Consider the following 113,843-nt stretch of genomic DNA (forward strand, 5'->3'; position numbering starts at 1 on the left):
CCGACGACGCACAACTCTCCATGGCCGAGGTCACGCTCGGGCTGGTACCCGATCTCGGCGGCACCAAACGCCTGCTGGAGCTCGTCGGGTACGGACGCGCTCTGGAGATCTGCGCCACCGGGCGCCGGATGGGCGCCGCGGAGGCCGAGCGGACCGGCATCGCCAACCTCGTCGTCCCGCGCGCCGACCTCGACGGAGCGGCGCGCGACCTCGCCGCCGCCGTGCTGGCCGCGCCGCGCAACGCCGTCGTGGAGGTCAAGGCGCTGCTCGCCGGCGCCGCCGACCGCACGTACGGCGAGCAGGACCTGGCCGAGCGCGAGGCGCAGGTCCGCCGCATCCGCGACCTCGCGGGACTGGGTGAGTAAGGAGTCCCCGGGAACAGCTCGCTTACCTGGCGAGTTCTGTCATACCGGGGATGGAGACTTGTCCCAGGACTGACGCGGAGGTGACGCGCGTGTCGTACGGCGGCATGGGGGGTTGGGAGACCTTGCGGGCGATCCGCGCCCGCGACAAGGTGGCCGGCCACCGACTTGCCCGCGGCACCGGAAAGCGCATCGTGGCGTTCGCGCGGCCCTACCGCGCCGAGATCATCGTGTTCCTGGTCACCGTCGTGCTCTCCGCGGGCATCGGGGTGGCCACGCCGGTCCTCGCCGGCGAGGTGATCAACGCGATCACCGGCAGCCACCCGGACGCCTCGGGCACGGTGGTGCGGCTGGCCTTCTTCATCGCCGGCCTCGCCGTGATCGACGCGCTGCTCTCCCTCGCCCAAAGGTGGTATTCGGCACGCATAGGCGAGGGCATCATCCTCGACCTGCGCACCCAGGTGTACGACCACGTGCAGCGGATGCCGCTCCAGTTCTTCACCCGCACGCAGACCGGCGCGCTGGTCAGCCGCCTCAACAACGACGTGATGGGCGCGCAGCGGGCGTTCACGTCCACGCTCTCCAGCGTCGTGAGCAACGTGATCCAGCTCGTGCTCACCGCCGTCGTCATGTTCACGCTGTCGTGGCAGATCACCGCGCTCTCGCTGGTGATGCTGCCGCTCTTCATCATCCCGGCGCGGCGGGTGGGCAAGCGCCTCGCCGAGATCACCAAGGAGAGCTACGACCTCGACGCGAAGATGAACGCCACGATGACCGAGCGCTTCGGCGTCGCCGGCGCGTTGCTCGTCAAGCTCTTCGGGCAGCCCGACGCCGAGGCGCGGCGGTTCGGCGATCGGGCCGAGCGGGTGCGCGACATCGGCATCCAGTCCGCGATGTACTCGCGCACCTTCTTCGTCTCGATGCTGCTGGTCGCCTCGCTGGCCCAGGCCCTCACATACGGCCTTGGCGGCTGGCTCGCGGTCAACGGCACGGTCAGTGCAGGCACCGTCGTCACGCTCGCGCTGCTGCTCACCCGCCTGTACGGGCCGCTGACCGCCCTCTCCAACGTGCGGGTCGACGTGATGAGCGCGCTGGTCTCGTTCGACCGCGTCTTCGAGATCCTCGACCTCAAGCCCTCGATCGCCGAAAAGCCCGACGCGGTCGCGATCCCGGCCGGCGCGGGGCGGCTGGAGTTCCGCGACGTGCGGTTCCGCTACCCGTCGGCCGCCGAGGTCTCGCTCGCGTCGCTGGAAGACGTGGTGACGCTCGACCGCACGGTGTCCGAGCCGGTGCTGCGGGGCGTCTCGTTCGCCGTCGAGCCGGGCCAGATGGTCGCGCTCGTCGGCCCCTCCGGCGCCGGCAAGAGCACGACGTCGATGCTCGTCTCCCGGGTGTACGACGTGACCGACGGCCAAGTGCTCGTCGGCGGTGTCGACGTCCGCGACGCCACGCTGGAGTCACTGCGCGACACGATCGGCGTGGTCACCCAGGACTCGCACCTCTTCCACGAGACCATCGCGGAAAACCTGCGATACGCCAAGCCCGACGCCACCGACGACGAGCTGTGGTCCGCCCTGCGCGGCGCCCAGGTCGCCGACCTGGTGCAGACGCTGCCCGACGGCCTGGAGACGATGGTCGGCGAGCGCGGCTACCGCTTCTCCGGCGGCGAAAAGCAGCGCATCGCGATCGCCCGCCTGCTGCTCAAGGCCCCCTCGATCGTCATCCTCGACGAGGCCACCGCCCACCTCGACTCCGAGTCCGAGGCAGCCGTGCAGCGCGCCCTGTCGGTCGCCCTGGCCGGCCGCACCGCGCTGGTCATCGCCCACCGCCTCTCCACGGTCCGCGACGCCGACCAGATCCTGGTGCTCGACGAGGGCAAAATCGTCGAGCGCGGCCGCCACGACGAGCTCGTCGCGGTGGGCGGCCTTTACGCCGAGCTGTACCGCACGCAGTTCGCCGTGGCCGACTCCCCAACGCCGTACGCCGATCCCGACCACCCCGAGCCGGTCACCGTGCCACCCCGCGACTACGCCACCGAGTCGTGACCCACCCCTGACCCGCGCCGCACGGCCCGAGCACCCGCGGCGCCGTGACCCTCCAGACAAGCATTCGAGCTACCGCGACGCCCGTCGTGGTCCGGACCGTTGCTCCCGCGGCCTAACCCTCCGCGTTTGGCCCAGCTCACCCCGGGGCCTGCGGCCAGCCCTGTCGCGGATCCATTTTGTCCGCGCCCGCCCCCTGCGTCTGGCGGCGGCGGACTCATGCGACTCGCCACACTTCTCCGGGCGGCGTTGTCAGGTGCCGCAACTGCGCGTCGGCGCCCTCCGCGACCGACGCTCTCCGGCGCCCCGGCCTGCGCGTCAGTGGCCGTTCGCGGTGCGTAACCACTACCGCACCTCGCGGGCCCGGCGACGGTAGCGGTGCGCGCACCAACCAACTGGCCGGCGCGGCGTGGGCTTGTCGCGCGGAGCCGGCAGCGGAGGCCGGGGAAGTCGGCGAGCCCTGGCGAGCCGCCGGCCGGAGCGGTGCCCGCGGGAGCGTGCGGTCCGCAGGTGACGCGGGCGCGGGAAAATTCGCGGGCCGAAAGCGGAAACAGCGCCTACGCGCTCGCCGCCTCGCGGAGCTTGGCGAACTCGGCGGCCAGCGAGTCCGGCGTGTAGTGGGCGTTGAGGCCGCTCGGGTTGGGCAGCACCCACAGGCGGGTCGTGCCGATCGTCTCCACCTGTGCGCCAAACGTCGCCTTCGGGCGTTGGAAGGCGGTCCGGTAGGCGGTCACGCCCACCACCGCGAGCCAGCGGGGGCGTTGGCGGCGGACCTTGGCGGCGAGCTGGGTGGCCCCGGCCTGGAGTTCGGCGGTGGTCAGCTCGTCGGCGCGGGCGGTGGCGCGGGGGGCGATGTTCGTGATGCCGAGGCCGTACGCGAGCAGGTCCTCCTGCTCGTCCGGGCGCAGTTGCCGCGGGGTGAAGCCGGAGCGGTGCAGGGCCGGCCAGAAGCGGTTGCCGGGGCGGGCGAAGTGGTGGCCGGTGGCGGCGGAGTACAGGCCGGGGTTGATGCCGCTGAAAAGCACGGCCAGCCCGGGCGCGATGACGTCCGGGATCGTGCGGTCTGCGGCGGCGGCGAGCTGGTCCTTGGTCGGCTTGGCCGGCGCACCCACCGCGCCGCCGCGCGGGCCGGACGCAGAGAGCGGGCCGGGCGCAGAGAGCGGGCTGGTCACAGGGCGCGGACCGCGCCGCCGTCGACGGGGATCGACGTGCCGGTGACGTAGCTGGCGGCCGGCGAGAGCAGGAAGGCGGCCACGCGCCCGAACTCGGCCGGCTCGCCCAGCCGGCCCATCGGGATGGTCGCTTCCGCGTCCCGCTGGGCGCGTTCGGGGTCGCCGGTCGCCTCGAAGAGCTCGCGGTTGCGGTCGGTGAGGATGCGGCCGGGCAGGAGGCTGAAGACGCGGATGCCGCGCGGGCCGTACTCGTCGGACATGTCCTTGGCCACGCCGGCGAGCCCCGGGCGCAGGCCGTTGGAGAGGCCGAGCCCGGCGAGGGGGCTGCGCACCGATGTGGACAGTACGAGGCCGATCGCGGCGCCCTCGCCCACCGCGTTGGCGACGGTGCGCGCCAGGCGTACCGAGCCGAGGAACACCGTCTCGAACGACTCGCGCCACTGCGCGTCCTCCAGGGCGGCGACGGTGCCGCGCGGCGGGCCGCCTACGGAGATGAGCGCGCCGTCGAGCCGCCCGAACCGTTCGCGTGCCGCCGCCACCAGCCGCTCGGCTGCCAGCGGGTCGCCGAGGTCTGCTGCCACGCCGATCGCCCGGTCCTTGGCGCCGAGGCGCTCGGCGGCTGCCGTCACGCCCTCCGGCGAGCGGGAGGAGACGACGACGCTGGCGCCCTCGGCGACGAGGCATTCGGCTGTGGCGTATCCGAGACCGCGGGAGGCACCGGTGAGGAGATAGACACGTCCGCCAAGTCCGAGATCCATGACGCCGATCCTGCCACCACCCGCGCCGCTCGGCTCGCCACGGCCGGTGGGAGAGCGCGCGGCCCGGGAGAGCGCACCGGCCGGGAGAGCGCACGGCCGGGGGAGAGCGCGGCCCGGGGAGCGCTACACGCCCGGGGAGAGCACGGCCCGGGAGAGCACACGGCCGGGGGAGCGCGGGGTCAGCGGCGGAAGAGCCGGGCCAGGCGGGAGCGTGGGCGCAGGTCGCGTTCGCGGTCGGCGAGCTCGCCGGCGGCGGCGCCGGTCAGCGGCAGCGAGCGGGCCAGGGTGAGGCCGTCCTGGAAGGAGCCTTCCGCGGGGCGGCCGTCAGCCCACTCGGCGAAGACCTCCGGCCAGCGCGGGCCGAACGACGCCGCGAGCAGTGGCCACTGCCGCGCCACGTCGCCGGAACGCTTGCGCAGCAACGCCCGCCGCGCGGTGTCGATCAGGCGGGGGTCGAAGCCGTCCGGGACCGGCGCGCCGGCCACGAGCGCGGCGACGAGGGCGGCCTGGCGTTCGGCGAGCGTGCTCATGTCACGGCTGGATAGCCGGAGGCGGCGGCGATCGCGTCGAGCTCGGCGCGCAGGGTGGCGGCGGGTGGGTAGTGGCCGTCCCGTTCGAGCATCAGAGCCGGCGGCCGGTGCCGCGCGCACAGCTCGCCGACCAGGTCGAGCACCTCGCTCGGCACCGCGTCGGTGTGGGTGTCGTGGTAGATGCCGTCGTGTTCGGCGCCGCCGGCCACATGCACGTACGCGACGCGCTCCAGCGGCAGCCGGTCGAGCAGGTCGGTGGGCTCGGCGCCGCGGTTGCGGGCGTTGGCGTAGACGTTGGCGATGTCGAGCAGCAGCAGCGCGCCGGTGCGGTCGAGGATCTCGGTGAGGAACGCGGCCTCGTCCAGCTCGTCGTCGGGCCAGTCGAAGATGGCGGCGATCGGTTCGAGGGCGAGGGGCACGGGTAGCTCGGCCTGGGTGCGGGCGACGTTCGCGACGACGGCGTCGACCGCCTCGCGGCTGCGCGGGAGGGGGAGCAGGTGGCCCGCCTCGAGCCCGCCGGCCCTGACAAACGCGATGTGCTCGCTCACCAGCGGCGCGTCCAGCCGCCGCGCCGCCGCTGCCAGGTGTGCGACGCGGGCGGGTTCGACGGGCTCGGCCCCGCCCAGCGAGAGCCGCACGCCGTGCGGAATGACCGCGGCGCCGGCGTCACGGAGTGCGGTGAGGTGAGCCGGCACCGGCCCGGAGGCCGGCACCGACTCGGCGATCACCTCGGTGAAGCGGAGGCCGGGCAGCGCGGCCACGAAGCCCGCGATCTCCGGCCGCCACCCGATGCCGACGCCGTACGAGCCGCCGGGGGCGGTCATCCGCCGCAGCCTCCACCGCACCCGCCGCCACAACCACCGCCGCCCCCGCTGTCGCCGCCCCCGCTGCCGGAGTCGGAGCTGCTGCCGGAGTCGCCGGAACCGCCGTAGTAGCCGCCGCTGCCGGAGGTCGACGCGTACTGGCGCTGGATCTCGGCCTCCTCGGCGAAGGCGGCGTCCGCCTGCCAGAGCGACGCCGCACCGTACAGGCCGACGCCGAGCGCTAGCCCGGCCGCGCCGTAGGTGGCCCAGGCGGGACCCATCGAGGGGGACAGGTGCGCGTAGTGGCGGCGCAGATCGTCGAGCGCCCGCCGGGCCGCGCGGGTGCGGGTGGGGGTCGTGCGGAAGAGGACCAACGTGACCACTGCCAGGATCAGGAGCAGCACGACGAGGAAGCCCACCGGCTTGCCGGCCGAGATGCCGGCGAACAGCCGCGTCGCGCCGACGCCGATCAGCATCACCATCAGGAAGGGCACGGTGCGCGCCGCGGCGCGGGCGCCCTCGCTCGGTGCGAGCCCTTGCCGCTCCAGGTCCTCGCGGAGCGTGGACAGCGCCATCGCCACCCACTGGTGGCCGCTCACGTCGCGGGCCGGCACGCGCTTGGCGGCGGCGTTGTACACGGCCTGGTCGAGCGGGGTTGCGCCGGCCGGCATCGGGCCCGACGTCATGAGCGTGCGGCCGGGTCCCATCTCGATAGCGCCCGCGCCGCGGAGGCCGGCGAGCGAGGAGTAGACCGCGAGCTTGTCGCCGCCGTTGAGGTAGGCGACCTGCTGGGGGCCGAGCCGGTCGACGGGAGTGTGGTGGCCGGCGAAGAGCACGGCCCGGTGGATCAGGGCGGCGATCACCAGGATGCCGGCGGCGGTGGCGAAGAGCGCCAGGAAGGTCGGCCCGGGGATCCCCCAGGTGTCACCTTGAGCGGCGAGAACCGTCTGCATGGGCCCAGTGTGGACCAAGGTGTCACGCCTTCCGAACGGCCTCTTCGACAAGATCGAGCACCCGGCCGAGGTCGCCCGGCGGGCGACCGGTGGCGAGGTGGAGGACCAGCCCGTCATAGGCCAGCTCGAGAAACTGGGTCAGCAGGTCGAGCGGCACGTCGTCGCGGAGCACGCCGGCCTCGCGCTGGCGGTGCAGGCGCTCGTGGGTGGCGTCGGTGATGGCCTGCGAGCGCTGCGCCCACCGCTTCGCGAACGCGGGATCCGTGCGCAGCCGCCGCGACACCTCCAGCTGGCTGCCCAGCCACCCGGCCGTCTCGGTGGAGTCGGCGCGCGCCAGCAGGTCGCGCATCACCTGCACGAGCCCGTTGCGCGCGACGGTCTCGACCATCGCGGCCGCGTCGTCCTCGGCCACCGCGAGGAAGAGCGAGTCCTTGTCGCGGAAGTGGTGGAAGATCGCGCCGCGCGAAAGGCCGGTCTCTTCCTCGAGGCGGCGGACCGTGGCACCCTCGTATCCGTGCCGAGCGAAACAGGCGCGAGCGGCGGCGAGGATCTCCTGCCGCCGCGCGTCGAGCTGGTCCTGACTCACTCTGGGCACGTGACCGATCGTGTCACGGTGAGCGGTTGCCCGGCAATCCGTACGTACGGCTTGGTGGCATGCGCCCGCTGACAGTGGCCGCGGTGCAGGCCGAGGCGACCCCCGGCGACGTGGCGGGCAACGCGGCACGCGCGGCCCGCTGGGCACGGATCGCCGCCGACCAGGGGGCCACTGTCGTGGTACTCCCGGAGCTTTTTCTGCCGGCTTACGACCCGCCGGCGCTGCGCGCGAGCCCGGCCACCACGGACGTCGCGGCCGACCGCGGCGGGTGGGTGGCCGACGCGCGCCTCGACCCCATCCGCGCGGCCGCCGCCGACCGCGCGGCCGCCATCGTGGTCGGCGCCGCGGTCCGCCGCCCGGACGGCCGCCGCACCTGCGCGGCGCTCGTGGTGGATCGGCGTGGCCGCGTCGCCGCGGCCTACGACAAGCAACATTTGTGCGGGCCCGAGGAAAAAGACCTTTTCATCCCTGGTACCCGTGGCACGACGCTCGACATCGACGGATGGCGGCTGGGGCTCGGCGTCTGCTATGACGGCTGCTTTCCCGAGCACGCGCGCGCAGCCGCGGTGGCCGGGGCGGACGGCTACCTGTGCCCGAGCGCGTACGTGCGGGGTTCGGCCCACCGGCGCGACGTGTACTACGCGGCGCGGGCGCTGGACAACACGATGTACGTGGCCTTCGCCAACCCGGTCGGCGGCGTGGATCCCTGGTGCTTCAACGGTGGCGCCGCCGTCTACGACCCGGAAGGGCGGCCGCTGGCCCGCGGCGCCGACGACGGCGAGGCGGTCGTCGTGGCGACCCTCGACGCGGCCGAGCTCGCCCGGGTCCGCGCGGCGCACCAGATGCTCGCCGAGCACCGCACCGACCTGGGCGCCGATCGTGCCGTGCTGAGTGGCTAGGTTGTTTACGAATCGGGGCTGTTCTGGGGTGCGCCCGATCACATACAGTGCGCGAGTGCCCCTCCTGCTCCTCGATCTCGACAACACCCTGCTCGATCGGGCAGGGACGTTTCGCGCGTGGGCACAGGACTTTCTGGCGGAGATCGGCGCTCCCGCGGAAGACCTGCAGTGGTTGCTGTCCATCGACGCCGACGGTTTGACCGACCGCTGGGACGTGGCCGACGCGATCCGCGACCGGTACCGGTTGCGCGTCTCCTCGATCGACCTTGTCGACGAGCTCACCGAGGGCCTCGTGGAGCGCCTCACGCTCGACCCGCTCGTCGCCTGCGCGCTGCGGATCGCCGACGACTCGGGCTGGGTGCCCGTCGTGGTGACAAACGGGACGGTCCGCCAGCAGGACATCAAGATCCGGCGCACCGGCCTCGACCGCTACGTGGCCGACTGGGTCATCTCCGAGGACGCCGGCGTGAGCAAACCCAACCCCCGCATCTTCGCGATGGCCGCCCAGCGCGTGCGCATGCGCCTGCAGGGCGCGTGGGTCGTCGGCGACAGCCCCGAGGCCGACATCGGCGGCGCAGCCGCGATGGGCCTGCCGAGCGTGTGGCTGCACCGCGGCCGCGGGTGGATGGAGTCCCGCTTCCGCCCCACGCGCACGGCGGAGGGCATCATCCCCGCGGTGGCGACGGTGCTGTCCGCGGCCGGCGTCGCCCGATACGCCTAGGCGATCCAGCTCCTTCGGGCGCGGGCGCCTTCGGGCCGGAGGGTTGAGGTCCGCGACCGCGGAGGGTGAGGCCGCGGGAGCAACGGTCTGGACCACCGCGGGCGTCGCGGTAGCTCAAATCGCTTGGAATGGATCCTCCGGCCCGGGCGCGGCTACTGGAGGTAACCCTCCACTTCGGACTTCGGGCGGGCCTGCGCGCCCTCGGGGTCCTGGCCCGCCTCGCGCGCGGCACGGCGCTGGCGCAGCAGGTCCCAGCACTGGTCGAGCGACTCCTCGACCGCGCGCAGCCGCCCCCGCTCGTCGTCGGACGAGAGCTCGCCCTTCTGCACCTGGGAGCGGAGCCGGTGCTCCTCCTCGACCAGCTTGTGGATCTCGGACAGGATCGTGGTGTCTTCCATGACCATGAGCCTACGAGAGAGGGCCCGACCGCCGGCGCGGTCGGGCCCTTTCCGGTCTCGTGTCAGGCGGAGAGCATCTTCCGAAGTACGTACTGGAGGATGCCGCCGTGCCGGTAGTAGTCGGCCTCGCCCGGCGTGTCGATCCGCACGACCGCGTCGAACTCCACGCCCGCGTCCGTGGTCACCTTGACCGTGCGCGGCGTGGTGCCCTCGTTGAGCTGCTCCACGCCGGTGATCGTGAAGGTCTCCGTGCCCTCCAGCCCCAGCGTCTCGGCGGTCTCGCCGGCCGGGTACTGCAGCGGGAGCACGCCCATGCCGATGAGGTTGGAGCGGTGGATCCGCTCGTACGACTCGGCGATGACCGCGCGCACGCCGAGGAGCATCGTGCCCTTGGCCGCCCAGTCGCGCGACGAGCCCGAGCCGTACTCCTTGCCGGCCAGGATCACCAGCGGTACGCCGGCCTCCTGGTACGCGACCGAGGCGTCGTAGATCGTGCTCTGCTCGCCGGTGAGGTGGTTGACCGTGAAGCCACCCTCGACGCCGGGCACGAGCTGGTTGCGCAGCCGGATGTTGGCGAACGTGCCGCGGATCATCACCTCGTGGTTGCCGCGGCGCGAGCCGTACGAGTTGAACTCGTGCCGCTGCACGCCGTGCTCCGCCAGGTACTTGCCGGCGGGCGAGTCCGGCTTGATGGAGCCGGCGGGCGAGATGTGGTCGGTGGTCACCGAGTCGCCGAGGCGGGCCAGCACGCGCGCGCCCGCGATGTCGGTCACGGGGGCCGGATCGGGCGCCATGCCCTCGAAGTACGGGGGCTTGCGCACGTACGTCGAGTCGCCCGACCACGAGAACGTGTCACCGGTCGGCGTGGGCAGCGACTGCCACCGCTCGTCGCCGGCGAAGACGTCCGCGTAGTCGCGGGTGAACATCTCGCTCGCGATCGATTTGGCGATCACGTCTTCGATCTCGGTGGGGCTGGGCCAGATGTCGTTGAGGAACACCGGCTGCCCGTCCGACCCGGTGCCGAGCGGCTCGTTGGCCAGGTCGATGTCCATCGTGCCGGCCAGCGCGTACGCGACGACGAGCGGCGGGGACGCGAGGTAGTTCATCTTCACGTCGGGGTTGATGCGCCCCTCGAAGTTGCGGTTGCCGGAGAGCACCGACACCACGCTGAGGTCGGCCTCGTTGACCGCCGCCGAGATCGCCTCGGGCAGCGGGCCGGAGTTTCCGATGCAGGTGGTGCAGCCGTAGCCGACGAGGTGGAAGCCGAGCTTCTCCAGGTACGGCGTGAGGCCGGCCCGCTCGTAGTAGTCCATGACCACCTTGGAACCGGGCGCGAGCGTGGTCTTCACCCACGGCTTGCGGTTGAGTCCCTTGTCCACCGCGTTGCGGGCGAGCAGCGCGGCGCCGATCATGACCTGCGGGTTGGACGTGTTGGTGCACGAGGTGATCGCGGCGATCACCACGGCACCGTGGTCGAGCTCGAACTCCGCGCCGTCGTCACCGGTCACCCGCACCGGGTTGGAGGCGCGCCCGTTGGCGCCGGCCGCGGCCGACACGAGGTCGCGCGGCTGGTCGTTGGGGTCGTCGGCGTGGCCCACCGCGGGCGGGTCGCTCGCCGGGAACGACTCCTCGGACGCCTCGTCGGCCGAGCCGTTTTCCTGCACGTAGCTCTTCAGCGCGCCCCGGAACAGCGTCTTCGCGCTGCCCAGCGGCACCCGGTCCTGCGGGCGCTTGGGGCCGGCGAGCGAGGGCTCGATCGTGGCGAGGTCGAGCTCCAGCCGCTCCGAGTAGTCCGGCTCGGCGTCGGGGTCGTGCCACATGCCCTGCCGCTTCGCGTACGCCTCGACGAGCGCCACCTGCTGCTCGGTGCGGCCGGTCAGCCGCAGGTAGCGGATGGTCTCCGCGTCGATCGGGAAGATCGCGACGGTCGACCCGTACTCCGGCGACATGTTGCCGATCGTCGCCCGGTTGGCCAGCGGCACCGCGGCCACGCCAGGCCCGTAGAACTCCACGAACTTGCCGACCACGCCGTGCTTGCGCAGCATCTCGGTGATCGTGAGGACCAGGTCGGTCGCGGTGGTGCCGGGAGGCGCCTCGCCGTGCAGCTTGAAGCCGACAACGCGGGGGATGAGCATGCTGACGGGCTGGCCGAGCATGGCCGCCTCGGCCTCGATGCCGCCCACGCCCCAGCCGAGCACGCCGAGGCCGTTGACCATCGTGGTGTGCGAGTCGGTGCCGACGACCGTGTCCGGGTACGCCTGGCCGTTGCGCTCCATGACGGTGCGCGCCAGGTACTCGATGTTGACCTGGTGCACGATGCCCGTGCCCGGCGGCACGACCTTGAACTCGTTGAACGCCGTCTGCCCCCACCGCAGGAACTGGTAGCGCTCGCGGTTGCGCTGGTACTCCAGCTCCACGTTGCGCGCGAACGCGTCCTGGCGCCCGAACAGGTCCGCGATCACCGAGTGGTCGATGACCAACTCCGCCGGCGCCAGCGGGTTGACCTTGGTGGGGTCGCCGCCGAGGTCGCGCACGGCCTCGCGCATGGTGGCGAGGTCGACGACGCACGGCACGCCCGTGAAGTCCTGCATCAGCACCCGGGCGGGCGTGAACTGGATCTCCACGCTCGGCTCCGCGGTGGAGTCCCAGCCGCCGAGTGCGCGGATGTGGTCGGCGGTGATGTTCGCGCCGTCCTCGGTACGGAGGAGGTTTTCGAGCAGGATCTTCAAGCTGTACGGCAGGCGTTCGTGCCCCTCAACCTTGTCGACCGTGAAGATCTCGTAGCTCGCGTCACCGACGTCGAGCCGGCTCTTGGCACCGAAACTGTCGAGACTCGCCACGTCGTGCTCCCTCCTGCCGTGTCGTCACTGCCAGTCTTTCGCACAGGGATGCCCACCGCCGTGGTGAGGCAACCCTTAGAAACCGTACGTCCGTCTTGTTGCCGTGACCCAGCTTACCCTGCTTCCGAGCCAAGCCCTCCCCCGGGTGCGCCCGCAGTTCGGCACGATCGTCGCGGTCGGTGACTGTGGATCAGGTGCAGGCGGTGTGAGCTTCGAAATCTTGGTGGGTTAGCGCGCTATTTCGACGCTAACTTGCCGAGATCTGCCGGAGCGGGCTCCTGGGTCGAGCTGGGCGACAGCGGAGGGTGAGGCGGCAACCGCGTGCACAGCGGCAGCTCACAGCAAAGTCGCGCTGCCTCACTTCGATCGAGGGAAGAGCCGCCAGCACGCTAGGCGGCAGCGCACCCCACCGCCAAGCCCTTCCCCATCTCCGAGGCGGCCCGGGGTCTGGGGCCGGAGGCCCCAGGGTCTTCGTGGGCTGAGCGCAACCAACAACGAAGGGCGAGGCCGCGGGAGCAACGGTCCGGATCACCACGGACACCGCGGCAGCCCAAAAACCGACCCCGGACGACCCGGCGCCCGTATCCGCAAGCTCGCCCCCGATTGCAGCCGCCGCCAACCTGATGCCCCGGGCCGGGCCCCAAGCCGGACCCGGACCACCGCGGACAGCTCAGTACCTCAAGCCGCCGTCCACGGCGCGTTCGCTCCACACAGGATCAAACAAGGATGGTCACCCGGCATCGTCCCGGCCAGCCACGCCGCGAACGGTGCCGCCGCCGCGGGCTCGACCGCGAGCCGGAACTCCTCCCACAACCGATCCCGCGCCGCGACGATCGCCTTGTCCTCGACCAGCGCCAGATGCAAGTTCGCGTCGCGGAGGATGGCGAACGGGATGCGGCCCAGCCGGGTGGCGCCGAGCGCGGACGCGGCGATCGAGTCGACCGGGCTGTCGACCGGCTCGCCGGCGGCGATCGCGGCGTGCAGGCAGGCGCAGTTTTCCGGCTCGACGCCGACCACGGCGGTGCCGGGCGGGGAGGCGAGCGCTACGCCGGAGATGAGGCCGCCACCGCCGACCGCTACCGCCACGGTGTCGCACTCGGGGGCCTGGGTGGCGATCTCCAGCGCGATCGTGCCCTGGCCGGCCACCACGTCGGGGTCGTCGTACGCCGGCAGGTAGCGCAGGCCCGCACGCTCGGCGTGTGCCCGCGCGGCCGCCTCCGCCTCGGCGTACCGGCTGCCGTGGCGGACCACCTCGGCGCCGGTGGCGGCGATGCGCGCGGCCTTGTCCGGCGGCACCGTCTGTGGCACGTAGATGGTGGCGCGGACGCCGAGCTGCGCCGCGGCCGTCGATACGCCGATGCCGTGGTTTCCGCCGGAGGCGGTCACGACCGGCGCGGCGTGGCCCGCCGACAGCAGCGCGTTGAGCGCGCCGCGCACCTTGAACGAGCCCGTGAGCTGCAGGTGCTCCAGCTTGAACGTCACCGGCCTGCCGTCCACGACGGTGGGGAAGACGGGCGTGCGCCGCACGTACGGCGCGATCCGTCCCGCGGCCGCCGCCACGTCCCCGGCGACGGGCAGCACCAACTCGACCATCCGACCCCTCCTGCAACATCTTGCAGAATCTTTCTGCAAGGGCTAGCGTGCGGACACCCCGGAACCCCAGGAAGGCCGTCGATGAAACGCTCCGTCCTGCTGTCCGTCGCTGCCGTGTCCACACTCCTCATCAGCACCGCACCGGCGAGCGCCGCCGCGGAAAAGGCACCGCCACCAGCCAAGCACGAGATCACCGCGAAGGCCGAGCAGTTCTACTTCATGCTGCCCGACCGCTTCGCGAACGGTGACCGGCGCAACGACCGCGGCGGGCTGGCGGGCGATCGGCTCGCCACCGGGTACGACCCGGGCGACAAGGGGTTCTACCACGGCGGTGACCTGCGGGGCGTGATCGACAAGCTGGACTACATCCAGGGGCTGGGCACCACGGCCATCTGGATGGCGCCGGTCTTCAAGAACCGGCCCGTGCAGGGCGACAGCGCCGGCTACCACGGGTACTGGATCACCGATTTCACCGAGCTCGACCCGCACTTCGGCACGAAGGCCGACCTGCGTGAGCTCATCGCCAAGGCACATTCGCGTGGCATCAAGGTCTACCTGGACATCATCACCAACCACACCGCCGACGTGATCCGGTACGCCGAAGGCGAGTACGGCTACGTCGACAAGGCCACCGAGCCGTACCGTGACGCGCAGGGGCGCCCCTTCGAGGACCGCAACTACGCCGACGGCACGCGCGCCTTCCCCGCCGTCGACGCGGCCAAGAGCTTCCCCTACACGCCGGTCTTTCCCACGAAGGCCGACGAGCGGGTCAAGGTGCCGGCGTGGCTGAACGATCCGACCATGTACCACAACCGCGGCGACTCGACCTTCTCCGGCGAAAACAGCGAGTACGGCGACTTCTTCGGCCTCGACGACCTCTGGACCGAGCGGCCCGAGGTGGTGGAGGGGATGACGAAGATCTACGCCGACTGGGTCAGGTCGATGGGCGTGGACGGCTTCCGCATCGACACCACCAAGCACGTCAACATGGACTTCTGGCCGCGGTTCACCAGCGGGATCGAGCGGGTCGCCAAGCCGGACTTCTTCATGTTCGGCGAGGTCTACAGCGCCGACCCGGCGTTCACCTCCTCCTACGTGCGCCAGGGTGGGCTGCCGGCCACGCTCGACTTCCCGTTCCAGGAGGCGGCCCGCGGCTACGCGGCGCAGGGTGCCTCGGCGCGGACGCTCGCCGACCTGTACGCGGCCGACGACCTCTACACCGCCCGCGAAACCGGCGCGACCCGGCTGCCCACGTTCCTCGGAAACCACGACATGGGGCGGATCGGGTCGTTCGTCGCGGCCGGCGGCACCGACCCGGCCACCCACCTGCGGCGGGACGTGCTCGCGCACGAGCTGATGTTCCTCACCCGCGGCCAGCCGGTGATCTACTCCGGCGACGAGCAGGGCTTCACGGGGCCGGGCGGGGACAAGGACGCGCGGCAGGACATGTTCGCCTCGACCACGCCCGACTACCTCGACGACGACCTGCTCGGCACGGACCGCACCCACGCCACCGACCAGTTCGACACCGGCCACCCGATCTACCGGGCCATCGCCGACCTGGCCAAGCTGCGCCGCGACCACCGCGCACTGCGCGACGGGGTCCAGGTCACCCGCCACGCCGACGACGGCGCCGGCGTCTTCGCCTTCTCCCGCATCGACCCGCGCGAGCGAGTTGAATACATCGCGGCCGTCAACAACGCCACCTCCGCGCGGACGATCACCGTCGACACGTGGTCCAGCTCTTTCACGAAGGTGTACGGGCAGGGGAGCGCGACCGGCGGCGGACGCCTCACGATCACGGTGCCCCCGCTCTCCTCCACTGTCTTCCGCGCTGCCGCGCCGGTCCCGCCCGGCGCCGCCCCCACGGTCGCGCTCACCTCGTCCACCGGCCCCGTCGCCGGCCAGGCCGAGGTGGTGGCCGAGGTCACCGGCGACCCGCTGGCCACTGTCACGTTCGAGGCGCGGGTGGACGATGGACGGTGGACGGAGCTGGGCACGGCCCGGCGGGCGCCGTACCGGGTCACGCACGACCTGGCCGGACTGCCCGCCGGCGCCGCGCTGGAGTATCGGGCGGTGGTCCGCGACAGCGAGGGGAGGACGGCGTCGGTGCGGTCCCGGGCGAGCGTGGCGACACCCCCTCAGGGCGGCAGCCGGGACTGGCTCGTCGTGCACTACGACCGCGCGGAGGACGACTACGGCGACTGGGGCCTCTACACGTGGGGCGACATCGACTCCGCGTGGGAGACCCAGTGGCCGGCCGGGCAGCCGTTCGCCGGCGAGGACGAGTACGGGCGCTTCGCCTGGGTCAAGCTCAAGCCGGGCGCGAAGAGCGTCGGCTTCATCGTGGTCAACTCCGCCGGCGTGAAGGATGTCGACGCCGACCGCTTCGTCGACGTGACCAAGCACGGCGAGGTGTGGGTGCGGCAGGGTGACCCGGCCGTGGCGACGAGCCACGACAAGCCGCCCGTGGAGGAGGGCGTGGCGATCCTCCACTACCGCCGGCCGGCCGGAGACTGCCTTTCCGACCTATGCCTTACGGCCGGAGACCCTTATGACGGCTGGGGCCTGCACGTGTGGGACGGCGCCGCCAGCCCCACCGACTGGGCCAGCCCGCTGCCACCGGCGTCGCGGGACGCGTTCGGTGTGACGTTCCGCGTGCCGCTCGCCGCCGGGGCCTCAGGCCTCAGCTACATCGTCCACAAGGGAGACGCGAAGGACTTGCCGGACGACCAGCGCCTCGACTTCGGCACGGCCGGGCGGGAGGCGTGGCTGCTCGCCGCCACTCCACAGCGGCTGCTGCCGGTGCCGGTGACGGCCGGCGGCGACAAGGACCTGTCGAAGTCCCGCGCGCACTGGATCGACCGGGGCAGCGTCGCCTGGCAGATCCCCTCGACCGACGGCAAGCGCTACGAGCTCGCCCTCGCACCGGCCGGCGGCCTGTCCATCGTGGATGGTGAGCTGGCCGGTTCCCACGAGACGATCCCGCTCGCCGCCACCCGCAACGGGCTGACCGAGAAGCAGCGCGGCAGGTTCCCGCACCTGTGGCAGTACACCGTGCTGAGCCTGTCCAAAAAGGACCAGAGCAGGGTGGCCGAGGCGCTGCGCGGGCAGGTCGTGGTGACCGAGCGGGACCACGAGGGCAAGCTGCTGGCCGCGACCGGCGTGCAGGTGCCGGGCGTGCTCGACGACCTCTACGCCGGCCGGGCGACAAAGGCGACGCTCGGCCCGACCGTCAAGGGCGACCGGGCCACGCTCTCCGTGTGGGCGCCGACCGCCCGCTCGGTGGCCCTGGAGCTCTACGACGCCCCCTCCGGCAGCCCGCAGGTCACGCCGATGCGCCGCGACGGCAGGACCGGCGTGTGGTCGGCCACCGGCCCGTGGAAGGGCAAGTACTACAAGTACCGGGTCGAGGCGTGGCAGCCGGCCGTCCAGCGGGTGGTCACGGCGTCGGTCACCGACCCGTACTCGCTCGCGCTCGCCGCTGACTCGACGCACAGCCTCGTCGCCGACCTCGCTGACCCGGCGCTCAGCCCTCCGGGCTGGGACCGGCTGCGCAAGCCGGCGGCGGTGCCCGCGACGCGTACGCAGATCACCGAGCTGTCGGTCCGCGACTTCTCCATCGCCGACGCGACCGTGCCGGCTCCGCAGCGCGGCACGTACGCCGCCTTCACCGGTGACGGGGCGGGCGCGGCGCACCTGAGGAAGCTCGGGGACGCCGGCGTGACCCACGTGCACCTGCTGCCCGCCTTCGACTTCGCCACGATCCCCGAGCGCCGCGCCGACCAGGCCACGCCGCCGTGCGACCTCGCCGCGCTGCCGCCGGACTCGGACAAGCAGCAGGCGTGCATCGCCGAGGTGGCCGAGCGGGACGGCTACAACTGGGGCTACGACCCGCTGCACTACACGGTGCCCGAGGGTGGGTACGCCGTGGATCCCGACTCGCGGACCCGTGAGTTCAGGCAGATGGTGGCCGCGCTCAACGGCAGCGGGCTGCGCGTGGTGATGGACGTCGTCTACAACCACACCTCGGCGTCCGGTGTGGACGACCGCTCGGTGCTGGACCAGATCGTGCCCGGCTACTACCACCGGCTGCTGGCGGACGGCGCGGTCGCCAACTCCACCTGCTGCAGCAACACCGCGCCCGAGCACGCGATGATGGGCAAGCTCGTGGTCGACTCGGTGGTCACCTGGGCCCGGCAGTACAAGGTGGACGGCTTCCGCTTCGACCTGATGGGCCACCACCCCAAGGCCAACCTGCTGGCGGTGCGCAAGGCGCTCGACGGCCTCACACCGCGGCGCGACGGGGTGGACGGCAAGGCGATCCTGCTCTACGGCGAGGGCTGGGACTTCGGCGAGGTGGCCGGCGGCGCCCGCTTCGTGCAGGCGACCCAGGCGAACATGGCCGGTACCGGCATCGCCACATTCAACGACCGGCTGCGGGACGCGGTGCGCGGCGGCGGGCCGTTCGACGCCAACCCGCGGCAGCAGGGCTTCGCGTCCGGGCTCTACACCGACCCGAACGGCGACCCTGTCAACGGCTCGACCGACGAGCAGCGGGCCCGCCTGCTGCACCAGCACGACCAGATCAAGGTGGGGCTGGCCGGCAACCTGGCCGGGTACCGCTTCACCGACACGTCCGGCAAGCTCGTCACCGGCGCCGAGGTCGACTACAACGGCTCGCCGGCCGGCTACACGGCGGCGCCGGGCGAGGCGGTCACCTACGTCGACGCGCACGACAACGAGATCCTGTACGACGCGCTGGCCTACAAGCTGCCGCAGGCGACCACCCCGACCGACCGGGCGCGCATGCAGGTGCTCGCGCTTTCCACGGTCGTCCTCGGCCAGGGCATCGGCTTCGTCACGGCCGGCACGGAGCGGCTGCGCTCGAAGTCGCTGGACCGCAACTCGTACAACTCCGGGGACTGGTTCAACCAGATCCGGTGGGACTGCGACAGCGGCAACGGCTTCGGCGCCGGGCTCCCGCCGGCCGCGGACAACCAGGACAAGTGGCAGTACGCCCGGCCGCTGCTCGCCGACCCGGCGCTCGTGCCGGACTGCGCGGCGATCGGGCTGGCCGAGGCGCGGTACGCCGAGCTGCTCAGGATCCGGGCCTCGTCGCCGCTGTTCTCCCTCGGCACGGCGGCCGAGGTGCAGAAGAAGCTGACGTTCCCGCTGTCCGGGCCGCTGGAGGTGCCCGGCGTGATCACGATGCAGCTCGGCGGCGGCGCGGTGACCGTGCTCTTCAACGCCACACCGCAGGCGGTGCGGCAGCCGGTGCCGGCCGCCCGCGGCGCGCGCCTCGCCCTGCACCCGGTGCTGCGACAGTCGGCCGACCCGGTGCTGCGTACCGCGTCGTTCGACAGCGCCACCGGCACCTTCACGGTGCCGGCCCGCAGCGTCGCGGTGTTCGTGAAGAGCTGACGGTGGCCTTTACGGGAGGCGGGGACCCGCCTCCCGTTGGGCGGCGAGCCAGGCTTCCACCTCGTCGGAGCGGCGCGGGAGTCCCGTGGAGAGGATGACCGCGCCCTCCGCGGTGACCAGCACGTCGTCCTCGATGCGGACGCCGATGCCGCGCAGCTCGGCCGGTACCAGGTCGTCTTCGGGCTGGAAGTAGAGGCCGGGCTCGACGGTCAGCACGTAGCCCTCGTCGAGCTCGCCCTCCCGGTACTTCTCCTTGCGGGCCTTCGCGCAGTCGTGCACGTCGGTGCCGAGCATGTGCCCGAAGCCGTGCAGCGACCAGCGGCGGTACAGCGTCGAGTCGGACTCCATCGCCTCGTCGACGCTCACCGGCAGCACGCCCAGCGCGTGCAGGCCCTCGGCGAGCACGCGCATGCAGGCCTGGTGCACGTCCTTGAAGCCGACGCCCGGCTTGATCGAGTCGATGCCGGCCTGCTGCGACGCGTACACGATGTCGTAGACCTGCCGCTGCAGCGGCGTGAACGTGCCGTTGACCGGGACGGTGCGGGTGACGTCCGCCGTGTACAGATGTGGCCCCTCCACGCCCATGTCCATGAGCAGCAGCTCGCCCGGGACCGTGGTGCCGTGGTTGCGGATCCAGTGCAGGATCGTGCCGTGGGCGCCGGCGCCGACGATCGAGCTGTAGCCGACGCCGTTGCCGTCGTGGCGGGCGCGCAGGTTGAAGACGCCCTCGATGAGGCGCTCGGAGACGCCGCGGTCGGCCGGGAGGATCCGGGCGACGTCTTCGAAGCCGCGCACCGTCGCCTCGATCGCGCCGCGCAGCTGGGCGATCTCCCACTCGTCCTTGACGAGCTTGAGCTCGGCGATCACGCGGGCCAGCTCGGCGTCGCGGGCGCCGGCCTCCTCGGTGTCGTACGGCTGGACGGCCGCGTCCACCAGCTGGTCGAAGCCGCGCAGCACGCGGGTGCGCCCGGGCGCCAGGCCGGCGAGGGCGGGGGAGAGGTCGGACAGCGCGGCGGTCTGTATGCCCAGCTCGGTGGCCTTCTCGCCGAGCGTCTGGCGGCGCCCGAGCCACAGCTCGCCCTCGCGGCTGCGGAAGAACTCGTCGCTGTCGCGGGGCGAGCGGGTGCGGGTGTACAGGACCGCCTCGCCGCCCGGGTGCAGCACCAGCACGCTGCCGTAGTCGTAGTCGCCGGTGAGCCACGCGAAGTCGCTGCCCGGCCGGAACGTGTAGTTGGTGTCGTTCGCCCGCACCCGCTCGTGGCCGGTGGGCACGACGAGGGTCTCGCCGGGGAAGGCCGCGGAGAGGGCGGCACGGCGGCGAGCGTGGTGGCCCGCGTGTGGCCGCTCGGGCAGCGGCACGGCGTCGTCGCGCCAGCCGGTGCGCATGAACTCCAGGAGCTTCTCCGGGTACTCGGGGTCGTGCGACTCGGTCCGCGGTTTCTCGTTCATTTCTGACTCTCCCGTAATCCCGGATTCCCAGCGTCAGACGTTACCCCCTGTCAGAATGGCGCATATGTGCGGAATTCTGGCTTTCTTCTCCACTCGGGGCGATGCGGGCGCTCACCGGGACGCGATAGCGGGCGCGCTGGAGTGCCTGCACCACCGGGGGCCGGACGAGACCGGCGTCGACGTCGTCGACGGCGACGCGGTCTTCGCGCACAAGCGACTGTCGATCATCGACGTGGAGTCGAGCCACGAGCCGCTGTCGTACGCCGACGGCCGCTACCTGCTCACCTTCAACGGGGAGATCTACAACTACCTGGAGCTGCGCGAGGAGCTGGCCCGCGACCACGGCGCCGTCTTCGCCACCCAGGGTGACGCCGAGGCGGTGGTGGCCGGCTACCACCACTGGGGTGAGCAGGTGCTGACCCGGCTGCGCGGCATGTTCGCGTTCGTGATCTGGGACCGCCAGGAGCGGCGCGCGTTCGGCGCCCGCGACTACTTCGGCATCAAGCCGATGTACTACATGTCCGGCCCGGACGGCCTGTACCTCGCCTCGGAGAAGAAGGCGCTGCTGCAGCTGGCCGGCCAGCCGCCGGTCGACCAGGCCAGCCTCTCCCACTACCTGACCCTGCAGTACGTGCCCGAGCCCGGCACCCTGCACGAGGGGATCAGCCGCATCGGCTCCGGCGAGCTGCTGCGCTACACCCCGTCGGGCGGCGTCGAGGTGGAGCGGTGGTTCCGGCCGGTGTTCAAGCCGGCGCCGGTCGACGACGAGCGCAAGCTGTTCGACCGCATCCGCGAGACGCTGCGCGACAGCGTGCGCGTGCACATGCGGGCCGACGTGCCGGTCGGCGCGTTCCTGTCCAGCGGCATCGACTCGACCGCGATCGTCGCGCTGGCCCGCGAGTTCAACCCGAACATCCTGACCTTCACGGTCGGCTTCGACGTGGAGGGGTACTCCGAGATCGGGGTGGCCCAGGACTCGGCCCGCCACCTCGGCGTCACCACGATCCCGACGGTGATCGGCCCGCAGGACATGATGGACGCGCTGCCGAAGATCGTCTGGCACCTCGACGACCCGGTCGCCGACCCGTCGCTCGTGCCGCTCTACTTCGTCGCCAAGAAGGCCGCCGAGCACGTCACCGTGGTGCTGTCCGGCGAGGGCTCGGACGAGTTCTTCGGCGGGTACACGATCTACCGCGAGCCGCTCTCGCTCAACGCGCTCCAGCGGCTGCCCGACCCGATGCAGCGCGGGCTGCGCGCGGTCTCCCGGGTGATCCCGCAGGGGGTCAAGGGCAAGAGCTTCCTGGAACGGGGTACCACGCGGATCGAGGACCGGTACTACGGCAACGCCCGCATGTTCGCCGAGTCCGAGAAGCGCGAGCTGCTGCGCCGCAACGACGGCTCCGTGCGGTACACCGACGTCACCGCACCGATCTACGCCGAGTGCACGGACCTCGACGACGTGACCAAGATGCAGTACGTCGACCTGCACACCTGGCTGCGCGGCGACATCCTGGTCAAGGCCGACCGGATCTCCATGGCGCACTCGCTGGAGGTGCGCGTGCCGTTCCTGGACAAGGAGGTCTTCGAGGTCGCCTCCACGCTGCCGGTCGAGCTGAAGCTGCCGCCGCGCTCCACCGCGACCAAGTACGCGCTGCGCCGCGCGCTCGACGGCGTGGTGCCGCCGCCGATCGTCAACCGGCGCAAGCTTGGCTTCCCCACGCCGACCCGGGTGTGGCTGCGCGGCGAGATGTACGAGTGGGCCCGGCACGTGCTGGCCACCTCCGGCGCCGGTGACCTGCTGGATCTCGCGTACGCGCAGAACCTGCTGGAAGAGCACCGCCGCGGCGAGGCCGACCACTCCCGCAAGGTGTGGACGGTGCTGGTGTTCTGCGTCTGGTACGGCGTCTTCGTCGACCACACGATCGACCCGGGCATCGAGCGCAACCCGTCCGCCCTGCTCACGAAGCCGGCACTCGCCTCGCCGGTCCAGCCGGCGGGTTGGTGACCCGAACCGAGCAGGCCACGAGCAGGCTCGTCGGATGCCTCAAGCCGGGTGCGCCGCTTTCGTGGAAGGCTCCATCGGGTACCAGGTGGGTGCGTATCGTTTTCCCGCGGTTCCGGTTACCATCGACGACGTCGGCAATTGCTTGACAGACCTGACTCACGACCTGCAGCAGCTGCATCGTGTCCACACCGCACAACCCCTGCGTGAGGGCTACGAAGGCACCATGATCCTTGCTGTGGGCCGCGCCGGGAATACATAGTGACGCCTCGCCGGACGGTGGTCTCGACAGATGAGGATGCAGCCTCGCCAGCAGCTTCTTGAAGTGTGGCGGGCGACCGCCCGGTCATCCTTACAGGACGCCAAGTGGGTGTGGGGCGGCCGCGACCGGGCCAATTCGATCAGCGACGCCGAGCAGCTGCTCTGCCTGATGACACCGGCCACCACTGTGGAGTCGTTCGCGCTCGACCAGCCGAATGCGACGGACGAGGACGTCGCCGGCTCGCTGCGCCTGCTGGGTGACCCGGTCGAGGTCCCGCAGCGACTGGTCCGGATCCTGACGGAGTACATGGAGCGGTACACCGACGCCGAAGGCACGCCGATCTTCGCCGGTGACAGCTACTTCCGCAGCTCCGACCCGGAAAGGGAGCCGACCGACGCGCAGATCGCGCTCGACGTGGTCGACTCCTTCGCCATGTCCGTGACGCTGACGCTGGCCACGGTCGGTTTCCTGCAGGTCTTCCGGGCGGAGCTGCGCCGGGAGGACATCCTCGCCGAGGTCGACCGGCTCGCGGCCCTCGCCAGCACACGCCTCACCGCCGCGATGGTCGGCCTGCTGCGCAGCTTCACGGTCTCGGTGTTCGACGCCGACTCCCGCCCCGGCCGGGCGCTGGTGCGCACGGCAAACCAGAGCGGCCAGCCGTCGCGGCAGGTCGTCGACAGCCTCAGGCGGGCCCTGCGCCAGGTCAGCGCGACCCTCCGAGAGGTCACGATCGGTTCCGGTGCCGAGCAGGTGCTCGACCTCGACAACCCCAACCGCCTCTTCGAGTGCGGCTGGTCCTGGGGCACGGTCAAGGACGCGCCGGAGATCGTGCTGGAAGACAAGCGGATCGACATCGGCCGGCAGCGCGAAGGTGTCGCCGAGGCCGCGCCGTACCTGTACTTCACGGTGGTGGCGCTCGACGGTATCGCCGCGCTCTTCTCCGCGCGCACCCGAATCCTCGGCCTGCTCAACGAGGAGCAGCAGCGGCTCGCGCGTGCGTTGCAGCTGCGGTGGGACATCACCCAGCAGTACTGGTCGACGATCGCCTCGTTCGACCCGGTGCGGTGGCCGCTGGAGGACATCCCGTGGCGCACCACCGACGAGACGGAAAACGACTACTACAGCCTCATGGTGAGCGCGGTGACCGTGCAGGAGCTGGAGAGCCGGCGCGGGTCCGATGTGGACCTCGCCCGGGTCGGCCGGGTCCTGGAGGAGCTGGGCAACCGAGGTCGGGTCACCCGCCGTCCGCTCGCGCAGGACGGCTCGCTCACGCTGCACTCGCCCGGGTTCACGTTCGAGCTGGTGGGCAGCGAGGAGCGGGGCGGGCCGAGACTGACCTGGCAGGCGTCCGACTTCTCGCCGCTGCTGCTCAAGCGCACACTCCAGGTCGCCGGTGTGGTCCGCGACCCGGACCTGCGCGGGCGCCTGCTGGCCCAGTCCGACCTGGTGTGGGACCACCTGGTCAAGCGCCGGCTCACCGACGGCAACGGGCGCGACCTGTGGGACCAGCCGGCCGCCGCGTTCGACCAGATCACCACCGTTGACGACGCCCCTTCGTGGTACTACACCGAGCGTGTCGTCGAGTGCCTGGTCGCGGCGGCAAACCTCGTCGGCCGTTCGCCGCTGCGCAGCAGCCAGCTCACCGAGCTGGCGGGCGACCTGCTCAACGAGGCCGACCACCTCTTCGACCGCGAGCTGATGGGCGGTGGCGGCGACGCCGGCCCCGCGCTGCGGCATGCCCTGCAAAACGCGCGGGCCAGCCTGCGCCGCGCCCGCCAGCTGCTCAGCGACCGCCCCGGCACGGCGTACGTGCTGGCCAGCGACGTGCTGCGCGAGCTGGACCGGCTCGCGGCGGCCCGGCAAAACGTGTTCGAGGCGGACTGAGTGCTCGTTTTCGCGACCTCTGACAAAGGTGGCACCGGACGGTCCGTCACCAGCAGCAACGTGGCGTACCGGCGGTCACTGCAGGGCAGCGACGTCTGCTACCTCGACTTCGACTTCGGCTCGCCCACGGCCGGCACGATCTTCAACGTCGACAATGCCGCCCGCGGCACCCGCTCGGGCAACGGGCTCCATTCGTACCTGCAGGGTCGCGCCTCCGACCCCATCGCGGTGGACATCTGGACCGAGTCCGACCGGCCCAGCCTGCGGCACCGCCCGCCCGGCGCGGGCCGGCTCGTGCTCTACCCGGGCGACGCGGGTGGCAGCGAGTTCTCGCTGGAGGGCGACGAGGTGCGGCGGTGCATCCGGCTGCTGCGCCGCCTCGACGAGGAGTTCGACCTCTGCCTCGTCGACCTGAGCGCCGGCCGGTCGTACGCGACGGAGATGGTGCTGGCCGCGACGGCCGTGCCGGAGATGCGCTCGGTGACCGCCCGCTGGCTTGTCTTCCACCGCTGGACCCGGCAGCACATCATCGCGGCCAACGGCCTTGTCTACGGCCAGCGCGGGATCATCGAGGTCGGCAAGGACCGGGGGCACGAGGCGGTCGAGCTGGCCGACGCGATCCGCTTCGTGCGCACCGCCGTGGTCGACCCCAACTCCGACGAGCTGGCCGGCCTCCGCTCGTCCCAGATCGCCTGGCTGCGCGACTGCAACCGCGACCTGCAGGAGCTGGCCAGCCAGCGCAAGGTCGGCCGCACCACGATGCTCGGCGCGATCCCGCTCGACCCGGTCCTGCAGTGGCGCGAGCAGCTGATCTCCGACAACGACGTGTACGCGCGGCAGATCGCCAACCGCGAGACCGTGGACGCGTTCGAGACGCTCGCCAAGCGGCTGACTGAGGAAGCCGCGTGGGTGACCCTCTGATCTCCGCCGACGCCATCTTCCGCGAGGCCGCCGCGGAGCGGCGGGTCAAGCGCGTGCCGCTGTCCCACCTGTCGATCGAGCTCGGACACCTGTACATGGAGGACTTCGTGCAGGGGCCGGAGCGGCTGCGCGAGCAGTTCCGGCGGGTCGTGCCCTGGGCCGCGGCGGCGCGGCAGAGCTGCGTCGACCGCCTGCCGGTCAAAAAGGCGCGGATCAGCACCTGCTTCCTGATCGACGACTACTTCACCCGCTTCAAGTCGCCCAGCGAGGTGATCCCGGTCGTGATAGACGTCGCCCGGGAGTGCGGCCTGGAGATCGACTACCTGGCCCGCGAGTCGGGCTGCGCCAAGGCGGACGGCGTGCCGCTGGCCCGCCTGGTGGAGGGGCGCATCGTGCCCGACCCGCCGCCGGACACCAACGGCTCCCGCCCGCCGGTGACCGAGTCGGGCTGGCTCTCCAACGGGCAGCGCTCGCCGGTGAGCGGCTCGCCGGAGGCGATGGGCGCGGTGGTCAAGTGGCGGCCACCGGCGCAAAACGCGGCCAACCGCCACTCGATCTTCGTGGATGTCGAGCTGTGGGACGAGGGCCGCGGCGGCCGCACCTGGTCGTGCTCCTTCCTCGCCGCGGTGTGGCAGCTGCTGCGGCTCGGCATGCTGCGCAACGAGGGCGAGCCGGTGGCGGTGCCGCAGCCCTGGAGCGGCGACTACCCGGGCGACTGGGACCAGCTGCCCGCGGTGATCAGGCTCAACCCGTCCGCCACGCCCTTCAACGCGTACGAGACGATGTCGGTGCTGCCATCCCGCTTCCTGCCGATCGAGATCGCGGTCCGCACGATCCTCAGCCAGGTCTGGCCCGACCAGGACGTGAGCAGCCAGCTGCGGGAGCTCGCCGAGCGCGACGGCGTCCGGATGCCGGCCGAGCTTGTCGACCGCCTGACCTACGCGTTCGTCTAGCGGACACGATCCAAGCCCAAACAGCTGCGGGCTACCGCGACGTCCGCCGTGGTCCGGACCGTTGCTCCCGCGGCCTCACCGTCCGCGAGGGTCGGGCTTGGCCCGCGGACCTTGCAGCGGAGGCCGGGGAAGTCGGCGAGCGCCAGCTCGCCGCCGGCCGGAGCGGTCCCCGCGGGAGCGTGCGGTCCGCAGCTGACGCGGACCGGGGCACAGCTGTGCTGGATCCGCACGGGTCAGGACTGGCCGCTGCCGGCCTGCGACTGGCCCAGCATGGCCATCGTGCCGGCGGCGATCTGGTCGCGGATCCGGTTGACCGAGGCCATCCACTGCCGGGTCATGCCGGGCCGGCGCTCGAGCGCGTCCCAGACGGAGCGGTCGATCCGGGCGGCCGGCATCCAGAGGTGCAGCAGGTGGTCGATGGCCGGGCCGAAGCGGCGGACCACGAGCGCGCGCGGCACGGCCCCGATGTCGCTGGCCTCGATCAGCGACTGGAGGGAGGTTAGCAGCCAGTCGTGCAGCGCGATGTCGGCGCAGATCTCGGCGATGGCGGCCGGCGGGCGGTCGTCGAGGGACAGGCGCAGGGTGCGCAGGCCGCGCTCCTCGATCGTGAACTGGACCCGGCCGGGCTGGTCGCCGGCCAGCGCGACCCACCGCAGCTTCGTGCGCGCGGTGCGCAGGGGCGTCTTCTGGTCAAGCTCGGGCGAGGCCTGCACCTGGTGCATGATCTCGGCGCAGATGGCGCCCAGGTCGAGGATGCCCGGCGGGCTCGCCTCGGCCAGGAAGCTGAGGGCGAGGTCCTGCCGGTCGACCTTGCCGAGCGTCTCGATCATGCCGGCCCGCGCCAGGTAGTGCGGCCAGGAGAGGCGGCGGTCGACGTCGCTGCTCCGCACCTGCGCGTAGGCCAGGCCCTGCAGCACGTGGCCGCCGGTGATCGCGGCCTGGTTGACCACCGTGCCGATCGCGCGGTGCCGCGCGCCCGAGGCACCGGCCAGGCGGCAGTCGACGCCGCGCAGCTGCTCGGGGAGACCGCGTACGGCAGGGGGCGCTCCGAGCGGCGCACCCGCTCGCCGTCGACAAGGCTCAGGACGCGGGCGGCGCGGTCCGACGAGACCGAAGTGGAGTTTCGGAGAAATCCAGTGTGGACCTCGCCCAGTATCAGCATCGTGCCTCCGCCGTCCGTTGGACGGGTTAACCGTACTGGACGTCCCGGCTCTGCTCGGGGTAGCCGTCGCCAGCTGCCACAGCCCTTCGAACCGCGCCGTACGGGCCACACGAACCGGGCCCGGTGCCGAAAGGTCGGCACCGGGCCCGGCGGTGGTAGCTACCGCGCTAGGCGGCCGAACAACTCAGTGTCGGTGCCGTGCTCGGTCCATTCGCGACGAAGCCGAACGTCGTCGACGCGCCCGCGTTCAGCGCGCCGTTGTGACCGGCGTTCCGCACCGTCAGGTTTGGTGCCGAGCCCGACTGCGAACCGTTCCAGAGGCTGTTGACGCTCTGGCCGGACGCGAGCGTCAGGCCGACCGACCAGCCGGCGATGTTCGCCGTGCCGCTGTTGCGGACGGTGACCTCACCCTGGAAGCCGCCGTTCCACGAGCCGACCGAGCGGTACGTCGCCGAGCAGGCGCCGGTGCCCGGGTTCGGGCCCTGCGTCGTCGGGTTCGGGCCGGGGGTGCTCGTGGTGGGCGGGGGCGACTGCGTGCCCTGGCCGGGGCCGATGCCCGTGACCTGGCCGTTGCCGCCGTCGAAGGTCACGTCGGAGCAGCCGAAGAAGTTTTCGGCACTGTCCGAGCGGACCCAACGCGAGTAGATGATGTGGCGGCCGCTCTTACCCGACGGCAGGTTGCCGGAGAAGTAGTAGTGGCCGTCGTTGGTGCCCACCGCGCCGCGCTGGGGCGGGTTGGTGACCGTCAGGAACGGAGTGGACTCGAGGTCGCTCCAGTTCAGCGCCCGGGTCGGGCTCCAGTTGTTGTTGGTCACGTAGAAGTAGAACGTCCCCGGGTGGTGAGCCCAGTTGCTGTAGCGGAACTCGATGTTCGCGCCCGCTGTCAGGTGCGTGAGCGGCCAGTCGTTGCGGGCCAGGTTGTACGCCGAGAACGTGGAGTTGCCGCCGCTGCACAGCTGCCCGTCCGGCACGAAGCCGGTCGTGCGGCCAGCCGCGTCGGAGCGCAGGACGCTGAACCAGTTGTACAGCGGGTTGGCGCCGCCCTGGGCGACCGCGGCCTGGCAGGCCGGGTTGTTCGGTTGGATCTGGCCCGTGGACGAGAGGCCGTCCTTCCAGCACAGGAAGGTCCGGCTGCCGGGCACCATCGCGGCGCCGTGCGCCTGCGCCGCGCCGGGCGTGATCACCGTGATGATGCCAGCGGCCACCACAGCGACGGCGGCGGCAGCCGCTGCCCTGCGTAGAAGTTTCACTTGGTCTCCCTTTCAGTACGAGGCCCGGTGTCGCGTGGTGGCGCGCACCGGATTCCAGGGGAGATGCAGACGGGATTCGGGCGGCAAGGATGACTCGACGCACCCGTCCGATCTCGGACGCACGCGCGCCTCTCACATGGCCCCTAGCCCGGCAGCCGGCTCGGCGCGTCAGCCCTGCGCCGTCCGGCATCGACATTGGACCATGAATCGATATCCAGGGCAATAGCCGCTCGTCAATGCCACTGTCCGCCGGTGCGATGTGCCGCCCGCCCGGCGCGCGCCGCGGCCCCCGCGGGTGCGGGAGGTCAGCGGTCGGGACGGGTGGCGGCGGCCGCGCGGATCAGCTCGGCCACCGTCGCCAGGTCGACGTCGCCGAGGCGCTTGATCCGCACGCAGCCGCGCCCGATGTCCGCCTTCGGCAGGCGGTCACGGTACGTCTCGGCGAGGTACCGGTCGCCGTCGGAGGCGCTGACGTAAAGCGACACGTACGCCCGGCGGCCGGCCAGGCCCACGACGAACCAGTCGCCCTCGCGTCCGCTCTCGTACCGGTAGTGGTAGCTGCCGTAGCCCACCATGCCCGACCGCATGTGCGGCTCGAGCTCGGGCGCCTCGCGCCGGATCAGGTCGTGCAGCACCCGCACTTCGCCCCGGCGTGGCTCGGGCAACGCGGCGAAGTACTCCTCGGGTGTCCTGACCTCGTCGTCCATGGCACTCGCGGCCATTCTGTCAGACCCTGCTGCGAACATGCGTGTCATGACGAGGTCACACGACACGGTGATGGCGTACTGGGCGGCCGCCGAGGCGCGCGACTGGGCCGGCTTCGCCGCGTTGCTCGCCGACGACGTGGTGTACGAGCTGCCCCAGTCCCGGGAGCGGATCCTCGGCAAGGAGCGCTACGTCCAGTTCAATGTGGAGTACCCGGGGGATTGGCACCTCACCGTGCACATGGCGGTGGGCGAGGAGCGGCACGCCGCGACCTGGGCCCGCTTCGTGGTCGGCGGGGAGGAGCAGCAGGCGCTGACGTTCTTCGAGCTCGACGACGACGGGCTGATCGCAAAGGTCACCGACTTCTGGCCCGAGCCCTACGAGCCGCCGCCCGGCCGCGAGCACCTGGTGGAGCGTTACTCCGCGCGTCCCGACAGCTCGGCGTAGCCGCGGCGCACCGCCGCACGGGCGGCGTCCGGGCCGAAGGGCGCCTTCGCGGCGACCGACGCCACCGGCGCGCCGTCGCGGTGGCCGTCGCGGATCAGCCAGTCGAGCGCGGCAAGCTCCTCGTGCTGGCCCTTCACGAAGTTAGGCCCGACCGGTGCGCCGTGCCCCGGCACGACCACCGTCGCGGGCGTGGTGAGCCGCAGCAGCGCGGCCACCGCCTCCGGCCACTCCAGGGGTACGAGTCGCCGAACGACGGCGGCGCGCCCTCCTCGACGAGGTCGCCGGCCACGATCACGTCGGCGTCGGGCACGTGCACGACGAGGTCGCCGGCGGTGTGGCCGCGGCCAAGGTGGCGGAGCACGACCGAGCGGTCGCCCAGGTCCACGGTGGACTCCCGGTGCACGGCGCGGTTGGGGGCGAGGATGGGCGCCTCGGCCAGCGCGCCGGCCAGGTCGGGTGCGAGCCGCAGCGCCTCTTCGTACGCCTCCCGCCGCACCGCCTCGGGTCGGGCGCGCAGCAGCGACACCGTCTCCTCGTGCGCCCAGATGTCGCACGGCGGGTCGCCGGCCAGCGCCGCGTTGCCGAACGTGTGGTCGAAGTGGTGATGCGTGTTGACCAGCGCCCACGGCATGTGGGTCACCCGGCGGGCGGCGGCGGACAGCTCGGCGGCCTGGGCCGGTGTGGCGAGCGTGTCGACAAGCAGCGCCACCCCGTCGCCGACGATCAGGGTGGCGTTGACGTCGAGCACCGGGTAGCGGAGCACGAAGACGTTGTCGCCGACCTCGGCGAAGCTAGTCACCGAACGCCTTCTCGACGAACTTGTGCCGGTCGACGAGCACCCGCTCGATCCGGCCCTCGGCGACCGTGACCGAGCCCTCGGTCACCGTCACCTCGAAGAGCAGGCGGCGGCCGTCGACCTTGGCCAGCTGCGCCTGTGCGACCACGGTGCGGCCGATCGGCGTGGCCGCCCTGTGGTCCAGCTCCACCCGCACACCGACCGTGGTCATGCCGGCCGGCATGCGCTGCGCCGTCGCCACGACGGTGGCCGCCTCGGCGAGCGCGAGCACCCGCGGCGTGCCCAGCACCGGCACGTCACCCGAGCCGACCGCCTGCGCGGTGTCGGAGTCGGTGACGGTCAGCTCCACCCGGGCCGTCAACCCCGGCGCGAACGCGGGGCTGAGCTGGTCAGGGCTGGGACCCCGACCCTCGGCCGGGCGGTCGCCGGCCGCCAGATCCGGCTGCTGCTGCTCCATGCCGCTTAGCGTAGGCGCTCGCGAACCGGACAGACCACGTATTCGCGTAGCGAACGTGCCCAGCGGCCCTTCGCCGTACCCCGATGGTTAACCTGGACCCGATGGCCGTGACGATCTCCCCCGCGCCCGCCGACTCCCCGCCACCAGTGCGCGACCGGCGGCGCCAGGTGATCGCGATGGGCGTCTGGGCGGTCCTCTTCGTGGCCGGCTGGCTGCTCATCGGGCTGCCCACCGACCCGCTGTACGCGTTCGGCTGGCTGTGGACCGCCACCATCGCGTGGCGGATCGAGCGGCCGTGGCGCTCCCACCTGAGCTTCGCCCGCGACTGGCTGCCGATCGTGCTGCTGCTGGTCGGGTACAACCTGTCCCGCGGCTTCGCCGACAACGGCGCCACACCGCACGTGCTGGAGCTTGTCGCGGCCGACCGCTGGATGTTCGGGTGGGCCACCGGTGGCGAGGTGCCCACGGTGTGGCTGCAGGATCACCTGTACGACCCGGACCAGGTCCACTGGTACGACGTGCTCGTCAGCTGGGTGTACTTCTCCCACTTCGTCGTCGCGCTGACCGTCGCGGTGGTGCTGTGGCTGGTCTCCCGGCCGCGGTGGGCGGCGTTCATGCGGCGTTGGGTGTTCCTGTCCCTCGCCGGCCTCGCCACGTACTTCCTCTACCCGGCCGCGCCGCCGTGGTGGGCCGCCCGCTACGGGCTGATCGAGGATGTCGCCCGCATCTCCACGCGCGGCTGGAAGGCGATGGGCATGCACGGCGCCGGCAACATGCTCAACGTGGGCCAGGTCGCCGCCAACCCGGTGGCCGCGATGCCGTCGCTGCACACCGCGTTCGCGCTCTTCGTGGTGGCCTTCTTCCTGAACGTGGTGCGCAAGCGCTGGTGGCCGCTGCTGCTCGCGTACCCCCTCGCGATGACCTTCACCCTCGTGTACTCCGGCGAGCACTATGTGATCGACGTGCTGGTCGGCTGGGCGTACGTCGGGCTGACGTTCCTCGCGGTGGGGCTGGGCGAGCGGTGGTGGGCCCGGCGGAAGGCGCTCAGTGCTCAGCCGCCGCGTCAGGGCGAGCGGTGGTGGGCGCGGCGCAGGACGCTCAGCGCTCAGCCGCCGCAACCGAGCGAGCCGCCCGCGACCGCTCCGCCAGCGTCGCCGCCAGCTCCCACGCCTCGCTGACGTCGCGGTCCCGGGCCGCGGCGCTGGGACCGCCGGCCGTGTCCGCGTACACGGTGGCGAGGCCGAGCCGGCGCTGCAGCGGGCCGCGCACGACGCGCACGCTCTGGATCCGCGCGTACGGCACCACGAGCACCTGCCGCGTCAGCAGCCCTTGCCGGTGCGCGACCACCTGATCGGTCAGCGCGGCGCCGAGCACCCGAAACTCGAACGGGTGCAGCCACCGGGCCCGCGGCGACGGGCCGGTGAACGCGATCTCGTCCAGCGCCACCCCCGGCAGCGCCTCGGCGAGCACGACCCGCGCGGACTCCGCGTCGCCGACCGGCAGCAGGCGCCCGCCGCCGGAGTCGTCGCCCGAGTTGGGCATGGCGATGCCGGCCACGTGCGCGCGCAGCCGCAGCCACCGCCGGCGCCGCCACAGCAGCGGCCAGGTCGCGGCGACTCCTTGCAGCCGGTCGAGCGGCACCGTCTGGCTGCGCGTCTCGAGCAGGCCGCCGCGTACCCGCAGCGAGCTGTCCTGGCGGCCCAGCCGGAAGTTCCAGTCGGCGAGGATCCGGCGCACCGGCTGGAGCAGCACGCCGGCCATCGCGGTCAGCGTGCTCGCGATGCCGATGAACGACCAGGTCGCCTCGGTCGCGAACTGGACCACCACGAACGCGACGCCGAACGGCATGAACAGCGTCTGCGGGGTGAGCAGCTGGCTGATCAGCAGGTCACGGTTGGTGACCGCGTGGATCGGCTTCTCCGGGTGCGCGGCGGGCGGCGCCGCCTCCCCGTCGGCGGCCTCGGCCGGTGCGGTCGCGCTCGCCTTGCCGGCCAGCACCAGCAGCTGTTCGCGCAGGGCCCGCGCCTCGTCGACGGTCAGGAACGCGAGCGGCGCCTCCGTCTTGCCACCGCCGACCACCTCCAGCCGCAGCTCGGCCAGGCCGGTGAGCTGGGCGAGCAGCGGGCGTACGACCTCGACCGACTGCAGCCGCTCCAGGGGGATCGCCCGCGTGCGGCGGAACACGAGCCCTTCGTGTATCCGCAGCTCCCGCGCGACCACCTGGTAGCCGGTGAAGTACCAGCTGATTACGGACAGGATCACCTGGCCGATGAGGGCGGCCACCACCATGGCGGCGAACCACCCGAGCCCCACCCGCCCCAGCGTCTGCCAGGAGAGCGCGGCGATGATCACGACGAGCGCGCGGGCCCCCTTGAGCAGCGGCGTCAGCGGGTGCAGCCGCCGCCGAGGCTCACCCGCGACGGACGCATCCACGCTCACAGCACCTCCGGGTTCGCTCGCTCGTGCGGCGCCAAAGGCAACGTCTTCCCTCGCGGCCCCGAAACCCCGACTGCGTCGGCGGGGCCACTCAGTCCAGACGCCGCCGCGCCAACTCGCTCGCTCACAGCGCCTCCGGGTTCGCTCGCTCGTGCGGCGCTGAAGGCGACGTCTTCCTCCGCCGGCCCGAAACCCCGACTTCGTCGGCGGGCCGGCTGCGTCCAGACGCCGCCGCGCCAACTCGCTCGCTCACTGCGCCTCCGGGTTCGCTCGCTCGTGCGGCGCTGAAGGCGGCGTCTTCCTCCGCCGGCCCGAAACCCCGACTTCGTCGGCGGGCCGGCTGCGTCCAGACGCCGCCGCGCCAACTCGCTCGCTCACAGCGCCTCCGGGTTCGCTCGCTCGTGCGGCGCTGAAGGCGGCGTCTTCCCTCGCGGCCCGAAACCCCGACTGCGTCGGCGGGGCCGCTCAGTCCAGACGCCGCCGCGCCAACTCGCTCGCTCACAGGCCCTCCGCGCGGTCCTCGCCCAGGGCGGTCAGGCGGTCACGCAGGCGGGACGCCTCGTCGGGCGGCAGGCCGGGGATCTTGGCGTCGGTGGCCGCGGCGGCGGTGTGCAGCTGGACGCTGGCCAGCCCGAACGCGCGCTCCAGCGGGCCGGCGGTGACGTCGACGAACTGCATCCGCGCGTACGGGACGATCGACAGGCGGCGCACCAGGAGCCCGTGGCGCACGAGCAGGTCGTTGTCGCGCTCCGCGTACCCCCAGGCCTTGACCGCCCGGAAGATCACCGTGACCCGCCAGGCGGTCAGGACCACGGCGGCGGCCAGGGCAAGCCCGAAGATCCAGTGCCCGGTGAGGGCCCAGGCGACGATGAGACCTGCGTAAACGAAGATCATGAATGATGCGAGGCTGATCAGCTCGACCCAGATCAGGTCACGCGACACCGGTCGCCACTCGACGGTCTCCGGCCACGGCTCCAGTGCGCTGGTGGGCGTCGTCACGCGTCAAGGCTACGGTCAATCTCGCGGAGGAACCCACGGGCCGCGAGGAAGTCGGCCAGGTGCTCCCGGTGAGCCTCGCAGGCCAGCCACACCTTGCGCCGGTCCGGCTCGTGGATCTTGGGGTTATTCCACCGGAGGGCCCAGGCCGCCTGCTCTTTGCATCCTCGCGCGGAGCACTTCACGCACGGAGTCTACGAGCACGGGGTAGATAGAGCGCCGGGCGGCCACGGGGAAGCCGCCCGGCGACGGCTGAATCGTACACACTGAAAACCCCCTCATGTCTACCCGTTGGTCGTGCCTGTTTGGCGTCTGTCCGGAAGCGGTAGCGGCGCCCGGACGTTCGGCGCCCCCGACCAGCCACGACGCGCGGCACGGACCGGATTTCCGGCGCTGTGACCCCGGCTGGTTAGCTGGGCGTGTAAGGCTTGGTGCGGCAGCACCTCGCCGCTATGCCGATGACGCCGTACCGCAGTGGAGGACCGGTGGCCAACGCGACCACGCCCGAGCGCCCCGACGTGCCCGCCTCGTCCGTCGAGAGCAGCACGCCCGCACAGGACGCCACGCTGCTCGAACGCGCCTTGTTCGAGGTCAAGCGCGTGATCGTGGGCCAGGATCGGATGGTCGAGCGGATGTTCGTGGCCCTGCTGGCGCGCGGCCACTGCCTGCTCGAGGGCGTGCCGGGCGTGGCCAAGACGCTCGCGGTGGAGACGCTGGCCCGGGTCACCGGCGGCACGTTCGCCCGGATCCAGTTCACCCCCGACCTGGTGCCGGCCGACATCATCGGTACCCGGATCTACCGGCAGTCGAGCGAGAAGTTCGACGTGGAGCTGGGCCCCGTGTTCGCCAACTTCCTGCTCGCCGACGAGATCAACCGGGCGCCGGCGAAGGTGCAGTCGGCGCTGCTGGAGGTCATGTCCGAGCAGCAGGTGTCGATCGGCGGCGAGACGCACGAGGTGCCGCACCCGTTCCTGGTCATGGCCACGCAGAACCCGATCGAGCAGGAGGGTGTCTACCCGCTGCCCGAGGCACAGCGCGACCGCTTCCTTATGAAGATCATTGTCGGGTACCCGACGGACGCCGAGGAGCGCGAGATCGTGTACCGGATGGGTGTCAGCCCGCCCGAGCCCTCCGCGATCTTCACGCCGTCCGACCTGATCGGGCTCCAGCGCAAGGCCGACCAGGTGTTCGTGCACAACGCGCTGGTCGACTACTCGGTGCGGCTGGTGCTCGCCACCCGCACGCCGGCCGAGCACGGCATCCCGGACATCGCGCCCCTCATCCAGTACGGCGCGAGCCCGCGCGCCTCCCTCGGCATCGTGCGCGCCACCCGCGCGCTGGCGCTGATGCGCGGTCGCGACTACGCGCTGCCGCAGGACGTGCAGGACGTCGCGCCGGACATCCTGCGCCACCGCCTGGTGCTCAGCTACGACGCGCTCGCCGACGACGTGCCCGCCGACCACATCGTGGCCCGGGTGATGGCGTCGGTACCGCTGCCCACCGTCGCTCCCCGGCAGAACGCCAGCCCCGGCCCCGCGCCCGCCTCCGCCCCGCCGGTCGGCGCCCCGCCGCCCGGTGCGCCACAGCCCGCCGGTGCGTGGCCGAACCTGCCGTGAGCCCTCCGCTTGATGGCCAGACCACGGCGCGCGCGGACGCCGTGCTCTCGCGGCTGCAGCTGCTGGTCACCCGCAAGCTCGACGGGCTGCTGCAGGGTGACTACGTGGGGCTGCTGCCCGGCCCGGGCACGGAGGCGGGGGAGTCCCGCGAGTACCGCCCCGGCGACGACGTGCGCCGCATGGACTGGCCGGTCACCGCGCGCACCACGTTTCCGCACGTGCGGCAGACGGTGGCCGACCGCGAGCTGGAGACCTGGCTGGCGGTCGACCTGTCGGCCAGCCTCGACTTCGGCACCGCCCGCCACCTCAAGTCCGACCTGGTGATCGCGGCGGCCACCGCGCTGTCCCACCTCACCGTCCGGGGCGGCAACCGCATCGGCGCGGTGGTGGGCACCGGCTCGCACACGCAGCGGCTGCCGGCCCGCCCCGGGCGCAAGGAAGCGCAGGGGCTGCTGCGCGCGATCGCCCGTACCCAGATCAGGCCCGGACGCTCCGACCTGGGTGCCCTGATCGACATGCTCAACCGCCCACCGCGCCGCCGGGGTGTGGCCGTGGTGATCTCCGACTTCCTCGCGCCGGTCGAGCAGTGGGCGCGGCCCGTGCGCAAGCTGGGCGTCCGCCACGACGTCCTGGCGATCGAGGTGGTCGACCCCCGCGAGCTGGAGCTGCCCAACGTCGGCGTGCTCGCGCTCGTCGACCCGGAGACCGGCGCGCTGCACGAGGTGCAGACGTCCGATCCCAAGCTGCGCCGCAGGTACGCGGAGGCGGCCGGGGTGCAGCGCGCGGCCATCGCACAGGCCCTGCGCGCGGCGAACGCCGCACACCTGCGCCTGCGCACCGACTCAGACTGGCTGCTGGACATGGTCCGCTTCGTCGCCGCCCAGCGGCACGCACGCACCCGAGGGACGACGCGATGATCCGTTTTCTCGAGCCGTGGTGGCTGCTCGCGCTGCTGCCGGTGGTCGCGCTCGCGGCCGCGTACGTGTGGCGGCAGTTCCGCCGCAAGCAGTACGCGGTCCGCTTCGCCAACCTCGACCTGCTCCGCACGCTCGCGCCGAAGGGCCTGGGGTGGCGGCGGCACGTGGCGGCGGGCACGTTCCTGCTCGCGCTGCTGGCGCTGGCCACCGCGATGGCTCGCCCCTCGGTCGACCGCGAGGAGCCGCTCGAACGCGCCACCATCATGCTGGCGATCGACGTGTCGCTGTCCATGGAGGCGGACGACGTGGCGCCCAGCCGCATCGAGGCGGCGCAGGAGGCGGCGAAGCAGTTCGTGACCGAGCTGCCCCCGACCTACAACCTGGGCCTCGTCTCCTTCGCCAAGTCGGCCAACGTGCTCGTGCCGCCGAGCAAGGACCGGCTCGCGGTGCAGCAGGCCATCGACGGCCTCACCCTGGCCGAGGCGACGGCGACCGGCGAGGCTGTCTTCACCTGCCTGGAGGCGGTGCGGTCGGTGCCGGCGGACGGGGCGCAGGGCATCCCGCCCGCGCGCATCGTGCTGCTCTCCGACGGGTACCGCACGTCGGGCCGCTCGGTCGAGGAGGCCGCGGCGGCCGCGAGCGCGGCGAACGTGCCGGTCTCCACGATCGCCTTCGGCACCGACGCGGGCGTTGTCGACATCGGCGGTCAGCTCCAGCCGGTGCCGGTGGACCGGCTCGCGCTGGCCGAGCTGGCCGAGACCACGCAGGGCTTCTTCTACGAGGCGGCGTCGGTGAGCGAGCTCAAGCAGGTGTACGAGGACATGGGCAGCTCGATCGGCCACCGCGTGGAGCCGCGCGAGGTGACGCAGTGGTACGCGGGGATCGGGCTGCTGTTCGCGCTCGTGGCGGGTGGCATGAGCCTGCTCTGGAGCAGCCGCCTGCCGTAGCGCGTCACCGCCGGTGACTATCAGTAGCCCAAATCTGGGCAGGGGCGACCACCGACCTGGCTGCGCGCGGCGCGGGTTAGAGCTTCAAGCGGCCGGCGGGCGGTCCAGGCGGTAGATGCTGACGGTCGTGCCGGTGAGCTGGTCCGTCCGGTGGTCGAAGTGGAAGCCCAGCCGCGCGGCGAGGGTGATGCTCGCGGTGTTCTCCGGGTGGATGACCGCGGTGATGTGGTCGTTCGGGAGGTTGGCCCACGTCCAGGCGAGCCAGGCGGCGCCGGCCTCGCGGGCGTAGCCCTTGCCCTGGGCGTCGCGGGCCAGTACGTAGCCGAGCTCCAGCATCCCGCCGGGCCAGTGGTGCAGGCCGGCGCGGCCGATCATGCGGCCGGAGGCGCGTTCGATCACGGCGCTCTGGCCGTGGCCGTGTTCGCGCCAGATGGCCTCGAAGACGGCAAGCTGGGCGCGAGTGCCCTCATAGGACAGTTTGGAGCCGCCGATGTACGCCGAGACCGCGGGGTCGGCGTAGATGGCGGCCAGTTCGTCGAGGTGCGACGCGTCGAGCGGCGGCAGGTCGAGCCGCTCGGTGCGCAGCGTGAGGGCGTCAGACAAGTACGAAGAGGACGACGACCCACACGGCGGCGAGGGTGAAGCCCAGCGGGGCAGCGTAACGGTTCATGGCGGTTCTCCGGTGGCGGTACGCGCGACGGGGCGCCCAAGGCCGCTGGCCCGGAGCGCATAAGGGAGAGGAGAGACCGGTCAGCTCAGCTGACGCGTGGCCCGGCTATGACTAGGGGGATCGCTATCTCGCACAGCGATCACCTCCATAAGTCGGCCGGGCTCAGAACCGTGCGTCATCGTACACCCCGGGCCCCCGCCGCACCCACTTGGCCGATCGGTCGGCGTGCGGTGTCCGCGCGGCCGGTCGGATCCGGGAAGACCGCGCAGGCCGCGGCCAGAACCGTTGCGAACACGGGGAACCAGAGCGCCCGCGCGGCCACCCAGGACAGCCCGTCGGGTGCGGTGTGCAGGCCGGGCACCGGCGCGCCGGTGGTGAGCCACGCCATGCCCGCCACCACGGCGATCAGCGCGCTCTGGTGCCACAGGTAGATGGGCATGGCGGCGCGGTTGAGCGCGGCGACGGCCGGTGGCGCGGGGCGGCGGTTGAGCCAGGGGCGGACCAGCAGCGCCACGCCGATCTGCGCGGTGCCCAGCGCGACCGTGAACAGCGACGGCGGCGACAGGTTCGACCGACCCTCGCCGGGCACGCCGACCGCGCTCATTGGATAGTCCAGCCAGCGGATCAGCACGACCATCGCGAGCGCGCCGCCGCCGAGCAGCGCGATCCCGGTGCCGCGCCCGCCCAGGCGGCCGGTGGCCAGGGCCATGCCCAGCGTGTACGGCACGAGCCACGCCGCCAGCACCGTCAGCGGCAGCGCGCCGAGGCCGGCGTCGGCGAGTCCGACGACCGCCACCGCCGGAAGGGCGGCGAGTGGCCCGACGCGGCGGAGCGGGCCGGTCAGCGCCAGCAGCGCGACGAACGGCAGCAGGAACCACAGTGGACTCACGACGAGCGTGTCCACGGTGTCGATCGTCACAGCGGGTACCCCGGCCGCGGCGGCAAGCACCAGCACCAGCGTCCACAGTGCACCGAAGCCGGCGACCGGCAGCGCGAGGCGCAGCAGCCGGCGGCCGAGGGGGCGGCGGGAGCGGGCAGCGGCGTACCCGCCGGCGAAGAAGAACAGCCCCAGCGTCTGCAGCACCCACGTCACCGGCGCGAACGACGGCAGCGCGCGCAGCGGGCTCGCCTGGTCGAGCCCGCCGCCCGGTCCGAGCACCAGCCCGGTGACGAGCCAGTGCCCGACGACCACGCCGCAGATCGCCACGGCGCGGATGGTGTCGATCGCGCGGTCCCGGGGCTGGCTCGATCCGAAGCCGGCGTTCACGAGCCCACCGCCACGATGCCGGCTACCGCGCCCAGCGTGGCTGAGCCGTCGGTCAGGTAGTCGGGATGGCCGTCCACACCGTCCACCGGCAGGAGGGTCGCGCCGAAGGACGAGTCCGCCGGGTGCGTGCCGAGGCCGAGGTGGAAGAGGCGGAGGCCGGGTACGAAGCGGATCCAGTCGTGCGGCGACTCGGCGGCCCACACCCGGGCGGTGGTGCGCAGGTCGGCCGCGCGGTCCACGCCCATGCCGGGTGCGCCGAGCGTGACGAGGTCGGTCACCTGCGGCGGCAGCACCGAGGCGGCGAGGCCGATGACCACGGCGCCATAGCTGTGGCCGATCAGCGTCACCCGCACGTCCGGGCGGCCGGCGACCAGCTCGCTCACGTAGCGGGCCAGTGCCGGCGCACCCGCCGCCGCGGACGACTCGCGCGCCGCGTCGATGCCGAGCCCTTCCGGCGGCCGGTACCCGAGCCAGGCGACCACGGCGACCTCGCCGGAGCCGGCCCGTGGCGCGGCCGAGGCGTACAGCGCGCGGGCCATCGCGCCGGTCGTGCGGGAGAGGTTTTCCGCCGTGGTGCCGACGCCGGGCACGAGGATGGCGATGTGGTCCGCTGTGGACGGTCGACCGACGGCGTCGACAGTCGCGCGCACGGGCGTGGCGGCGCCCGCGTCGTGGGGCGGCGCGACGAGCACGGCGCCGAGCAGGGCGGCGGTGGCGGCGTACCGGATCCGGGTCATGCCGCACAGCGTCAGCCGCCGGCCGGACGCGGGGCGTCGGACCGCGGAGGGCCTTTCCCCCTAGTACGCGAGGGCTACTCGCCCGCGGCGACCAGACCCGTCTCGTACGCCAGCACGACCGCCTGTGCCCGGTCGCGGAGGTTGAGCTTGGCGAGGATCCGCCCGACGTGGGTCTTGACGGTCTGCTCCGCGACCACGAGGCTGTCCGCGATCTCCCCATTGGACAGTCCGCGGGCGATCAGCCGCAGCACCTCGGTCTCCCGCGGCGTCAGCGCGGACAGCGCGGTGGGGCGCGGGCGGTTGCGGGTGGGGCGGGCGGCGAACTCGGCGATAAGCCGCCGCGTCACCGAGGGCGCGAGCAGCGCCTCGCCGCCGGCGACGATGCGCACGGCCTGCACGAGGTCGGCGGCGGGCGCGTCCTTGAGCAGGAAGCCGGAGGCGCCGGCGCGCAGCGCCTCGTACACGTAGTCGTCGAGGTCGAACGTGGTCAGGATCAGCACCCGCGGCCGCTCGCTGCCCGCCGGGCGGTCGCCCACCAGGCGGCGGGTCGCCTCCAGGCCGTCGAGCACGGGCATGCGGACATCCATGAGTACGACGTCCGGGTCGAGCCGCCGCGCGGCGGTGACCGCGTCGGCGCCGTTGGCCGCGTCGCCGACGACCACCAGGTCGGGCTGGGCGGCCAGCAGCGCGCCGAACCCCTGGCGCACCATCGCCTGGTCGTCGGCGATGAGCACCCTGATCATTCACCGCTCCCGTCGGCGTCCGGCTCCGGCGGCGGCGCGTACGGCAGGCGGGCGGCCACCGCGAAGCCGCCGTCGGCGGTCGGCCCGGTCACCAGCTCGCCGCCGAGCAGCGTCACCCGCTCGCGCATGCCGGCGATGCCGTGCCCCTCGCCGGGCGAGTCGGCCGGCGAGGTCGTGGGCGGTCCGTTGTGGACACGCACGCTGAGGTCGGTGGTCCAGGGGCGGATCTCCACCCGCACCGCCGCGCCCGGCGCGTGCCGGCTCGCGTTGGCGAGCGCCTCCTGCACGATCCGGTACGCCGCCAGGCCCACCGGCTCGGGCGGCAGCTCGCCGTCGGCCACGTCGAGGTCGGCGCGCACACCGGCCCGCTGCGCCGCGGCGACGAGCTCGGGGACGTCACCGATGCCGGGCTGGGGTGCGATGAGCCGCTCGCTGTCCTCGCTGCGCAGCACGCCGAGCAGCCGGCGCATGTCGGTGAGGGCCTGGCGGGCGGCCATCGCCATCGAGGTGAACTCGGCGCGGGCGCTCTCGGGCAGGTCTGGCAGGCGGTACGGCGCCGTCTCCGCCTGTACCGCGATCATGGACATGTGGTGTGCGACCACGTCGTGCATCTCCCGCGCGATCCGGGTGCGTTCCTCCAGTACCGTACGCCGCGCCTTCTCCAGCTCGCTGACCTCGGACTGCTCGGCGAGCTGCTCGCTGAGGCTGCTGCGGCTGCGCGCGATCCGGCCGATCACCTCGGCGACGACGGCCACGACGACGAAGAGCACCGTGATGCCGCCGACGTTGTTCGGGTTCACGAAGATCCACACCGGGATGAGGGTGAGCACCGACATCCACGCCAGCACCGGCCGGTCCACCCGGGCACCGACGACGAGCAGGACCAGCAGGATCACCACGACCTGGACGGGGCTCCACGGCCAGACCTCGTCGTCGCGGTTGTTGAACGTGCCGAAGAGCTGGCCGAGGAACATGAACCGCCAGGCCCACAGCGGCCGCCGGAGCAGGAAGAGCACCGGCAGCACGGACAGGATCGCGATGAGCACGGCGGTGAGGGCCGGCAGCCCACGGCTGTCGATGAGGTACTGCGCGGTGGCGACCGTCACGCCGATCAGCGCGAGGCCGGCGATCCCCGGCGCGAGGACGTCTATCCGCCGCCACGGCAGGCGTACCGTGACCGGCGGATAGTCCGGACCGCGGGCGAGCCGCTTGAGCCCGCCCCACATGCCGAGCGATGAGAAAGCCACGACTCGCACGTTACGGTGTGTGATCAATCGCGTCGTACCGCCGTGGTGTGATCCCTGGTGTCATACCCCGGTAGTGTCTGGGCCGACGCCGTCAAGAGTGGAGGGGACGACGATGGCCCGCACCGTGCTGGTGACCGGGGGCAACCGGGGATCGGCCTGGCGATCGCGCAGGCGTTCGCAAAGCAGGGAGACCGGGTGGCCGTCACCCACCGCGGCAGCGGTGTGCCGGGCGACCTCTTCGGCGTGCAGTGCGACATCACCGACACGGCCGCCGTCGACGCGGCGTTCGGCACGATCGAGGCCGAGCTCGGGCCGGTCGAGGTGCTCGTGGCCAACGCCGGCATCACCGACGACACGCTGCTGCTGCGGATGTCCGAGGAGCAGTTCACGCGCGTGATCGACACCAACCTCACCGGGGCGTACCGGTTGGCCAAGCGGGCCGCCGGCAAGATGCTCCGGGCGAGGTGGGGCCGGATGGTCTTCATCTCCTCCGTGGTCGGGCTCTACGGCTCGCCCGGCCAGGTCAACTACGCCGCGAGCAAGGCGGGTCTGGTGGGCATCGCCCGCTCGATCACCCGCGAGCTGGGCATACGCAACATCACGGCCAACGTGGTGGCGCCGGGCTACGTCGAGACCGACATGACCGCCGCGCTGCCCGAGGAGCGCAAGGCCGAGTACCAGAGGCTCATCCCGGCCGGCCGCTTCGCCGCACCGGACGAGGTGGCCGGCGCGGTGACCTGGCTGGCCAGCGACGCCGCCGGATACATCTCCGGCGCGGTCATCCCGGTCGACGGCGGCCTGGGCATGGGTCACTGAGGCATCGTCCAGCGAACGAAAGGGTGCGTACGTGTCAGGACTGCTCGCCGGCAAGCGACTGCTCATCACCGGCGTCATCACCGATCAGTCGATCGCGTTTTCGACCGCGAAGCTGGCCCAGGAGCAGGGCGCCACGGTCGTCCTGACCGGCTTCGGCCGGATGTCGCTGGTCGAGCGGATCGCCAAGCGGCTGCCCGAGCCACCGCCGGTCATCGAGCTCGACGTGCAGAGCGCCGAGCAGCTCGCCGGCCTGGCGGACAAGGTGCGCGAGCACGTCGACGGGCTCGACGGCGTGGTGCACTCGATCGCCTTCGCGCCGCAGAGCTGCCTCGGCGGCGGGTTCCTCGACGCGAGCTGGGAGGACGTGAGCACCGCGCTGCACGTCTCCACGTACTCGTACAAGTCCCTCGCGATGGCCGCGCTGCCGCTGATGGGCCGCGGCGGGTCGGTGGTCGGGCTGACCTTCGACGCGCAGTACGCGTGGCCGGTGTACGACTGGATGGGCGTGGCCAAGGCCGGCCTCGAGTCCGCCTCCCGCTACCTCGCGCTGCACCTCGGCAAGCAGGGCATCCGCAGCAACCTCGTCTCGGCCGGCCCGCTGCGCACGATGGCGGCCAAGTCGATCCCGGGCTTCGAGCAGTTCGAGGACGAGTGGGTACGCAAGGCGCCGCTCGGCTGGGACCTGGGCGACCAGCAGGCCGCCGCGAAGGCGGTCCTGGCGCTGCTGTCCGACTGGTTCCCAGCCACCACCGGCGAGGTCGTCCACGTGGACGGCGGGTTCCACGCGGTCGGAGCCTGACCATGCCCGAGGCGTACGACGCGCTGCTGCTGGTCTCGTTCGGCGGGCCGGAGCACCCCGACGACGTGTTGCCCTTCCTGGCGAACGTCACCCGAGGGCGCGGCGTACCCCCCGAGCGGCTGGCCGAGGTGGCCGAGCACTACCAGCACTTCGGCGGCGTCTCGCCGATCAACCAGCAGTGCCGCGACCTGCTGCGGGAGGTCGAGCGGGGCACAGACCTGCCGGTGTACTGGGGCAACCGCAACTGGCACCCCATGCTCGCCGACACGGTGGCGCAGATGCGCGACGACGGGGTGAAGCGGGCGCTCGCGTTCGTCACCAGCGCGTACGGCGGGTACTCCTCGTGCCGGCAGTACCAGGAGGACATCGCGGCCGCCCGCGCCGCGGTAGGCCCTTCCGCACCGATGATCGAAAAGCTGCGGCACTTTCACGACCACCCCGGTTTCGTGGAGCCGCACGCCGACGCGGTCCGGGCGGCGCGCGCCGCGCTCCCGCCCGGCGGCACCGTCCGCGTGGTGTTCACGGCGCACTCGATACCCACCTCGATGGCGCGCGCCGCGGGCCCGGACGGCGGCCGGTACGAGGCCCAGCTCAACGAGACCGCCCGCCTTGTCTCCGCGGGCGGCGCGCCGGACCTGCCCTGGGACCTCGTGTGGCAGAGCCGCAGCGGCCCGCCGCACGTGCCGTGGCTCGAGCCCGACGTCAACGACCACCTCGCCGCGCTCGCCGAAAAGGGGGTCACCGGGGTGGTGGTGAGCCCGATCGGGTTCGTCTCGGACCACCTGGAGGTGATCTGGGACCTCGACAACGAGGCCGCCAGCACCGCCAAGCGCCTCGGGCTCGACTACGTGCGCGCGGCGACGCCCGGTACCGACCCCCGCTTCGTGGCAATGGTGCACGATCTCGTGCGCGAGCGTGTCGACGCTTCGGAAACTGTCCGGCGATCTCGGCTGGGTACCCTTCCGCTCTGGGACACCTGTCCCATGGGCTGCTGTCCACCACCGCGCAGGGGAGCACCATCATGACTGACCGGAAGCCGATCGAGAGCTGGCTGACCGACATGGACGGGGTGCTCGTCCACGAGGGCCAGCCGATCCCCGGCGCGCCCGAGTTCATCAGCCGGCTGCGCGCGTCGGGCAAGCCGTTCCTGGTGCTGACCAACAACTCGATCTACACGCCGCGCGACCTGCAGGCCCGGCTCACCCGGATGGGCTTCGACGTCCCCGAGCAGGCGATCTGGACGGCGGCGCTGGCGACCGCGCAGTTTCTGGCCGACCAGCGGCCCGGCGGCACGGCGTACGCGATCGGCGAGGCGGGGCTCACCACCGCGCTGCACGCCGCGGGGTACGTGCTGACCGACTTCGCGCCCGACTACGTGGTGCTCGGCGAGACCCGGACGTACAGCTTCGAGGCGATCACCAAGGCCGTCCGCCTGATCAACGACGGCGCCCGCTTCATCTGCACCAACCCCGACCCCACCGGCCCGTCCGTCGAGGGCGCGCTGCCCGCCGCCGGCTCGGTGGCCGCGATGATCTCCAAGGCGACCGGCGTCGACCCCTACTTCGTGGGCAAGCCCAACCCGATGATGATGCGCTCCGCCCTCAACACGATCGAGGCCCACTCCGAGACCACCGCGATGATCGGTGACCGCATGGACACCGACATCCTGTGCGGCCTGGAGGCGGGCCTGGAGACCATCCTCGTGATGAGCGGCATCAGCACGCGCGCCGAGATGGAGCGCTACCCGTACCGCCCGTCCCGCATGGTGGACTCCGTCGCCGACCTGATCGACGAGATCTAGCGCCCTGCCCGCCGCTCGAAATCTTGGTGAGTTGGCCCGCCATCTCGACGCTAACTTGCCAAGATCTGCCGGAGCGGGCTCCTGGGTTGAGCTGGGCGACCGCGGCGGGTGAGGCGGCACGACCGCGGGCCTGGCGGCAGCTCACAGCTGCACTGTGGACGGACGCGCAAACCCGCCAGATCGGGCCTATCGGGCCGGTCGGCTTTAGGGGGCGAGTGGGGCGTTGCAGGCAGCGACGAGCGCGCGCCGGCACGCGGTCGTGAGTGGACGGAGGGCGGCATCGCGCTCCTGCGCCTCGTATCCGTTGACCGCGCCACCCGGTGCGGCGTGCTCGGCCAGGGCCAGCACGCGATCCAGCACGCTGGCGCGCGCGAAGAGGCGGCGGGCGCGCGGATCGAAGCCCGGCGGGAGGTCGATGCCCGCGTCCGGGCGGCGCAGCGCGGCCAGTGCGCCGGCCAGCTCGGGGCGCCACTGTGCCACGTCGAGCCGGGCGAGGCGGGCGGTGGCCTCGGCGAGCGCGGCCGACAGGTCGGACTCGGCCTCGGCGGTGCCGGGCTCGCCGCCGGCCGCGGCGGGTGACGGCGCGGGCAGCGGGTAGACCCGCCACAGCACGGTCTCGAACGTCACGCCGGAGCCCGACGTGTGGCTGCGCACCTCGGGGATGAAGCCCAGGTCGCCGGCGACGACCGCCTCGCCGGCCACGAGTGCGGCGCCGGCGAACGGGCCGGGGCCGGGCAGTCCGCGCGGGTCGCCGGGAGCCGGCAGCACCAGCCGGATCTCGTCGGGGCGCAACTTGGAGAGGGTGGGCAGCGCATCGCGCAGCGGCACGTCGGTCCAGGTGCCGGGCGCGTCCGCGACCAGGTGCTCCTCGTCGCCGGCGATTTCGTCGGCAACCTCGTCGTACGGCGCCAGCCCGGCGCGCCACGCACGGACCCATGCCGCGAACCGGCTGGACCGGCGCGCCGCGAGGGTCGTCGCGCCTGCTGCGGGAGACATGCGGCAAGAGTACGTGCTGGCCGCTGCCCTGTCTCGGGTGCGGCGCGTCTGCGTGGTGCGCCGCGCTCACCGGTTTAGCGTGCGGAGGCGTGAGCGAGCTTGCGAGTGAACCATCAGGCTCAGCGAGGACTTGACCCGCGGGCCGTCAGAAATGGGGAGGCCGTATGTATGGGGAGGACGTACTCGCGGGAAACTGGCGCCGCCGCAAGGTGGTGCCCGAGGTTGACGCGGAAATCGACCTGGTGGTGGAGGACGCCGACTCGGGCTTCTGCGGCGCTGTCGTGGGATTCGAGTATGGAGCCGTGGTGCTCGAGGATCGGCACGGCAAGCGCCGCAACTTTCCGTTGGCGCCGGCCGCGTTCCTGCTCGACGGCCGGCCGGTGACGCTGCGCAAGCCCGCGCCCGCGGCCAAGTCCGCCGGTCTGCGGCGCACCGCGTCGGGTTCGATCGCGGTCGACGGGGTACGCGCGCGGGTGGCCAAAGCCAGCCGCATCTGGGTCGAGGGCGTGCACGACGCCGCGATGGTGGAACGGATCTGGGGCGACGACCTGCGCATCGAGGGCGTGGTCGTGGAGCCGCTTTCCGGGATCGACGAGCTGGCCCCGGCGGTATGCGACTTCGGTCCGTCGGAGCGGCGGCGCCTCGGCGTGCTCGTCGACCACCTGGTGCCCGGCTCGAAGGAGAGCCGCATCGTGGCGGCCGTGACGTCGCCGTACGTGCTGGTCACCGGTCACCCGTACGTGGACGTCTGGCAGGCGGTGAAACCGCAGCGGCTGGGTATCAGGGCATGGCCTGTGGTGCCGCCGGGCCGGCCGTGGAAGGAGGGCGTGTGTGCGGCCCTCGGCGTGGCCGACCCGGCGGACATGTGGCGTCTCATCCTGTCCAAGGTGGACAGCTTCCACGATGTGGAAACCCCACTCATCAACGCGATGGAACGGCTGATCGACTTCGTGACCGTCGAGTCAGCCTAGGACGATCGACTCGCCCTCGACGGTGATCGCCTGTGCGGCCAGCGGGCTCGGGGCGGGGCCGCCGAGCACGGAGCCGTCTGTCGCGGAGAAGATGCTGCCGTGGCAGGTGCAGTGGATCTCAGCGCCCTGCACCTGTGACACCTGGCAGCCCTGGTGTGTGCACTGCGCGTTGAACGCCTTGAAGTCGCCCGCCGCCGGCTGCGTCACCACCACCTGCCTCTCCGGGAAGATCTTGCCGCCGCCGACCGGGATGTCCGACGTGCTGGCGAGCGCGTTCGCCGGTGCGGCCGCCCCACCACTCGCCGAGGCCGAGGGAGCCGAGGCGGAAGGAGCCGCGCCGGTCTCCTGGGGCCCGGGCGTCGAGGCGGCCGGCTCGTCGTCGCTCCCGCACGCGACAAGCAACCCGGCGGCGCCCACGCCCACCGCTCCGGCGGCGAGTACGTTTCGTCGGCCCATCGTCGTTGGTTGAGCGTTCACCTTCTTCATGAACGCCAGCATGTCGGCCATGCCTGGGTGAGTCCTGTGGCGTACCTGTGGATTCGCTGAATTCACCCCAGCTGACCTGGGTCTCTGGTGAAGACGAACGTCGCGATGTCGAGCGCGGCCACCCCACCGGCCCCGTCCCGGCGCACCGCGAGCGTCTCGCCGTCGTTCACGCCCGAGTGGCACCGCCAGCGGTCGGCACCCTCCGCCGCGAACCGCCACGGCTCCCGCCCGGCCCGGGTGATCACCAGCTCACCCTTTTCCCAGGTGGCGTCGTGCGCCAGCCCCATCCACCACCACCTGCCACACAGCTCGGCCGCCTCGGGCGGGGGTGGCGCCGCGGCCGGCCGCCACGGCGCGGGCGGCGCGGGCTCGCGGTCGAGCACCTCGACGAGCGCGGAGAAGCCGAGCTGGCCGATCGGAAAGCCGTACGCGTTCGCGTACCCGACGATGCCGGTGCGCGACGGGCGGTGGACGGCGATGAGGGAGACGTACCCCGGCATGGAGCCGCCGTGGCCGACCAGGACGCGCTCCCCGCGGCGGTAGAACTCCAGGCCCAGGCCGTGGCCCCCGCTCCAGGTGTCCGGGTCGCTGATGGCCACCGGCACGCACATCTCGGCAAGCGTGTCCGGCGCGAGCACGTCGGGCACCGGCTCGGCGAGGAACGCCGCCCACCGCGCCAGGTCGTCGAGCGTCGACCACAGCTGCCCCGCCGGTGCCATCGCGCCCGTGTCGGTGCGCGGCTCCTCGTTCAACGTGCCGTACAGCGGGTGCACCACGTACCCGGGCGCGAACGGCTCGTGCGGGTGGTACGTGGTGCGCAGCATCGACAGCGGCGCCAGTACTCGCTCGGTCAGCACCTCGATCCACGGCTTGCCGGTGATCCGCTCGACGACGGCGCCGAGCAGGCCGTACGCGAGGTTGGAGTAGTGATATGTCCGGTGTGGAGGGTGGGCGAGCTTGTCCGGCGTGAGGCCGGCCAGCAGCGTCTCCACGTCGCTGCCCTCGGAGCGCTCCCACCAGCCGGCGCTGTCCGGCTCGCGCTGCAGCCCGGAGGCGTGCCCGAGGAGCTGGCGGAGCGTCACACTGCCCACCGGCGTGCCGGGCAGGTGGCGGTAGAGCAGGTCGTCGAGTGCCAGCCGCCCCTCGTCGCGCAGCCGCATCACGAGCGTCGCGGTCATGGTCTTGGAGATCGACCCGATGCGGTACTGGGTGCCCGGGTCCGGCACCGGGTGGTCGCCCGCTCCCGTGGCGTACGCCAGCGCGCCGTCCCGCACGACGCCGAGCACCACCGAGGGTGCGCGCCCGGTGGCCTGTGCCTCGGCGGCGAGCACGTCGAGCCGGCGGGTTGTTTCCGGTAGCAGCGACACGTTCCGTACCTCCCTGATGGTGGTCAACGCTCCGAGGCGGAGCTGGTTTCGCGGCGGCCGGGGTGCCGCGCTGGTTCGCTCGCTGCACACGCGGCCCAGACGTTACCGTCCGGCGACTCGCCGCTCGTGCGCTGACGTGCCACGATCGGGGGTGGATGCTGTTCTCTGGATCGTTCTGGGCGTATTGCTCGCGATCGCCGAGATGTTTACGTTCACGTTCGTTTTGATGATGCTCTCGACGGGCGCGTTCGCCGCCGCGATCGCCGCGGCGCTCGGCGCGGGGGTGCCCGTGCAGGCCGCCGTCTTCGCGATCGTCTCGGCGCTCTCGCTGGTGGCGGTGCGGCCGGTGATCCGCCGGCACCGGCAGTCCCGGCTGGAGGCGGACGAGACGCCGATGGGCGTGGAGGCCATCTCCGGCTCGACCGGGCTGGTCCTGGAGCAGGTCGACACGGACCACGGGCTGGTCAAGATCGAAGGAGAGCTGTGGACCGCCCGTTCATACGACGCCACTCAGGTGCTGGAGCCGGGCGAGCGCGTGCGGGTCATAGAAGTCAAGGGCGCCACCGCCATGGTCTGGCGGGACATCTGAATGTTGGGGGTGGGGATAGATGGAAGTAGTCATCGCGATCGTCGTCGCGTTCGTCGCGCTGTTCGTGGCGATCACGCTGGTCCGCGCGGTGCGGATCGTGCCGCAGCAGCGCAACTTCGTGGTCGAGCGGCTCGGGCGGTACCAGCGGACGCTGCGGCCGGGGTTGAACGTGCTGGTGCCGTTCATCGACTCGGTCCGGACCAAGGTCGACCTCCGCGAGCAGGTGGTGAGCTTCCCGCCCCAGCCGGTGATCACCTCGGACAACCTCGTGGTCTCGATCGACACGGTGCTGTACTTCAAGGTCGTCGACCCGGTGCGCGCCACGTACGAGATCGCCAACTTCCTGCAGGCGATCGAGCAGCTCACGGTCACCACGCTGCGTAACGTGATCGGCTCGCTCGACCTGGAGAAGGCGCTCACCAGCCGCGAGGAGATCAACCGGCACCTGTCCGGCGTGCTGGACGAGACCACCGGGCGCTGGGGCATCAAGGTGACCCGCGTCGAGATCAAGGCGATCGAGCCGCCGCCGAGCATCCGCGACTCGATGGAGAAGCAGATGCGCGCCGAGCGCGAGCGGCGCGCGACGATCCTGACCGCCGAGGGGCAGAAGCAGGCGCAGATCCTGAACGCCGAGGGCGACAAGCAGGGTGCCGTACTTCGCGCCGACGGTGACCGGCAGGCCCGCATCCTGCAGGCCGAGGGCCAGGCGAAGGCGATCCGCACGGTCTTCGACGCGATCCACGCCGCCAACCCGAGCCAGAAGGTGCTGGCCTACCAGTACCTGCAGGCGCTGCCGCAGATCGCCAACGGCACGGCCAACAAGGTGTGGATCGTGCCGGCCGAGCTGACCAAGGCCCTGGAGGGTCTCGGCGGAGCGCTGGGCGGACTGGCCGGGATGGTCGGCGACGAGCCCCGGGCCGCCGTGGACGCGGGCGCCGTCGAGCGCGAGGCGGCGGAGGCCGCCCAAGCCGCGGCCGATGCGGCCAAGGAGGTGCAGCAGGAGGTCGAGGTGGCGGAGCAGCAGGTCTCCGGCGACAAGCCGCGCGGCCTGCCCGCGCCGGAGCCGGTGTCGCCGTCGGCACTGCTGAACCCCACCACGCAGGAGGATCGCGAACGCGCCTGACACGGCGTGTCCGCTTGCGGACCGCTGCCTGAATAGCCAGAAAGATCCGCTTGGTGCCCCGGCGACTGCCATGATCTACACACGTGGTGGTTGCCGGGGCGCCGGCGCGTTCCGGCTGCGGGGGAAGGCGGTTTGCCATGGCGAATGCCACGAAACACAAGCGGCCAGCGGGCAGTTCGGGGCGGTCCACGCCGGTCAAGGTGGTGTCCCGGACCGACGCGGGGGTCGCCGTCGTCGCGGCCGCCGCCCCGGAGAGCTCGCCCATCGGCGCGGTCACCAACGCCACGTGGGCCTGGTCGGTACGCCGGTTCGCCCGCGCCCTCATGTGGACGCTGCCCGGCTACGCGGTGGCGTACGGCGCGGTCACGCTGGGCCGCTGGGACGGCCTGGCGCCCCTGCCCTACCTGGAGAACGGCCGCGTCTTCCACCTGCTCGGCTGGGTGGTCGCGGTGTGGCTGGGCATCATGGCGCTGGTCGCGCTGGCCGGTCTGCTGGCCGCCGCGCGCAGCCGCCGCTCGGCCGCGATCGGCCTCATGGTCGGGCTGACGGGGACGGTGCTGTGGCTCCCGTTCGCCGCGCTGCCGGCCGACACCCCCGTGTACGGCCTGGACGCCCGCACCCTCTCGCTCGCCGGCGCCGCGCTCTACTCGGCCGGCTGGCTCCTGGCCGGGTGGGCGGTGGTGCACAGCGGCCTGTTCAGCAAGTCGGACGGGCTGCTGCTGATGCTCGCCGCGCCGATGGTCGGCGTCGCCGGCCAGCTCGTCGGTCCACTTCAGACGGTCGGTGCCATCTTCACGCTCGCCGCGGGCATCGGCATGTCGTGGACGGCCGGCCGCTTCGTACCCAGCGTCCACGCCACCCCGACCGCCCGCACGGCGGCGGTGGCCGCCGGCGCCAAGGCGGTCTCCGCCAAGGTGGCCACGACCGGCAGCGTGAACTGACCCGGGCACCCGCCGCGCTCGCGTAGCGGGGCGGGAGAATGCCACCCGTGGAGCTGATCACCGATCCCGACGACGAGCGGATCGCGGACTACCGGGCGCTGACCGACGTGGAGCTGCGGACGCGGTGGGAGCCGCCGCACGGGCTGTTCATCGCGGAGGGCGAGCTGGTCCTGCGGCGGGCCGTGCGGGCGGGTTACCGGGCGCGCTCGTACCTGCTCGACGAGAAGCGCCTCGACCAGCTCGCCGACCTCGCCGGCGGCGGCGCGCCGGTCTACGCGGCCAGCCAGGAGGTGCTGGAGAAGGCGACCGGCTTCCACGTGCACCGAGGGGTGCTGGCCTCCTTCCACCGCAAGGCGCTGCCCGGCGTGGACGAGGTGCTGCGGGATGCGCGGCGGGTGGCCGTGCTCGAAGACGTCAACAACCACACAAACATCGGCGCGGTCTTCCGCGGGGCGGCGGCGCTCGGCATCGACGGGGTGCTGCTCTCGCCCTCCTGCGCCGACCCGCTCTACCGGCGCAGCGTGCGGGTGAGCATGGGCGAGGTGTTCGCGGTGCCGTACGCGACGCTTTCGCCCTGGCCGGCCGCGCTGGACCAGGTCAGGAGCGCCGGCTTCACCGTGCTGGCGATGACGCCGGCCGCCGACGCGGTGCCCATCCAGCGGCTCACCGCGCAGGAGCGGGCGCGGCCGGCGCTGCTGCTCGGTGCCGAGGGCCCCGGGCTCTCGCGCGCGGCCGTGGCCGCCAGCGACAGGCGGGTGGTGATTCCCATGCGCCGCGGTGTCGACTCGCTCAACGTGGCGGCGGCGGCCGCTGTCGCGTTCTGGGAGCTGGGTCGGGAAGACTGACCTGGTGTTTCCTACTGTCCGTGAGGTCATCGCCCTCGACCCGGTGCGCCACGGCGAGCCGCGCGTGGTGGCCGGCGAGGCGGGGCTGGACCGGCCGGTGCGGTGGGTACACGCGGCCGAGGTGCCCGACATCGCCAGCCTCCTGCGCGGCGGCGAGCTGGTGCTGACCACCGGCATCGGGTTGCCGGCCGAGGACGCCGGCATCCGGGCGTTCATCGCGGACCTCGCCGACGTCGGCGTGGCCGGGCTGGTGGTCGAGCTCGGCCGCCGGTACACCGGAAGTGTCCCGCGGGTGATGGCCGCGGCCGCGCAGCGTCGCGGTATGCCGCTGGTGGAGCTGCGGCGGGCCACGCCGTTCGTGCGGATCACCGAGGCGGTGCACGCGCTGATCGTGGACGCGCAGCTGACCGAGCTGCGGGCGACCGAGGAGATCCACCAGCGGTTCACCGAGCTGTCGGTCGAGGGCGCCGAGGCGGCCGAGGTGGTGCACCAGGCAGCCTCGCTGGCGGGGTGTCCGGTCGTGCTGGAAAACCTCGCCCGCCAGGTGCTGGCCTACGACACCGCCGGGGACAGCGCCGAGCTGCTGCTGGACGGGTGGGAGCAGCACTCGCGGCGGATCCAGCCGGCGGGGCGCACCGCGTACGACGCGGACGCGGGCTGGCTCGTCACCACCGTCGGCGCGCGCGGGCAGGACTGGGGGCGCCTGCTGGCCCGCTGGGCGGGGGAGGGGACGCCGCCCACGCGGCTGTCGATCCTGCTCGAACGCGCCGCCTCCACGCTCGCCCTCGGCCGCCTGATCCGCCGCGACGCCGAAGGGCTCGAGCACCAGCTCCACCGCACGCTGCTCACCGCCCTGCTCGACCACACCCGCCCGGTGGACGAGGTGGCGCTGCGGGCGCGGGCGCTGGGGGTGCCCCTGGACCGCCGGGACCTGGTCGGCGTCGTGGTGCGGCACCGGGGCGAGGAGCCCGCGCTCGACGCCGCCCGCCTGCGCGACCTGGCCGAGGCGGTCAGCCACGCGCTGCGCGAGGCCGCGCTCACCGGCCTGGCCGGGCCGCTCGACGACCAAGCGGTGGGCGCGCTGGTCGCGCTGCCGGCGGGCGCGGACGACGAGCGGTCGCTGTCCATCTTCGCCACCGCTCTGCATCGGGTACGGGGTGAGGCCGCTCCCGCCGTCGTCCTGGCGGCCGGCTCACGGGTCGACTCGCTGCGCGACGCCCGCCGCTCCCTTGTGGAGGCGCGACAGGTGGCCGACGCGGCGCGGCACGGCCAGCGCGAGGTGGCGGTGTTCCGGCTGCCGCACGTGGGGCTGGCCGGCCTGCTGCACCTGCTGCGCGACGAGCCGCGGCTGCAGACCTTCGTGGAGCGCGAGCTGGGCGGGCTGCTGGCGTACGACGCGCGGCACCCCAAGGAGCGGCTGCTCGGCACGCTCCGGGCATACCTGGACAGCGGCCGCAACAAGTCCGCCGCGGCCGCGGCGGCACACCTGTCGAGGCCGGCCTTCTACGAGCGGCTGGCCCGCATCGAGCGGATCCTCGACAGCGACCTGGACGCGGTGGACACCTGTCTGTCGCTGCACGTGGCCCTGCTGGCCCTCGACGCCGTGCGCCAGGACTAACCCTATTGATCAGGGAGCTCGTGGAGCGGCGCGCCGTCCGCCACGCCCACCAACTCCCTGATCAACGCGGAGAAGGGTGGCGGGACGTAGTGGGTGCCGCCGGGGGTGAAGACGTTTGACGTTGCGGCCGTCGTCCAGGCTTCCGCGGGGAGTGCGGCGGCCAGGTCCGTGACCACCCGCGCGCCCGACCATTCGGGGCTTTCGCGGAGCAGGGACAGGGCCACCACCGACTCCTCGACCTCGCCGACGCACTCGAAGGGCTTGTGGCCGTCCAGGCCCAGCAGCTCCTTGTACCCGGGAATCTGGGTCTCGTCGGCGAGCAGGTCGGCGCCGAAGATCGCGACCAGCCGGGCCCTCGGCATGAATGGGGCCATAGCCAGGAAGACGAACCGGCACTTCGGGCAGTGGCCGCACCAGCGGGCGCTCGCGTCGCGCAGCTTGAACGCGGCGTTGCAGCTGGTCACCACCTCGTCGTAGTGGGTGTGCGCGGCGAACAGCCGGGCGATGTGCAGCTCGGACAGGGGGCGCAGCAGCGAGAAGTACGCGTCGGCGAGCCCCGCCTGCTCGGCGAGCGCCGCGCGCAGCAGCCCTTCCGCCTCGACGCCCTTGGACCACTGGTGGTTGATCTCGTGCCCGTCCCAGACGAGGTTGGGGTCGGAGGCGGAGCGCTCGTTGGACATCACCACCGGCCCGAGGCCGTGCAGGGCGGCGGTGGCCACGGCGATGAGCGAGTTGATCGCGGTCACCGGGATGTGGCCGTTGAGCGCGCCGGCCGCGTTCAGGTCGAAGAGCTTGGGGTCGATCTTGCGGTGGGCGACCAGCGGGGTCAGCCCCGACGCGGCGAAGACCGACTGGATGACCCAGTTGGGGTTGACGGCGAACGGCACCGGGTCGAGCCCGCCCGCGCGCAGCGCCTCCAGCGTGACGATCGAGTCCTTGCCGCCGCCGACCGGGCTCAGCGGGCGCCGCCCGGCCACCGAGACCGGGATGGCCGGCGGCGCGGCGGGGCCGGTGACCGACAGGGAGAGCACGTGCGGCAGGTCGTTTCGGTACGCGTACTCCGCCATGCCCTTGGTGTAGACGCCGTCGAGCAGCGCGGCGGCGGCCGGGCTCAGCGGCGTGGTGGTGGTGATCTCCGGCGGCGCGCCGACCTTGAAGTAGCTCACGCCGGCCACGAGGTGCAGCAGCTCCAGCACGCGCCCGAAGGCGGCCGGGACCTCCCCGGCGGGCACCGGAAACGTCACGGTCTCGGTGAACTCGAGCCCGTCCAGCGCGTACGGCAGCCGCGCCACGCCGGTCGCCGGGTCGAACGTGAGCGCCGGAAATGACAGCCGCCGAAACTGGGTCTCAAGCACACGCAATACTAGGCCGACACCGTCCACCGGATGGGAGGAGAACACGTTGCGCCTGGCTGACCTGCGCGGCCGTACCGTCGCGGTCTGGGGCTCCGGTCGCGAGGGGGTGGCCGCCGCCGCGGCGATCGCGGCGCACGGACCGGCCCGCCTCGTCGCCGTCGACGACACGGTCAACTTCCTCTCGCTGGACTGGTCGCAGAGCAGGGCGAAAGACGTCCCGCTGGTCACCGGCGAGGACTGCCACGACGCGCTGATGGGCGCCGAGGTGATCGTGCGCTCGCCGGGCGTGCCGCAGACCCACCGGTGGATCGTGGAGGCGCGCGAACGGGGCATAACGGTCACCGGCGGCACGGCGCTGTGGATGGCCGACCACGCCGCGGCCACCGTGGGCGTGACCGGCAGCAAGGGCAAGAGCACCACGTCGAGCCTGGTCAGCCACCTGCTCAGCGCGGCCGGCCGGCCCAACGTCTTCGGCGGCAACATCGGCGTGCCGCTGCTCGACCTGCCGGACAGCGAGCAGTACGTGCTGGAGCTGTCCAGCTACCAGTGCAGCGACCTCACCGACTCGCCCCGCGTGGCCGTGGTGACCGCGCTTTTCCCCGAGCACCTGGACGCGCACGGCGGCGAGCGGGAGTACTACCGCGACAAGCTCAACCTCATCGCGCACGGCCCGGAGACCGTGGTGGTCAACGGGCTGGACGAGCGCCTCGCCGCCGAGCTCGGCGACCGCCCGGCGGTGCGTGCCGGGCTGCCCGACTCGTACCACGTGCGGGACGGCGTGGTGTACCGGGCGCAGGTGCCGCTGTTCGAGCGGGCGGTGCTGCCGCTGGTGGGGCGGCACAACGAGCGCAACCTGTGCGTCGCGCTCGCGGTGCTGGAGGCGCTCGGCGTCGACGTCGTCGCGTCCGCCAGCACGCTAGCCACGGCCGCGAAGGGCTTCGCCGCGCTGCCGCACCGGCTTACCGAGATCGACGACCCGTCTGGGCTCACGTTCGTCGACGACACGCTGGCCACGAGCCCGTACGCGTCGATGCACGCGATCGACGCCTACGACGGGCGGCCGCTCACGGTCATCGTCGGCGGTACCGACCGTGGTCTGGACTACACGCCGCTGCGCGAGCACCTCACCGGCCGCGAGCTCACCGTGATCGGCATCCCGGACAGCGGCGCGCGGATCGTCGCCGCGCTGGAGGGGCTGCCCGGCGTGCGCACCGAGGTGGCAGACGACCTCGTCGAGGCGGTGCGGCTGGCCCGCACGCTCACTCCGGCGGGCGGGGCGGTGCTGCTGTCGCCGGCGGCGCCGAGCTACGGGCGGTTCCGCAACTTCGAGCACCGCTCCGAGGTCTTCGCACAGGCAGTGAAGGACACCGCCGCGCTTTCGTGACGCGACAAGCGCGACCTGCTGGTGCTGGTGCGCAAGCGGCAAGGTGATCTACCCGCGGCGCGGCGCCACGAAGGACTCGCCCCCGCCGGACCCGGCCACCTGCCTGCCCGCCGAGGCGTGGGGCCGCCGCTGAGGGTCAGCCGCCGAGGGCGGCGACGAGCAGGCGCATCGAGCGGATCGTGGAGCGGATCTCCTGCAGGTACCGCCCGGCGGTGAGCGTGGGCTCCGGCAGGGGCAGCTCGTCGGTGAGCCGGGGGTCGACGCCGACCGTGTCGACGGCGCAGCCGTACGGCAGGCCGAGCGTGCGGACCGCGTCGCAGTGCTGGAAGGGCACGTAGATCGGGGCGGTCACGACCAGCAGCCGGTCGCCCTGGGCCAGGCCCGCCCGCTTGGCCCAGAAGCGCTGGGTGTCGGCGGTGTGCGCGCGGCGTACCCCCGGCTCGGACGACGGGGCGGCCAGCACCGCGATCCGCGGGCCCTCGGCGGGCGCGTACGTGCGCACGGACCAGGAGCCGTCCGGTGCCAGGTCCGTCTCGACCGGCTCGTCGACCTTGAACGCCCGCCGCACACCAAGGTCGAGCACGTCGACCTCGCTGCGGCAGCCGGCGACCGGCGGCAGGGCCCGCTCGGCCGGGGACAGCGGCCGGAAGCTGCCCAGCACGCCCACCTCGCCGGCGGCGGTGCCCCGGTGCAGCAGGTGCGCGGCGTACGCGGTGCGCCGCAGGCAGGCGTGCGCGAGCCCGCCCAGCACCACCACGTGCCGGTAGTCGCGGCGCGGCGGCGGCTTCGCGCCGACCATGCCGAGCGCCTCGGCCGCCGCCTCGACCAGCTCGGCGACCTCGGGGAGGAAGTCGGGCTCGCGGGCGTCGGGGCGCTCGCCGCCGTCGCGGAAGTCCCAGTGGGTCGCCGAGAACGCGTCCAGCCACCCCAGCAGCGAGGGGCTGTCGCCGCCGGGCCACCGGCCGCCGAACGCGGTGATGAGGTCGCGCAGGGGCGCGGACGTGATCCAGCGAGCCACGCCGTCAAGCACGGCGGCTGGCTCGCCGGACGGGAGCGGGACCGGCTGCACGTGCACGGTCGGATCTTAACGGTGTGGGCGGTTACACACTGTAGGTTGCCTACCGGGCCGTGTCGTTGGAAAGTGCGGTATGACCGATGACCTGCTCGCACGCCACCAGGCTGTGCTGCCCAAGTGGATGCCGCTCTACTACGCGGAGCCGATCGAGATCGTGTCCGGCTCGGGGTGCCGGGTCACCGACGCGGCCGGCCGCACCTACCTCGACTTCTTCGGCGGCGTGCTGACCACCATGATCGGGTACGACGTGCCGGAGGTGCGCGAGGCGGTCGAGCGGCAGCTGCGCACCGGCGTGGCGCACACCTCGACGCTGTACCTCATCCGGCAGCAGGTCGAGCTCGCCGAGAAGATCGCCCGGCTCTCCGGCATCGAGGACGCGCGGGTCTTCTTCACCAACTCCGGCACCGAGGCCAACGAGGCCGCGCTGCTGGTCGCCACCAACCTGCGCCGCTCCAACCAGATCCTCGCGGTGCGCAACAGCTACCACGGCCGCTCGTACGCGGCGATGGGCATCACCGGGCACCGCAGCTGGTCGGCGAGCAGCCTCAACCCGCTGCAGGTGGCCTGGCTGCACTCCGGCGACCGGCTGCGCGGCCTGCTCGCCAAGCTCGACGAGGCCGACCACATCGAGGCGGCCGTCGAGGACCTGCGCGAGGTGCTGGCGACGCAGACCGCGGGCGACGTGGCGGCCCTGATCGCGGAGCCGATCCAGGGCGTCGGCGGGTTCGTGTCGGCGCCGGACGGGCTCTTCGCGGCGATCAAGAAGGTGCTCGACGAGCACGGCATCCTGCTCATCTCCGACGAGGTGCAGACCGGCTGGGGGCGCACCGGCGAGCACTTCTGGGGGTACCAGGCGCACGGTGTCACCCCCGACCTGCTCACGTTCGCCAAGGGCATCGGCAACGGCTTCGCGCTGGCCGGCGTGGTAGGGCGGGCCGAGGTGATGAACGCGGTCTCGGCGATCTCGTTCTCCACGTTCGGCGGCAACCCGATCTCCACGGCGGCCGGCAACGCGGTGCTCGACTACGTGCTCGACCACAACCTTCAGGAGAACGCCCAGCGGGTCGGCGCCATCCTGTTGGAAGGCTTGCGCGCGGCGGCCGCCGACACCCCGGTCGTGGCCGAGGTGCGGGGCAAGGGGCTGATGCTGGCGATCGAGTTCGTGCGGCCGGGCACGGTGGAGCCGGACGCGGCGGTGGCCGGGCGCGTCTTCGAGCTGGCCAAGGAGGGCGGCCTGCTCGTGGGCAAGGGCGGCCTGTACGGCAACGTGCTCCGCATGGGCCCGCCGCTCACGCTCAGTGAGGAGGAGGCGCGGGAAGGGCTGGCCATCCTGGTGGACGCGATCGCCCGGGCGGGAGCGGTAAACGGGTAACGGTTCGGCGCTCAGGGGTTGCTGTCACCCACGACTTGTCGTAAGAATCCTTCAAAGCGTTAACAGCGACTGAAGGGAAGTGACGCGGCCCCCATGAATAGTACAAGGCGTGACATTCTCCGTCGCGGGGCTGTCGCCGGGATCCTGGCGACCCCCGCGGCTGGCCTGCTGTCGAGCTGTGCGATGGGCGGGGGCGACGACGACAACGACGCTGCCGACGCCAACCGTGGCGACAAGACCGCTGAAAACCCCTTCGGGGTCAAGGCGGACGCACCGCTGGAAGTGGTCATCTTCAACGGCGGGTACGGCGAGGAGTACGCCAAGGCTCACGAGGCCATGTACAACGAGAAGTACCCGAACGCGAAGATCACGCACTCGGCCACCCAGGAGATCGCCAAGACCCTCCAGCCCCGCTTCGTCGACGGCAGCCCGCCGGACGTGGTCAACAACTCCGGCGCCGCCCAGATCGACATGGGCAGCCTCGTGTCGCAGGGCGCGCTCGCCGACCTCAACGAGCTGCTGGACGCGCCGAGCCTCGACATCCCGGGCAAGAAGGTGCGCGACACGCTGCTGCCCGGCGTGGTCGACGTGGGCAGCTACGACGGCAAGTTCCACGTGCTGAACATCAGCTACACCGCATACGGCATCTGGTACTCGACGAAGCTTTTCGCCGACCGCGGCTGGGAGTACCCGAAGACCTGGGACGAGCACATCGCGCTGTGCCGCACCATCAAGGCGGCCGGCATCGCGCCCTGGACCTACGCCGGCAAGCACCCGCGGTACATGAGCTGGCCGGTCATCTCCACGGCCATCAAGCTCGGCGGCCTCGACGTCGCGAAGAACATCGACAACCTGGAGCCCAACGCCTGGAAGTCGGACGCGATGAAGCAGTCGGTCGAGGCGTGGCACCAGATCGTCAAGGACGGCTTCATCCTGCCCGGTACCCCCGGCCTCGACCACGTGCAGTCGCAGACCGAGTGGTGCCGCGGCAAGGCGGCGCTCATCTCCTGCGGCTCCTGGATCGAAAACGAGCAGAAGGCGGTCACCCCCGCCGGCTTCAACATGGCGATCGCGCCGACGCCGAGCCTCAGCTCCGGCGACAAGCTTCCGTTCGAGGCGATCCGCGGTACGGCGGGCGAGCCGTTCATCTTGCCGGCCAAGGCGAAAAACGTGGCCGGCGGCCTGGAGTACTTCCGGACCGTGCTGTCGATGCGCGGCGCCAAGGACTTCACCAGCAAGGTCTCGGCGCTCAGCGTGGTCGCCGGCGCGGCCGACGGCACGACCCTCCCGCCGGGCCTGACCACCGTGGTCAAGGCGCTCGAGGCGTCCGGCACCAACGGCTTCAACTGGGTTTACAACAACTACTACCGCAAGCTGGAGCGCGAGCTCGTCGACGCGGCGTGCGGGGAGTTCTTCAGCGGCCGGATCGGCCCGACCGAGTTCCTCGAGCAGTGCCAGAAGGGCGCTGACATGATCGCCCAGGACAGCTCGCTCAAGAAGTACAAGCGGGCCTGAGGGGCAGGGGCGGCACATGCGGCACGGCAAGTACCCGCTGATCATCACGTTCCTGGTGCCGCCCCTGATCCTGTACGGCGTCTTCGTGCTCTCGCCGTACCTGCAGGCGTTCCAGATCTCCACCACCGACTGGCTCGGCTACTCGGCGGACGCCAACTCGGTGGGGTTGGACAATTTCGTCCAGCTGTTCCGCGACGACTACGTCTGGAACGCCATCAAGAACAACGCCATCCTGCTGGCCCTCGTGCCGGTACTGACGATCACGCTCGGCCTGTTCTTCGCGACCATGCTCAACATGGGCGGCCGCGGGGACGGGCCGGCGTCGTCGGCGTGCGGGGGACCGCGGCGTACCGGCTTGTGTACTTCTTTCCCCAGGTGCTCTCCGTCGTGATCATCGCGGTCATCTGGCAGCAGGTGTACCACCCCAACGCCGGCCTGCTGAACGCCGCGCTCAAGCCGTTCGGCGTCAGCGGGCCGAGCTGGCTGGGCGATCCGCGCACCGCGTTCTGGTGCGTGCTGGCCGTGATGGTGTGGGCCAACGTCGGCTTCTACGTCGTGCTCTTCGGCGCGGCGATGCAGGCCATCCCGCGCGACATCTACGAGGCGGTGCTGCTCGACGGCGCCTCCCGCCTCGTCACGCTCCGCCGCATCACGATCCCGCTGCTGTGGGACACGGTGCAGGTCGCCTGGATCTACCTGGCGATCGCCGCCCTCGACGGCTTCATCCTCGTGCAGCTGATGACCAACGGCGGCCCCAACTTCTCCTCCGACGTGATCGGCCTGCGCATGTACAACACGGCCTTCGGCAGCGACACCAAGTTCGGGTACGCCTCGGCGATCGGCGTCGTGATGTTCTTCCTCACGCTGTCCGTTGCGGTGCTCGCGCTGCGCGCGTCCCGCCGCGACCGGATCGAGTACTCATGACCGCCGTCGCCTCGCCGGAGACCGCTGCGCCCTCGACCGCGCCGTCCGCCGACCGCCCGCTGCGCCGCGACTGGGGTGTGGCAAACGTCTTCTCCCACGGCTTCCTGCTGCTGTGGGCGCTGCTGACCACGCTGCCGCTGCTGTGGGTGGTGCTGAGCTCGTTCAAGAGCGACGACGAGATCCTGACCGACCCGTGGGGCCTGCCGGGCGCGCTGCGCTTCGAAAACTGGGAGCGCGCGTGGACCGAGGCGCACATCGGGCGGTACTTCCTCAACAGCTTCGTGGTCGTCTCCGGCTCGCTGACGCTCACGATGCTGTTCGGCGCCACCGCCGCGTACGTCTTCGCCCGCTACGACTTCCGCTTCAAGCAGGTCTTCTACTACCTGTTCGTCGGCGGCATGATGTTTCCCGTCTTCCTGGCGCTGGTGCCGCTCTTCTTCGTGGTGCGCAACGCCGGCCTGTTCAACACCTGGCGCGGCCTCATCCTCGTGTACGCGGCCTACTCACTGCCGTTCACCGTCTTCTTCCTGACCGCCTTCTTCCGCACGCTGCCGCAGGCGGTCGCGGAGGCCGCCCTGATCGACGGCTGCGGCCATTTCCGGCTCTTCTTCCGGGTGATGCTGCCGATGGCCCGGCCCGGCCTGATCAGCGTGGGCATCTTCAACTTCCTCGGCCAGTGGAACCAGTTCATCCTGCCCCAGGTGCTGCTGCCCAACGACGAGTCCCGGTACGTGCTGGCGCAGGGCCTGTCCGCGCTCGCGGTCAGCCAGGGCTACCAGGGCGACTTCAGCGGCCTGTTCGCCGGCCTGACGATCGCGATGCTCCCGGTGCTCGGCGTCTACATCCTCTTCCAGCGCCAGATCCAGTCCGGCCTGACGGCGGGCCACATGAAGTAGCAAGTATCTTGCCCGCATGGCAGTGACAGCGCGGAAGGCGACCGCGGCCGACGCGACGGCGATGGGCGAGCTGCGGTGGCGGTGGCCGACCGAAGAGTCCGGCTACAAGGGCACGGACCGGACCGAGTGGGTCGCGACGTTCGCCGCGTGGGTCGTCGACCACGCGCGGACCCACATCCCGTTCGTCGCCGAGGTGTCCGGCCAGGTGGTGGGCATGGCGTGGCTGATGCTCGCCGACCGCGTGCCGGCACCCACCCACCGCCACCGCCGCACGGGCGACGTCCAGGCCGTCTACGTGGCACCGGAGCACCGCGACAGCGGCGTCGGGGCGGTGCTGCTGGAGGCGCTGCTCACCGAGGCACGCACGCTCGGCCTCGAACACGTCACCGTCCACTCCAGCCGCCGCGCGGTCCGCTTCTACGAACGCGGTGGCTTCGACCCCGACCCCACCTGGCTCCGCTGGCTCCCCGCCTGACCCTCGCCCCGGGTGGCGGCCGCGCATGCTTGCGGTTCGTGCGACGGCATCTCAAGCTGGGCGCACGGATGCGCCCACCCCGCGCCCGGGTCCTGCTCGCGTGGGTGCTCGTGCCCGCCGGCTGCGGCCCTGGGTGCTGGCTGTGGCCTTGCCTGTGCTGGTCGTGCGGGAGGGGGGCGGTGGTGGCGCGACGGCATCTCAAGCTGGGCGCACGGATGCGCCCACACCGCCCGGGGGTCAATCGGGGGAGTCTTTGACCTGCTCGCGCGGGTGCTTGTGCCGCCGCCCGGCTCTCCACGCCGACCGTGGCCCTCTCCGTGCCGGCAGTGGCTTTCCCTGTGCCGGCGGTGGCCTCTCCGTGCCTGCCGTGGCTCTCCGTGCCAGCGGTGGCCCACGACCGTGCCGGCGGTGCCTTCCCTGTGCCGGCGGTGGCCTTCTCCGTGTCGGCTGCGGGCGAAAGAGGTCGCCTGGGTCGCGAACATGGTCGCCGGCGCCTCCCGGGCGTCGCGCCACCGGGGGCGAGCACGAGCGGGCCCGCCAGGAGTGTCCCGGGCTGGGCGCATTGCTGCGCCCAGCTTCGGATCCTGCCGCAAACCAGCACTCCGTATCCCCGCTTGGCTTGCGGGCGGACACGAGACTCCAAGCGCCCCTGCCGCTGGAGCTGGCGGCCCCTGCGGCGACGGTCGCGGGCCTAGCGACGACTGCGGGCCGGGCGGCGACGACTGGCGGCGACGACTGCGGGTCTGGCGGCGACGACTGCGGGCCTGGCGGCCACGCTGGCAGGCCGGGCGGCGACGGTCGCGGCACGGGCGGTGACGTCGCGGTTCGGCGGCACGCGCGCGGCATCAAGGGCGCTCAGCTGTGGAAAGGAGCGTGACCCTCCGCGGCGGCCCGCGCCGAACGGTCCACCGCCTAGGGGAAGAGACGGGCGTGCAGGGCGGCGGCCTCGGGCGGGGAGAGCAAGGGGCGGGCGGCGAGCCAGGCGGCGGCTGCCGCGCCGTCGGAGGCGCGGGGGCGTTTGGCGTCGGGCCAGCGGGCGGCCAGCTCGCGCTCGACCGCGGGGGCCAGCGGGGTGTCGCCGACCAGCAGGCCGCCGGCCAGCACGATGGGGCTCGCGTCGCCGGGCTCGCGGATGCGGGCGACGCTCTCGGTGAGCAGGCGGGCGGCCTCGTCCAGGATGGCGGTCGCGGTGCGGTCGCCGGCCGCCTGTGCGGCGATGACCAGCGGGGCGAGCTGGGCCAGCTCGATCGGGGGGCGGCGGGTGACGCGCTGTACCAGCAGATCGACCTTGTCGCGGGCGGACAGCGCGCCCAGGTCCGCCCGGCCGCCCGCCAGGGTGCCGGTGGTGCCCGGGGCATCAGGGTCTCCACGACGGCGGTTGCCAGGTGGCCGAGCGGGTGGCCGGCGTCCATGGCGGCGAGCGTCGCGCGGACCGCCTCGCGGCCCAGCCAGAAGCCGGAGCCGGCGTCGCCCAGGAGCCAGCCGTGCCCGTCGGAGACGCGGTCGAGGGCGAAGCCGCGGATGGTGACCGCGATGGCGCCAGTGCCGGCGATCAGCACCGAGCCGTCGGGGCTGGCCGTGCCGGACGCGTAGGCCACGAGGGCGTCGCCGATCAGGTTGAGCGGGCACGTCAGGCCGGCGTCGGCCCACGCGCGGTCGAACGCGGCGCGGCTCGGCGGGTCGGCCAGGAGGCGGGCCACGCCGGCGAGGCCGATCGTGCCGGCTCGTACCCGCGCGGGGTCTATGGCGCCGAGTGCCGCGGAGAGTGCCTTCGCCAGCTCGGCCGCCGCCGCCACGGCGCCGTGCGATGTGGGGTTGCCGCCGCCCGCGGTGCCGGTGCCGACCCGGTCGCCGGCGAGGGAGGTGACCAGGGCGCGGGTTGACGTGCCGCCGATGTCCAGCCCGATCACGAGTGCGTCCGACACCCGCTCATCGTGGTGCCGGCAGGCCTTTGATAGCGCTCCCAGTCGGTAACAGTTTGAAAACTTCGCCCAACACCTTGACAAGGTAGCCCTGTTAGTAAGAACTTTTACCACTATCAGTTAACACTCCTTTCCAAAGACTTGACCTTGGTCGGTGGCTGGGAGACGCGCGGAAGGGCGGGACGACATGGACACCCCGGTGGCTATGGACGGCGTGTTGCTGGCCGTTCGTGCCAAGCTGCCGGAGTTCACCGGCGCGTTGCGCCGCGTTGCCGACCAGGTGCTGACCGACCCCACCGGCGCGGCGCGGGCCACGATCGTCGAGCTGGCCGAGCGGAGTGGCACCTCGCCGGCGACGGTCACCCGGTTCTGCCGGGCGCTCGGCTTCGAGGGCTACGCCGAGCTGCGCCTCGGCATCGCCGCGGAGACCGGGCGGGCCCGCGCCGCCGGCTGGACCGTGGACATCGGGCGGGAGATCGAGCCCGGCGACCCCCTCGAAAAGGTGCTCCAGCAGATCATGGCGGCCGACACGCGGGCGATGCACGACACCGCCGGGCTGCTCGACCTCGACGAGGTGGAGCGGGCCGCGGACGCGATCGCCGGCGCCACGCGGGTCAACATCTTCGGCGCCAGCGGCAGTGCCCTGGTCGGCGAGGAGATGCAGTTCAGCCTGCACCGCATCGGCGTCGCGGCGTGGGCCTGGACCGACGTACACAATGGACTCGCCAGCGCCGCACTCCTGCGCGCCGGCGACGTCGCGCTCGGCATCTCCCACAGTGGACAGACGCGGGAGACCATCGAGATGCTCGCCGAGGCGGGCAGCCACGGCGCCACGACCGTGGCTCTCACCAGCTTCCCGCGCTCGCCGCTGGCCGAGCTCTCCGACATCGTGCTGCTCACCGCCACCCAGGCGACGACGTTCCGCCCGGACGCGCTCTCCGCCCGGCATCCCCAGCTGGTCGTGCTCGACCTGCTCTACATCGCCGTCGCGCAGCGCACCCACGACCGTGCCCACGCCGCCTTCCAGCGGACCGCCCAGGCCGTGGACGGCCACAAAGCCGGCAAGGAGGCGGCCAGATGAGCCCACCCGGGACACCCAGCGAGCCAACTCAGCACAGTCCCACTACACCCCAACCGAGGAGACGCAAAATGTCCGTAACCCCCGACAGCACGTCGGATCTCACCCGTCGCACGCTGCTGCGCCGGGCTGCGGCCGCCGGTCTGCTCGCGACACCGGCCGCCGGTCTGCTCAGCGCCTGCGTCGGCGGCGGCGAAGACGAGCCGACCGACCAGGCTGAGGGCGAGAAGAGCGCCGCCAACCCGCTCGGCGTGGACGGCAAGGCCCCGCTCGAGATCTACATCTTCAACGGCGGTCTCGGCACCAAGTACGCCACCGACGTGCACGTGCCGTCGTACAAGAAGGCTTTCCCCGACGCCGAGGTGAAGTTCAACCAGGCCGAGGAGATGGCGACCGTGCTCCAGCCGCGGTTCACCAGCAACCAGGCGCCGGACATGGTCAACAACGCCGGTTCGAAGCTGATGGACCAGGGCGCGCTGGTGCAGGCCGGGCAGGTGCAGGACCTGACCGACCTGTACAACGCCCCGTCGCTGGACATCCCCGGCAAGACCGTCAAGGACACGCTGGTGCCGGGCACGATCGAGCAGGGCTCGTTCAACGGCAAGCCCTACGTGCTCAACTACGCCTTCACCGTCTTCGGCCTCTGGTACTCGGACAAGCTCATGCAGGCCAACGGCTGGACCGCGCCGAAGACCTGGGACGAGTTCACCGCGGTGCTGGACAAGGCGAAGGCGGCCGGCAAGGTCGGCTACGCGTACGCCGGCGCGAACGCGGCCTACTACCAGTACCTGGTGATCCTCACGACCGCCGCCAAGATCGGTGGCGCCGACGTCCTCAAGAACATCGACAACCTCGAGGACGGCGCGTGGACCGCCGAGCCGGTCAAGCAGGCCGCGCAGCTGTGGGGCGAGATCGGCGCCAAGTACATGGACAAGGCGCACCTCGGCCTGCGCCACACCGAGGTCCAGCTCCAGCAGAACCAGGACCGCGTGCTCTTCTACCCCTCCGGCTCCTGGCTGGAGAACGAGCAGGCCAAGGACACCCCGGCCGGCTTCAACTACGCCGTGATCCCGGTGCCGAGCGCCTCCTCGTCGGACAAGCTGCCGCAGAGCGCCATCTACGCGGCGGCCGGCGAGATGTACTTCGTCGCGTCCAAGGGCAAGAACCCGCGCGGCGGCATGGAGTACCTGCGCCACATGCTCTCCAAGGAGGGCGCGAAGGGCTTCACCCAGCTGACCAAGGTGCTCACGGTCGTGCAGGGCGCCACCGAGGGCCTCACCATCTCGCCCGGCCTCACCAGCAGCGAGGCGATGCTGAAGGCGGCGGGCAGCGACTACTTCGCGTACCGCTGGGACACCTGGTACAAGAAGATGGACGACGAGTGCCGCGCGGCCACCAACGAGCTGATGTTCAACGGTGGTGACGCGAACAAGTTCGTGACCCGCATGCAGAAGGTCGCGGACGACGTGAAGAAGGACCCCTCCATCGAGAAGTTCAAGCGGTAATCGTCATGCGGCATGGCAAGTACCCGTTCATCGTCGGCTTCCTGATCGCGCCGGTCACGATCTACGTGACGTTCGTCATCGCCCCGTACCTGCAAGCGTTCTACCTGGCGATGACGAACTGGCGTGGCGTCTCGGCGAACGCGAAGTTCATCGGGCTGGACAACTTCGAACGGTTGCTTCAGGACGACGTCTTCTGGAAGGCCGTACGGCATCACGGCATCTTGCTGCTTGTCCTGCCGCTGGCGGCCATCGCGATCGCCCTCGTCTTCGCGTTCCTGCTGAACGTGGGTGGAGGGTCCAAGGGCGGCGCCATGAGAGGAGTCTGGGGGTCGAAGTTCTACCGCATCGTGTTCTTCTTCCCCAGGTCCTCGCCGTCGTCATCATCGGTGTGATCTTCCAGCGGGTGTACGCGCCGGACGAGACCGGCCTCGTCAACGGGATGCTCGGCCTCGTCGGGATCGACCCGATCCCCATCATGGCGGACAAGAACATCGCGCTCTTCGCCATCATCGCGGTGCTCGTGTGGCAGGCGGTCGGCTTCTACGTGGTGCTCTTTTCCGCCGGCATGGCGTCGGTGCCGAAGGACATCTACGAGGCCGCGGTGCTCGACGGCGCCGGGCGGGGCAACATGTTCTTCAAGGTCACGCTGCCCTTGCTGTGGGACACGCTCCAGGTCGCCTGGGTGTACCTGGGCATCGCGGCGTTCGACGCGTTCGCCATCGTGCAGGTGCTCTCGATCGAGCAGGGCGGGCCGGACGGCGCCACGACGGTGCTCGGCATGGAGATCTACCGCAACGCCTTCTCGTACTCGCAGTTCGGCTACGCCTCCGCCATGGGCGTGGCGCTCTTCTTCCTGACCATCACGTTCGCCGCGCTGACCCTGCGGGTGAGCCGGCGCGAGACGATCGAGCTCTAGGGGTATCGACAGTGGCACGAATCGACACCCCGGCGCCCGCGCGGCCGGACTCCGTCCCGCCCCGCCGGCGCAGCAGCCCGGCGGCGGACAACCGTCGCGAGATCAGCGTGCTCAGCGGCTTCGCGCACGTGGGGCTGGCGATCTGGGCGATCATCATCATCGCCCCGCTGCTCTGGATGTTCCTCGCCTCGTTCAAGAGCAACACCGAGATGTACCTGGGCAACCCGTTCAGCCTGCCGTCGAAGATCAACCTCGACAGCTACGTGCGGGCGTGGAACGAGGCGCACGTCGGCCGGTACTTCATCAACAGCGTCTTCGTGGTCACGCTGAGCACGGCGGGCACGATGCTCTTCGGCGCGATGGCGGCGTATGTGTTGGCGCGCTACAAGTTCATCGGCAACCGGGTCATCTACTACCTGTTCGTCTCCGGCCTGGCGTTTCCGGTGTTCCTGGCGCTGGTCCCGCTTTTCCTCATCGTCAACAACATGGGGCTGCTCAACACGTTCACCGGCCTGATCCTGGTCTACATCGCGTACTCGCTGCCGTTCACCGTGTTCTTCCTGGCCGCGTTCTTCAAGACGCTGCCGAACTCGGTGGCCGAGGCGGCCGTGATGGACGGGGCGTCGCACACGCGGCTGTTCTTCCAGGTGATGATGCCGATGGCGCGGCCGGCCCTGGTGAGCATCACGATCTTCAACATCATCGGGCAGTGGAACCAGTACCTGCTGCCGGTGGCGCTCATGCAGGGCGAGGGTGCGGAGGAGAAGTGGGTGCTCACCCAGGGCATCGCGAACATCTCGGTGCAGGCCGGCTACGAGGCCGACTGGGCCGCGATGTTCGCAGCGGTCACCCTCTCCATCCTCCCCATGATCATCATGTACGCCATCTTCCAGCGCCAGATCCAGGCCGGCCTGACGGCAGGCGCCGTGAAGTAACCCCCCGGAAGCGTTGATCAGGGACTTGGTGGGGCGCGTCCTCGGCGTGGCGCGCCACAAAGTCCCTGATCAACTGTCGGACCGCGGTGGCACACTGACCGCGTGGAGTGGTTGGCGCCGGATGGGCGGGTCGTGTGGGGCTCCACCGCCGCTGCCTATCCGGCGCTGCTGCGCGCGGGCCGGCGGGTCGAGCGCTGCCACGACGTCGAGCTGACCGAGGCGCTGCTGCTCGGCCACGCCGGGCGGTGGGGTGAGCCCCGCTCGCTCACCGCGGCCTGGGCCCGGCTCACCGGTGCGCCGGTGCCGCCCGACCCGCCGCCGCGCGCCGCCGTCCCGCCGGGCGACGGTCAGGCGTCGCTCTTCGACGCGGCGCCGCCGCCCCCTGACGACCCGGAGATCATCGCCCGGGTCTACCAGGACCAGAGCGCCCGCATCGCCCGCACCGAGCACCCCGGCCGCTTCCGCCTGCTGGTGGCCGCCGAGTCGGCCGGCGCGCTGATCGCCGCCGAGATGGGCGCGGCTGGGCTGCCGTGGCGCGCCGACATCCACGACAAGCTCCTACACGAGCTGCTCGGCGAGCCGTCGCCGGTGGGCGGGCCGCCGCGGCGCCTGGCCGAGCTCTCCGCGCGGATCGCCGCCGCGCTCGAGGTGCGCCAGCTGCACCCCGAGTCGCCGCACGAGGTGCTGCGCGCGTTCGCCCGGGTCGGCGTCCACCTGCCCAACACGCGTGCCTGGTCGCTGCGCGGGGTCGACCACCCGGCCGTGCCGCTGTTGCTGGAGCACAAGGAGCTGTACCGGATCTGGACCGCGCACGGCTGGGCCTGGCGCGACGCGTGGGTCCACAATGGACGGTTCCGCCCCGAGTTCGTGCCGGCCGGCGTCGTCTCCGGCCGCTGGGCCACCCGCGGCGGCGGGGCGCTGCAGATCCCCAAGGTGGTGCGGCGCGCGGTCGTCGCCGACCCCGGGTGGAAGCTCGTGGTGGCCGACGCCGGCCAGCTCGAGCCCCGCGTGCTCGCCGCCGTCTCCGGTGACGAGCGCCTGGCCGCCGCGGCAGCCTCCGGCGACCTGTACTCCGCGCTGGCCGCCGACGCCTTCAGCGGCGACCGGGCCCGCGCCAAGGTCGCGCTGCTCGGCGCCATGTACGGGCAGACCGGCGGCGCCGCCGTCCCCGCCCTCGCCACCCTCAAGCGCAACTACCCGACCGCCTTCGAGTACGTGGAGGCGGCCGCCCGCACCGGCGAGGGCGGTGGCCTGGTCCGCTCCTGGCTGGGCCGCACCTGCCCACCCCGGTCTGCGGCGCTCGGCGAGGAGGAGCTCGGCACCGTCGACGGCGGGGGAGCGAGCGCGCGGGCCCGTGGCCGCTTCACGCGCAACTTCGTCATCCAGGCCACCGCCGCCGAGTGGGCGCTCACCCTGCTCGCCACCCTTCGCGGCCACCTCGCCGGCAGCGGTGCCGACCTGGTCTTCTTCCAGCACGACGAGGTGCTGGTGCACGCGCCCGAGGAGCGCGCGGCCGAGGTCAGCGAGGCGGTGTGGGCCGCCGCCACGCGCGCCGGGCAGCTGCTTTTCGGAGCGACCGCGGTCCGCTTCCCCCTCGACGTGTCCGTCGTTGATTGTTACGCCGACGCCAAATGAGCCGCCCGGGTCTTTCCCGGGGAGGCCGATGTGCTCAGACTTGACGCGGCACACCTGGGGGGGTGTTCGCGATGGCAACTGCGGGGATGGTCATTGCCGCCGGCGGGGGACGCCGGATCGGCGGGCCGGAGGCACTGTTACGGCACGACGGCACGCCGCTGGTCGACCTGGCGATCGAGACCGTGCGCGACGGCGGCTGCGAGCCGGTGGTCGTCGTGCTCGGCGCGGCCGCCGACGAGGTCAAGGCCGCGGCCGAGCTCAAGGGCGCGAGCGTCGTGGTCGACAAGACCTGGGGGAGGGGTATCGGCAGCTCGCTGCGTGTCGGGCTGGCGGCCCTGACGGACACCCTGGCCGACGCGGTGCTGGTGGTGCCGGTCGACATGCCGGGCGTCACCGCCCACGCGGTGCGGAGGGTGGCCGCGCTGCCCTACTCCGACGTCCTTGTCTGCGCCACCTACGAGGGTCGGCGCAGCTTCCCGATGCTCTTCGGCCGCAAGCACTGGTCCGGCATCTCGACGGTGGCGCACGCCGACACGGGCGCCCGGCCGTACCTGCTGGCCCACAAGCACGAGGTGCTCGACGTCGCGTGCGACCGGATCGCCGACGGCTCGCGCCTGGAGAGCCCCGAGGCGGTGGCCGCGTTCAAGCTCACCATCCCCGCCCAGCGCACGCGGCAGTAGCGCGCCGTCGATTCCGCCCACTCGCCGATCGTCATGAGGTCATGAAGTACATCCTGCTGCTCTGGGAGCCCGACACCGACTGGCAGGCGCTGCCCAAGGAACGCCTGGACGCCGCCCTCGCCGAGCACACCGCCTTCATCCGCTACCTGGACGAGCGCGGCATCCCGTGGACGGGCGGCGCGCTGTCCGCCCAGGACACCGCGACGACGCTGCGCCCCGGCCCGGACGGTCCGGTGGTGACGGACGGCCCGTTCATCGAGCTGAAGGAGGGCATCGGCGGCTACTACACCATCGAGGTGCCGGACCACGCGACGGCGCTCGAGGTGGCCGCCCACTGCCCGATGGCTTCCGCGACCGAGGTCCGCCCGATCTGGGGCTGACCCCGCCGCCGGTCAGGGGCGGTGGGTGAGGTAGGCGGCGCCGCGCGGGGAGAGGCGGTAACCGACCTCCAGGCTCTCGGTCAGGCCGAGCGCCTTCAGCTTGCGGACGTCCGCCTTGAACGAGGGGACGTCGCGGCCCAGCGTGGCGGCGAGGTCCGCGGCGCGTACCCCCGGATGGTCGGCGATCGCCCGCAGCGCCGCGGCGGTCCACGGGCCTCGGGTGCTGGCGTGGTCGAGGCGGGCCAGGCGGAGGTCGATGGCGGCCACGCCCGCGTCGTCCAGGCCGTCGTCGGCGGCCAGCGCCTCCCGCGGGTCGGGGCCGGCGACGCGGCGGAAGTGCAGCAGGTACAGGTGGCCGTCGGACGGGCCGTGCAGGTGGCCCAGCAGCTCGTCCACGCTCCCGAAGCCGGCGGCGCGGGCGTCGGCCTGGGTGAGCTCCTCCGGCTGTACCGGATCGACGGCCGTCACCTCGACGAGGCCGGCGCCGGTCCGATAGGTCCGGCCGGCCACGACCTGGGGGCGGCGCCACCGGCGCAGTGTCGCGGTGATCGTGCCGTCCGCGATGCCGTCGCGCAGCCGCCGCTCAAACAGCATTACCGAAGCGTTCCATAAAATTTGCCCAACAGACCGCTCGCAGCCAGTCGTCGCCCAGATCGAGCCGGGCGAGGCCGGCGAGCTGGTCGGCGTACTCGTAGGGGATGTTCGGAAAGTCGCTGCCGAGCAGCACCTTGCCGGCCAGTCCGAGGTCGCGCAGCCGCGCGTGCAGGGCGCTCGGAAACGGCACGAACTGGTCGAAGAACGGCGTGAACGCCATCGTGGTGTCCAGGGCGACCCGCTCGTACGTCTCGGCCAGCGCGATGAAGTCCTCGTAGTCCGGAGCGCCCATGTGCGCCACGATCGCGGGCAGCCGCGGGTGGCGCGCGAGCAGCGCGGCGAAGGGGGACGGTCCGGTGTACTCGGCCGCCACCGGCGCGTGCCCGGCGTGTACGACGACCGGCACGCCCGCCTCGGCCAGCAGCCCCCACACCGGCCGCAGCGCGTCGTCGAGCGGGTCGAAGGCGCCCACCTGGAGGTGCACCTTGAAGACGCGCGCGCCGGCGTCGAGCGCGGCGGTCACGTACTCCACCGCGTCCGGCTCGGGGTAGAACGTGGCCGACGGGAGGCAGCCGGGCGTGTCGCGGGCGAACGCGAGCGTCCAGTCGTTGAGCTCGGCGGCCATGCCGGGGCGGTGCGCGTACGCGAGCGCGGTGAAAGCGCGCACCCCCAGCTTTTCCAGGTGCGCCACCCGCTCCGCGTCGGGCCAGCGGTACCGGATCGGCCACTCCACGCCGACCAGCGGTCCGGCCGCGTCGAAGTGCGCCCACACGCGGCGCAGCATGCGCGGCGGCAGGAAATGGACATGCACGTCGGCGAGGCCGGGCAGGCCCAGAGCGCCCCAGAACGCCGGGACGGTGCCGTCACCGGAAATGTTCACACCTCGATATTGAACCGGCGCAGGACGGAGGGCGCCAGCAGCCCCCACGCGGACAGCAGCGAGACCACCATGAACGCGCCGCGGAACAGGTAGACCTCCACCGCGCCGCCGGCGCGCAGGGCGAAGGCGTCCGGCATGCCGAACATCCGCCACATGCGGCGACCGGTGGGGATGGGCCAGAGGATGGGTACGCCGGCGCGGGTGACCAGGTCGCCGAGCAGGTGCACCAGGCAGCCGACGCCGACCGCGACCCCGAGCATCGGGTACCCCCGGTCGCCGGGCAGGCGCAGCGCGGTGCCCCAGGCGGCGGCGAGCGAGATGAGCGTGATGAGCAGCCAGCCGGCCCGCTTGGCCCACTCGTCGAAGAGGCCGCGCAGGGCGAGGCCGATCATGACGAAGAGGATGCCGATGACGGCCCATTTGCCGTACGCGGTGCACAGCGCCGTCGTACCCCAACCCACCAGCACGGTGAACGGGAGCGTGTGGGTGAGCGTGCGGTGGCCGTTTTCGCGGTCGGGATCGTCGCTGAGCTTGGTCACGTGGTAGACCGCGAGCGACACCTTCTCGATCACCTCGGCCAGGAAGAGCGACGCCACGCCGAACGTGCGCGCCACCGTGGCACCGCCCTTGTTGCGGGTGACCCGGCCGGACAGGTCGAGGTCGGGAAAGAGCGCGCCGCCGGCACACACGGCGGTGCCGACGGCGATGGCGAGCGGGGACTGCTCGTATCCGGCGAAGTGGTCAAGGGCCCAGGAACCGCCCAGCCAGACGGCCGCGCCGGACAATGCGTGAGAGGGGCCCATCATGCGCGGGACTGTCGCAGAGCGACAGTCCACATTCAACGACCGCCACGGTGGTACTCACCACGCCGCCGGGCGGCGCCTCACCGGCGCGGGAGGCGCCACCCGACCGCTGCGGTCACCACTCGTCGCGGTACCCCCTACCGCACGGGCCGTGCCCGCGGTACTCGGCTTCCATCCGCCACTCGCCGCGGCCCTGCCAGTCCCGGCCGCGCGGCCCGCGCCAGTCGCCGCGGTGCCGGTACCCGCCGTGGCCGTGCCACGCGGCGTGCTTGGCCAGCCCCAGGAAGAGGAAGGCCAGCGGGATGATCGGCCAGAAGAACCCGACCCCGGAGAGCACCCACAGCCCCACCAGGATGGCCGCGACCACCATCACGCCACCCGCGTGCCGCCGCAGCATGCCGCGCGCGAACGTCCTCGCCTCCGGCGTCTCGGCCAGCGCGCGCCGCCCCCCGCCCGGCAGGTCGGTGACGAGTCCGCCCAGTTCGTCCCGGTACGTCGCCGCGTACGCCTTGGCCAGCCGCTCCTCGCCCTCGGCCAGGTCCAGCCGCCCCTCGGTCATCGCGGCGCGGAGGATGGTCGCCATCTGCTCCCGTTCGGCGTCCGAGGCTCGTACGCGCCCGGCGCCGGTCTCCGTTGCTGTCATGCCATCGAGCGTCCCGGAACGGCCGGCCTGGCGCGTCGGGCAGGCGGAGGCATCGTCCGGCCAACGGCAGGAGCAGGAGCGGTTCCGCGTGTACCACCGGGGGAGTAGCGGAGGGGGACGTGGGCGGGTGGTGGGTACTCCCCGCGAGGTACGAGCGATAGCCGCGGCGGGGCGATGCCGAGGTGGGGCCGTGTGCCATACGGTCGGACCGTGAGCGAGCGAGTTGGCGCGGCGGCGTGCGCACCGTGGCGCCCCGGCGACGGCGTCGGGGACACCCGGTGAGCCGGGACCGGCAGCGCTGGGAGCGGCCGGGCGGCGACTCGCGCCCTCCGTGGGATCGGCGTGGCGACGACCCGCGCCCTCCGTGGGAGCGGCACGGCGGCGGTCCCCGCGGCCGTTGGGAGCCGCGCCGGTGGGATCCCAACCGCAAGCGCCACGCCGGTGGCCTGGTGATCGTCAGCGCGGTGGCGCAGGTGCTCGCCGCCCGGACCGCGCCAGAAGACCCGGACGCCATCGGATACGCGATCCTGCTCGCCGGCCCGCTCGCCCTCGCCTGGCGATACAAGTTTCCGGTGCCCGTGCTGGCGGTCACGATCGCGAGCGCGTTGGGGTTCGCGGAGTGGGCGGACCAGCCGCGCGGGCCGTATTTCCTGGCGGCCATCTTCGCCGTCTTCGCCGCGATCGACGCGGGCAAGCGCATGGCCACGTGGGCCCTGGTCGCCGCGGGGTTCATCGGATATGCGGCCGTAACCCGTCCTGATTGGGGACGGGCGGCGGTCATCGCGGCGGTCGTCGCCGTCTCGCTGCTGCTGGCCGAGGCCAACAGGGTGCGCCGGCAGCAGTTCGCCGAGGTCGCCAAGTACCGGGCCGAGCAGGCCCGCGCCCGCGCCGAGCAGGAGAAGCGGCAGGCCAGCGAGGAGCGGCTGCGGATCGCCCGCGAGCTGCACGACGTGCTGGGCCACCACCTGTCCTTGATCAACGTACAGGCCGGGGTGGGGCTGCACCTGATGGACACGCGCCCCGAGCAGGCCCGCGAGGCGCTGACCGCCATCAAGTCGGCGAGCGCTGAGGCGCTGCGCGAGGTGCGTTCGGTGCTCGGGGTTCTCCGTCCGGAGGAGGAGGCGGCGCCCCGCGCGCCGGCGCCCAGCCTGGCCCGGCTCGACGACCTCACGGCCGACGCCGGCCTGCCGGTGCGCACGGTCGTCGACGGCGAGCCGCGGCCGCTGCCGGCCGAGGTGGACCGCGCGGCGTACCGGATCGTGCAGGAGGCGCTCACCAACGTGCGCCGCCACGCCGGGGCGGAGGCGTCCGCGGTGGTGACGATCGGATACGGCGACGAGGCGGTCACCGTGCGGGTGGCCGACGACGGTGTGGGCGGCCCGGCCGCGCCCGAGGCGGGCAACGGCATCGCCGGCATGCGCGCGCGGGCGGCCGCGCTGGGCGGCACGCTGGTGGCCGGCCCGTCCGCCGCCGGCGGCGGCTTCACGGTGGCGGCCACGCTGCCACTGGCACCCCCGACCGACGGCCAAGGCCCCGCCCATCCACCGCCCACCGCCGACGACCGTGCGAGGACACCGTCCGACACCGCCGCCCCTGCCCGCGGACCGTCCGGCGGTGCGCGGGAATCGGGCGGTGGCGGCGGGGCGGCCGCTGCCGAGGGTGGGCCGGGATCGGCGGCGAGGCAGGGTGCGGATCGGCGCGTCGACGAGGGGGATAAATGATCAGGGTGCTGCTGGCGGACGACCAGGGGCTGGTGCGGGCCGGGTTCCGGGCGTTGCTCGACGCGGAGCCGGACATCGAGGTGGTGGCCGAGGCGGCGGACGGTGTCGATGCGGTCCGCCTCACCGAGCGGACCAAGCCCGACGTGGTGCTCATGGACATCCGCATGCCGGGCGTCGACGGCTTGGAGGCCACCCGCCGCATCGCGGCCGACCCGGCGCTGGCGGCGACCCGGATCGTCATCCTGACCACGTTCGAGCTGGATGAGTACCTGTTCGAGGCACTGCGCGTCGGCGCGTCGGGGTTCCTCGTCAAGGACACCGAGCCGGTCGAGCTGCTGCGCGGCGTGCGCGCGGTGGCGGCGGGCGACGCCCTGCTCTCGCCCGGTGTGACGCGCCGGCTCATCGCCGAGTTCGCCGGGCGCGGTGGTGCGCAGCCGTCCGCGCCGGAGCCGTCGCTGGCGCAGCTGACCGACCGCGAGCGTGAGGTGATGGCCCTCGTCGGCGCCGGACTGTCCAATGAGGAGATCGCCGCCCGCCTCGTGGTCAGCCCGGCCACCGCCAAGACCCACGTGAGCCGCGCGATGGTCAAGCTCGGTGCCCGCGACCGCGCCCAGCTCGTCGTCTACGCCTACGAGGCCGGCCTGGTGCGCCCCGGCTGGCTCGGCTGACCCGAGCGCCCCGCCGCCGCGCGGGATCGTGGTTCGCGGGCGCCGGTCACCGGGCGGGCGCGAAGCTCGCGTTGATCATGTTGAGGTAGGCGAGGTTGCCGGCCCAGTCGAGCTCGCGGGTGACCCACAGGATCGTGTAGGCCTGCTTCGCCGACGTGCGGAAGAGCTCCTGCCGCGCGTGCAGCCGCTCGCCCTTGGGGCTCAGCCACGTGCAGTCCCAGTCGGCGCCGCCGTCGAAGTAGCGGTTGGGCAGGATCGCGACCTGCTTGTACTCGTCGAGCGCGCCGCCGGCCACCACCTTGCGCTCCTCGGACTTCCAGTGCGCGACCGGGTCGCCGCGCAGGCCCGGCCGGGTGTCCACGGCGAGCAGGCGGGCGCTGCCCGGCTCGCGGAAGCAGACCACGTCGCCGTCGCGGTAGTAGGTCCACGAGGAGGGGACCGCCATCGTGAAGCCGCTCGGGTCGGCGTGCCACGAGAAGCCGTCCGCGAGCGCGTACCGCGGGGTGGCCGGCGGTGCGGGCCGCTTCGGGGCGGTGCCGGTCGGCGGTGAGCCGCACGGCATGCCCCCGCCGGCGCCGGCGCCGCTGGCCGGAGGTGAGGCGCTCGGGGAGGTGGTGGAGGCGCCGGCGACGACGCCAGGGGTACCCCGCTGTCGCCTTGAAGCGCGACCACCGCGCTGGCCGCACCGACCGCGGTGAGCAGTGCGGCGGCGGCCCCGATGACCAGCCTGCGCCTCCCGCGGGCGGCGCCCTCGGCGGGAAACTCGGGGCGCGGCCCGTCCGGCGAACGGCGCGGGCGCGGCCGCAGCCGGGTGCGCGGCTGCACGGCCGGCGGTGGCAGCGCGGCGCGGCGCAGCAGGCGCTCGGCCTCCGCGCCGGTGAGGCGGTGCTTGGGGTCCTTGCGCAGCAGCCCGCCGAGCAGCGGGCGGAGGGCGCCGGCGCGCGGGGCCGGGTCGGGCGGTGCGGTGGCGAGCGCGGTGAGGGTTGCCATCGTGGTCGAGCGGGCGTACGGCGAGCGCCCCTCCACGGCCGCGAAGAGCGTGGCACCGAGCGACCACAGGTCGGTCTCGATCGTGGAGACGCCGTCTTTGGCGCGTTCGGGAGCCACGTACTGCGGGGAGCCCATGATGAGCCCCGCGCGTGTCATCGCGCCGTCGCCGCCGTCGAACGTGGCGAGCCCGAAGTCGGTCAGCACGACCCGCCCGTCTTCCGCGATGAGAACGTTGTGCGGCTTGACGTCGCGGTGCAGGACGCCGGCGACGTGGGCGGCACGGAGGGCGTACAGCACGGCGAGGCCGATCTGCGCCACCCGCTCGACGGGCAGTGGCCCGTCCTGCGCGATGACCTCCTGGAGGGAGCGGGACGGCACGTACTCCATGACGATCCAGGGCCGGCCCTCGGTGTAGACCACGTCGTAGATCTGCACGGCGTTGGGGTGGTTGAGCTGTGCGGCGGCGCGGGCCTCGCGGATCGTGGTCTCGCGGAGCAGCTCGCGCTCCTCGGCCGTCATCCAGTCAGGCGGCACGACCTCTTTGATCGCCACCTCGCGCCGCAGCATCTCGTCGTTGGCCAACCAGACCCGACCCATGCCACCGCTGCCGACCGGCTTGACAAGGCTGTACCGCTCGGCGATGAGCACTCGCCACACGGACAAGGTTCCCCCATCAACGGCTGGGCGCCGCATTTCCACCACGATAAACAGACGCGGCGAGAGCCGCATTACGGGGAGATAACAAACTTTGGGCTGCACGGGAAACCTGTCCCAATGATCCAGATCGCCCCCGGACCAACGGTGCGAAACACCCGCCGAACGTCGGACATGGATACTCAACGTGATGTCCGATGTAGACAGACAAGCTCCGAGATCCATGGTCACGGCGCTGTGGAGCAAGCCTCCGGCCACGAACCGTGAGCGTCACGGTCGTGGCCGGATAGGCAAAACGAAGCGCGGAAAAGGACACTCGAATGGGTGACGTTGAATACCTTCGGATTTCGCACATAAGCGCCAGTCGGCCAGTCGGCGGCATCAATCGACCGGCGGGCGCCCTCACGCCGGGTGCGTGAGGGCCAACCAGATCGTGGCGTAAGCGCCGACGTGCACCGCCGCCGAGTGCGGGTGGCCGTGCGAGGGCTCGGCCTCGGTGCGTACGCCGCCGAAGTTGCCGACACCCGCCCCGCCGTAGCAGGGCGCGTCCGTGCTCAGGATCTCGGCCCAGTGGCCGGCCGCGGGCAGGCCGATGCGGTAGTCGGTGCGAGGTACACCGCTGAAGTTGGTCACGCAGGCGACCATCGAGCCGTCGTCGCCGATGCGGACGAACGACAGCACGTTCTGCTGCCAGTCGTCCCACGCGATCCACCGGAAGCCCGCGGGCGACGTGTCGCGCGACCACAGGGCGGGGAGTCGCGGTACAGGCGGTTGAGGTCACGCAGGAGCGCGGGCGTGCCGTCGCCGGACATGGACCAGTCGAGGCCCGACTGCTCGCTCCACTCGCGTTCGTCGGCCAGTTCGCAGCCCATGAAGAGCAGCTGCTTGCCCGGGAAGGCCCACATGTAGCCCAGGAAGCCGCGCAGGCCGGCGAGCTTCTGCCACCGGTCGCCCGGCATCTTGGCGACCAGCGAGCCCTTGCCGTGCACGACCTCGTCGTGGCTGATCGGGAGCAGGAACTGCTCGTCGAACGCGTACACCGTCGGCCAGGTCAGCTGGTTGTGGTGGTAGCGGCGGTAGAGCGGGTCCTTGCAGATGTACTCCAGCGTGTCGTGCATCCAGCCCATGTTCCACTTGAGGCCGAAGCCGAGGCCGCCCCAGTCGACCGGGCGCGACACGCCGGGCCACGCGGTGGACTCCTCGGCGATCATGACGACGCCGGGGTGGTTGCGGTACACGGTCTCGTTGAGCGTGCGCAGGAGGGAGATCGCCTCCAGGTGCTCGTTGCCGCCGTACGCGTTCGGCGCCCACTGCCCCGGCTCGCGCGAGTAGTCCAGGTACAGCATCGAGGCGACCGCGTCCACGCGCAGGCCGTCGATGTGAAACTCGTCGAGCCAGTACAGCGCGTTGGCGGTGAGGAAGTTGCGCACCTCGGTCCGGCCGTAGTTGAAGATGAGGCTGCCCCAGTCGGGGTGCTCGCCGGCCCACGGGTGTTCGTAGAGCGCGGTGCCGTCGAAGCGCGCCAGCGCCCAGTCGTCCTTGGGGAAATGGGCCGGCACCCAGTCGAGCAGGACGCCGATGCCGGCCTGGTGCAGCCGGTCCACGAGGTAGCGGAAGTCGTCCGGCTTGCCGAAGCGCGATGTCGGCGCGTAGTAGCCGGTGACCTGGTAGCCCCAGGACGGGCCGTAAGGGTGCTCGGCGACCGGCATCAGCTCCACGTGCGTGAAGCCGAGATCGGCCACATAGGACACCAACTGGTCGGCGAGTTCGCGGTAGGACAGGCCGGGGCGCCAGGAGCCGAGGTGCACCTCGTAGACGGACATGGGCCTGGCGTGGTGGTCGGGCGTGCGGGCGGCCATCCACGCCGCGTCGTCCCACCGGTACGCCGACTCGTACACCACCGAGGCGGTGCGCGGCGGGCACTCGGTGTGCGTGGCCATCGGGTCGGCGCGGTCGGTCCAGCGGCCGTCGGCGCCGTGGATGCGGTACTTGTACCGCGCACCCGGCTCGACGCCCGGCACGAACCCGGCGCGGATGCCGCTTCCGCCGAGCGGCTCCAGCACGATGCCGTCGTACGGGCCCCAGCCGGTGAAGTCGCCGATGACCCGGACCTCGTGGGCGTTCGGCGCCCACACCGCGAACCGGCAGCCGCCAGGGCGCGGGTGCGCGCCGAGCACCTCCCACAGCCGCTCGTGCCGGCCTTCGCCGAACAGGTACAGGTCGAGGTCGCTGATCAGCGGCTCATCGCTGGGGTTGAACTGGTGGGGCAGGGCAGGCAGGACGGTGGTCACGAAAGCACACCGTCCAGCGCGAGCAGGTTGCCGTCGGGGACGACGATTCTCGTGCGCCCTTCCTCCAGCAGCATTTCGGCCTGGCGGGTGTTGAAGACCGAGTTCTCCCGCTGGGCGGTCGCGTACGCGGCGACGGTGCGCGCGGCGATCGTCGACCACCCGTAGCGCTCGGCCACCATCGTGCGGGCCCGCTGCGCGACCGACCGCGCGAACGTCTGGTCGGACAGCAGCGTGCCGACCGCACCGGCGAGCGCGTCCGGGTCGCTGTGCGGGAACGTCACGCCGGTCACGCCCGGCTCCACGATCTCGGCGAGGCCGCCGGTCGCGGAGACCGCGAGCGGCGCGCCGGCCGCGGCCGCTTCGAGGGCGACCATGCCGAACGGCTCGTACAGGCTGGGCACCACTGTCGCGTCGGTGGCGGCGAGCACCGCGGGAAGCTGCTTCTCGTTCATGAACCCGGCGAAGCTGACCGTCCGGCCCAGGTCGAGGCTGTGCGCCACCTCCTGCAACTCCGTGCGGTACGGCCCGTCGCCGGCGATCACCAGGCGCAGGTCCGGGTGCCGGGAGCGCAGCTGCGGGATCGCGTGGAGGATGTGCTGGACGCCCTTCTCGTACACGAGGCGGCCGGCGAACCCGACCAGCGGGCCCTCGCCGGCGAACTGCGAGCGGGCCGCGGCGACCGCGCCCGGCTGGGCCTGCCACACCCGGTCGTCGACGCCGTTGGGGATGACCTCGACCCGCGTGGAAGGCAGCTCCAGCAGGCGGGACACCTCCCACTTCATGTACTCCGAGCAGACCAGCACCCGGCACGCCTCGCGCCCCAGCCACCACTCGACGGAGTGGATGCACCGGTTCATCTCGTCGGGCAGCCAGCCCTGGTGCCGCCCGGCCTCGGTGGCGTGGATGGTGGCGACGAGCGGGAGGTCGAGGTGCTCCTTGAGCGTGACCGCGGTGTGCGTCACGAGCCAGTCGTGGGCGTGGATCACGTCGTACTCGCCGGACTGGGCAGCCCGCAGGGCGGCGCGGGTCAGCGTGTGGTTGAACGCCATCGTCCAAGCGAGCAGGGACGGCGTGGAGAGCGGGAAGAGCGGCGGGTCCTCCGGGGCGCGGACGATGCGCACGCCGTCCGCGTACTCCTCCAGCGGCGCGCCGGGCGCGTGCCGGGTGACGACGGTGACCTCGTGGCCCGCCGCGGCAAGCGATGTGGACAGGTGGTGGACGTGCCGGCCGAGGCCGCCAACGACCACTGGCGGGTACTCCCAGGAAAGCATCAGAACCCGCTGTCGCGGTGAGGTCCGGATGTCGATTACGTCGCCGCCCGCCGAAGTCATGAAGCCCGCCCCCTAGTTGTGCAGTCGCCTCCTGCCCGCGCGCGCACCGGCACCCGGCCCCCGGTGCCTTCGCGTGTTGGGTTCGGACCAATCGTGCCGGTCACGAGAAAACCAGTGAAGACACCACCGTTGCGTGCATGTAACGCGCACCGATCAAAACCGTCGAGCGCGTAGCGCCTCAGCGACGGACCATCCCTGAAAGGGGCAGCCGGTCGCGACGTGAGGCGCGTACCCGTCGGCGGTTTCGCTTACGGATGCTAGGCCAAACTCGGGCAAATGAGACTCGATACCGGTGAACAACTCGCCAATTCCCCGGCCGGCTTTTTTCACCGCGTCCGCGTAGGGCCCCATTGTCCATGGCCACACCGTGCCTTGGTGGTACGCCGCGTCCCGCTGCGCCGGCGTGCCGCGGTGATTGCCGGTGAAGCCCGGCGAGTCGGGCGCGAGGCTGCGCGGGCCGAGTGGCGTCATGAGCGCCGCGCCGATCGTGCGGAGCGCGGACTCGTCGGGCTCCAGCGGCGCGTGCGGGAGTGACCACGCCAGCAGCTGGTTGGGGCGCAGCGACATGTCGTTGCCGCCGGGTCCGTCGAGCACGTCGTAGAGCCAGCCGGCCGGGCAGGGATAGCGGGCCCGGAACGACGCCAGCGCCTGAGTGTGCACCGAGGCCGCGGCGCCCGGGTCCTGGCCCACCCGCGCGGCCAGGTCCACGATCGCGGCGAGGCCGTTGACCCAGAGCGCGTTCACCTCGACCGGCTTGCCGGCACGCGGGGTGACCGGCACCCCGTACACGCGGGCGTCCATCCAGGTGAGCGCCTCGCCCGGCGAGCCCTGCGTGACCAGCCCGTCGGCCGGGTCGACGCGGATGCCGTACCGCGTGCCGGCCAGGTGGGCGTCGACCACCCCGCGCAGCGCGGGCAGCAGTTCGGCGGCCAGGTCGGTGTCGCCGGTGAGCGCCACGTGCCGGTCCACCGCGTGCAGGAACCACATCGTGGCGTCGCAGGTGTTGTACTCGACGCTGCCCGTGTCTGCCGTGTTGGCGAGCATGCCCCGCGAGAGCGTCCCCGCGTACCCGCGCAGCAGCTCCCGCCCCTCCTGCGCCCGGCCGGTCGCGAGGAACAGCCCCGCGTACGACGTCATCGTGTCCCGCGACCACGCGCCGAACCACGGGTAGCCGGCCACCACGTCGGGCCCCGCGCTCGTGCGCACCACGAAGGCGTCGGCCGCGAGCGCGAGCGTGGCGTCGACCGGGTCGGCCGGCGTGGCGGCCGCGATGACCTTCCAGTGCCGCTCCCGGGCGGCGGCCACCACCTGCGCGGCCGGTGCGGGGCGGTCGTCGAGGTCACCGGCCCAGGCGAGTACCTCCAGCGTGTCGCCGGGCGTGTCGAGCGTGCCGCCGAAGCGCCCCGCGTACCAGGCGTCCTCTTCGGACGTGAGCCCGCGCGCGGCCTCCTCCCGGTGATGGACGCCGCGCCACCACTGCCCGGCCGGGGACCAGCCGGGGCCGGCCATCCGGTACGCCTGTTCGACGACCGCGCCGTCCGCCGTCGGGATGACCCGCGGCGGCGGGCCGTCCGCGCGCCGCTCGCCGTGCGCGTCCCGCCAGGTGCAGATCGCCTCCAGTGCCAGCCGCACGCCCTCGCCGGCGATCAGGCGGTGGACCACGGCGACCGCCGGGCGGCCGTGGACCATCGCGATCTCCCGCTCGATCACCACGTCGCCGATCCGCCACCGCCACCTCGGGAGCCCGTCGGCGAGGTCGAAGCGCTCGATCAGGTGATGGCCCTTCGGCTCGATCGCGCCGGAGGCCCACTCGTGGGTGGCGAGCCGCACCTGCGCCCCGGACGGGAGGGTGACCACCGGATCGAGTGACACCAATCCCACGTGGCGGGACGCCGGCACATCGCCGGAAACGACGAGGAGCGCATGGTACCGGCGGGTGCGCAGGCCGGCGACGGTTCCCATGGCATAGCCACCCAGGCCGTCGGTGAGCAGCCACTCCCGGGTGGCACCCACCGAAAGATCGCCACAGACCTGCGGCCCGAAACCGATGGGAATCATACGGTGATGCCGTCCCTCGCGGTCCGTTGCAACGCACTCGCTGAGTTGGATGATTCGCTCGCAAGCTCGCTCATTAGGCTCCTTACCAAGAACGGGGTGCGGTGACGTTGCCCGTAACACGCCACCGGGACAATGGTCCCGTGTGGTCACGACGACGGAAGGCGAAGGTGGCGAACGGGGTGACGTCCGCCAGCGACGCGGAGCATACGCGGCTGGCGCAGGCGAACGCGGGGGAGCAGCCATGGCGGGCCTGGGGGCCGTACCTGTCGGAGCGGGCCTGGGGCACCGTCCGGGAGGACTACTCCGAGCACGGCACGGCATGGGACTACTTTCCCCACGACTGGGCCCGCTCCCGCGCCTACCGGTGGAACGAGGACGGCATGGGCGGCGTGTGCGACGACCGCCAGACGTTCTGCTTCGCCCTCGCCCTCTGGAACGGCCAGGATCCCATCCTCAAGGAGCGGATGTTCGGCCTCGGCGGCGACGGCGGCAACCACGGCGAGGACGTCAAGGAGTACTGGTGGTACGAGGACTCCACCCCGACCCACTCCTTCATGCGCTGGCGTTACCACTACCCGCAGGCCGCCTTCCCGTACGACGACCTGGTGGCCGTCAACGCCGCCCGGGGACGTGACGAGACCGAGTACGAGCTCGTCGACACCGGCGTCTTCGACGAGGACCGCTACTGGGCGGTGACCGTCGACTACGCCAAAGCCTCGCCGACCGACATGTGCATCGTGGTCAACGTGGCCAACCGCGGCCCGGACACCGCGACGCTGCACGTGTTGCCCACCTTGTGGTTTCGCAACACCTGGTCGTGGGGGCTGCCCGGCCGCGACCAGGTGCCGGTGCTGACCGGCGGCGACGGGCGGCTGGTCGGCGAGCACTGGGTGCTCGGCCAGATCGTGCTGCAGGGCGAGGGCGACCCGACCGTGCTGTGCTGCGACAACGAGACCAACACGCAGCGGCTGTGGGGGCTGGCCGGCCGCAGTGAGTACCCGAAGGACGGCATCAACGACCACGTGGTCGACGGCGCCGACACGGTGAATCCGGACTTGACCGGGACAAAAGGGGCGCTCCACTACAAGCTGAGCGTGCCCGCCGGTGGGGAGATGTGGATCCGGCTGCGGCTCACGCTCACCGCGCCGCCGCCCGGTGACGAGGCGCCGCCCCTGCTCGACCTCGGCAAGGACTTCGACAAGGTGGTCGCCGCGCGGCGGGCCGAGGCCGACGCGTACTTCGCCGCCCTCACCCCCAAGCGCGCCACCCGCGAGGAGGCCGCGGTGCTCCGCAAGGCCATCGCGGGGCTGATGTGGGGCAAGCAGTTCTACCACTTCGACGTCGAGCAGTGGCTGGGCGGAGACCCGGCCAGCGTGCCGCCGCCGGCGGGCCGCAAGCACGGGCGCAACAGCGCCTGGTGGCACATGAACAGCTTCGACGTGATCTCCATGCCCGACCCCTGGGAGTACCCCTGGTACGCCGCCTGGGACCTGGCCTTCCACTGCGTCACGCTGGCCCGGGTCGACCCGGAGTTCGCCAAGCAGCAGGTGCTGCTGCTCCTCCGCGAGTGGTACATGCACCCCAACGGCCAGATCCCGGCGTACGAGTGGGCCTTCGGCGACGTCAACCCGCCCGTGCACGCGTGGGCGGCGCTGCGCGTGTTCGAGATCGACGGCGGCCGCGACTACGACTTCCTCGCCCGGGTGATGCACAAGCTGCTGCTGAACTTCACGTGGTGGGTCAACCGCAAGGACATCAACGGCAACAACGTCTTCGAGGGCGGCTTCCTGGGCCTGGACAACGTGGGCCCCTTCGACCGCTCGGCCGCCCTGCCGGTCGCCGGCGTGCTGGAGCAGTCCGACGGCACCGGCTGGATGGCCATGTACGCGCTCAACCTGCTCGACATGGCCGTGCGCCTGGCCGAGCACGACCACGCGTACGAGGACGTGGCCACCAAGTTCTTCGAGCACTTCGCGTACATCGCGGCCGCCGCGTACCACCAGGGGCTGTGGGACGAGGAGGACTCGTTCTTCTACGACCAGCTCCGCCTGCCCGACGGCAGCACGGTACCGCTCAAGGTGCGCTCGGTGGTCGGCCTGCTCCCGCTCGCCGCCACCACCACGCTCAGCTCGCGCACGCTCGGGCGGCTGCCGGAGCTGGCCGCGCGGCTGCGGTGGTTCCTGACCAACAAGCCGGCGTACGCGGACGTGGTCGGCGCCCGCCGGCTCTCCGGCGACGGCCTCAAGCGCCGCCTGCTGTCGATGGTCGGCCCCGAGCAGATCGTGCGGATCCTGGCCCGGATGCTCGACGAGGAGGAGTTCCTCTCCCAGTACGGGCTGCGCACGCTGTCCCGGCGCCACCTGGACAAGCCGTTCACGGTCGAGCTGGGCGGCCAGGAGTTCACCGTCGGCTACGAGCCGGCCGAGTCCACCAGCGGCCTCTTCGGCGGAAACTCCAACTGGCGCGGCCCGATCTGGATGCCCACCAACTACCTGCTGATCTGCGCGCTGCGCGACTACGCCGCGTTCTTCGGCGACGACCTGGTCATCGAGCACCCCACCCGCTCGGGCAAGAAGCGCACGCTCAACGAGGTCGCCGACGACCTCTCCGACCGCCTGATCTCGCTCTTTGTGCCGGACGCGTGGGGCCGCCGCCCGATGTACGGCGCCTGCGAGCTCTTCCAGAACCACCCCGACTGGAAGGACCTGATCGCCTTCCCGGAGTACTTCCACGGCGACAACGGCGCGGGCCTCGGCGCCTGGCACCAGACGGGCTGGACCGCGCTGGTCGCCGACCTGATCCTCACCACCCGCCGGTAGCGCTCGGTGACGGCGGCGGCGCCCCCTCGACGCCGCCGCCGTCCGCCGGTGGCGCGGTGTCGTCGCACCTCGCGACGGGGGACCCGTTGCTCCACCGCTCCGGCGTTGCCCAGCGGGTACAGCATCGCGGTCCGAGTTCATCGAAACGGCATAGTCGCCGCACGGCCGCCTACGCGGGGCTCACCGTGATCTCGCCGGTGCTCGACCGCAGCGTCACGGCGTTCGGCGCGTCAGGGCGGCTGGGCAGGTCGACGACCGGTCCGGCGTCGGTCCGGGCATCGATCCGGTACGCGTCGCCGGCCGGCAGGAACACCCGCGTCGCGCCCACGTCGTTTCGCACCTCGACGGTGCGCGGGGCGGCCGCGAAACGCAGCTCGACGTCGCCGACGCTCGTGGTGGCCTTGACCGGCCCGGCAAGGCCCGAGCCCTTGATGGCGCCGACGTCCGTGGTGACGTCGAGCGCGGCGGTCACGCCGGTCACGGTCACCGGCGCCGTGCCCACCTTGACGGTCACCGCGACGCCGCGGGGCACATCGACGCGGTAGTGGGTCGCGCACTGCCCGTCGGCGTCGGCCGCCTTGCCGCAGCCGCGGTCCAGCAGGTACAAGGTGCCGCCCTCGACCCGGTGGCTGGTCAGCGGGGGCAGGTCGGCGTACACGCGCCGCTCTTGCACCCGCACCGGACCGTCGGCGACGCTCACCTCGACGGAGCCCGACCGGCCGGTGAGGTCCACCGTGGTCACGGCATCCGGCACGTCGTACGACTTCAGGTCCTCCGCGGTCTCGAAAGCGGAGGTGTCGCACGCGGCGAGCGCGAGCGACGCGAGCACCGCCAAGGGCAGGAATCTCGTCGACGGCGCCATCGGCCGGACCCTACTACGCGAAGTCGATCCGCATGACCACGCGGCGGAGGGTGGGGCGGCTGACCTCGGTGAAGCCGGCCTCTTCGAAGACCTGGCGGGCGCCGACGTTCAGCTCACCCCAGGTGATCACCTTTCCCGGGTCGGCGACCATCGGGTACGCCTCCAGCGCCCGCGCACCCCGCTCCCGCGCGAAGTCCACCGTCGCCTTGGCCAGGTCATAGGTGAGGCCCTGCCCGCGGTACCCGTTGCGCACCGCGAAGCAGGTCACCGCCCACACGTCGGGGTCGTCCCGGTCCTCCTGGCGGCCCGCCCAGGGCACGCGGGAGGTGCGCAGCTTCGGGTACGCCACGCGCGGCTCGACCGCCACCCAACCGGCCGGCTCGCCATCCACGTACGCCAGGAGCCCGCTGGTCGCCGGCGCGTCCGGCTCGCCGCAGTGCGTCTGCTCGCGCAGGGCCTCGTCGCGCTCCTGCTGGGTCGAGTCGCGCCAGATCCAACCCATCACCTTGAACCGCTGGCACCGGCACCGCCCCGCGTAGGAGCTGCCCACCACCGCGGTGACGTCCTCCCAGGACGCCTCATTGGCCGGGACGATCCGAAGACTCACTGTCCCTCCGGGTTCGCTCGCTCGTGCGGCGCTGGAGGCGGCGTCTTCCTCCGCCGGCCCGAAACCCCGACTTCGTCGGCGGGCCGGCTGCGTCCAGACGCCGCCGCGCCAACTCGCTCGCTCACTGTGCTCCCTGGTTCGCTCGCTCGTGCGGCGCTGGCTCACTGCGGAGGGTCTTCGCCGACCAGGCCGTCGACCGCCTCGCGCATGAGGTCGGCGTGGCCGACGTGCCGGGCGTACTCGTCGTGCAGGTCGACCAGCAGGCGCCGCAGGTTGGGTGAGCGGCCGTCCGCGGTGACGTACGTCGTCGGCTGGTCCAGGCCGCCTGTCGCCAGCATCTTCGCCAGTGCGGTGCGGTGGCGCTCGACCGCGTCCCGCCACAGCGCGTACAGGTCGTCGGGGGAGTCGGCGGCGGCGCTGTTCCAGCAGTAGTCGGGGTCGGCGTCGAAGTCGGCGCGCCGCCACGAGCCGGACGCCGCGCCGCCGGTCAGGTCGCGCGAGGTGTAGTAGTCCTCGATGAACGCCATGTGCTTGAGCAGCCCACCCAGCGTCATCGTGGACGGCGGGAAGGGGCGGCGAAGGCCGGTGGCGTCTAGGCCGCCGCACTTCCACGCGAACTGCGCCCGCGAGCGGTCGAGCGCGAAGAGGGCCATCTCGACCTCGCTGGCGGCCAGCGGAGGCTCCTGAATCGTCGTGTCCAGATCGATCATGTCGGCATGTTAGGTTGCGTTCCGGTCGTTCCGCTTCCGGAATGTGGGGATGCCGTGAGACCCGACGCGAGTCCCACCGCCCGGGCGCTGCTCGCGCTCGAGCTGGTGCAGGGCGCGCCGGGCATCACCGCCGAGCGGATCGCGGGCAAGCTGGGCGTGTCGGAGCGCGCCGCCCGGCGGTACGTGGAGATCCTGCGCGAGGCCGGCATCCCGATCGAGTCGGAGCGCGGCCCGCACGGCGGCTACCGCCTCGGCCGGGGGCTGCGGCTGCCGCCGCTGCTGTTCAGCGGCGACGAGGCGCTCGGCTTGGTCATGGCGGTGCTCGACGGCCACCACGACGCCGGCGATCCCACCGACCCGGTCGGCAGCGCGCTCGGCAAGCTCGTGCGGGCGCTGCCCGAGCCGGTCGCCGCGCAGGCCGAGGCGGTCCGCCGCAGCGCCGCGCCGGCGCCCGACCGCGGCGCCGCCCGGCCCGACCCGCAGACCACGTTCGCGCTGGTCGAGGCGCGTGCGCAGGGGCGGAGGGTGCGTTTCGGATACCGTCCCGAGGCCGGTCCGGAGCGGATCTTCGAGGTCGACCCCTGGGCCGTCGTGATCCGCCACGGCCGGTGGTACCTGCTGTGCTTCTCGCACACCTCCGGCGCGCGCCGCGCGTACCGGATGGATCGGATCGGCGGGGTGGCCGTGCTGGACGCGGCCTTCAGCCCGCCCGCGGACCTCGACCCGGTCGCCGCGCTGGAGGAACACCTCTCGGTCGGCTGGGAATACCACACCGAGGTGCTCATCGACGCGCCCGCCGAGAGCCTGTCCCGCTGGCTCCCGCGCGTCCTCGGCCGCCTCGATCCGGTCGACGAGGGCACCTGCCGCCTGGTCGGGACGACCAGCAACCCCATCTGGTACGCCGAGCAGCTCGCCGTCGTCCCCCGCATCCAGCGCGTCGTCGGCGGCCCCGAGCTGCGGTCGGCCGTGCGCGCACTGGGCGAGCGGCTGCTCGCGGCGACTTTGGCAGGATAGCCCGCGTGGATCTCGTGATTGTGCTGCGCTACCGCAAGGCGGTGACGTACGGCCTGCACGTGCTGCTCGGCGCGCTGGAGGAGCACGAGACGCCGGTGCGGTACGACGTGCGGTTCGCGGTGACGCCCGAGGACACCGCCGAGGAGATCGAGGCCGCGCTGTCCGTGGCGCCGCGGGTGCTGGTGCTGTGGTCGTTCTACTCGCCCGACGCCGAGGCGCTCGCCGCCGAGCTGGCCACCATCCGGTCCAGAGTGGACTCCCCGCGGGTGAGGCACGTGGCCGGCGGCGTGCACGCCACCGCCGAGCCGGTGCAGACGCTGGACGCCGGGTGGGACGTGGCCGCCGTGGGCGAGGGGGAGACCACGCTGCTGGCGCTCGTCGACGCGGCCGGCGATCCGGCGGGCGTGCCGGGCCTGGTCTACCGGGACGCCACCGGCGCGGTCGTGAAGACGGGGCGGCCGGCGCGGCTCCCGCTCGACACGTTCCGCGGCTTCTCGCTGCGGTGGCAGCGCTTCAACGCGCTGGAGATCACCCGCGGCTGCCTGTACTCGTGCCGCTTCTGCCAGACCCCCTTCATGTTCTCCGCCCGCTTCCGCCACCGAGGTGTCGCCAACGTGCGGTGGCACGTCGACCAGATGCGGGCCAGGGGGATGCGCGACGTCCGGTTCATCACGCCGACCGCGCTGTCGTACGGCACCGACGGCGAGGAGCCCAACCTCGCCGCGGTCGAGGAGCTGCTGGCCACCTGCAAGGAGGGGATCGGGCCGGAGGGGCGGGTGTTCTTCGGCTCGTTTCCGAGCGAGATCCGGCCGGAGCACGTGAGCCGCGAGGCGCTGCGGCTGGTCCGCCGGTACTGCGCCAACACCAACATCATCGTCGGCGCCCAGTCCGGCTCGGACCGGATCCTCGACGCCGCCAAGCGCGGCCACGGCGTCGAGGAGGTCAGGCGCGCCACCCGGCTGGGCATCGCCGAGGGATTCACCATCAACGTCGACATGATCTTCGGCATGCCCGGCGAGTCCCCCGACGACGTGGCCTCCTCGCTGGCGCTCGCCCGCGAGCTCGCCGACCTGGGCGCCCGCATCCACGCGCACACGTTCATGCCGCTGCCGGGCACCCCGTGGCGCGACGCCCCACCCGGCGAGGTCGACCCCGAGACGATCAGCGCGGTCGACCGCCTCTCCCAGCGCGGCGCGCTCTACGGCCACTGGCGCAAGCAGCAGGACCACGCCAGCCGCCTCGCGACCGCCGCACGCCAGTACCCCCGCCCCGGCCGTAGCCGCACGCTGCCCATTGTGGACTGAGCCGGGTCTTCACGGCCGTCCGCCGGCGCTGCCGCCTCACCCTCCGCGGTCGCCCAGCTCAACCCAGGGGCCCGCTCCGGCAGATCTTGGCAAGTTGGCGTCGAAATAACGCGCCAACTCACCAAGATTCGAAGCTCACACCGCCTGCACCTGATCGGCGGTCACCGACTGCGACGACGGTGCCGAACCACGGGCGGACTCGCGGACGTGCGCCATTTGGGTTGCACATTTACCAGCAGCTCACCCTGACCGCGAAGGTCTCTAACGACCAGGGCCCACACCACGAAGGCGGCCGCGACCGCCACGTTGACCGCTGTCGTGGCCCAGCGCGCCACCGCCACCGGGTGCGGTCGTTGAGGGGTGCGGAGGGCCAGCGCCGCCCCGCGCGGACCGCGGCGTACCCGGTCAGGCCCAGTCGAAGCCGCCGTCCCTCTCGCCGGCGCCGAGCAGGCGGCGGCCGAGGTTGTCGACCGAACGGTCGGTGTTGCCGAGCACCACCACGCCCCGCCCCTCGGCCCGGTCGAAGCCGGCGTAGGCGCTGAAGCCGCCCGTGTCGCCGTTGTGCCAGGTGACACCGTCCGGCTCGTACTCGCTCATCAGCGCGGCCACGAGCACGCCGGCCGCCCACGGCTCAGCGGTCCCACCTCATCGCGTCGCCGCCGTGAGTGTCACCAGCAGCGGCACCACGCGCTCGGCGGGCACGATGTACTGCCCTCGCCCGTTCGTCCGCAGCCATCCCGCGCTGACGAGCTGGCGCAGGTGATGGTAGAGCTGCCCGGTGGTGCCAAGACCCTCCACTTCGGACAGCTCGGCCGCCGCGTGCCGCCCGCTCAGCACCTCGCGGAGCAGCAGCAGCCGCACCGGGTGGGCCAGCGCGGACAGGGAGGCCGCCGCCGCCGACCAGTCCATCGCCAGCAGGTCGGCGGCCGCCACGCCGTACTGCCACTCGTAACGCTCGCCCTCCGCCGGCTCCACGGCGCCGGTGTAGAGGACGGCGCCGGCGCCGCCGGCCACTCGCCGTTTGAGCCCCTCCAAGGCCCAAAAGACATCTTCGGTACCGGCTACCCGCTCGCCGACCTCCGGCGATGACCCATCCAGTCGGGCGGTGAGCGCGGCCACCTGCTCCTCGAGGGCGGCGACCCGGTCCTCCATCGACGTCATGCACCCAAGTATTACGCAAGTACGTAGTTACGACAATGCTCAGGTTGCCGCGCGCGGATGCCGCACCGCGACGAGCGCCAGCAGGGTGGTCGAGGCGGCCGCGATCAGCGGGTACCCGCCCGTGGCGTACGCGGCGGTCGACGCCAGCGCGGCCACCGCCGCCAGCCCCCACACCGCACCGTCAACGGCGCCCTCGACGCCGGCCCGGTCCGCCTCGGGCAGGCCGGTCGCGAGGCTGCCGCTGCCGCCGACGAAGCAGAGGTTCCAGCCGTACCCGAGCTGGAAGAGCGCCGCGACACGCAGTGCCTCGTCGTGCGGCGCGATGGCCAGCTGCACGGTCGCGACAAGCATCGTGACCAGCCCGGCCAACATGACCGGCCGCGCGCCGACCCGGTCGATCAGCCACCCGGTGAGCGGCGACAGGGCGAACATGCCGAGCGCGTGCGCCGACAGTGCCGCGCCGACCACGCCCAACCCGTCGTGGTGCTCGTGGATGCCGAGCGGCGCCGCCGTCATGACCGCGCCCATCACCACCTGCGCCGCCGCCATCACCGCGAACGCCCACCGCGCCGCCGGCGTCCGCACCAGCGTCCGCACACGCCCGCCGCGCACCTGAGCACCACGGTCGTCGCGCAGCCGCGCGGGCGTGGCCGCAACGTTCCCGCCGTCGCGCTGCCGCGCGGGCGTGGCCGCCGCCTTTCCGCCCTCGCGGGGAAGGCCGGCGTGCCCGTGCCGCCGGGGCAGCGCGAGGGTGGCCACGGCGGCGAGCATGCCGGCGACGGCGGCCAGCAGGAACGGTCCCGCGAACGCCACCCACCCCAGCCGCGCACCCACCTCGCCGGCCGGCGCGAGCAGCAGCGGCCCGCCCACCGCGCCGAGCGCGCCCGCCCACACCACCACGCCGATCGCGAAGCCGCGCCGCCCGGCCGGCTGGTGCTCGGCCGCGGCGTAGCGGGACAGCAGCGCACCGGCGTTTCCGAGCCCGATGAGGAGCATGCCGGCGCACAGCACCACGGCGTGACCACCGATCGCCGCGGCCATCGTGAGGGCGCCACCGGCCGCGGCGGCCGCGTACCCCGCCACGAGGCCGGCCCGCCACCCCCACCGCTCGCGCGCGCGGCTGAGCGCGACCGCGCCGGCACCGGTGCCGATGATGGCCGCCGTGTTGGGCGCGGCCGCGAGCGCGGCGCCCCACCGCTCCGCGGCGATGAGGGTGCTGACCGGGCTGGCGGCGGCGATCGCGGCGTTCATCAGGCCGGCCGCGGCGAAAAGGACGGCGATGGCCCGCCGCTGGGACGCCGCCGGCGGCGCGGTGGGCAGGGAGGTGACACTCATGGATCTCACGGTAGGAAGGTGCGCCGCGCGGTTACATGGGCGGCGAGCATCCATCGTGCGCCCACGGCTGTTGAACGCAAGGCGATTGCGCGCAACACTTTGCGGATGAAGGAGCTGGACCAGACCGACTGGCGCATCATCGCCGAGCTGCAGCGCGACGGCCGCCTCTCGTACAACCAGCTCGGCCGCCTGGTCAACATGTCGTCGCCCGCGGTCGCCGAGCGCGTACGCCGGCTCGAGGAGTCCGGTGTGATCGCCGGCTACCAGGCGCGCATCGACCCGGCGCGCGCCGGGCTTCCGCTGACCGCCTTCGTCCAGCTGCGGTGCGAGCACGGCCGCTGCCTGCTGAAGACGACGACGGCCGACGACTTCCCCGAGGTGGTCGAGATCCACAAGCTGAGCGGGGGCTTCTGCTCGATGCTGAAGGTCCGCGTGGCCACCATGGCGCATCTGGAGGGCCTGCTGGAACGCCTGGGCGAGCACCGCGAGATGCACTCACACGTGGTGCTGTCCACCCAGTACGAGAACCGTCCCGTGCAGCCACCGACCGTGGAGCGCGCGGTCACCCCGTCCAGCGGATGGGGCTACGGCTCGGGGAGCGGGGCGCGGCCGATCGTGGAGTAGAGGAAGTGGCCGCGGATCACCAGGCCCGAGCGGGTATCCGTGACCAGCCACCACAGGTGGTCCAGGTCGGCCGCGGTGAGGCCGGCGGCGAGCAGGCGGTCGCGGAAGAGTGTCAGGTTGACCGTCGTCAGCAGCGCGCCCGCGCTGCCGGCGGGCCAGACCGGGGCGTGGATCGCGGTGTTGACCTCGGTCAGGCCGGCGGCGAGCATCTCGCCGTGGATGCGGGCGGCCCAGGTGGGGTCGTTGGCGAGGATGTCCAGCAACATGCGCTGATATCGCTCGAACAGCGCCGAGTCGGCCGGCGTGGGTGCGGCCAGGACGATGTGCTCGGGGCGGATGTACCAGTCTTCGACCACCAGGCTCCCGCCCGGGCGGAGGGCGGCCGCGAGCTTGGCCAGCACCCGCTCGCGCTGGGGCAGGTGGATGAGCAGGAGGCGGGCGTGGACGAGGTCGTAGGGCGGGTCGGGCACCGGCTCGGCCACGATGTCGTGGGTCAGCACGTGGACGCCGGTGCCGGCGGTGAGGTGGCGTGGCTTGAGGTCGGTGGCGACCACGGCTGCGCCGCGACCGGCCAGCCACCGCGCGATGCTGCCGGCTCCCGCGCCGACCTCGAGGCAGCGGAAGGGGCCGGCCGGTGTGTCTACTGAGGACAGACGGGTGCGGGTGAAGTCGTCGAGCATCGCGGAAAGGCACGCGTGCTGCTGTTGCGCCACCTCCACGTCGTTGTCGTAGGCGTAGCCGCCCGGCATCGGACCTCCTGAGGGGTGAGGCGACCCGGGCCACCAGGTTGCCGACCAAGGGGCGGGGTCGCCTCACCGAACGTCAACCTAGGGTTCTAAGGACCCAGAGTCAATTGGGTACGACGAATACTTGAGACCCCAGGGCGGGCATGATCAAATGTCATACGCCGACCAAGGGGAGTGCCAGCACATGCCCGCCGTGCCCGTTTATCGCAAGATCATTAATGACATCCGCGAGCGGATCGAGTCCGGTGAACTCAAGGCGGGCGACAAGCTGCCCTCGATCGCCGAGCTGATGCAGGCCTACGAGTGCAGCGATACCCCGGTCAAAGCGGCCCTCGGTCGCCTGCAGGACGCCGGGGTGCTCGAGGGCCACCAGGGGCGCGGCGTCTACGTCATGGGCAAGCCCGTCAAGGGCACATCGTCGGCGATTTCTTCCTCCCCAGGACAGTAGAATCACGCGCGGAAACAACCGTACCCGCGCACCGGGAAGTGGTGCATCCAACCCAAATGTTCGACGTCGTGGTGGTCGGGGCCGGCGTGATCGGACTGACGTCCGCGATCCGCCTGCGGGAGGCCGGCGCCCGCGTCGCCCTGGTGGCCGCCGACCCGCCCGCCGAGACGGTGTCCGCCGTTGCCGCCGCCGTCTGGTACCCCACGCGCACCGACCCCGACCCCCGGGTGCTGGCCTGGGCCGGGCAGACCTATGACGAGCTGGCCCGCCAAGCGGCCGCCGGCGTGCCCGGGGTGGTGATGCGCCGCACCCGCATGGTCGTCCAGGCGTCCGACGACCCGTGGTGGGCACGGGTCGTACCAAATTTTGAAGACCACGGCCGTGAGTGGCGTTTCACCGTGCCCACGGTGGAGATGGGCCTTTACCTGGAGTGGCTCGTGGCGCGGCTGGCCGGCGGCGGTGTGGTGCTGGAGCGCCGGCGCCTCCGGGGGCTCGCGGAGGCCGCGCGGCTCGCGCCCGTGGTGGTCAACGCGACCGGCCTCGCGGCCGGCGAGCTGTGCGGCGACGCGGCGGTCTTCCCGGCACGCGGGCGCGTCGTGCTGGTCGCCAACCCGGGCCTCGAGGTGTCCGTCCGGGAGGAGCACCATCCGGCCGGGATGGTGTATGTGCATCCTCGTTCGGGGGATGTGGTGCTGGGTGGCACGTTCGAGCCCGGCGAGTGGGACACAGGGCCGGATCCGCAGGTCGCGGCGGGGATCGTGGCCCGCTGCACCGAGCTCGTGCCGGAGCTGGCCGGCGCCGAGGTGCTGGGCGAGCGGGCGGGGCTGCGGCCGGCGCGGCGCGGTGGCCCGCGGGTGGGCGCCGCCCCCGATCCGCTGCCCGGCGGTGCCCGAGTGATCCATAACTACGGGCACGGAGGTGCCGGAGTAACGCTGTCTTGGGGATGCGCGGCCAGCGTTCTCGTAGACTTCTGGCCGTGACCTCGGTCCAGATCGCGGAGAGCCACACCCTCCGGCGGGATGCCCGGCGCAACCGGGCTTTGATCATCGAGGCGGCGCGCGAGGTCTTCGCGATCGCCGGCTTCGGTGCGCCCTTGGATGCGGTGGCCCGGCGCGCGGGCGTCGGGCGGGGCACGCTCTACCGACACTTCCCGGACCGCTATGCCCTGGCGGTCGCCATTTTCGAAGACAACGTGCGCGACATCGAGGAGCTGGCGGTGGTCTACGCCGGCCGCGCGGACGCGTTCGACGCGCTGCTGCGCTCGCTTGTCGACCACCAGGTGCGCAGCCACGGCCTGCACCAGGCGCTCGACAAGGGCACGGAGGCGCCTGAGCTGCAGGCGCTGGCCGAGCGCATCGTGCTCGCCTTCGCCGAGCCGATGCGGCGCGCGCAGGAGGACGGCGCTGTCCGCTCCGACCTGGTCAAGGAGGACCTGCTCGACATCATGCGCATGGTCGCCTCGGTGATCGAGCGCGTCGACGACATCGAGCGCCGCCGGGCCAGCGCCGCCCGCGCCGTGGACCTGCTCCGCAACGGCCTGCGTGGCTGACGCCCTCCCCGGCGTCTACTGGGTCGGCGGCGGCAGCGGGGCCGGCAAGTCCACGATCGCCCGCCGGCTCGCGGCGGCGCACGGCCTCCGGCTGTACCCGACCGACGACGTCATGGCCGACCACGCGCGGCGGTGCGAGGGGGAGGCACTGCGGGCGTTCATCGCGATGGACATGGACGAGCGGTGGCTGCGCCGCTCGCCGGAGACGATGCTGGAGACGTTTCACTGGTACCGCGGCGAGTGCTTCGACCTGATCGTCGACGACCTGCGCCGCCTGCCCGCCGGCCCGGACGTGGTGGTCGAGGGCTTCCGGCTCCTGCCGCACCTCGTCGCGCCGCTGCTCACCGAGGCGCGCCGGGCCGTCTGGCTGCTGCCGACGCCCGCGTTCCGCCGCGCCGCCCTGCACAGCCGCGGGTCGCTGTGGCACATCGCCGGCCGCACGAGCGACCCCGACCGCGCGCTGGCCAACCTCCTCGAGCGCGACCACCTCTTCACCGAACGGCTCCGCGACGAGACGGCCCGGCTCTCCCTTTGCGCGATCGAGGTGGACCCGGCGATGTCCGAGGACGCGCTGGCCGCGAGGGTGGGGCGCGCACTCGGAATCTGAGCTACCGCGATGTCCGCCGTGGTCTGGACCGTTGCGCGGGGCCCCCGGGAAACGTGGAGCGCAGCGGAGCGTTTTCTTGGGGTGCTTTCCCGCGGCCTCACCCTCCGCCGCCGGTCACGGTCGCGGGGGCAGGGCTGGTCGCGGCCGGCCCGCTCCGCTGGTGGGCAGTGGCGGCTCGCACCGCGAGCCGCCCGTGGATCACGATGGGCTTCGCGGTGGCGGATCGCGAACGTCAGTTGCCCTGCGGGGGCGACCGGCGCGGGTGTTCAGCCCGCGCCGCCGACCAGTAGCTCTGGATGTGGTCGGGCTTGTCAGAGGGTCGAGACGCGGACGGTGTAGGACGGCTCGTCCGCGTGCTCCTCGCGGTATGAGAGCTGGCGGATCTGCCGGTCGTCCACGTAGAGCGCCACGTCGACAAGCACGCCCAGGTGGGCCACGCTCACGGCCGCCGAGCGGCGCTTGTCCTGCAGGACGGCGCCGATCCCGCTCAGGAAGTTGGTCACGTCGCCGCTGTGGTGGTCCGGCGGGCGGCGCAGCACCACGTCGAGCGCGACCGGATGGGCCAGCGCGGTCCAGCCTGTGCGCTGCGCGGCCGCGCAGGCGGCCTCCAGCAGTGTGCGCACGCGGCCGGCCTGGCGATGGCCGGCGGAGAAGATCGACAGTGCCTCGTTTTTCAATGGCGGAAGTCCGTGCACGTCGAATGCGATCGTCGACGCGCGCGCGAGGGTTTCACCCACGATCCTGCCCTCCGGACCGTCTAATTGGGACGCGAATGCGGGGAATCGGCGTCGACGGCGATCCGCGACCTGACCGTACCGATGCAATTCGCCGCGTGGCCAGGGTCCGTTCGTTCACATTTATTTATCGACGACCGTGGGCATGGCCCAATTTGCACCGATATCACGTAGTTGATCCTATAGTGAACTCGTCCAGGTTTGATGTCCGGGCAGACGGGGGAGAAGGGGCGCACCACGATCACGCGTCGACGCCGACGCGCTCGCGCCGCGCAGGGGTCATCCCGAGCGGGCGCCGCGCCCTCCGGCGCCCGACCGGAGGGAGGCGAGGCCGGTGCGGAAGATGAGACGGGCGGAGTCGAGGGTACGGAGAGCGGGTGCGGCCGCGGCCGCTATGGCACTGCTCACGCCGCTTGCCGCGTGCGGCGGTGACGACGGCGGCACACCGACCATCAACCTGTACTACGCGCCCGAGCAGAACCTCCAGAAGGTGGTCGACGACTGCAACGCCGAGGCGGCGGGCCGGTACCGCATCGACTACCAGGTGCTGCCGCGCGGCGCGGACGACCAGCGGGTGCAGATGGTGCGCCGGCTGGCCGCCGAGGACGACGGCATGGACGTGCTGGGGCTGGACATCACGTGGACGCAGGAGTTCGCGAGCGCGGACTGGATCCTGGAGTGGACCGGCGACAACAAGGCGCAGGCCGAGCGGGGCACGCTCGCCGGGCCGCTGGCCAGCGCCGAGTACGAGGACAAGCTCTACGCCGCGCCGAAGAACACCAACGTGCAGCTGCTGTGGTACCGCACCGATCTGGTGCAGCAGCCGCCGCGCACGTGGGACGAGATGATCCAGCAGTCGCTCGACCTCAAGGGCCAGGGCAAGCCGTTCGAGGTCATCACGATGGGCGCGCAGTACGAGGGCCTCGTCGTCCTCTACAACACGATCGTCGCGAGCGCGGGCGGCCACATCCTCAACGACGAGGGCACCGAGGCGGTCTTCGACCAGGGCGCGGTGCGCGGCCTGGAGATCCTGCAGAAGTTCGCGTCGGCCGGCGTCACCAGCCCGTCGTTCACCAACTCCATTGAGGACGACGCGCGGCTGCAGTTCCAGAGCGGCAACGCGGCGTACCAGCTCAACTGGCCGTTCGTCTACCCGGCCATGCAGGAGGGCGCGCCGGACCTCGCGGCGAAGGTGAAGTGGGCGCGCTACCCGGGCGTCGACGCGGGCACGCCGAGCAAGGTCACCATCGGTGGGTACAACCTCGCGGTGTCGAAGTACTCCAAGCACCCGGAGGAGGCGTTCGACGCGGCGCTGTGCCTGCGCAACGAGGAGCACCAGAAGTTCTCGGCGATCAACGACGGCGTGCCGCCGACGATCGAGAGCATCTACGCCGACCCGGAGATGGCCGAGGCGTACCCGATGAAGGACACGATCCTGGAAGAGCTGCGGGACGCGGCGAACCGGCCGCTCTCGCCGGCGTACCAGAACATCTCGACGGTGATGTCGGCGACGCTCTCGCCGCCCGCCTCGATCAAGCCCGAGCAGACCGCCAAGGAGCTGCGCGGGTCCATACAGGACGCTCTGGAGTCGAAGGGAGTCCTGCCATGAGCGTGCGTAGCGAGCGAGTGCGTAGCGCGCGAGTCGTCGGGTGCGGCCGCGGAGCCTCGTGGCCGCCGGCAGTGAAGCGAGGTCGGCCATGAGCGCTCCCACGACGGCGGCCGCCAAGCACCGGGCCGAGGACAAGCCGCTCACCAAGGCGGAGAAGGCGCGCCTCTCCGAGGGCAAGCGGGCCGAGCGGCGGCTTGGCTGGCTGCTCTGCGCACCGGCCGCACTGGTGATGCTCGCCGTGGCCGGCTACCCGATCCTCTACTCGGTGTGGCTCTCGCTGCAGCGGTACGACCTGAAGTTTCCGGACGAGCGGGAGTTCGTCGGGCTGTCCAACTACGCGACGGTGCTGGGCAACCAGTACTGGTGGACCGCGTTCGGCGTGACCATGCTGATCACCGTCGTCACGGTCGTGATCGAGCTGATCCTCGGCATGGGGCTGGCCCTCATCATGCACCGCACGCTCGTGGGGCGGGGCATCGTGCGCACGTCCGCGCTGATCCCGTACGGCATCGTCACCGTCGTCGCCGCGTTCTCCTGGCGGTACGCCTGGACGCCCGGCACGGGCTATCTGGCCAACCTCTTCAGCGACAGCGCGCCACTGACCGAGCGGGCCAGCTCGCTGGCCATCATCATGCTGGCCGAGATCTGGAAGACGACGCCGTTCATGGCGCTGCTGCTGATGGCCGGGCTCGCGCTGGTGCCCGAGGACCTGCTGAAGGCGGCGTCGATGGACGGCGCGACCGCGTGGCAGCGCTTCACCAAGGTGATGCTGCCGGTGATGAAGCCGGCCATCCTCGTCGCGCTGCTGTTCCGTTCGCTGGACGCCTTCCGGGTGTTCGACAACATCTACGTGCTGACCGCGGGCGCCAACGAGACCTCGTCGGTGTCGATGCTCGCCTACAACAACCTCATCAAGGGGCTCAACCTCGGCATCGGCTCGACGATGTCGGTGCTGATCTTCCTTACCGTGGCGATCATCGCGTTCATCTTCGTGAAGCTCTTCGGCACGGCCGCACCCGGTAGCAACGAGGAGGGGAAGCGCTGATGGAGTCTCGCGGTCTCAAGTGGCGCTGGGGACTGCTCGACGTCATCGTCGTGGTCTTCGCGCTGATCCCGGTGCTGTGGATCATGTCGCTGTCGTTCAAGACCACCAACACCCTCACCGACGGCAACTTCATCCCACGCGAGTGGACGCTCGAAAACTACAAGACCATTTTCCAGACCGACCAGTTTGTACGCGCGCTCATCAACTCCATCGGCATCGCGCTGATCTCCACGATCATCGCGGTGACCCTGGGCACGATGGCCGCGTACGCGATCGCCCGGCTCGACTTCCCCGGCAAGGGGCTGCTCGTCGGGGTGTCGCTGCTGATCGCGATGTTTCCGCAGGTGTCGCTGGTCTCCCCGCTCTTCGACATCGAGCGGCGGCTTGGCCTGTTCGACACGTGGCCGGGGCTGATCCTGCCGTACATCACGTTCGCCCTGCCGCTGACCATCTACACGCTGTCGGCGTTCTTCAAGCAGATCCCGTGGGACCTGGAGAAGGCGGCCAAGATGGACGGTGCCACGCAGGGTCAGGCGTTCCGCAAGGTGATCGCGCCGCTGGCCGCGCCGGGCGTGTTCACCACCGCGATTCTCGCGTTCATCTTCTGCTGGAACGACTTCCTCTTCGCCATCTCGCTCACCTCCACCGAGCGGTCGCGAACGGTGCCGGTGGCGCTGTCGTTCTTCACCGGCGACTCGCAGTTTGAGGACCCGACCGGGTCGATCTCCGCTGCCGCCGTCGTCATCACCATCCCGATCATCCTGTTCGTGCTCTTCTTCCAACGTCGAATCGTCTCGGGCCTCACGTCCGGCGCTGTTAAGGGGTGACTCATGGCCGATATCGTGCTGGACAAGGTCGGTAAGCAGTACCCGGACGGCACCGTCGCCGTCCGCGAGGTGGACCTGGAGATCGCCGACGGCGAGTTCGTCATCCTGGTCGGGCCGTCGGGCTGCGGCAAGTCCACGCTGCTCAACATGATCGCCGGCCTGGAGGACATCTCCCACGGCGAGCTGCGCATCGGCGGCGAGCGGATGAACGAGAAGGCGCCGCGCGACCGCGACATCGCGATGGTGTTCCAGTCGTACGCGCTCTACCCGAACATGACCGTCCGCGAGAACATGGCTTTTCCGCTGCGACTGGCCAAGATGGACAAGGCCAAGATCGACGAGAAGGTAGCCGAGGCGGCCAAGGTGCTGGAGCTCACCGAGCTGCTCGACCGCAAGCCGGCCAACCTTTCCGGCGGCCAGCGGCAGCGCGTGGCGATGGGTCGCGCGATCGTGCGTAGCCCTAAGGCGTTTCTCATGGACGAGCCACTGTCCAACCTGGACGCCAAGCTGCGCGTGCAGATGCGCACGGTCGTGTCCCGCCTGCAGAAGCGGCTGAACACCACCACCGTGTACGTCACACACGACCAGACCGAGGCGATGACCCTCGGCGACCGCGTGGTGGTGCTGCGGGCCGGCGTCGTGCAGCAGGTCGGTGACCCGCAGACGCTGTACGACCACCCGAACAACCTCTTCGTCGCCGGCTTCATCGGCTCACCCGCGATGAACTTCCTCGGCGCCAAGGCAACGGACGGCGTGCTGAAGACCGCGCTCGGCGACCTGCCGATCGGCGACCGCCTGCGCGGCATGCTGGAAAGCGGCGAGGCACCGCAGGACATGCTCCTCGGCATCCGGCCCGAGCACTTCGAGGACGCCGCGCTGGTGGACGAGGGGCTGCGTGGCAAGGGCGTGGAGTTCGAGGCGCCGGTCGAGCTCGTCGAGTCGATGGGCTCGGACAAGTACGTGTACCTGACCGTCGAGGGCGAGCGTGCCAGCTCGGCCGAGCTGGAGGAGCTCGCCGCCGACGCGGGCGCCGCCGACCTGCCGACCGGTGGCGCCAACCTGGTGACCCGGCTGTCCGCGGAGTCGCGGGTGCGCGAGGGCGGGCCGTACAAGGTCTGGTTCAACCTCGAGAAGACCCACCTCTTCGACCCGTCCGACGGCCGGAACATCACCCTGCACGAGGGCCGCGCGGCCGGGGTGTCGTGACGCTGGCTGGGCCCGCCCGTGTGGGGCGGGCCCAGCCCTGACGTTTCGCCCGACGACCTTTTGCTCATCCCGGGGCGGGTTCGCGGCCTTCGGCCGTTGCGCAACCGGTGGCCTTCGACTCGCCCTGGCGGGTGAAGCCGGCGGCGCCAGTCAATTGCGTCGAGAGGTCGCGTGGCGGCGTCTGGGCCCGCGATCCGCGCTCTAGCTGTTGAGCCCGCGCACCGCCGCGACCGCATCGGCGTCGTCCGACTGCAGCCGTCCCGCCCAGCCCGCGTTCTCCAGCGGGTAGTGGTTCATCAGGATCAGCGTCTCGTCGGTGTTGGCGAGCTCGCCGTAAGCCTTCGCGATGGCCTCGTGGATGCGCCGTGCCATCGTGCGCTTTACCTCCAGCTTGTTCAGCTCGGGGACCTCCAGGAAGCACAGCGGCCGGACCGGCTCGGCGCCCACCCGCCCGTCCTGCGCGACGTTCTCCGCCGGGTACTCCCGGAGCCAGACCCGCACGTCGGGAATCCGGAACGCTTCGTCCACCGCCGCGCTCACCTCTCGCATCATCGACTCCTTGGCGTCCGGCCCGATGCCGGTTGGCGCCTCGATCAGTACCTGTGGCATGGCTGCTCTCCTCCGTGGCTGCTCCGTGGCTCCTTCTAGGTCGGACTGTACAATCAACTACTTGGTATTTCCAAGTAAAAAGTTGGGGAGACGAAGTGAGTGATAGGCTGACCTGGTGGTTGGCAAGCGCGGCTACAACGACGGATGCGCCCTGTCGCACGGCCTGGACCTGGTCGGGGAGCGATGGGCCCTGCTCGTCGTCCGCGAGCTTCTGCTCGGCCCCAAGCGGTTCACCGATCTGCAGTCCGACCTGCCCGGAGTGAGCGCCGACGTGCTCACCCAGCGGCTGCGCGACCTGCAGGCGGCAGGGCTGGTCGTGCGCCGCAGGCTGGGCCCACCCGCGCCCGCCTGGGTTTACGAGCTGACCGACTGGGGCGCCGAGCTGGGGCCGGTGGTCACCGACCTCGCCCGGTGGGCCAGCCGGTCACCCGCGCTGCCGGTGCACGCCCCGATCAGTGCCAGCTCGCTGATCCTGTCGCTGAGGGCGCTGTTCGACCCGGACGCCGCCGCCGGCTTCACCGCCACGGTCGCCCTGCGCCTGGGGGTCGAGGAGTTTACGGTCCGGATCACCGCCGGCACGTTCGACATCGTCCGTGGCGGCGAGGGCCAGCCGGACGTCACCTTCCTGACCGACACCGAGACCCTCACCGGCCTGCTGCACGAGGGACTCAGCCTGGGCAAGGCACATCGCAGCGGCCGGCTCGAGCTCACCGGCGACTGGGCCGTGGCCGAGCGCTTCCGCACCCTGTTTCCACTGCCCACGCCGGTTGCAGTGACCTGACTGGGCGCGGCCAGACCGGGCATGCGACGTGAGCGGGCGCGGCCTGACCAGGCGTGCAGCCTGACCGGGCATGCGACGTGAGCGGGCGCGGCCTGACCAGGCGTGCAGCCTGACCGGGCATGCGGCCTGACCCCCAGTGTGGTGCGGCTTGACCCGAGGGCGTGCGCGAGCCCTAGGCGCGCGGCGCGAGCGGGCGCGGCCTGACCGGCACGAGGTGCCCGGCCCGCAGGGCGGCGGAGCCGGTGGAGCCACGCCAGGCGGACGGGCCGCGTGGCCTGACCCCGGGCACGTGGCCCGAAGCCAGGGGACGTGCGTGAGACCCCGGGGCGTGCGCGAGACCCAGGCGCGCGGCGCGAGCGGGCGCGCGGTCTGACCGGGAACGCGTCGCCTGACCCCGGAACACGCGGCCTGACCCCGGGCGTGCGCGAGACCGGGGCGCGGCGTGCGTCTTGACCCGGGGCGGGTGGCGAGACCGGTGCGCGGCGCGAGCGGGGCGTGCGGCCCGAAACCCGGGCGCGCGGCCTGACCCCGAGGGCCCCGGTGACGCGCGGCCGAGCAGGCCCAGCCCAACCCCCAAACAACCGTGGTGAGCCGCTGGTGAGCGGAGCCGGCCACGCTCGGGAGCCATGCATACCCTTCTCACCGCGATCCTCCTAACCGTCACCGCCTGGGTGCCCGCGCCCTCAACCCCATGGGACGTGCCGGCCGGCGCCCGCTGCGACTTCCCCGTGCACGCCGAGCCCGTCGTCGACGAGGTGAAGACGCGAGTCCTGGCCCGCTACCCGGACGGCTCGACCAAGCGCGAGGCGTACGTCGGCGACCTCGTCCTCGCCGTCACCAACACCGGCACCGGCGAGACGCTGGACGCCGATTTGAGCGGCAGCGCGCTCGTCGAGTACCAGCCGGGCGGCACCCTCACCACCAACTCCACCTGGTACCTGATCGGGCCGGCACTGTTCGGCTTCCGCGAGGGTGGCGGCAACCGGCCGCGCGGGATCTGGGTCTTCGACGGCGTGTACACGGTCGCCTTCGGACCCGACGGATACAAGACGGTCACCGTCCACCACGGCTCCGAGCGAAACCTCTGCACCGAACTGGCGTGACTCGCGACAGCCACACTGTCACGACGAGCACAAACCCCTGCACCGAACTGGCGTGATCAAAGCGTCCCTAACGTATGGAGTTCAGGCTGCTGGGGACGTTCGAGGCCGGGCCGGTGAGCAGGCAGGTCGTGGTGGGCCGGCGGCGCCAGGAGCGGCTGCTGCTCGCGATCCTGCTCCTCGACGCCGGCCACAGCGTCGCGATCGACCGGTTGACCGACCTCGTCTGGGACGGTGAGCCGCCGGCGTCCGCGCGCGGCACCGTCCACACGTACGTCGGCCGCCTCCGTGCCGCCCTCGCCCCGCACGGTGTGGCGATCGTGACCCGGGGCAGCGGGTACGCGGTCGAGGGTGCCGACGTCGACGCGGCCCGCTTCGCCGACCTGGCCCGGCGGGCGGCGGGCACGAGCGACCTGGCCGAGCGGGTACGCCTCGCCGGCGCGGCGCTCGCCCTGTGGCGCGGCCCGCTCCTGGCCGACATCGCGGGCGAGCCGCTGCGCCGGCGGCTCGGCGAGTCGCTGCTGGATCTGCGGCTGGGCACGGCGGAGGCGTACGCGCGGGTGCTGCTCGACATGGGCCACCACGACCGGGTGGCGCTCGACCTGATCGGCCTGGCCCGCGAGCACCCGACGCGGGAAGGGCTGGTCGCGCACCTGATGACCGCCCTGTACCGCGCCGCCCGCCAGACCGAGGCGCTCGCCCTGTACGACCGCGCCCGCAAGGCCCTCGCCACCGAGTCAGGCGTGGAGCCGGGCGTCGAGCTGGAGACGGTGCACCAGCGGATCCTGGCCGGCGACCCGCGCCTGGAGCGGCCGGCCGCGCCGGTGTACGCGGTGCGGGTCCGCGACCTCTGGCTGCCGTGGAGCGTGGGCGGGCACCCGGCGCTGGAGCTGTGCAACACCTACGCCGGGTGGGGCGGCGAGCGGCAGCCCGGCGCGGAGTGGCTGCGCGGGTATCCGACACTCGCCGTCTGGGCCGGCCACCAGGACCTGCTCGACGACGCCACCGTCACGTACCTGCTCGATGCCGCCCAGCGCGACCCGCTCGGCGCGGCGGCCGTGCTCGACGAGGCCCGCGACCTGCGGGCGCGGCTCTACGCCTGCCTGACCGATCCGGCCGACGCGAAGGCGTTCGCCGCGGTCGCACCCTACGTGGAGGCGTCGGCCGCGGCCGCCGTCTTCCGCCGCGCACCGGACGGCCGCGGCCGGTGGCGCCTGACCCCTGCGGCCGGCTTGCGCGCACCCCTGCACGCGGCCGCGCACAGCGCCGGCGACCTGCTCGCCGATCCGCGCCGGCTCACCGTGTGTGCCTGCCCGAGCCCCCGCTGCGGCTGGCTATTCATCGACCACAGTGGACGCCGCCGCTGGTGCAGCACCGCCACGTGCGGCGACCACGCCGCCTGAAAAAAGCAGAAGACGCGGGCTACCGCGACGTCCGTCGTGGTCCGGACCGTTGCTCCCGCAGCCTCGCGGTCCGCGGTGGGTGCGCTCAACCCTGGACCTAGGGCTTCCACCAGTTGGGTGACGGGGTGTCGTGAACCCGATTGCCCCGCCAAACCCGGACGTGATGCGCTGGGACCGGTTTCGCCAAAGTGGTCGCGGATCGGAAGTGGCACATGGACGAGTCGGACGAGACACCGCGCCCGCACGCCTGGGACGAGGAAGAAACGATCTTCACGGAGGACGATGACCTGCGCGCGCCCGAGCTGGAGGTCCCGGACGAGGACCTCGACAGCCCGGCCGCTGACGCCGGCATCGAACGACTGATCAGGGCGGCCGAGGAGGCCGAGGATGGCTAAGTTTCCCACGCGCCCCAAGGGCGTCCACATCAACGGCGCCCGCAGCCGTGGCTGGGGATCGGGATGGCCCAACTGCCAGCGCAGCCGGATGACCACGATCAAGCTCAAGAGCGGCCTCCGCCTGGAGGTCCGGCGGGAGATCGGCGAGCTCGTGCGGCTGTTGCTCGACGAGTGCGAGCGCCGCGGCTACCGGCTCAAGCACAAGTCGAGCGGCTCCTTCAACTGCCGGCCGATCGTCGACTCCGACCCGCCGCGGCCGAGCAACCACAGCTGGGGCCTGGCCGTGGACCTCAACTGGCACGACAACCCCATGCAGGACAGGCTGAAGACCAACATCCCGCCGTGGATGGTCCAGCTCATGTGGGCGTACGGATTCTTCTGGGGTGGCTGGTACAACGGCACGAAGGACCCCATGCACTTCGAGTTCGTCAGGACGCCCGCTCAGGCCGCCGCACTGACGACGAGCCTCAAGCGCGCGATCGGCGCGCAGTTCGGAAAGCCCGCGACCGCCCGCATCATCCCGTTCGGAGACGACATGTTCAACCCGTACTTCGTCCGCACCGCAGGTGACCCCCGCGTCTTCATCGTCACCTCGGGCGGCGTCTTCCACGTCAAAAACCCGACCCACATGAAGTACCTGATCGACGGCGGCGTCCAGAAGGACGTCAAGGAGATCAGCCGCGGGGACCTCAGGGATCTCCTCGAAGTCGAGTAACCCTTCGGTCAGACGGGCGGCGGGCTGGTGTAGACGGTCGGGTCGCCCTGGACGATCCAGACCTCCGGGCTGTTGATCGGCAGGAAGGCGCGGTCGCCGCCGGGCTCCCTCGTGTCCGGCACCGCGTCGCCGGACGGCAGGTGCATGATGAAGTTGACCGGCTGGGTGTCCTGGGCGAGCGGGATGTCGTATTCGGCCCAGCCGCCCTCGATCCTGGTCCACGGCCACGGGTTGTCCCACGCGACCTGGGCGAGCACCGCCGGGTCGACCGCGTCGCCCCACATGTGCAGGCCCCAGCCGGTGTCCTGGTCGCCGTAGTCGCCGGCCGGGCGGAAGTAGTGCAGCGTCGCCATCGTCGCTTGTGGACCGGCCGCGCGCACGCGGCGGACCGGGCTCGTGGCGGTGGTGCCGTCCGGCTCGCGCACGGTCGCCCGGTACTCGATCGGCGTGTCCGACGCGAGGTCGGCCGGCAGCTGGTCTAAGACCGTGTAGACCGGCGAGGTGGCGTCGCTGCCGATCGGGGTCCACGGGCCGGCAGCGACGCGGCGTTCGAAGGTGACGGTGTGCGTGGCCCGTTCCGGATCGACGACCGCGCGGACCTCGACCGTCCCGCGGACGCGGCTGCCCTCGGTGGGTGTCTCGATGGAGACCAGCGGAGCCGGTACGGTCGCGGCGCGGGTGGCGCTGGTGGCGGTGTGGCCGCGGTTGTCCAGGACGACGGCCTTGTACCGCACCGGTGTGCCCGCGCGCAGGTCGCTCACGTCGTCGAAGACCTGGTACGGCGCGTTGTCGTCGACGCCCACCGGCCGCCACGCCCCGCCGCCGGCCTGCGCGTAGAAGGCGACCTCGTAGAACGACGAGCCGGCCACGCTCGCGGTGACGTGCATGCGGCCGCGGGCGCCTTCCGCGGGCGCGGCGCCGGTGAGCGTGACCCTCGGTGCCGCCTTCGAAGCGGGGATGCGGCCGTCCAGCGCGTAAACCACAGTGGACAGTGGCGGCACGGTCAGCGTCACCATGCCGTCCGATGTGGACCGCAGGCGCTCGGCGGAGGTGCCGTAGAGGCGGTGGAAGGTGCGCTTGCCCGCGTACGTGGGAACGGTGGCGGTCTGCGCCTGCTCGCTGTTGTTGAGCGCCACCAGGTACTCGCGCTGCTCGCGCCGGTCCAGCCGGGAGAAGGCGTAGATGCCGGGCCCGCCGGCGGCGTAGCGGTGCACCTGGGCGCCGTCGCGCAGCGCCGGGTGCGCGCGGGTCAGCGCGGCGAGAGAGGAGATGCCACGGTACAGCGGGTGGCCGGGCAGGAAGTTGTCCTGCGCGTGGGTGGCGCCGGTGCCGAGCAGGTCGTCGTCGAGGTAGTCCGGCACCTGGCTGGCAAACATCGTCTGCCGCGCGTTCTGGTCGCCGCCCGCGCCGGTGAAGCCCTGCTCGTCGCCGTAGTAGACGACCGGGTTGCCGCGGCTGAAGTACATCAGCTCGTGCGCGAGGCGGTCGCGGGCCAGCCACTCGGCGTCGCCCGCGCCGGGGTTGTCGGTGGTTACGAAGTGGCCGATACGGCCCATGTCGTGGTTTCCGAGGAACGTGGGCAGCTCGTACACGTTGGAGTCCGCGTCCGTGTACCAGTCGTCGCCGGCGAAGAACGTGGTGAGCTGTCCGGCGGACTGGCCGCGCGAGGCGAAGCCGCGGGCCGCGTCCTGGAACGGGAAGTCCAGCACCGCCTGCATCCTGTCGGCGGTGGTGAAGTGCGACGTGAAGCTCTTCGTCGTGTCGAAGACCTCGCCGAACATGAAGAACTCGCGCTTGCCCTGCCGCCGCGCGTAGTCGAGCACCTCCGGGCCGAACTCCTGCCAGAACTCGTCGTTGACGTGCTTCATCGTGTCGATGCGGAAGCCGTCCACGCCGAAGTCGCGGATCCACGCCTTGTAGATGTCGATCATGCCGTCGACCACGCGCGGGTGCTCGGTGAAGAGGTCGTCGAGGCCGAAGAAGTCGCCGTAGTAGCTGTTTTCACCGACGAACGTGGTGTCGCCTCGGTTGTGGTACAGCGTCACGTCGTTGAGCCACGCCGGCACCTTGAGGTTTTGCTCGGCGGGGTCGAGCACCGGCGTGTACGGGAACGAGGTGGTGGGGCTCAGCGCCGGAAACGACGCCTTGCCCGCGTGGTCGCGGTCGTCGAACGGCACGCCGGCGGCGGTGCGGTAGGGGACCGCGTCCTTGGCGACGTACGCGCGGCGGGCGCCACCCTCGTACCCGATCACGTCCGCGGTGTGGTTGGTGATGATGTCGAAGTAGACCTTCATGCCCCGCGCGTGCGCGGCGTCGATCAGCGCGCGCAGGTCCTGGTTGCTGCCCAGGTGCGGGTCGATCTGGGTGAAGTCGGTGATCCAGTACCCGTGGTAGCCGGCGGACGGACCGTCTTCGAGCTGCACGGCCTTGTTTTTGAAGCTCGGCGTCAGCCAGATCGAGGTGGTGCCGAGGCCGCGGATGTAGTCGATCCGGGACAGCAGCCCCTTGAGGTCACCGCCGTTGTAGAAGCCCTTCTTCGTCGGGTCGAAGCCGGACACCAGCGGGTCGGCGCCAAGTCCACCCTGGTCGTTGCCGGTGTCGCCGTTGGCGAAGCGGTCGGCCATGACGAAGTAGAACGACTCGTCCGTGACCGGTGAACGCAGCGAGTGCAGCGCCGCCAGCCCACGACCGTGACGGTCGGCCGCGACGGCGGGCGTGGCCAGCCCGAGCGCGGCGAGAACGGCGGCGAAGACCGCGAGGACGCGACGGACTGGCATGCAGGCCCCCCACAATCGACATTGACTGCCGGCATCGACTGCGGTGGACGTTACGCGCTCGAAACGAAGATTCAACCGTCCGCCGGTGCATTTCTGGAACGGTCAGCGCGGCTGCGCGTCCTCGTGCGGCAGCAGCAGGTCCTTGAGCGTGCCGGCGAGCGCCTCGCGCTGGCGCCGGCCGAGCGGGTCGAGAAAGCGCTCGTCGGCGGCGAGCACGGCGACCAGCGCCCGCTCGGCCAGGCGCTCGCCGCCGGGGGTGAGGCGCACGCGCACCGCGCGGCGGTCGGCGGCGTCGGGGGTGCGCTCGATCAGGCCCGCGCTCTCCAGCCGGTTGAGCCGCGCGGTCATCGCGCCCGACGTGATCAAAGAGGACCGCGCCAGGTCGGTGGGATTGGTGCCATCCGGGTCGGCGCGCCGGCGGAGCGTGTTGATCACGTCGAAGTCGGCGAAGCTCAGCTCGAACTCGGCCAGCGCGGCCAGGATCTCCCGCTCGCAGTGCTGCGCGCACAGCAGCAGGCGGCCCACCACCTCGAGCGGGCTGGCGTCGAGCTGGGGGTCTCGCGCCGCCCACGCGCGCACGATGCGGTCGACCGAGTCGTCGGGAGGCCGTGTCACGCCGACCACAGTACCTTGGCATAAAGCTTTATACCAAAGTATCTTTGCGCCAAGCTATCCAGGAGAACGGGGGATCACGATGACCGAGAGCTTCGACGAGGCGTTCCTCTTCCTGCACCCCGCGGCCGACCCGGCCGCCGACCGGATCGTCCACGAGCACGGCGGCGCGCGGACGCTCCTCGCGTGGGCACCCGACGCACCGGCGGCGGCGCGGCTGGCCGCCGAGCTGGCCGACCGGGGCGTGCGGCTGATCGA

The 113,843-nt window shown here is 72.0% G+C and carries 101 protein-coding genes and 6 pseudogenes (2 of these 107 running past the window's edge); 59 read left to right on the forward strand and 48 right to left on the reverse strand.

The genetic code is table 11. The annotated features are described in order from the left end of the window. Both Phou_RS49510 and Phou_RS49515 read left to right on the forward strand, forming a co-directional pair. On the forward strand, positions 1 to 365 hold the 3' end of the coding sequence (locus Phou_RS49510) for an enoyl-CoA hydratase/isomerase family protein (protein ID WP_173071839.1). Its footprint begins 400 nt before the window's first position; 365 of the gene's 765 nt are visible here — the last part of the coding sequence; the start codon falls outside the window, past its left edge; its stop codon occupies positions 363 to 365. Between the two features lie 104 nt (positions 366 to 469). Next, the gene (locus Phou_RS49515; RefSeq protein ID WP_173072171.1) at positions 470 to 2,407 is read left to right on the forward strand and encodes an ABC transporter ATP-binding protein; all 1,938 of its coding nucleotides are present in this window, start codon (positions 470 to 472) and stop codon (positions 2,405 to 2,407) included. 554 nt (positions 2,408 to 2,961) lie between these two features. Here the strand turns inward: Phou_RS49515 and mug are convergent. The 6 genes and pseudogenes from mug to Phou_RS49545 all read right to left on the reverse strand — a co-directional run bounded on the left by mug (position 2,962) and on the right by Phou_RS49545 (position 7,215). After that, complete coding sequence (mug, locus tag Phou_RS49520; RefSeq protein WP_173072173.1) at positions 2,962 to 3,516, reverse strand: G/U mismatch-specific DNA glycosylase; 555 nt, start codon at positions 3,514 to 3,516, stop codon at positions 2,962 to 2,964. Between the two features lie 56 nt (positions 3,517 to 3,572). Next, positions 3,573 to 4,334 carry an SDR family oxidoreductase gene (locus Phou_RS49525; protein ID WP_173071841.1) on the reverse strand — a complete coding sequence of 254 codons (762 nt, stop codon included), beginning with the start codon at positions 4,332 to 4,334 and terminating at the stop codon, positions 3,573 to 3,575. A gap of 257 nt (positions 4,335 to 4,591) precedes the next feature. Then, positions 4,592 to 4,864, reverse strand: a pseudogene (locus Phou_RS49530) (SCO6045 C-terminal-like domain-containing protein); the annotation flags it as partial. After that, positions 4,861 to 5,688, reverse strand: coding sequence for an MbnB/TglH/ChrH family RiPP precursor modification enzyme (locus Phou_RS49535; RefSeq protein ID WP_173071845.1), 828 nt, complete (start codon positions 5,686 to 5,688; stop codon positions 4,861 to 4,863). The gene Phou_RS49535 and the pseudogene Phou_RS49530, both read right to left, overlap by 4 nt. Then, positions 5,685 to 6,620, reverse strand: coding sequence for a TIGR04222 domain-containing membrane protein (locus tag Phou_RS49540; protein WP_173071847.1), 936 nt, complete (start codon positions 6,618 to 6,620; stop codon positions 5,685 to 5,687). Before Phou_RS49540 ends, Phou_RS49535 begins: the two co-directional genes overlap by 4 nt. Positions 6,621 to 6,642: 22 nt before the next feature. Next, a complete protein-coding gene (locus tag Phou_RS49545; RefSeq protein ID WP_173071848.1) occupies positions 6,643 to 7,215 on the reverse strand; it encodes a TetR/AcrR family transcriptional regulator in 573 nt (190 codons plus the stop codon). A 59-nt stretch (positions 7,216 to 7,274) separates the two neighbouring features. On the opposite strand from Phou_RS49545, the gene Phou_RS49550 reads away from it, so the two are divergent. Continuing rightward, the gene (locus tag Phou_RS49550; RefSeq protein WP_173071850.1) at positions 7,275 to 8,114 is read left to right on the forward strand and encodes a carbon-nitrogen hydrolase family protein; all 840 of its coding nucleotides are present in this window, start codon (positions 7,275 to 7,277) and stop codon (positions 8,112 to 8,114) included. A gap of 55 nt (positions 8,115 to 8,169) precedes the next feature. Then, positions 8,170 to 8,835, forward strand: a complete 666-nt coding sequence (locus Phou_RS49555; protein ID WP_173071852.1) for an HAD family hydrolase — start codon at positions 8,170 to 8,172, stop codon at positions 8,833 to 8,835. A 152-nt stretch (positions 8,836 to 8,987) separates the two neighbouring features. Here Phou_RS49555 and Phou_RS49560 read toward each other — a convergent pair whose 3' ends face one another. The 3 genes from Phou_RS49560 to Phou_RS49570 all read right to left on the reverse strand — a co-directional run bounded on the left by Phou_RS49560 (position 8,988) and on the right by Phou_RS49570 (position 13,666). Next, positions 8,988 to 9,233 (reverse strand): DUF2630 family protein, encoded by a 246-nt coding sequence (locus Phou_RS49560; protein ID WP_173071854.1) that lies wholly within the window; start codon positions 9,231 to 9,233, stop codon positions 8,988 to 8,990. A gap of 62 nt (positions 9,234 to 9,295) precedes the next feature. Next, positions 9,296 to 12,073: an aconitate hydratase AcnA gene (gene acnA, locus Phou_RS49565; RefSeq protein ID WP_173071856.1), complete on the reverse strand. Its 2,778-nt coding sequence runs from the start codon at positions 12,071 to 12,073 to the stop codon at positions 9,296 to 9,298. A gap of 678 nt (positions 12,074 to 12,751) precedes the next feature. Then, positions 12,752 to 13,666, reverse strand: coding sequence for a serine/threonine dehydratase (locus tag Phou_RS49570; RefSeq protein ID WP_173071857.1), 915 nt, complete (start codon positions 13,664 to 13,666; stop codon positions 12,752 to 12,754). Between the two features lie 81 nt (positions 13,667 to 13,747). Between Phou_RS49570 and pulA the strand changes: the two genes are divergently transcribed. Further along, a complete protein-coding gene (gene pulA / locus Phou_RS49575) occupies positions 13,748 to 19,090 on the forward strand; it encodes a pullulanase-type alpha-1,6-glucosidase (protein ID WP_173071859.1) in 5,343 nt (1,780 codons plus the stop codon). 9 nt (positions 19,091 to 19,099) lie between these two features. Here pulA and Phou_RS49580 read toward each other — a convergent pair whose 3' ends face one another. Then, complete coding sequence (locus Phou_RS49580) at positions 19,100 to 20,539, reverse strand: aminopeptidase P family protein (RefSeq protein WP_173071862.1); 1,440 nt, start codon at positions 20,537 to 20,539, stop codon at positions 19,100 to 19,102. A 64-nt stretch (positions 20,540 to 20,603) separates the two neighbouring features. On the opposite strand from Phou_RS49580, the gene asnB reads away from it, so the two are divergent. The 4 genes from asnB to Phou_RS49600 all read left to right on the forward strand — a co-directional run bounded on the left by asnB (position 20,604) and on the right by Phou_RS49600 (position 26,561). Further along, positions 20,604 to 22,544, forward strand: coding sequence for an asparagine synthase (glutamine-hydrolyzing) (asnB, locus tag Phou_RS49585; RefSeq protein WP_173071864.1), 1,941 nt, complete (start codon positions 20,604 to 20,606; stop codon positions 22,542 to 22,544). Between the two features lie 289 nt (positions 22,545 to 22,833). Beyond that, positions 22,834 to 24,687, forward strand: coding sequence for an SCO2524 family protein (locus tag Phou_RS49590; RefSeq protein WP_173071866.1), 1,854 nt, complete (start codon positions 22,834 to 22,836; stop codon positions 24,685 to 24,687). Further along, entirely contained in the window at positions 24,688 to 25,608 is a 921-nt protein-coding gene (locus Phou_RS49595; protein ID WP_173071868.1) for an SCO2523 family variant P-loop protein, read from the forward strand. It begins immediately after the preceding gene. Then, positions 25,593 to 26,561, forward strand: a complete 969-nt coding sequence (locus Phou_RS49600; RefSeq protein ID WP_246274865.1) for an SCO2522 family protein — start codon at positions 25,593 to 25,595, stop codon at positions 26,559 to 26,561. The genes Phou_RS49595 and Phou_RS49600 overlap by 16 nt, the downstream gene beginning before the upstream one ends. A 233-nt stretch (positions 26,562 to 26,794) precedes the next feature. Here the strand turns inward: Phou_RS49600 and Phou_RS49605 are convergent, their stop codons facing one another. The 3 genes from Phou_RS49605 to Phou_RS49615 all read right to left on the reverse strand — a co-directional run bounded on the left by Phou_RS49605 (position 26,795) and on the right by Phou_RS49615 (position 29,695). After that, entirely contained in the window at positions 26,795 to 27,832 is a 1,038-nt protein-coding gene (locus Phou_RS49605; RefSeq protein WP_246274866.1) for an SCO2521 family protein, read from the reverse strand. A 58-nt stretch (positions 27,833 to 27,890) separates the two neighbouring features. Further along, complete coding sequence (locus tag Phou_RS49610) at positions 27,891 to 28,973, reverse strand: lytic polysaccharide monooxygenase auxiliary activity family 9 protein (protein WP_246274867.1); 1,083 nt, start codon at positions 28,971 to 28,973, stop codon at positions 27,891 to 27,893. A gap of 305 nt (positions 28,974 to 29,278) precedes the next feature. Further along, positions 29,279 to 29,695 carry a DUF1801 domain-containing protein gene (locus tag Phou_RS49615; protein ID WP_218579672.1) on the reverse strand — a complete coding sequence of 139 codons (417 nt, stop codon included), beginning with the start codon at positions 29,693 to 29,695 and terminating at the stop codon, positions 29,279 to 29,281. A 31-nt stretch (positions 29,696 to 29,726) separates the two neighbouring features. Here Phou_RS49615 and Phou_RS49620 point away from each other — a divergent pair, with 31 nt between their 5' ends. After that, complete coding sequence (locus Phou_RS49620; RefSeq protein WP_173071872.1) at positions 29,727 to 30,125, forward strand: nuclear transport factor 2 family protein; 399 nt, start codon at positions 29,727 to 29,729, stop codon at positions 30,123 to 30,125. Here Phou_RS49620 and Phou_RS49625 read toward each other — a convergent pair. Beyond that, positions 30,095 to 30,924, reverse strand: a pseudogene (locus Phou_RS49625) (MBL fold metallo-hydrolase). The gene Phou_RS49620 and the pseudogene Phou_RS49625 sit on opposite strands and share 31 nt — an antisense overlap. Next, positions 30,917 to 31,378: a thioesterase family protein gene (locus Phou_RS49630; RefSeq protein ID WP_173071873.1), complete on the reverse strand. Its 462-nt coding sequence runs from the start codon at positions 31,376 to 31,378 to the stop codon at positions 30,917 to 30,919. Before Phou_RS49630 ends, Phou_RS49625 begins: the two are co-directional and overlap by 8 nt. A gap of 101 nt (positions 31,379 to 31,479) precedes the next feature. On the opposite strand from Phou_RS49630, the gene Phou_RS49635 reads away from it, so the two are divergent. Then, the gene (locus tag Phou_RS49635; RefSeq protein ID WP_173071875.1) at positions 31,480 to 32,556 is read left to right on the forward strand and encodes a phosphatase PAP2 family protein; all 1,077 of its coding nucleotides are present in this window, start codon (positions 31,480 to 31,482) and stop codon (positions 32,554 to 32,556) included. Here the strand turns inward: Phou_RS49635 and Phou_RS49640 are convergent. Beyond that, positions 32,477 to 33,817, reverse strand: coding sequence for a PH domain-containing protein (locus tag Phou_RS49640; protein WP_173071877.1), 1,341 nt, complete (start codon positions 33,815 to 33,817; stop codon positions 32,477 to 32,479). The two genes, Phou_RS49635 and Phou_RS49640, sit on opposite strands and share 80 nt — an antisense overlap. Positions 33,818 to 34,312: 495 nt before the next feature. Beyond that, complete coding sequence (locus Phou_RS49645; protein ID WP_246274869.1) at positions 34,313 to 34,813, reverse strand: PH domain-containing protein; 501 nt, start codon at positions 34,811 to 34,813, stop codon at positions 34,313 to 34,315. A gap of 482 nt (positions 34,814 to 35,295) precedes the next feature. Here Phou_RS49645 and Phou_RS49650 point away from each other — a divergent pair, with 482 nt between their 5' ends. From Phou_RS49650 to Phou_RS49660, 3 genes are read left to right on the forward strand one after another with little or no spacing between them, the layout of a single operon-like run. Continuing rightward, entirely contained in the window at positions 35,296 to 36,426 is a 1,131-nt protein-coding gene (locus Phou_RS49650; RefSeq protein WP_246274870.1) for an AAA family ATPase, read from the forward strand. Further along, complete coding sequence (locus tag Phou_RS49655) at positions 36,408 to 37,343, forward strand: DUF58 domain-containing protein (RefSeq protein ID WP_173071878.1); 936 nt, start codon at positions 36,408 to 36,410, stop codon at positions 37,341 to 37,343. The genes Phou_RS49650 and Phou_RS49655 overlap by 19 nt, the downstream gene beginning before the upstream one ends. After that, a complete protein-coding gene (locus Phou_RS49660; RefSeq protein WP_173071880.1) occupies positions 37,340 to 38,290 on the forward strand; it encodes a VWA domain-containing protein in 951 nt (316 codons plus the stop codon). Before Phou_RS49655 ends, Phou_RS49660 begins: the two co-directional genes overlap by 4 nt. An 84-nt stretch (positions 38,291 to 38,374) precedes the next feature. Here Phou_RS49660 and Phou_RS49665 read toward each other — a convergent pair whose 3' ends face one another. From Phou_RS49665 to Phou_RS49685, 5 genes are all read right to left on the reverse strand, one after another. Then, entirely contained in the window at positions 38,375 to 38,893 is a 519-nt protein-coding gene (locus tag Phou_RS49665) for a GNAT family N-acetyltransferase (RefSeq protein ID WP_173071882.1), read from the reverse strand. Positions 38,894 to 39,135: 242 nt separating this feature from the next. Beyond that, complete coding sequence (locus Phou_RS49670) at positions 39,136 to 40,227, reverse strand: acyltransferase family protein (protein ID WP_173071884.1); 1,092 nt, start codon at positions 40,225 to 40,227, stop codon at positions 39,136 to 39,138. After that, entirely contained in the window at positions 40,224 to 40,964 is a 741-nt protein-coding gene (locus Phou_RS49675) for an alpha/beta hydrolase (protein WP_173071886.1), read from the reverse strand. Before Phou_RS49675 ends, Phou_RS49670 begins: the two co-directional genes overlap by 4 nt. Before the next feature lie 74 nt (positions 40,965 to 41,038). After that, the gene (locus Phou_RS49680; RefSeq protein WP_173071888.1) at positions 41,039 to 41,707 is read right to left on the reverse strand and encodes a response regulator; all 669 of its coding nucleotides are present in this window, start codon (positions 41,705 to 41,707) and stop codon (positions 41,039 to 41,041) included. After that, a complete protein-coding gene (locus Phou_RS49685; RefSeq protein WP_246274871.1) occupies positions 41,704 to 42,954 on the reverse strand; it encodes a sensor histidine kinase in 1,251 nt (416 codons plus the stop codon). Before Phou_RS49685 ends, Phou_RS49680 begins: the two co-directional genes overlap by 4 nt. Positions 42,955 to 43,066: 112 nt before the next feature. On the opposite strand from Phou_RS49685, the pseudogene fabG reads away from it, so the two are divergent. The 4 genes and pseudogenes from fabG (at position 43,067) to Phou_RS49705 (ending at position 46,370) form a co-directional block, all read left to right on the forward strand. Then, positions 43,067 to 43,770 (forward strand): annotated as a pseudogene (fabG, locus tag Phou_RS49690) (3-oxoacyl-ACP reductase FabG). A gap of 31 nt (positions 43,771 to 43,801) precedes the next feature. Continuing rightward, on the forward strand, positions 43,802 to 44,569 hold the full coding sequence (fabI, locus tag Phou_RS49695; protein ID WP_173071890.1) for an enoyl-ACP reductase FabI: 768 nt from the start codon (positions 43,802 to 43,804) through the stop codon (positions 44,567 to 44,569). A 2-nt stretch (positions 44,570 to 44,571) separates the two neighbouring features. Next, a complete protein-coding gene (locus Phou_RS49700; RefSeq protein ID WP_173071892.1) occupies positions 44,572 to 45,594 on the forward strand; it encodes a ferrochelatase in 1,023 nt (340 codons plus the stop codon). Beyond that, the gene (locus Phou_RS49705) at positions 45,591 to 46,370 is read left to right on the forward strand and encodes an HAD-IIA family hydrolase (RefSeq protein WP_173071894.1); all 780 of its coding nucleotides are present in this window, start codon (positions 45,591 to 45,593) and stop codon (positions 46,368 to 46,370) included. Before Phou_RS49700 ends, Phou_RS49705 begins: the two co-directional genes overlap by 4 nt. A 204-nt stretch (positions 46,371 to 46,574) precedes the next feature. Here the strand turns inward: Phou_RS49705 and Phou_RS49710 are convergent, their stop codons facing one another. After that, positions 46,575 to 47,366, reverse strand: coding sequence for an Rv1486c family protein (locus Phou_RS49710; RefSeq protein WP_173071896.1), 792 nt, complete (start codon positions 47,364 to 47,366; stop codon positions 46,575 to 46,577). A 164-nt stretch (positions 47,367 to 47,530) separates the two neighbouring features. On the opposite strand from Phou_RS49710, the gene Phou_RS49715 reads away from it, so the two are divergent. Next, entirely contained in the window at positions 47,531 to 48,337 is an 807-nt protein-coding gene (locus Phou_RS49715) for a DUF3097 domain-containing protein (RefSeq protein WP_173071898.1), read from the forward strand. Here Phou_RS49715 and Phou_RS49720 read toward each other — a convergent pair. Together Phou_RS49720 and Phou_RS49725 are read right to left on the reverse strand one after the other, a co-directional pair. After that, positions 48,329 to 48,844 (reverse strand): Rieske (2Fe-2S) protein, encoded by a 516-nt coding sequence (locus Phou_RS49720; protein ID WP_246274872.1) that lies wholly within the window; start codon positions 48,842 to 48,844, stop codon positions 48,329 to 48,331. The genes Phou_RS49715 and Phou_RS49720 overlap by 9 nt on opposite strands. Positions 48,845 to 48,885: 41 nt before the next feature. After that, positions 48,886 to 50,190, reverse strand: coding sequence for a serine hydrolase domain-containing protein (locus tag Phou_RS49725; RefSeq protein WP_173071900.1), 1,305 nt, complete (start codon positions 50,188 to 50,190; stop codon positions 48,886 to 48,888). A gap of 151 nt (positions 50,191 to 50,341) precedes the next feature. Between Phou_RS49725 and Phou_RS49730 the strand changes: the two genes are divergently transcribed. The 5 genes from Phou_RS49730 (at position 50,342) to Phou_RS49750 (ending at position 55,306) form a co-directional block, all read left to right on the forward strand. Then, entirely contained in the window at positions 50,342 to 50,779 is a 438-nt protein-coding gene (locus Phou_RS49730) for an NfeD family protein (protein WP_173071902.1), read from the forward strand. A gap of 19 nt (positions 50,780 to 50,798) precedes the next feature. Then, positions 50,799 to 51,902, forward strand: coding sequence for an SPFH domain-containing protein (locus Phou_RS49735; RefSeq protein WP_173071904.1), 1,104 nt, complete (start codon positions 50,799 to 50,801; stop codon positions 51,900 to 51,902). A gap of 203 nt (positions 51,903 to 52,105) precedes the next feature. Next, entirely contained in the window at positions 52,106 to 52,843 is a 738-nt protein-coding gene (locus tag Phou_RS49740) for a hypothetical protein (RefSeq protein WP_178135027.1), read from the forward strand. A gap of 38 nt (positions 52,844 to 52,881) precedes the next feature. After that, positions 52,882 to 53,688 carry a TrmH family RNA methyltransferase gene (locus Phou_RS49745; protein WP_173071906.1) on the forward strand — a complete coding sequence of 269 codons (807 nt, stop codon included), beginning with the start codon at positions 52,882 to 52,884 and terminating at the stop codon, positions 53,686 to 53,688. Between the two features lie 4 nt (positions 53,689 to 53,692). Continuing rightward, positions 53,693 to 55,306: a PucR family transcriptional regulator gene (locus tag Phou_RS49750; RefSeq protein WP_173071908.1), complete on the forward strand. Its 1,614-nt coding sequence runs from the start codon at positions 53,693 to 53,695 to the stop codon at positions 55,304 to 55,306. A 2-nt stretch (positions 55,307 to 55,308) separates the two neighbouring features. On the opposite strand, the gene Phou_RS49755 is transcribed toward Phou_RS49750, so the two are convergent. Then, positions 55,309 to 56,661: a MurL-like N-terminal domain-containing gene (locus Phou_RS49755; protein ID WP_173072189.1), complete on the reverse strand. Its 1,353-nt coding sequence runs from the start codon at positions 56,659 to 56,661 to the stop codon at positions 55,309 to 55,311. Between the two features lie 46 nt (positions 56,662 to 56,707). Here Phou_RS49755 and murD point away from each other — a divergent pair, with 46 nt between their 5' ends. Then, positions 56,708 to 58,045: a UDP-N-acetylmuramoyl-L-alanine--D-glutamate ligase gene (murD, locus tag Phou_RS49760; RefSeq protein ID WP_173071910.1), complete on the forward strand. Its 1,338-nt coding sequence runs from the start codon at positions 56,708 to 56,710 to the stop codon at positions 58,043 to 58,045. Between the two features lie 136 nt (positions 58,046 to 58,181). Here murD and Phou_RS49765 read toward each other — a convergent pair whose 3' ends face one another. Continuing rightward, the gene (locus tag Phou_RS49765) at positions 58,182 to 59,120 is read right to left on the reverse strand and encodes a hypothetical protein (RefSeq protein WP_246274874.1); all 939 of its coding nucleotides are present in this window, start codon (positions 59,118 to 59,120) and stop codon (positions 58,182 to 58,184) included. Between the two features lie 73 nt (positions 59,121 to 59,193). Between Phou_RS49765 and Phou_RS49770 the strand changes: the two genes are divergently transcribed. The 6 genes from Phou_RS49770 (at position 59,194) to Phou_RS49790 (ending at position 64,302) form a co-directional block, all read left to right on the forward strand. Then, positions 59,194 to 60,492, forward strand: a complete 1,299-nt coding sequence (locus tag Phou_RS49770; RefSeq protein WP_173071912.1) for an aspartate aminotransferase family protein — start codon at positions 59,194 to 59,196, stop codon at positions 60,490 to 60,492. Positions 60,493 to 60,585: 93 nt separating this feature from the next. Further along, positions 60,586 to 62,007, forward strand: a complete 1,422-nt coding sequence (ngcE, locus tag Phou_RS49775) for an N-acetylglucosamine/diacetylchitobiose ABC transporter substrate-binding protein (RefSeq protein ID WP_173071914.1) — start codon at positions 60,586 to 60,588, stop codon at positions 62,005 to 62,007. Positions 62,008 to 62,023: 16 nt separating this feature from the next. Beyond that, entirely contained in the window at positions 62,024 to 62,398 is a 375-nt protein-coding gene (locus Phou_RS55210; RefSeq protein WP_308785264.1) for a carbohydrate ABC transporter permease, read from the forward strand. Further along, on the forward strand, positions 62,338 to 62,931 hold the full coding sequence (locus Phou_RS49780) for a carbohydrate ABC transporter permease (RefSeq protein ID WP_308785266.1): 594 nt from the start codon (positions 62,338 to 62,340) through the stop codon (positions 62,929 to 62,931). Before Phou_RS55210 ends, Phou_RS49780 begins: the two co-directional genes overlap by 61 nt. Beyond that, a complete protein-coding gene (locus Phou_RS49785) occupies positions 62,928 to 63,827 on the forward strand; it encodes a carbohydrate ABC transporter permease (RefSeq protein WP_173071916.1) in 900 nt (299 codons plus the stop codon). Before Phou_RS49780 ends, Phou_RS49785 begins: the two co-directional genes overlap by 4 nt. A gap of 16 nt (positions 63,828 to 63,843) precedes the next feature. Continuing rightward, positions 63,844 to 64,302, forward strand: coding sequence for a GNAT family N-acetyltransferase (locus Phou_RS49790; protein WP_173071918.1), 459 nt, complete (start codon positions 63,844 to 63,846; stop codon positions 64,300 to 64,302). An 845-nt stretch (positions 64,303 to 65,147) separates the two neighbouring features. Here the strand turns inward: Phou_RS49790 and Phou_RS49795 are convergent. Next, positions 65,148 to 66,227 carry a BadF/BadG/BcrA/BcrD ATPase family protein gene (locus Phou_RS49795; protein ID WP_246274876.1) on the reverse strand — a complete coding sequence of 360 codons (1,080 nt, stop codon included), beginning with the start codon at positions 66,225 to 66,227 and terminating at the stop codon, positions 65,148 to 65,150. A 184-nt stretch (positions 66,228 to 66,411) separates the two neighbouring features. Here Phou_RS49795 and Phou_RS49800 point away from each other — a divergent pair, with 184 nt between their 5' ends. From Phou_RS49800 to Phou_RS49830, 8 genes and pseudogenes are all read left to right on the forward strand, one after another. Next, a complete protein-coding gene (locus Phou_RS49800) occupies positions 66,412 to 67,305 on the forward strand; it encodes a MurR/RpiR family transcriptional regulator (RefSeq protein ID WP_173072193.1) in 894 nt (297 codons plus the stop codon). Between the two features lie 68 nt (positions 67,306 to 67,373). Further along, the gene (gene ngcE, locus Phou_RS49805) at positions 67,374 to 68,807 is read left to right on the forward strand and encodes an N-acetylglucosamine/diacetylchitobiose ABC transporter substrate-binding protein (RefSeq protein WP_173071920.1); all 1,434 of its coding nucleotides are present in this window, start codon (positions 67,374 to 67,376) and stop codon (positions 68,805 to 68,807) included. A gap of 5 nt (positions 68,808 to 68,812) precedes the next feature. Next, positions 68,813 to 69,199 carry a carbohydrate ABC transporter permease gene (locus tag Phou_RS55215; RefSeq protein ID WP_308785268.1) on the forward strand — a complete coding sequence of 129 codons (387 nt, stop codon included), beginning with the start codon at positions 68,813 to 68,815 and terminating at the stop codon, positions 69,197 to 69,199. Continuing rightward, positions 69,196 to 69,723: a carbohydrate ABC transporter permease gene (locus Phou_RS55220; protein WP_308785269.1), complete on the forward strand. Its 528-nt coding sequence runs from the start codon at positions 69,196 to 69,198 to the stop codon at positions 69,721 to 69,723. The genes Phou_RS55215 and Phou_RS55220 overlap by 4 nt, the downstream gene beginning before the upstream one ends. Before the next feature lie 11 nt (positions 69,724 to 69,734). Continuing rightward, positions 69,735 to 70,658, forward strand: coding sequence for a carbohydrate ABC transporter permease (locus Phou_RS49815; protein ID WP_371872288.1), 924 nt, complete (start codon positions 69,735 to 69,737; stop codon positions 70,656 to 70,658). A gap of 126 nt (positions 70,659 to 70,784) precedes the next feature. Then, a pseudogene (locus tag Phou_RS49820) lies at positions 70,785 to 72,293 on the forward strand (bifunctional 3'-5' exonuclease/DNA polymerase); the annotation flags it as partial. 86 nt (positions 72,294 to 72,379) lie between these two features. Beyond that, complete coding sequence (locus Phou_RS49825; protein ID WP_173072197.1) at positions 72,380 to 72,973, forward strand: nucleotidyltransferase family protein; 594 nt, start codon at positions 72,380 to 72,382, stop codon at positions 72,971 to 72,973. Positions 72,974 to 73,014: 41 nt separating this feature from the next. Continuing rightward, positions 73,015 to 73,353: a YciI family protein gene (locus Phou_RS49830; RefSeq protein ID WP_173071923.1), complete on the forward strand. Its 339-nt coding sequence runs from the start codon at positions 73,015 to 73,017 to the stop codon at positions 73,351 to 73,353. Positions 73,354 to 73,365: 12 nt separating this feature from the next. Here Phou_RS49830 and Phou_RS49835 read toward each other — a convergent pair whose 3' ends face one another. From Phou_RS49835 to Phou_RS49850, 4 genes are all read right to left on the reverse strand, one after another. Next, positions 73,366 to 73,947, reverse strand: coding sequence for an ASCH domain-containing protein (locus tag Phou_RS49835; protein ID WP_173071925.1), 582 nt, complete (start codon positions 73,945 to 73,947; stop codon positions 73,366 to 73,368). Continuing rightward, positions 73,937 to 74,827 carry an amidohydrolase family protein gene (locus tag Phou_RS49840; RefSeq protein WP_246274877.1) on the reverse strand — a complete coding sequence of 297 codons (891 nt, stop codon included), beginning with the start codon at positions 74,825 to 74,827 and terminating at the stop codon, positions 73,937 to 73,939. The genes Phou_RS49835 and Phou_RS49840 overlap by 11 nt, the downstream gene beginning before the upstream one ends. Further along, positions 74,824 to 75,633 (reverse strand): metal-dependent hydrolase, encoded by an 810-nt coding sequence (locus Phou_RS49845; protein WP_173071927.1) that lies wholly within the window; start codon positions 75,631 to 75,633, stop codon positions 74,824 to 74,826. Before Phou_RS49845 ends, Phou_RS49840 begins: the two co-directional genes overlap by 4 nt. 112 nt (positions 75,634 to 75,745) lie before the next feature. Then, positions 75,746 to 76,273, reverse strand: a complete 528-nt coding sequence (locus Phou_RS49850) for a DUF1707 domain-containing protein (RefSeq protein ID WP_173071929.1) — start codon at positions 76,271 to 76,273, stop codon at positions 75,746 to 75,748. Between the two features lie 278 nt (positions 76,274 to 76,551). Here Phou_RS49850 and Phou_RS49855 point away from each other — a divergent pair, with 278 nt between their 5' ends. Continuing rightward, positions 76,552 to 77,994 carry a sensor histidine kinase gene (locus Phou_RS49855; protein ID WP_246274878.1) on the forward strand — a complete coding sequence of 481 codons (1,443 nt, stop codon included), beginning with the start codon at positions 76,552 to 76,554 and terminating at the stop codon, positions 77,992 to 77,994. Beyond that, complete coding sequence (locus Phou_RS49860) at positions 77,991 to 78,662, forward strand: response regulator (RefSeq protein WP_173071931.1); 672 nt, start codon at positions 77,991 to 77,993, stop codon at positions 78,660 to 78,662. Before Phou_RS49855 ends, Phou_RS49860 begins: the two co-directional genes overlap by 4 nt. Before the next feature lie 46 nt (positions 78,663 to 78,708). On the opposite strand, the gene Phou_RS56235 is transcribed toward Phou_RS49860, so the two are convergent. The 5 genes and pseudogenes from Phou_RS56235 to Phou_RS49885 form a co-directional block, all read right to left on the reverse strand. Next, on the reverse strand, positions 78,709 to 79,224 hold the full coding sequence (locus Phou_RS56235) for a serine/threonine kinase C-terminal domain-containing protein (RefSeq protein WP_503827023.1): 516 nt from the start codon (positions 79,222 to 79,224) through the stop codon (positions 78,709 to 78,711). Positions 79,225 to 79,589: 365 nt separating this feature from the next. Further along, positions 79,590 to 80,531, reverse strand: a pseudogene (locus Phou_RS56240) (serine/threonine-protein kinase); the annotation flags it as partial. A gap of 177 nt (positions 80,532 to 80,708) precedes the next feature. Beyond that, positions 80,709 to 82,597 (reverse strand): annotated as a pseudogene (glgB, locus tag Phou_RS49875) (1,4-alpha-glucan branching protein GlgB). Next, the gene (locus Phou_RS49880; protein WP_178135028.1) at positions 82,594 to 83,928 is read right to left on the reverse strand and encodes a glycosyltransferase family 4 protein; all 1,335 of its coding nucleotides are present in this window, start codon (positions 83,926 to 83,928) and stop codon (positions 82,594 to 82,596) included. The pseudogene glgB and the gene Phou_RS49880 overlap by 4 nt, the downstream one beginning before the upstream one ends. A 153-nt stretch (positions 83,929 to 84,081) precedes the next feature. After that, complete coding sequence (locus Phou_RS49885) at positions 84,082 to 85,986, reverse strand: amylo-alpha-1,6-glucosidase (RefSeq protein ID WP_173071935.1); 1,905 nt, start codon at positions 85,984 to 85,986, stop codon at positions 84,082 to 84,084. A gap of 179 nt (positions 85,987 to 86,165) precedes the next feature. Here Phou_RS49885 and Phou_RS49890 point away from each other — a divergent pair, with 179 nt between their 5' ends. Next, complete coding sequence (locus Phou_RS49890; protein WP_173071937.1) at positions 86,166 to 88,805, forward strand: MGH1-like glycoside hydrolase domain-containing protein; 2,640 nt, start codon at positions 86,166 to 86,168, stop codon at positions 88,803 to 88,805. 169 nt (positions 88,806 to 88,974) lie between these two features. Here the strand turns inward: Phou_RS49890 and Phou_RS49895 are convergent, their stop codons facing one another. The 3 genes from Phou_RS49895 to Phou_RS49905 form a co-directional block, all read right to left on the reverse strand. Beyond that, on the reverse strand, positions 88,975 to 89,667 hold the full coding sequence (locus Phou_RS49895) for a DUF4097 family beta strand repeat-containing protein (protein ID WP_173071939.1): 693 nt from the start codon (positions 89,665 to 89,667) through the stop codon (positions 88,975 to 88,977). Positions 89,668 to 89,680: 13 nt separating this feature from the next. Next, positions 89,681 to 90,274, reverse strand: coding sequence for a GNAT family N-acetyltransferase (locus tag Phou_RS49900; RefSeq protein ID WP_173071941.1), 594 nt, complete (start codon positions 90,272 to 90,274; stop codon positions 89,681 to 89,683). Positions 90,275 to 90,435: 161 nt separating this feature from the next. After that, positions 90,436 to 90,984 carry a mycothiol transferase gene (locus tag Phou_RS49905; protein WP_173071943.1) on the reverse strand — a complete coding sequence of 183 codons (549 nt, stop codon included), beginning with the start codon at positions 90,982 to 90,984 and terminating at the stop codon, positions 90,436 to 90,438. 54 nt (positions 90,985 to 91,038) lie between these two features. On the opposite strand from Phou_RS49905, the gene Phou_RS49910 reads away from it, so the two are divergent. Both Phou_RS49910 and Phou_RS49915 read left to right on the forward strand, forming a co-directional pair. Continuing rightward, complete coding sequence (locus Phou_RS49910; protein WP_173071945.1) at positions 91,039 to 91,998, forward strand: helix-turn-helix transcriptional regulator; 960 nt, start codon at positions 91,039 to 91,041, stop codon at positions 91,996 to 91,998. A gap of 5 nt (positions 91,999 to 92,003) precedes the next feature. Further along, positions 92,004 to 93,302 carry a TIGR04013 family B12-binding domain/radical SAM domain-containing protein gene (locus Phou_RS49915; RefSeq protein WP_246274879.1) on the forward strand — a complete coding sequence of 433 codons (1,299 nt, stop codon included), beginning with the start codon at positions 92,004 to 92,006 and terminating at the stop codon, positions 93,300 to 93,302. 405 nt (positions 93,303 to 93,707) lie between these two features. Here Phou_RS49915 and Phou_RS49920 read toward each other — a convergent pair whose 3' ends face one another. The 3 genes from Phou_RS49920 to Phou_RS49930 are packed head-to-tail and all read right to left on the reverse strand — an operon-like array spanning position 93,708 to position 95,798. Then, complete coding sequence (locus Phou_RS49920; protein ID WP_173071947.1) at positions 93,708 to 93,917, reverse strand: hypothetical protein; 210 nt, start codon at positions 93,915 to 93,917, stop codon at positions 93,708 to 93,710. A 30-nt stretch (positions 93,918 to 93,947) separates the two neighbouring features. Continuing rightward, a complete protein-coding gene (locus Phou_RS49925; RefSeq protein WP_246274880.1) occupies positions 93,948 to 94,463 on the reverse strand; it encodes a helix-turn-helix domain-containing protein in 516 nt (171 codons plus the stop codon). Between the two features lie 39 nt (positions 94,464 to 94,502). Beyond that, a complete protein-coding gene (locus Phou_RS49930) occupies positions 94,503 to 95,798 on the reverse strand; it encodes an MFS transporter (protein WP_173071949.1) in 1,296 nt (431 codons plus the stop codon). A 105-nt stretch (positions 95,799 to 95,903) separates the two neighbouring features. Here Phou_RS49930 and Phou_RS49935 point away from each other — a divergent pair, with 105 nt between their 5' ends. Continuing rightward, positions 95,904 to 96,422, forward strand: a complete 519-nt coding sequence (locus Phou_RS49935) for an Lrp/AsnC family transcriptional regulator (protein ID WP_173071951.1) — start codon at positions 95,904 to 95,906, stop codon at positions 96,420 to 96,422. Here Phou_RS49935 and Phou_RS49940 read toward each other — a convergent pair. Then, positions 96,383 to 97,171, reverse strand: coding sequence for a class I SAM-dependent methyltransferase (locus tag Phou_RS49940; RefSeq protein ID WP_173071953.1), 789 nt, complete (start codon positions 97,169 to 97,171; stop codon positions 96,383 to 96,385). The two genes, Phou_RS49935 and Phou_RS49940, sit on opposite strands and share 40 nt — an antisense overlap. A 181-nt stretch (positions 97,172 to 97,352) precedes the next feature. Between Phou_RS49940 and Phou_RS49945 the strand changes: the two genes are divergently transcribed. From Phou_RS49945 to Phou_RS49960, 4 genes are read left to right on the forward strand one after another with little or no spacing between them, the layout of a single operon-like run. Then, positions 97,353 to 97,616, forward strand: a complete 264-nt coding sequence (locus Phou_RS49945; RefSeq protein WP_173071955.1) for a winged helix-turn-helix domain-containing protein — start codon at positions 97,353 to 97,355, stop codon at positions 97,614 to 97,616. A gap of 56 nt (positions 97,617 to 97,672) precedes the next feature. Next, entirely contained in the window at positions 97,673 to 98,596 is a 924-nt protein-coding gene (locus tag Phou_RS49950) for an FAD-dependent oxidoreductase (protein WP_173071957.1), read from the forward strand. Continuing rightward, positions 98,593 to 99,165 carry a TetR/AcrR family transcriptional regulator gene (locus Phou_RS51985; protein WP_218579673.1) on the forward strand — a complete coding sequence of 191 codons (573 nt, stop codon included), beginning with the start codon at positions 98,593 to 98,595 and terminating at the stop codon, positions 99,163 to 99,165. Before Phou_RS49950 ends, Phou_RS51985 begins: the two co-directional genes overlap by 4 nt. Next, complete coding sequence (locus Phou_RS49960) at positions 99,158 to 99,772, forward strand: hypothetical protein (protein WP_173071959.1); 615 nt, start codon at positions 99,158 to 99,160, stop codon at positions 99,770 to 99,772. Before Phou_RS51985 ends, Phou_RS49960 begins: the two co-directional genes overlap by 8 nt. Positions 99,773 to 100,083: 311 nt before the next feature. Here the strand turns inward: Phou_RS49960 and Phou_RS49965 are convergent, their stop codons facing one another. Then, the gene (locus Phou_RS49965) at positions 100,084 to 100,512 is read right to left on the reverse strand and encodes a RusA family crossover junction endodeoxyribonuclease (RefSeq protein ID WP_371872294.1); all 429 of its coding nucleotides are present in this window, start codon (positions 100,510 to 100,512) and stop codon (positions 100,084 to 100,086) included. Between the two features lie 388 nt (positions 100,513 to 100,900). Between Phou_RS49965 and Phou_RS49970 the strand changes: the two genes are divergently transcribed. The 4 genes from Phou_RS49970 (at position 100,901) to Phou_RS49985 (ending at position 105,193) form a co-directional block, all read left to right on the forward strand. Beyond that, the gene (locus Phou_RS49970; RefSeq protein ID WP_246274881.1) at positions 100,901 to 102,115 is read left to right on the forward strand and encodes an ABC transporter substrate-binding protein; all 1,215 of its coding nucleotides are present in this window, start codon (positions 100,901 to 100,903) and stop codon (positions 102,113 to 102,115) included. A gap of 88 nt (positions 102,116 to 102,203) precedes the next feature. Beyond that, on the forward strand, positions 102,204 to 103,160 hold the full coding sequence (locus Phou_RS49975) for a carbohydrate ABC transporter permease (protein ID WP_173071965.1): 957 nt from the start codon (positions 102,204 to 102,206) through the stop codon (positions 103,158 to 103,160). Further along, complete coding sequence (locus Phou_RS49980; protein WP_173071967.1) at positions 103,160 to 103,987, forward strand: carbohydrate ABC transporter permease; 828 nt, start codon at positions 103,160 to 103,162, stop codon at positions 103,985 to 103,987. Before Phou_RS49975 ends, Phou_RS49980 begins: the two co-directional genes overlap by 1 nt. A 3-nt stretch (positions 103,988 to 103,990) precedes the next feature. Next, entirely contained in the window at positions 103,991 to 105,193 is a 1,203-nt protein-coding gene (locus Phou_RS49985; protein WP_173071969.1) for an ABC transporter ATP-binding protein, read from the forward strand. Between the two features lie 201 nt (positions 105,194 to 105,394). On the opposite strand, the gene Phou_RS49990 is transcribed toward Phou_RS49985, so the two are convergent. After that, a complete protein-coding gene (locus Phou_RS49990) occupies positions 105,395 to 105,802 on the reverse strand; it encodes an N-acetylmuramic acid 6-phosphate etherase (RefSeq protein WP_173071972.1) in 408 nt (135 codons plus the stop codon). A 115-nt stretch (positions 105,803 to 105,917) separates the two neighbouring features. On the opposite strand from Phou_RS49990, the gene Phou_RS49995 reads away from it, so the two are divergent. From Phou_RS49995 to Phou_RS50015, 5 genes are all read left to right on the forward strand, one after another. Continuing rightward, a complete protein-coding gene (locus Phou_RS49995; protein ID WP_173071974.1) occupies positions 105,918 to 106,583 on the forward strand; it encodes a winged helix-turn-helix transcriptional regulator in 666 nt (221 codons plus the stop codon). A gap of 626 nt (positions 106,584 to 107,209) precedes the next feature. Further along, a complete protein-coding gene (locus Phou_RS50000) occupies positions 107,210 to 107,686 on the forward strand; it encodes a hypothetical protein (protein ID WP_173071976.1) in 477 nt (158 codons plus the stop codon). Between the two features lie 74 nt (positions 107,687 to 107,760). Then, positions 107,761 to 109,086: an AfsR/SARP family transcriptional regulator gene (locus tag Phou_RS50005; RefSeq protein WP_173071977.1), complete on the forward strand. Its 1,326-nt coding sequence runs from the start codon at positions 107,761 to 107,763 to the stop codon at positions 109,084 to 109,086. Between the two features lie 212 nt (positions 109,087 to 109,298). Further along, entirely contained in the window at positions 109,299 to 109,481 is a 183-nt protein-coding gene (locus Phou_RS50010; protein ID WP_173071979.1) for a hypothetical protein, read from the forward strand. Then, positions 109,474 to 110,196, forward strand: a complete 723-nt coding sequence (locus Phou_RS50015; protein WP_173071981.1) for a M15 family metallopeptidase — start codon at positions 109,474 to 109,476, stop codon at positions 110,194 to 110,196. Before Phou_RS50010 ends, Phou_RS50015 begins: the two co-directional genes overlap by 8 nt. Positions 110,197 to 110,204: 8 nt before the next feature. On the opposite strand, the gene Phou_RS50020 is transcribed toward Phou_RS50015, so the two are convergent. Together Phou_RS50020 and Phou_RS50025 are read right to left on the reverse strand one after the other, a co-directional pair. Further along, a complete protein-coding gene (locus Phou_RS50020) occupies positions 110,205 to 112,973 on the reverse strand; it encodes an alpha-amylase family glycosyl hydrolase (RefSeq protein WP_173071983.1) in 2,769 nt (922 codons plus the stop codon). Positions 112,974 to 113,075: 102 nt separating this feature from the next. Beyond that, positions 113,076 to 113,588, reverse strand: coding sequence for a MarR family winged helix-turn-helix transcriptional regulator (locus Phou_RS50025; protein WP_218579674.1), 513 nt, complete (start codon positions 113,586 to 113,588; stop codon positions 113,076 to 113,078). Between the two features lie 79 nt (positions 113,589 to 113,667). Between Phou_RS50025 and Phou_RS50030 the strand changes: the two genes are divergently transcribed. After that, on the forward strand, positions 113,668 to 113,843 hold the 5' portion of the coding sequence (locus Phou_RS50030) for a DUF6506 family protein (protein ID WP_173071985.1). Its footprint extends 424 nt past the window's final position; the window shows 176 of its 600 coding nt (coding positions 1–176); its start codon is at positions 113,668 to 113,670; its stop codon lies beyond the right edge, outside the window.

The sequence above is a fragment of the Phytohabitans houttuyneae genome (genome assembly GCF_011764425.1).
Lineage (GTDB): Bacteria > Actinomycetota > Actinomycetes > Mycobacteriales > Micromonosporaceae > Phytohabitans > Phytohabitans houttuyneae.

What these genes read in the sequence shown, in the direction of transcription:
- Phou_RS49515 (WP_173072171.1), top strand. Translation starts at nt 470, where the DNA reads ATGGGGGGTTGGGAGACCTTGCGGGCGATCCGCGCCCGCGACAAGGTG.
- Phou_RS49525 (WP_173071841.1), bottom strand. Translation starts at nt 4,334, where the DNA reads ATGGATCTCGGACTTGGCGGACGTGTCTATCTCCTCACCGGTGCCTCC.
- Phou_RS49535 (WP_173071845.1), bottom strand. Translation starts at nt 5,688, where the DNA reads ATGACCGCCCCCGGCGGCTCGTACGGCGTCGGCATCGGGTGGCGGCCG.
- Phou_RS49540 (WP_173071847.1), bottom strand. Translation starts at nt 6,620, where the DNA reads ATGCAGACGGTTCTCGCCGCTCAAGGTGACACCTGGGGGATCCCCGGG.
- Phou_RS49550 (WP_173071850.1), top strand. Translation starts at nt 7,275, where the DNA reads ATGCGCCCGCTGACAGTGGCCGCGGTGCAGGCCGAGGCGACCCCCGGC.
- Phou_RS49560 (WP_173071854.1), bottom strand. Translation starts at nt 9,233, where the DNA reads ATGGAAGACACCACGATCCTGTCCGAGATCCACAAGCTGGTCGAGGAG.
- Phou_RS49570 (WP_173071857.1), bottom strand. Translation starts at nt 13,666, where the DNA reads ATGGTCGAGTTGGTGCTGCCCGTCGCCGGGGACGTGGCGGCGGCCGCG.
- pulA (WP_173071859.1), top strand. Translation starts at nt 13,748, where the DNA reads ATGAAACGCTCCGTCCTGCTGTCCGTCGCTGCCGTGTCCACACTCCTC.
- Phou_RS49580 (WP_173071862.1), bottom strand. Translation starts at nt 20,539, where the DNA reads ATGAACGAGAAACCGCGGACCGAGTCGCACGACCCCGAGTACCCGGAG.
- asnB (WP_173071864.1), top strand. Translation starts at nt 20,604, where the DNA reads ATGTGCGGAATTCTGGCTTTCTTCTCCACTCGGGGCGATGCGGGCGCT.
- Phou_RS49590 (WP_173071866.1), top strand. Translation starts at nt 22,834, where the DNA reads ATGAGGATGCAGCCTCGCCAGCAGCTTCTTGAAGTGTGGCGGGCGACC.
- Phou_RS49615 (WP_218579672.1), bottom strand. Translation starts at nt 29,695, where the DNA reads ATGGCCGCGAGTGCCATGGACGACGAGGTCAGGACACCCGAGGAGTAC.
- Phou_RS49620 (WP_173071872.1), top strand. Translation starts at nt 29,727, where the DNA reads ATGACGAGGTCACACGACACGGTGATGGCGTACTGGGCGGCCGCCGAG.
- Phou_RS49630 (WP_173071873.1), bottom strand. Translation starts at nt 31,378, where the DNA reads ATGGAGCAGCAGCAGCCGGATCTGGCGGCCGGCGACCGCCCGGCCGAG.
- Phou_RS49635 (WP_173071875.1), top strand. Translation starts at nt 31,480, where the DNA reads ATGGCCGTGACGATCTCCCCCGCGCCCGCCGACTCCCCGCCACCAGTG.
- Phou_RS49660 (WP_173071880.1), top strand. Translation starts at nt 37,340, where the DNA reads ATGATCCGTTTTCTCGAGCCGTGGTGGCTGCTCGCGCTGCTGCCGGTG.
- Phou_RS49675 (WP_173071886.1), bottom strand. Translation starts at nt 40,964, where the DNA reads ATGACCCGGATCCGGTACGCCGCCACCGCCGCCCTGCTCGGCGCCGTG.
- Phou_RS49680 (WP_173071888.1), bottom strand. Translation starts at nt 41,707, where the DNA reads ATGATCAGGGTGCTCATCGCCGACGACCAGGCGATGGTGCGCCAGGGG.
- Phou_RS49700 (WP_173071892.1), top strand. Translation starts at nt 44,572, where the DNA reads ATGCCCGAGGCGTACGACGCGCTGCTGCTGGTCTCGTTCGGCGGGCCG.
- Phou_RS49705 (WP_173071894.1), top strand. Translation starts at nt 45,591, where the DNA reads ATGACTGACCGGAAGCCGATCGAGAGCTGGCTGACCGACATGGACGGG.
- Phou_RS49710 (WP_173071896.1), bottom strand. Translation starts at nt 47,366, where the DNA reads ATGTCTCCCGCAGCAGGCGCGACGACCCTCGCGGCGCGCCGGTCCAGC.
- Phou_RS49715 (WP_173071898.1), top strand. Translation starts at nt 47,531, where the DNA reads ATGTATGGGGAGGACGTACTCGCGGGAAACTGGCGCCGCCGCAAGGTG.
- Phou_RS49720 (WP_246274872.1), bottom strand. Translation starts at nt 48,844, where the DNA reads ATGGCCGACATGCTGGCGTTCATGAAGAAGGTGAACGCTCAACCAACG.
- Phou_RS49735 (WP_173071904.1), top strand. Translation starts at nt 50,799, where the DNA reads ATGGAAGTAGTCATCGCGATCGTCGTCGCGTTCGTCGCGCTGTTCGTG.
- Phou_RS49745 (WP_173071906.1), top strand. Translation starts at nt 52,882, where the DNA reads ATGCCACCCGTGGAGCTGATCACCGATCCCGACGACGAGCGGATCGCG.
- Phou_RS49770 (WP_173071912.1), top strand. Translation starts at nt 59,194, where the DNA reads ATGACCGATGACCTGCTCGCACGCCACCAGGCTGTGCTGCCCAAGTGG.
- ngcE (WP_173071914.1), top strand. Translation starts at nt 60,586, where the DNA reads ATGAATAGTACAAGGCGTGACATTCTCCGTCGCGGGGCTGTCGCCGGG.
- Phou_RS55210 (WP_308785264.1), top strand. Translation starts at nt 62,024, where the DNA reads ATGCGGCACGGCAAGTACCCGCTGATCATCACGTTCCTGGTGCCGCCC.
- Phou_RS49785 (WP_173071916.1), top strand. Translation starts at nt 62,928, where the DNA reads ATGACCGCCGTCGCCTCGCCGGAGACCGCTGCGCCCTCGACCGCGCCG.
- Phou_RS49790 (WP_173071918.1), top strand. Translation starts at nt 63,844, where the DNA reads ATGGCAGTGACAGCGCGGAAGGCGACCGCGGCCGACGCGACGGCGATG.
- Phou_RS49800 (WP_173072193.1), top strand. Translation starts at nt 66,412, where the DNA reads ATGGACACCCCGGTGGCTATGGACGGCGTGTTGCTGGCCGTTCGTGCC.
- ngcE (WP_173071920.1), top strand. Translation starts at nt 67,374, where the DNA reads ATGTCCGTAACCCCCGACAGCACGTCGGATCTCACCCGTCGCACGCTG.
- Phou_RS55215 (WP_308785268.1), top strand. Translation starts at nt 68,813, where the DNA reads ATGCGGCATGGCAAGTACCCGTTCATCGTCGGCTTCCTGATCGCGCCG.
- Phou_RS49825 (WP_173072197.1), top strand. Translation starts at nt 72,380, where the DNA reads ATGGTCATTGCCGCCGGCGGGGGACGCCGGATCGGCGGGCCGGAGGCA.
- Phou_RS49830 (WP_173071923.1), top strand. Translation starts at nt 73,015, where the DNA reads ATGAAGTACATCCTGCTGCTCTGGGAGCCCGACACCGACTGGCAGGCG.
- Phou_RS49835 (WP_173071925.1), bottom strand. Translation starts at nt 73,947, where the DNA reads ATGCTGTTTGAGCGGCGGCTGCGCGACGGCATCGCGGACGGCACGATC.
- Phou_RS49845 (WP_173071927.1), bottom strand. Translation starts at nt 75,633, where the DNA reads ATGATGGGCCCCTCTCACGCATTGTCCGGCGCGGCCGTCTGGCTGGGC.
- Phou_RS49850 (WP_173071929.1), bottom strand. Translation starts at nt 76,273, where the DNA reads ATGACAGCAACGGAGACCGGCGCCGGGCGCGTACGAGCCTCGGACGCC.
- Phou_RS49860 (WP_173071931.1), top strand. Translation starts at nt 77,991, where the DNA reads ATGATCAGGGTGCTGCTGGCGGACGACCAGGGGCTGGTGCGGGCCGGG.
- Phou_RS56235 (WP_503827023.1), bottom strand. Translation starts at nt 79,224, where the DNA reads ATGCCGTGCGGCTCACCGCCGACCGGCACCGCCCCGAAGCGGCCCGCA.
- Phou_RS49880 (WP_178135028.1), bottom strand. Translation starts at nt 83,928, where the DNA reads ATGACTTCGGCGGGCGGCGACGTAATCGACATCCGGACCTCACCGCGA.
- Phou_RS49885 (WP_173071935.1), bottom strand. Translation starts at nt 85,986, where the DNA reads ATGATTCCCATCGGTTTCGGGCCGCAGGTCTGTGGCGATCTTTCGGTG.
- Phou_RS49895 (WP_173071939.1), bottom strand. Translation starts at nt 89,667, where the DNA reads ATGGCGCCGTCGACGAGATTCCTGCCCTTGGCGGTGCTCGCGTCGCTC.
- Phou_RS49905 (WP_173071943.1), bottom strand. Translation starts at nt 90,984, where the DNA reads ATGATCGATCTGGACACGACGATTCAGGAGCCTCCGCTGGCCGCCAGC.
- Phou_RS49925 (WP_246274880.1), bottom strand. Translation starts at nt 94,463, where the DNA reads ATGACGTCGATGGAGGACCGGGTCGCCGCCCTCGAGGAGCAGGTGGCC.
- Phou_RS49930 (WP_173071949.1), bottom strand. Translation starts at nt 95,798, where the DNA reads ATGAGTGTCACCTCCCTGCCCACCGCGCCGCCGGCGGCGTCCCAGCGG.
- Phou_RS49935 (WP_173071951.1), top strand. Translation starts at nt 95,904, where the DNA reads ATGAAGGAGCTGGACCAGACCGACTGGCGCATCATCGCCGAGCTGCAG.
- Phou_RS49940 (WP_173071953.1), bottom strand. Translation starts at nt 97,171, where the DNA reads ATGCCGGGCGGCTACGCCTACGACAACGACGTGGAGGTGGCGCAACAG.
- Phou_RS49945 (WP_173071955.1), top strand. Translation starts at nt 97,353, where the DNA reads ATGCCCGCCGTGCCCGTTTATCGCAAGATCATTAATGACATCCGCGAG.
- Phou_RS49950 (WP_173071957.1), top strand. Translation starts at nt 97,673, where the DNA reads ATGTTCGACGTCGTGGTGGTCGGGGCCGGCGTGATCGGACTGACGTCC.
- Phou_RS49970 (WP_246274881.1), top strand. Translation starts at nt 100,901, where the DNA reads ATGGCACTGCTCACGCCGCTTGCCGCGTGCGGCGGTGACGACGGCGGC.
- Phou_RS49975 (WP_173071965.1), top strand. Translation starts at nt 102,204, where the DNA reads ATGAGCGCTCCCACGACGGCGGCCGCCAAGCACCGGGCCGAGGACAAG.
- Phou_RS49980 (WP_173071967.1), top strand. Translation starts at nt 103,160, where the DNA reads ATGGAGTCTCGCGGTCTCAAGTGGCGCTGGGGACTGCTCGACGTCATC.
- Phou_RS49985 (WP_173071969.1), top strand. Translation starts at nt 103,991, where the DNA reads ATGGCCGATATCGTGCTGGACAAGGTCGGTAAGCAGTACCCGGACGGC.
- Phou_RS49990 (WP_173071972.1), bottom strand. Translation starts at nt 105,802, where the DNA reads ATGCCACAGGTACTGATCGAGGCGCCAACCGGCATCGGGCCGGACGCC.
- Phou_RS50000 (WP_173071976.1), top strand. Translation starts at nt 107,210, where the DNA reads ATGCATACCCTTCTCACCGCGATCCTCCTAACCGTCACCGCCTGGGTG.
- Phou_RS50005 (WP_173071977.1), top strand. Translation starts at nt 107,761, where the DNA reads ATGGAGTTCAGGCTGCTGGGGACGTTCGAGGCCGGGCCGGTGAGCAGG.
- Phou_RS50010 (WP_173071979.1), top strand. Translation starts at nt 109,299, where the DNA reads ATGGACGAGTCGGACGAGACACCGCGCCCGCACGCCTGGGACGAGGAA.
- Phou_RS50015 (WP_173071981.1), top strand. Translation starts at nt 109,474, where the DNA reads ATGGCTAAGTTTCCCACGCGCCCCAAGGGCGTCCACATCAACGGCGCC.
- Phou_RS50020 (WP_173071983.1), bottom strand. Translation starts at nt 112,973, where the DNA reads ATGCCAGTCCGTCGCGTCCTCGCGGTCTTCGCCGCCGTTCTCGCCGCG.